Below are 111,456 nucleotides of genomic sequence, written 5' to 3'. Positions count from 1 at the left end.
TAAAGAGAAGCCGGACCGCAAGCTGGTCGCGCAGAACAAGAAGGCGCGCCACGATTACCACATTCTGGACACCTACGAGTGCGGCATGGTGCTGACCGGCACCGAGGTCAAGTCGCTGCGCCAGGGCCGGGCCTCGCTCGTGGACGGCTTCGTCCAGATCGACGGCGGCGAGGCGTGGCTGCACAACGTCCACGTCCCCGAGTACGCCCAGGGCACGTGGACGAACCACAGCGCGCGCCGCAAGCGCAAGCTGCTGATGCACCGCGCCGAGATCGACAAGCTCGACTCCAAGTCGCAGGAGACGGGCCACACGATCGTGCCGCTCGCGCTGTACTTCAGGGGTGGCCGGGCCAAGGTCGAGATCGCCCTCGCCAAGGGCAAGAAGGAGTACGACAAGCGGCAGACGCTGCGCGAGAAGCAGGACACCCGGGAGTCGAACCGCGCGATCGCGGCGGCGCGCAGGCGCCAGCGGGCGCAGCAGCAGCGGCCGTAGCCCGCGGGGCCGGTCCCTCACGGGAGGGAATTGGCTGGCCCCGGCGCACGCCGGTCACGTACGATGGACAGCGCAGCACCTCAAGGGGTGCGCACCTTGAAAAAACAACATGGGGATGATCGGTTTCGACAGCGGATGTCGAAGCAGGGGAAGCGAGCCGAGGAAGCGGCAATGATCTCGTAAACCATATGTCGCAACCAATAATCGCCAACACCAAGCGCGATTCCTTCGCCCTCGCTGCCTAAGTAGCGACTTAGCGAAGTGTCAGCCCGGGGCTGTTCCCGACCCGGATCCTGGCATCATTGAGGGAACTAAACTGCCGGTCCCGGCCACGGGGTCCGGCAGGAAATCAAACAGTGGCTGGGCCCGACGGAGACTTGTCCGTGTGATCTCCGGGGCCGAGAAAATCGCAGCGGACTGCGCTCGGAGAAGCCCTGATTCTGCACCGTTGGACGCGGGTTCGATTCCCGCCATCTCCACTCATCCCATGTGAGGCGAAGGCCCCACCGCCCCGGCGGTGGGGCCTTCGTCGTGTGCGCCGTGCAGCCGGTGCAACCCGGGAGCCGTCCCGGCCCTCTTCCTCAGTGGCGGACAAGGGGGTGCGCGGTGAAGTGGACTCGTGCGGTGCTGGCCGTGGTGGGAGCCGCGGCGCTGTGGCCGGCCGTGGGCCCGTCCGGGGCCGCGGTGGCCGACGACGGGCGCGGCGGGGTGCACCTGCTGCTCAACGGCGCCTTCGACAACCGTCCCGGCGGGCTCGTCGACATAGACGTGCAGGGCGTGCGCGGCCGGGGCGACGTCACCGTCTCCTCGCCCGTCTTCCCGCACCGTATGAAGCTCGCCCCCTACGCGCACCGCGCACCGGCCGCCGAGCGCGGCCACCACGCCCGGCCCGCCATCGCGATGACCGTCAGGCCCGGCAGCTATCCGCTCACCGTGCGCGCCGGCGGCCACGTCGTCGCCGAGGACCGGGTGGAGGTCGGGCCCGCCCGCAGGCCGCAGTTCACGGTGACCGCGCCGGACGAGATCATGCGGCCGGGGGAGCGGCTGTGGATGGCGTACGACGACCTGTTCCCCGGCGAGACCGGGACGTCCTTCGAGGCCCGCTCGCCCGCCTTCCCCGCGCCCGTGCGGCTCGCGCACGACCCGGCGAGCGCCGACTGGAACAACCCCCGGCTGTTCTCCGGCGGCCTCGACCTGCCCTCCTCGGTGAAGGACGGCACCTACAAGGTGACGCTCACCGGCCCCGGCGGCCGCACCATCGAGGAGAAGCCGCTGGTGGTCCGCGCGGCCCGGCCCGGCGACCGCGACTACGTGGGCAGGGCGCGCGGCCCCGCGTTCTTCGACACCTCGGACAGGTCGGACCCCGGGCGGGCCCGCACCCACGGCCACACCGTCCCGCCCGGCGGGACCGTCAACGTCCTGTGGCGCGACGGCGCCCCCGACCCGGGCGAGGAGGACCGGCTGACCGCCACGTCACCGGCCTTCGAACGCCCGGTGCGGCTGAGGCGCGACGAGAGCAAGGCGGGGGACGGCGATTCGCCCCGCTACTACGGCCCCGCGCGCATCCGCCGCGGCCTGGGGGAGGGCCGCTACCCGGTGACGGTGGTCAGCCACCACGGGCGCGTACGCAAGATCGGACAGCTGGTGGTGACGGGGGCGGCGTCGTCGGCCGGGGCGTCCGGGTCGGCCCTGGTGACGACGGTGGTCGGGGTGGGGTTCGCGGGTCTGGCGGGCCTGACGGGCGTCGCGCTGGTCAAGTCGCGGACGGGGCGCCGGACGGGCGCGCTGTAACCCGCCCTTCCGGTGCTCCAGGACAACCCTGGGGGCGGCGGCCACCAGCGTGCTGCCGCTGACCGCGAACAGGGGGCTTCGGTAAGGGGAGTTCGGCATGGGCCAACTCTCGCCGCACCGCGAGCCGGCCGTCCAACACCTGATCAGTGGCCATTTACGCACCCGTGTTGTCAACTGCCGTACGTGCCACACGACATGGAGCCGCGCCTGCTGCGCGCCTCCACCTCGCCCAGCAGGCCATCAGCCGGGACATCCGCAGACTGCAACAGCGCCTGGGCGCCGGGCTGTTCACCCGTACGACCCGGCAGGTCGACCTCGCCGCCGAGGGTGCGCGGCTGCTGCCGTACGCCCGCGCCGCGGGCTGCGCCACCCGGGGCCGGCCGCGCGGCACGGCCGGCTCGAACACCCCGCCGGGAGCCGGCTGACCGCACCGCCACCCGGACCAGCCGGGGGTTACAGGGACATGCCCGACGGGGCACCCTGGAGGTGGCGGCACCGCGCACGGGCGGTCCCGGTGGACGCGGGAAGACGCGACAGGGAAAAGGTGACAGGCGCATGGCGGCGACAGCCTCCTATGACCTGCGATTCGATGCCGGGCGGCTCTGCCTGGACCTGGTGGCCACGGTCGGCGGACGGTACAGCGAGGAGCCGGTCGAGCGGCTCGACACCCCCGAACGGCTGCGGGACTGGCTGCTCGCCGCCGGTGTCGTACCGCCCGGCACCCCGCTCGGCGCGGTCGACACCGGCTGGCTCGGGTGCTTCCACGCGGCCCGCGACCTGCTGCACCGCGTCGTTCACGCCGAGGTCGACGGCCGCGCCGCCGACCCCGATCTGGAGCGCGTCAACGCCCTCGCCGCCACCGCGCCGCCCGCGCCGCGGGCCGTACGGGCCGCCGACGGGACGCTGATCCGCACGGTCGCCGGCGCCCCCGACTGCGGGGCGCTCGTCGGGCAGATCTGCCGGGACGCGGTCGAACTGCTCACCGACCCGGCGACCCGGGGGCAGCTGAGGCAGTGCGAGGGCGAGACCTGCTCGCTGGTCTACCTGGACACGTCGCGCGGCCGCCGCCGTCGCTGGTGCTCCAGCGAGGTGTGCGGCAACCGCGTGCGGGTGGCCCGGCACCGCCGCCGCTTGCTGGGGGCGCCCTGACGCTGCGCGGTTCCGGCTGTGTGCCGGTGCTTTGTGCGGGTGCGGGTTTGTTGCCGCTTGCGGCGGGAGCGCCCTGCGGGGGTCTGGGGGCTTGCCCCCAGTTTCGGGGCGGGGCGGGGTTGGGGAACAAACCCGCCGGAAGGTGAGTGCCTCGCGCGTCCCAACCGTATTCAGGGTCATCGACTCGCGCTATCGACCGGGGGAAGGCCGTGCGCAAGGATGCCGTCGTGGCCGACAGGACCAGTCCCGACGAGGAGCTGATGCGGGCGCTCTACGACGAGCACGCCGGCCCGCTCCTCACGTTCGTGCTGCGCCTGGTGGCCGGGGACCGCCAGCGGGCGGAGGACGTCGTGCAGGAGACGCTGCTGCGCGCCTGGCGCAACGCCGACCGGCTGCGCGGCGCCCCCGGCTCCGTACGGCCCTGGCTGGTGACCGTCGCCCGGCGCATCGTCATCGACAACCACCGCAGCCGCCGGGCCCGCCCCCAGGAGGTCGACCCGGCGCCCCTGGAGCTGATTCCCGCAGCCGACGAGATCGACCGGGCGCTGCGCCTGATGACCATCTCCGACGCGCTCGGCGATCTGACCGAGGCCCACCGAGAGGCTTTGATCGAGACCTATTTCAAGGGACGTACGGTGAGCGAGGCGGCCGAAGTGCTGGGCGTACCGGCCGGGACCGTGCGGTCCCGGGTCTTCTACGCGCTGCGCTCCATGAGGCTCTCGCTCGAGGAACGGGGAGTGACGGCATGACGTGGCCGGCACAGCACATGGACGTGGGCGCGTACGCCCTCGGCGTCCTGGACGAGGCGGAGGCCGCGCGCTTCGAGGAGCACCTCGCCGACTGTCCCAGGTGCGCCGCCGAACTCGACGGCATGCTCGGGCTGACCCCGCTCCTCGCCGACCTCAAGGAGTCCGCGCCGGATCCCGGTGCGCTCGCCGCCCGGCCGCGCCCCGCGCTCCTCGACGGTCTCCTCGCCAGGGTCGCGGCCGTCCGTCACACCCAGCGCACCCGCAGGCTGTGCCTGGCCGCCGCGGCCGCCGTCCTGATCGTCGCGGGCCCGCCGGCGGGTTCCGCCCTCACCTCGCGGAACGCGCCGGGCCACAGCAGCGCGAGCGCGGCCAAGGAGATGTACGAGGAGGGCGAGAAGATCGGCGCGGTCGACCCCACGACCAAGGTCGACGCCACCGTCTCGCTCCAGGAGAAGCCCTGGGGCACCCATGTCGCGCTGCGGCTCGCCAACGTCAAGGGGCCGCTGACCTGCGACCTCGTCGCCGTCGGCAGGAACGGTGAGCGGCAGACCGTCACCACGTGGGCCGTGCCGCCCGGGGGATACGGGCTGGCAGGCGCCGGCTCGAACAACGCGGACAAAGCCAACAAATGGAACAAGGAGCCGCTGTACACCCACGGCGGTGCCGGGCTGAACCGGAACGACATCGCCCGTTTCGAGGTCCGCACGCTGGACGGGAAGCTCCTGGACACCATCGAGGTGTGACCGGAACCCGATCCGGAAACCGATCAAATACCGATGAAAACTGTCATGTCATGACAGGTGCGCTCAGCACCTCTGTTCGCGTACGGTTGACGGCTGCCCTAGGCACAGCAGAAGGGGGCTTGGGTGGCCGCGCAGAACGCCACGCACGCGCAGGTGGCGACAGGACCGGCGACGGAACCCGACGGGGTCCGCGACCGTGAGATCGGTACCGAACAACAGCATCTGGACCGGGTGTACCGGCGCCTGGAGGAGAAGATCCACGAGGCCGAGTTCCTCATGGACGACGCTGCCAAACGGGGCCAGGTCGGCACACCGGGGGCGCTCGCCGAGCGGGACGCCCAGGTGTTCCGCGCCGGGGTGCACCTCAACCGGCTCAACAGCGAGTTCGAGGACTTTCTCTTCGGCCGCATCGACCTGCTCCTCGGCAAGGACGGGAAGAAGGGCCCCGACGGCGCCTACACCTCCGTCGAGCCCGCGGACGACGCCGTGCGGGGCGACCGCGCGGAGATCGCGGAGACGCTCCACATCGGCCGCATCGGCGTCCTCGACGCCGACTACTCCCCGCTCGTCATCGACTGGCGGGCGCCCGCGGCCGCGCCGTTCTACCGCGCCACCCCGGTGGCGCCCGGCCGCGTCGTGCGCCGCCGGGTCATCCGCTCCAAGGGCCGCAGGGTCCTCGGCGTCGAGGACGACCTGCTGCGCCCCGAGCTGACGGCCACCCTCGACGGCGCCGCGCTGCCGGTCGTCGGCGACGGCGCCCTGATGGCCGCGCTCGGCCAGGCCCGCAGCCACACGATGCGCGACATCGTCGCCTCCATCCAGGCCGAGCAGGACATGGTCATCCGCGCGCCCGCAGCCTCGGTCACCGAGGTCGAGGGCGGCCCCGGCACCGGCAAGACCGCCGTCGCCCTGCACCGCGCCGCCTACCTCCTCTACCAGGACCGCAGGCGCTACGCGGGCGGCATCCTCGTCGTCTCGCCGACGCCGCTGCTCGTCGCCTACACCGAGGGCGTGCTGCCCTCGCTCGGCGAGGAGGGCCAGGTCGCGATCCGCGCCGTGGGCTCCCTGGTCGACGGCGCCGAGGCCGACACGTACGACGAGCCCGCGGTCGCCCGCGTCAAGGGCTCTTCCCGCATGCTGAAGGTGCTGCGCAAGGCGGTGCGAGGGGCGCTGGAACCGGCGTCCGCGCCGGCCGTGGGACGGCGGGGCGGCCCGGCGCCGTCGAAGGCCCGGCCGGGCGCGGGGCCGGTACGTCCGGCGGACGACGGCCAGTTGTCGCTCGCGGACCTGGAGACGGCACCGGCCGTGCCGTCCCCGGCTCACGCCCTGGGCGGCGGGACCGCGGACGCCGCGCGGCATCCGGTCTCCCCGGCGGCCACGCCGGAGAGGTTGCGCGTCGTGGTCTTCGGCGCCCGGCTGGAGCTGGGGGCCGACGAGCTCAAGCGCATCCGCAACACCGCCCTCGGCGGCACCGCGCCCATCAATCTGCTGCGCCCGCGCGCCCGCAGGCTGATCCTCGACGCCCTGTGGTCCAAGGCGGGCGGGCCCAAGCGCTACACCGACCCCGAACTCGCGGCGGAGGCACGGCAGGCGTTCGACGAGGACGTCTCCACCGAGGACGTCTTCCTCGACTTCCTCGCCGCCTGGTGGCCCGAGCTCACCCCGCGCGGGGTGCTCGCCGCGATGGCGGACGAGCGGCGGCTCTCCCGCTGGGCGCGCCGCGAGCTCAACCCGCGCGAGGTCCGGCTGCTGGCCCGCTCGCTCAAGCGGCTGGACGACCGGGGGCGGGGCCCGCTCTCGGTCCACGACGTGGCCCTGCTGGACGAGTTGGAGACGCTGCTCGGCGTGCCCGCCCGGCCGCAGAAGCCGCGCGAGCACGACCCGCTCGCCCACCTCACCGGTCTCGAGGAGCTGATGCCGACGCGCTCCGAGAGCCGCCGCGAGCGCGCGGAGCGGCTGGCGGAGGAGCGCCGGGACTACGCCCACGTGATCGTCGACGAGGCCCAGGACCTCACGCCCATGCAGTGGCGGATGGTGGGCCGCAGGGGCCGCACCGCCACCTGGACGGTCGTCGGCGACCCCGCGCAGTCCTCCTGGTCCGACCCGGACGAGGCCGCCGCGGCCCGGGACGAGGCGCTCGGCAGCCGCCCCCGCCGCCGCTTCGAACTCACCGTCAACTACCGCAACCCCGCGGAGATCGCCGAGCTGGCCGCCAGGATCCTGGCGCTGGCCATGCCGGGCATGCGCTCCCCGGCGGCCGTCCGGTCGACGGGCGTCGTGCCCCGCTTCGCGGTCGCGGACGGCGACCTGGCCTCTGCCGTGCGCGCCGAGTCCCGCCACCTCCTCGACGACGTGGACGGCACGGTCGGCGTCGTCGTGCCGATGGCACGGCGCGCGGAGGCCCGGGGCTGGCTGGCCGGGTACGGCGACCGCGTGGTCGTCCTGGGCAGCCTGGAGGCGAAGGGCCTGGAGTACGACGCGACGGTCGTCGTCAGCCCCGCCGAGATCGCGGACGAGTCCCCGGCGGGCCTGCGCGTGCTGTACGTGGCCCTGACCCGTGCCACGCAGCGCCTGACGGTGCTCTCCGGAGACCGCGACGACCCGGACCTGGACGGGGTGCCGGACCTGCTGCGGGACTGAGCGTTTTCGATCGCCGGACGGTCGGAGAAACCAGCCCGTCCGGCGGTTGAGGACAAGCGGCGAAGCCGCTTCGGGGTCCGGGGCGGAGCCCCAGTTACGGGGTCCGGGGCGGAGCCCCGGAGTTCGGCCATGACTTCCGGGGAGCATTTGTTAGCCTGGAACACGGCACCGGCTCGATCCAAGCCCCCGGGCCCAACCTTAGTCGCTTCGAGCGACCACTTGCCGCGAGGCGAGCATGGCGGGTCGGTGCCATCAGAGCGTCTCCGACGGGCGCCCCTCACCACGAGGGGCGCCCGTCGGCGTTTGGTGCGCTTCTCGTATGTTGGAAGCAAGATTCCAGGATCCGGGGCCGGTTACCGCGTACTGACCAGTAGGTGGGACGATCGATGCCCGCGCCCCGCGGCGCGTACCAAGCGAAAACAGGGAAAGCAGAGGAAAGCGGCCATGGCAACGGCGCCAAGCGTCTCGTACTCGATGACGGTCCGGCTGGAGGTCCCCGCGAGCGGGACCGCGGTCAGCCAGCTCACCACGGCCGTGGAGTCCTCCGGCGGATCGGTGACCGGCCTCGACGTCACCGCCTCCGGCCACGAGAAGCTGCGGATCGACGTGACCGTCGCCGCGACCTCCACCGACCACGCCGACGAGATCGTGGAGAAACTCCGCGGCATCGAAGGCGTCGTCCTCGGCAAGGTCTCCGACCGCACCTTCCTGATGCACCTCGGCGGCAAGATCGAGATGGCGTCCAAGCACCCCATCCGCAACCGCGACGACCTCTCCATGATCTACACCCCCGGCGTAGCCCGCGTCTGCATGGCCATCGCCGAGAACCCCGAGGACGCCCGCCGCCTGACCATCAAGCGCAACAGCGTCGCCGTGGTCACCGACGGCTCCGCCGTCCTGGGCCTGGGCAACATCGGCCCCAAGGCCGCCCTGCCCGTCATGGAGGGCAAGGCCGCCCTCTTCAAGCGCTTCGCCGGCATCGACGCCTGGCCCATCTGCCTCGACACCCAGGACTCCGACGCCATCGTCGAGATCGTCAAGGCCATCGCCCCCGGCTTCGCCGGCATCAACCTCGAGGACATCTCCGCCCCCCGCTGCTTCGAGATCGAAGCCCGCCTGCGCGAAGCCCTCGACATCCCCGTCTTCCACGACGACCAGCACGGCACCGCCATCGTCGTCCTCGCCGCCCTCACCAACGCCCTGCGCGTGGTCGACAAGGCCATCGGCGACGTACGCGTCGTCATGTCCGGCGCGGGCGCCGCCGGCACCGCCATCCTCAAGCTCCTCATCGCCGCCGGCGTCAAGCACGCCGTCGTCGCCGACATCCACGGCGTCGTCCACGCAGGCCGCGAGGACCTCGTCGCCGCGAGCCCCGAATCCGCACTGCGCTGGATCGCGGACAACACCAACCCCGACGGCATCACGGGCACCCTGAAGGAAGCCGTGGCAGGCGCCGACGTCTTCATCGGCGTCTCCGCCCCCAACGTCCTGACCGGCCAGGACGTGGCCGGCATGGCCGACGGCGCGATCGTCTTCGCACTCGCCAACCCCGACCCCGAGGTCGACCCCGCCATCGCCCGCCAGTCCGCCGCCGTGGTCGCCACCGGCCGCTCGGACTTCCCCAACCAGATCAACAACGTCCTGGTCTTCCCCGGCGTCTTCCGCGGCCTGCTCGACGCACAGTCCCGCACCGTCAACACCGAAATGATGCTCGCCGCCGCCGGAGCCCTCGCCGACGTCGTCGCCGAAGACGAACTCAACGCCAACTACATCATCCCCAGCGTCTTCAACGACAAGGTCGCCGGTGCCGTCGCCGGTGCCGTCCGCGAGGCCGCCAAGGCCGCCGCCGCGGCTGTGACGGGCACCACGACCGTCTGACGACGGCGCGTCGCGGGCCTTCGGGCCCGCGACCTGCCCATAAGGTGTCGGGCAGAAATCAGGCCGCAGAAATGCGGCTGTATCCGAGGCTGTGCCGCTTTCCGTGTGACTCTCCAGGGTGCCGGATTGGCTTTCCCGCCACTGGTGGGGGCAGGATGCGTAACCGGGCGCGAGGGTCTGGCAACAGACCCGGGTCCGGGGACTGTCCGAGGGCCCTGGCAGCATCGGCTTCGATCTCACGCCTCATTGGCAAGAAGAACACGGGAGTACAACATGAACCGCAGTGAGCTGGTGGCCGCGCTGGCCGACCGCGCCGAGGTGACCCGCAAGGACGCCGACGCCGTCCTGGCCGCGCTCGCCGAGACCGTCGGTGAGGTCGTCGCCAAGGGCGACGAGAAGGTCACCATCCCCGGCTTCCTGACCTTCGAGCGCACCCACCGTGCCGCTCGCACTGCTCGTAACCCGCAGACGGGTGAGCCGATCCAGATCGCTGCCGGTTACAGCGTGAAGGTCTCCGCGGGCTCCAAGCTCAAGGAAGCCGCCAAGGGCAAGTAAGACCCCAGCGCGAAGGGCGGCCACCCCTGGGGGTGGCCGCCCTTTTGGCGTCCACAAGGCCCTCCAGGGCCCCTCAGACGCGCAAAAGCGCCTGTATGGGCTCGGTGGCCCATACAGGCGCTTACGGCCCGTCAGGGCCGAACGGGTGCTTCACGCCTGTCGGCGTATCAGGCTTCCGTGCCGCCGGGGAGCTCGACGTTCGCGCCCAGGCTGCGCAGCTTGTCCATGCTGTGTCTTCCCGGGGGGTGACCCCCGGACCCCCAGCCGGAGCGTCGGCCCGGCCGGGGTCGGGGCCGTCAGGCTTCCGTGCCGCCGGGGAGTTCCACGTTCGCGCCCAGCTCCTTCAGCTTCTGCATGAAGTTCTCGTAGCCGCGGTTGATCAGGTCGATGCCGTGGACGCGGGACGTGCCCTGCGCCGCCAGCGCCGCGATCAGGTACGAGAAGCCGCCGCGGAGGTCGGGGATGACCAGGTCGGCGCCCTGCAGCTTGGTGGGGCCGGAGACGACCGCCGAGTGCAGGAAGTTGCGCTGGCCGAAGCGGCACGCGGAGCCGCCGAGGCACTCGCGGTAGAGCTGGATGTGCGCGCCCATCTGGTTGAGCGCGGACGTGAAGCCCAGCCGGGACTCGTAGACCGTCTCGTGGACGATCGACAGCCCGGACGCCTGGGTCAGCGCCACGACCAGCGGCTGCTGCCAGTCCGTCTGGAAGCCGGGGTGCACGTCGGTCTCCAGCGCGATCGCGTTGAGCGAGCCGCCCGGGTGCCAGAAGCGGATGCCCTCGTCGTCGACCTCGAAGGCGCCACCGACCTTGCGGTAGGTGTTGAGGAAGGTCATCATCGACCGCTGCTGCGCGCCGCGGACGTAGATGTTGCCCTCGGTGGCCAGCGCCGCGGACGCCCAGGAGGCCGCCTCCAGGCGGTCCGGCAGGGCGCGGTGGTTGTAGCCGCCGAGCGAGTCCACACCGGTGATCCGGATGGTCCGGTCGGTGTCCATGGAGATGATCGCGCCCATCTTCTGCAGTACGCAGATGAGGTCCTCGATCTCCGGCTCCACGGCCGCGTTGGACAGCTCGGTGACGCCCTCCGCCAGGACGGCGGTCAGCAGCACCTGCTCGGTCGAGCCGACCGAGGGGTACGGCAGGCGGATCTTGCAGCCGCGCAGCCGCTGCGGGGCCTCCAGGTACTGGCCGCCCTCGCGCTTCTCGATGGTCGCGCCGAACTGGCGGAGCACCTCGAAGTGGAAGTCGATCGGCCGTCCGCCGATGTCGCAGCCGCCCAGGCCCGGGATGAACGCGTGGCCCAGCCGGTGCAGCAGCGGGCCGCAGAAGAGGATCGGGATGCGCGAGGAGCCGGCGTGCGCGTCGATGTCGGCGACGTTGGCGCTCTCCACGTGGGAGGGGTCCAGGATCAGCTCGCCGGGCTCGTCACCGGGGCGCACGGTGACGCCGTGCAGCTGGAGCAGGCCGCGGACCACCCGCACGTCGCGGATGTCGGGGACATTGCGCAGCCGGCTGGGTCCGCTGCCGAGCAGCGCGGCGACCATGGCCTTCGGCACGAGGTTCTTCGCGCCGCGGACACGGATCTCGCCCTCGAGAGGGGTGCCGCCGTGGACAAGCAGTACATCGTCAGGGCCGGTCATGGATCTCGCGTTCCTGGAGTTGGGCAGGGGGCAAGAGGAAAGGGTAATGCGATCGGAGGGCCCACCTGTATGTGTAAGGGGGCTCGGGGCATGTCATGGATTGGCAACAACACGCTGCGTTAATGGAATGGTCGCTACCGGTTATCTGGGAAGCGGCCGCTTTCGCACCGGAGTCGGCGTCCGGCCCCCGCCCCGGCCCGAAATGCGGGATCATGTGCCCATGTCCGAGGTGTCCTCGCTCACAGGACGACTGCTTGTCGCGACACCGGCGCTCGCTGACCCGAATTTCGACCGCGCGGTGGTGCTGCTGCTCGACCACGACGAGGAGGGGTCCCTCGGTGTGATCCTCAACCGCCCGACGCCCGTCGGCGTCGGCGACATCCTGGAGTCCTGGGCCGCGCTCGCCGGGGAACCGGGAGTCGTCTTCCAGGGCGGTCCGGTCTCGCTGGACTCGGCGCTGGGCGTGGGCGTGGTGCCGGGGGAGGGCCACGAGAAGGGCGCCCGCGGCGCCGCCGCCCCGCCCGGCGACGGCCCGCTCGGCTGGCGCCGGGTGCACGGCGCGATCGGCCTGGTCGACCTGGAGGCCCCGCCGGAGCTCCTCGCCGCCGCCCTGGGCTCCCTGCGGATCTTCGCGGGGTACGCGGGCTGGGGCCCCGGCCAGCTGGAGGACGAGCTGGTCGAGGGCGCGTGGTACGTGGTGGAGTCCGAGCCCGGCGACGTGTCGTCCCCCGACCCCACCCACCTCTGGCGCGCGGTGCTGCGCCGCCAGCGCAACGAACTGGCGATGGTGGCCACGTACCCCGACGATCCGAGCCTCAACTGATGCGCGGCACCGCTGCCGCCTGCGGCGGAAAAAGCTCGCCGCAGGCGCACTCGCAGGGCGCCGGACCGGCCGCGAGCCCGACGGCGGCAGCCCCCAGTACCCTTGGGATCCATGAGCACTCTTGAGCCCGAGCGCGGGGCAGGGACCGGCACCCTCGTAGAGCCGACGCCGCAGGTGTCGCACGGCGACGGCGACCACGAGCGCTACGCCCATTACGTCCAGAAGGACAAGATCATGGAGAGCGCGCTCTCCGGATCCCCGGTCGTCGCCCTCTGCGGCAAGGTCTGGGTCCCCGGGCGCGACCCGAAGAAGTACCCGGTCTGCCCGATGTGCAAGGAGATCTTCGAAGGCATGGGCGCCGGAGGAGACAAGGACAAGGGCGGCAAGGGCGGCGACAAGAAGTAGCCACCACCCCCGGATCGACACCCGGCCCTCGGCCGCGCACACCGCGCCCGGGGGCCGCTCTGCGAATTCAGGCCGTTCCGGCACGGGAACCGGTGCGGGAAGGGGCGGGGTGGGGGAAAGATCCCGTGCATGACCGACGACACGGATCTGATCCCCGCCCCCCGCCGCGTCAGCGGCAACGGCACGGCCGCCCCCCACGTCCTCGACGAGCACACGGCCATCGACGCGCCCCCCGACGCGGACCGGGTCGCACACTGGCTGCGCACCACCATCGGCCAGGCCACCCGTCTCCCCCTGAACCCGGGCGACGGCCGGAACCGCATACGACTGCGCATCCGGCCCGGCCTCGCCGAGGAGCACGGTCCCGAGTCCTACCGCCTCGCCGTCGACGAGCACATCGTCAGCATCGAGGGCGCGAGCGAGGCGGGCCTCTTCTGGGGTGCGCAGACCCTCCGTCAGCTTCTCGGCCCCGATGCCTTCCGGCGGGCGCCGGTCTCGGAGCGGCGCACCTGGGAGCTGCCCGCCGTCGTCATCGAGGACGCCCCCCGCTTCCGCTGGCGCGGCATGCTGCTCGACGTCGCGCGGCACTTCATGCCGAAGGACAGCGTGCTGCGCTACATCGACCTGCTGGCCGCCCACAAACTCAACGTCCTCCATCTGCATCTGACGGACGACCAGGGCTGGCGGCTGGAGATCGCGGCGTTTCCCCGGCTCACCGAGGTGGGGGCCTGGCGGGCGCGCACCAAGCTGGGGCACCGGGACTCGCCCCTCTGGGACGTGCGCCCGCACGGTGGTTACTACACGCAGGCCGATATTCGCGAGATCGTCGCGTACGCCGCGGAGCGGCACATCACCGTCGTGCCGGAGGTGGACATCCCGGGGCACTCGCAGGCCGCCATCGCCGCGTACCCCGAGCTGGGCAACACCGATGTCATCGACACCGCCTCCCTTGCGGTCTGGGACACCTGGGGCGTCAATCCCAACGTACTCGCCCCCACTGACAACACCCTCGCCTTCTACGAGCAGGTGCTCACCGAGGTCCTCGAGCTCTTTCCCTCGCCGTACGTCCACCTCGGCGGCGACGAGTGCCCCAAGGACCAGTGGCGCGCCTCGCCCACCGCGCAGGCGCGCATCGCCGCGGAGGGGCTCGGCGACGAGGACGGGCTCCAGAGCTGGTTCATCCGCCACTTCGACCGCTGGCTCGCCGCGCGCGGCCGACGGCTCGTCGGCTGGGACGAGATCCTGGAGGGCGGTCTGGCGGAGGGCGCGACCGTCTCGTCCTGGCGCGGTTACGCGGGCGGCATCGCCGCCGCGCGGGCCGGACACGACGTCATCATGTGCCCCGAGCAACAGGTCTACCTCGACCACCGGCAGGCCGGCGGTACCGAGGAGCCCGTACCGATCGGGTACGTCCGCACCCTGGAGGACGTCTACCGCTTCGAACCCGTTCCCCCGGAGCTCACCGCCGTAGAGGCCGCACGGGTCATCGGCACCCAGGCCAACATCTGGACCGAGGTGACGGAGACCCAGCAGCGCGTCGACTACCAGGTGTTCCCCCGCCTCGCGGCGTTCGCCGAGGTCGCGTGGTCACGGCTGCCCGCCCCCGCGGACCGCGACCACGCGGGCTTCGAACGCCGGATGACCGCCCACTACGCCCGCCTCGACGCCCTCGGCGTCGACTACCGGCCACCCGCCGGGCCCCGCCCCTGGCAGCGCCGGCCCGGCATCCTCGGACGCCCGATCGAGGGCGCGCCCCCGATCGTGTGAGCCGCGGCCAAGCTCCCCGCCCCCACGGCAGGTCCCTGGCACGGTGGTCCTTCCACACACGCCGTAAGCCGTACAAGGGCCCCCGAACAATGGCAATCCGCACACAGCGGCGACAGAACGGAATACCGGACCATTCGCCGGGCCGGGGACGGACCGGCGGTTCGCGGACCCTCGCGACGGCGGACGCGGAAGATGTGCCAGAGTTGCCACGTCCGGGCCGACAGCACGTACCGTACGGCGGGATCAGGCGGTATCAGGCGGCAACAGTCGGGATCACCGGGGAAGGGGCAGCTGGGTTGACCACGCACGCACCGCAGGCGGCGCACACGGTGACGTTGCCGGGCTCGCTCGACGAGGCCGTGGCGGCGCTGACCGCCATGCCCGCCGCCGTGCCCGTCGCGGGCGGTACCGATCTGATGGCGGCCGTCAACTCCGGGCTGCTGCGGCCCGCCGGACTCGTCGGCCTGGGCCGCATCAACGAGATCCGCGGCTGGCAGTACCAGGACGGCCACGCCCTGCTCGGCGCCGGACTCACCCACGCCCGGATGGGGCGGCCCGACTTCGCCGCCCTGATCCCCGCGCTCGCGACCGCCGCCCGCGCCGCCGGCCCGCCCCAGATCCGCAACGCCGGGACCCTCGGCGGCAACATCGCCTCCGCCGCCCCGACCGGTGACGCGCTGCCCGTGCTCGCCGCCCTGGAGGCCACCCTCGTCATCGCGGGCCCCGGCGGCGGGCGGCGGGAGATCCCGATAGGGCATCTCCTGACCGGCTTCGACATGCTCCGTCCGGGCGAGCTCATCGGCTACGTCCGCGTGCCACTGCTGCACGCCCCGCAGACCTTCCTCAAGGCCACCGGGCGCACGGGCCCGGGCCGCGCCGTCGCGTCCGTGGCCGTCGTCCTCGACCCCGCCCGGCGCAACGTGCGGTGCGCGGTCGGCGCCGTCGCGCCCATGCCGCTGCGCCCGCTCGACGCCGAGCGCTGGGTCGCCTCGCTCATCGACTGGGACGGCGAGCGCACGCTCGCCCCCGAAGCCTGCGCCGCCTTCGGCGACTACGTGGCCGCGGCCTGCATCCCCGACCCCGCGCCCGGACCCGACGGCGCCGACCCGGGCACCCTGCCGCCCGCCGCCCTGCACCTGCGTCGTACGGTGGCGACTCTGGCCCGCCGAGCTCTGGGGAGGGCACTCGCGTGAGTGACGAACAGCAGCGACACGCACAAGCCGGCCCGGTCGGCTGGCAGCCGATTCCGCGGGGCGCGGAGTACGACGCGGAGGGCACCGCCTTCCTGCAACTGCCGCCCGAGCTCCTCGCCCACCCGGGCGCGGCGCTGTCCGGCACCGGCGCCTGGGACCCCCTGGCCGCCACCGGCGCCGGCGGCTACACCCCGCCGACGGGCGAGACCTGGCAGCAGCCGCACGCGCCCGCCCCCGCGCAGGGGCAGTGGTCGGGACAGTGGGGCGCCCCCGCGCCGTACGAGCCCCCGCAGGCGAACGCTCCGGCCGACGGCGGCACCCACGGCCGCGGCCCGGACCCGCACGCCACCGCGGAGTGGGCGATGCCGTTCGCGGCGCCGTCCGACGCCCCGTCGGAACCCCGGGAAGCGCCGGCCGCCCACCCCGCCGACCGTACGGCCCAGGGCCATTGGACCGTCCCGGCCGCCGGGGACGACCCGGTGGACGAGTCGGGCGAATACGTCCTGCACGGCCACCCCGGCGGGCAGTCCGCGCAACACGCGGACCCGCACGACCCGGTGGCCGCGTACGCGGTCCCCCAGCCGCCCACCGCGCCCGGCCCCCACGACTCCGCGGCCACGCCGGACGCGTACGCGCCTCCGCCCACCGCGCCCGGGACCGACCCGCACGCCCACGCGGCCGCGCAGGGTGCCGATCCGCACGGCCGCCCGGCTGCACAGGCTGTGGGTACGCAAGGCGTCGATCCGCACGGTCATTCGGACGTGCGGGCCGCTGATGTGCCGGGCATCGACCCGCACGCTCACTCGGCCGCGCAGGGCACGGGTGTGCCGAGTGCGGATGCGCACGGACAGCCGGAATCGCGAGGCGAGGGCGCGCAGGGCATCGACCCGCAGGGGCAGCCCGCCCCGCAGCTCGCTGGTGCGCAGGGTCTCGACCTGGACGGCCTGCCGGGTGCGCGAGGCACGGTCGCGCAGGGCGCCGACCCGCACGGCCTGCCCGCCCCGCAGTCAGCAGGTGCGCAAGGCATCGACCTGCACGGTCAGCCGGGTGCGCGGTCCGCGGCTGTGCCGAGTGCCGACCTGCACGGTCATTCCGCTCCTCGGCCCGCCGCCGCGCAGGCCGTCGACCCGCACGGTCGGCCCGGTCCGCAGGACACCTCCGCGCAAGGCATCGCTCCGCAGGGGCAGTCCGCCCCCCAGGTCGCGGCCGCGACCAGCGCCGACCTGCACGGCCACAGCGACCCGCACCTCCCCACCGACCCCCAGGCGCCCGCCCGGCACGCCCCCGGCGCGGACGCCTCAGGCGCGTACGTACTGAGCGGCGGTACGGATCCGCAGGGTGCCGGCCTCCACGGTCACGGCGACTCGCACACCCCCGCGCAGTGGACCCCGCACGGCGGCAGCGTGCACGCCTGGCAGCAGCCCGTCGTGGCATCTCCGCCCGGCGACACCGATGACGCCCCTGCGGCCGGTTCGACCGGCCAGTGGTCGATTCCGGTTGTGTCCGGCGAACCGACGGACGAGTCCGGGGAGTACGCGCTCAGCGGCCTCGCCGGGGCGGCTCCCGAGCCGTCCGACGCCGATTCCACTTCGCCCTCCGGTGGTTCCTCGCAGAGCGACACCGGGGTCACCGATACGGGCGATCATCAGACCGGCGCGTGGACGCCCCCCGCGGAGCCCGACGCCGTCACCGGCGCACAGGCGGAGCCCGCGAAGGACGACGACGCGCCGCCCGCCGACGACCTCCCCGAACCGCCGCACACGACGGACCCGCACACCGAGCACCCCTGCGCCTCGTACGTCCTGCGGGTCAACGGCACCGACCGCCCCGTCACCGACGCCTGGATCGGGGAGTCGCTGCTCTACGTCCTGCGCGAGCGCCTCGGTCTCGCCGGGGCCAAGGACGGCTGCTCGCAGGGGGAGTGCGGCGCCTGTTCCGTCCAGGTGGACGGGCGGCTCGTCGCCTCCTGCCTCGTCCCCGCCGCGACCGCCGCGGGCGCCGAGGTGCGCACGGTCGAGGGGCTCGCGGTCGACGGCCGGCCCTCCGACGTCCAGCGGGCGCTCGCCGAGTGCGGAGCCGTACAGTGCGGCTTCTGCGTGCCCGGAATGGCCATGACCATGCACGACCTGCTCGAGGGCAACCACGCCCCGAGCGAGTTGGAGACCCGCCAGGCCATCTGTGGCAACCTCTGCCGCTGCTCCGGCTACCGGGGCGTGCTCGACGCGGTGCGCCAGGTCGTCGACGAGCGCGAGGCGACGGCTGCCGCACAGGAAGAAGCGCAGCCGGAGACGGAACAGGCACGCATCCCGCACCAGGCGGGCCCGCACGGCGGCGGCAGCGGAAAGGCATCGGCATGACGGGAACGGGCGGCATGGGCGGAATGACGGGAACGGCCGGTACGGCTGAGGGCGCCGTCACCGCGCACTCCGTCGCGTCGTCCGCCCTGTCCGGCGGCCCCGCCGAGCCGCCCCCGCACGGCCTCGGTGTCTCCCTGCCCGCCGCCGACGCGGACGCCAAGACCCAGGGCACCTACCCGTACGCCGCCGACCTGTGGGCCGAGGGCCTGCTCTGGGCGGCCGTCCTGCGCTCGCCGCACCCGCACGCCCGCATCGTCTCGATCGACACCGCCGAGGCCGCCCGCATGCCGGGCGTGCGCGCCGTCGTCACCCACGCGGACGTCCCCGGCGACGGTGCCCACGGCCGCCGCGTCGCCGACCGCCCCGTCTTCGCCTCCGACATCGTGCGTCACCACGGCGAGCCGATCGCCGCCGTCGCCGCCGACCACCCGGACACCGCCCGGCTCGCCGCCGCCGCCATCGCCGTCGAGTACGAACTGCTGGAGCCGGTCACCGACCCCGAGCAGGCGTTCTCCGCCGAACCGCTGCACCCCGACGGCAATCTGATCCGCCACATCCCGCTGCGCTTCGGCGACCCCGAGGCGACCGGCGAGGTCGTCGTCGAGGGCCTCTACCGCATCGGCCGCCAGGACCCCGCCCCCATCGGCGCCGAGGCCGGGCTCGCCGTGCCGCGCCCCGACGGCGGCGTCGAGATCTACACCGCCTCCACCGACCCGCACGCCGACCGCGACCTCGCCGCCGCCTGCTTCGGCCTGGAGCCCGAGCGGGTCAAGGTCGTCGTCACCGGCGTCCCCGGCGCCATGGGCGACCGCGAGGACCCGGGCATGCAGCTGCCGCTCGGCCTGCTCGCCCTGCGCACCGGCCACCCCGTCAAGCTCGCGGCCACCCGCGAGGAGTCCTTCCTGGGCCACCCCCACCGCCACCCGACGCTGCTCCGCTACCGCCACCACGCGGACGCCGACGGCAAACTGGTGAAGGTCGAGGCCCAGATCTTGCTGGACGCCGGCGCGTACGCCGACTCCTCCTCCGAGGCGCTCGCCGCCGCCGTCTCCTTCGCCTGCGGCCCGTACGTCGTCCCGCACGCCTTCGTCGAGGGCTGGGCCGTACGCACCAACAACCCCCCCTCCGGCCACGTCCGCGGCGAGGGCGCCATGCAGGTGTGCGCCGCCTACGAGGGCCAGATGGACAAGCTCGCCGCCCGGCTCGGCCTCGACCCCGCCGAGCTGCGCCTGCGCAACGTCATGGCCACCGGCGACCTGCTGCCCACCGGGCAGACGGTGACCTGCCCGGCCCCCGTGGCCGAACTCCTGCGCTCCGTACGCGACTTCCCGCTGCCCGCCCTCCCCGTGGACGACCCCGAGGAGCAGTGGCTGCTGCCCGGCGGCGTGGACGGCGCGGGCGAGCCGGGCGCCGTGCGCCGCGGCGTCGGCTACGGCCTCGGCATGGTCCACATGCTCGGCGCGGAGGGCACCGACGAGGTGTCCACCGCCACCGTCAAGGTCACCGGCTCGATCGCCACCGTCATCTGCGCCGCCGTCGAGACCGGCCAGGGCTTCGCCACCCTCGCCCGCCAGATCGTGCAGGAGATCCTCGGCCTCGACGAGGTCCACGTCGCCCCCGTCGACACCGACCAGCCGCCCTCAGGACCCGGCGCGCACAGCCGCCACACCTGGGTCTCCGGCGGCGCGGTCGAGCGGGCCGCCCGGATGGTGCGCACCCAGCTCCTCCAGCCGCTGGCCCACCAGTTCGGCATGTCCACCGAGCTGCTGAGCATCGCCGACGGCAAGATCACGTCGTACGACGGGGTGCTGAGCACCACGGTCGCCGAGGCCCTGGACGGCAAGGAACTGTGGGCCACCGCCCAGTGCCGCCCCCACCCGACCGAGCCCCTGGACGACACCGGCCAGGGCGACGCCTTCGTCGGCATCGCCTTCTGCGCCGTACGCGCCGTCGTCGACGTCGACATCGAGCTCGGCTCGGTGCGCGTGGTGGAGATGGCCGTGGCACAGGACGTCGGGCGCGTGCTCAACCCCCGGCAGGCCCGCGCCCGCATCGAGGCGGGCATCACCCAGGGCGTCGGCGCGGCCCTCACCGAGAACCTCCGCACCACCGGCGGCCTCGTCCGCCGCCCCGACCTCACGGGTTACGCCCTGCCGACGTCGCTGGACACCCCCGACATCCGCATCGTGAAGCTCGTCGAGGAACGCGACGTCGTCGCCCCCTTCGGCGCCAAGGCGATCAGCGCCGTACCCGTCGTCACCTCCCCGGCGGCGGTGGCCGCGGCCGTACGCGCGGCGACGGGCCGCCCCGTCAACCGCCTCCCGATCCGCCCGCAGGCGGCGGTGGGCGCGGGGGCCGTCTGAGTAGGCGTACTCATGTGCGTGTCACTGCCCGACGTTAATGTGTAGCCGGAAGTTACATGTGCCGTCGGGTGGTTGGGGAAGACAGTGGTGGGACGCGCGTGAGTACGGATCCTTCGGGCGGCCTCGTCGCCGAACTGGCGTCCCTCAGGACCTTCAAGGGCCGCGTCGACGAACTCCTCACCACCCTGGGAGACTCCGACGCGGCACCGGGCCGCATCGCCGACACCCGCCTGACCGGCGCCCACCTGGGCACGGGCTTCAACGCCGCCCACGCGCTCTACGGCGCCTTCAACGACGTGCACCAGCAGCTGGAGACTCTCTCCAAACTGCTCGCCGACCAGATCGAGTTCCTGAGCCTGGCCGTGCACGGTTCCGGCGTCTCCTACGCCAATACGGACGAGGACCAGCGCGCCCGCATGTGGGAGATCCAGAACCGCGTCAAGCAGCAGTACGACCCCGGCGCGGATCCGTACGCGCCGCACTCGGCGACCGGCGACGGCAAGGGAAGGCTGTGACCGTGCCCGATTCCCCCTTGGCCAACCCCGCCGACCCGCGCCGCCAGTTCCCGTCCCCCTTCGCCGCCTACGACTTCACGTCGATCCCCCACGAACAACTCCAGGCGATGGTCGAACCCGCCGACGCCCAGAAGGTCACCGACCTCGCCCACCACCTGACGGCGGCCTCCACCGCCATCAAGGAACTCGGCGACGACCTCAAGAAACACATGGACCGCGTCCACTGGCAGGGCGAGGGCGGCGAGGCATTCCGCGGCTGGGGCTCCCGGATGTCCAACGCGACGCTGCGACTGGGCCATTACGCGGAGAACGCGGGCACGTGGATGAACCATGCCGCGGTCACTCTTGGCCAGGTGAAGCGCGACATGCCGAAGTATTCGGCGGCGTCGAAGGCGACGGTGGATGCGTATTTGAACGCCCAACCGCCGAATATGCGGGTAATCCAGGAGCCTCTGGTCGACATGCCGGCTGTCGGGTCGGCGCCTTCGCAGCGCCAGGCTTATGAGGCGCAGAAGCGGTTGCATGACGACCACATGCATGCGGCGGAGTTGCTGAAGAAGTTGTCGGAGTCTTATAACGCGTCGGGCGTGCAGTTGATGAGGGCGGAGAGGCCGCAGTTTCCGCCGGCGCCGGGTGCAGTGATGCCGCCGCCGATCGACCCGAACAGTAGTTTCGAGTACCTGCCGCAGCCGTCTTCCAGAGGTGCTCAGGGCTCCGCCAGTCACGGTGCCGCGGATGGAGCTGTCGTGCCGAACGCCCGAGAAAGCGGCTACGTAGCCGCGTCGTCGAGGGAGGGCGCCAGTGGGATCGGGCACGCAGCGTCCCACCTTCAGCGCCCTGTCGGTACGGAGATCGATAGTGTTACTCCGTTGCCGACGGCCCCCAGTGTGCTGCCTTCGGGCGCGCCGGGCGGATGGTCGCCCGGGGTAAACGCAGATGGCGTGGTCCGCCAACCGCACCTGCCCGTACCTCCATTGGTTCAACCTGGTCTCGGGACCACGGGACCGACCATCGGAGTCGTCCGTCCGTCGGTACGTCCGTCCGGTCCAGGACGACAGAGCCAGACGGGTGTGTTCCCTGCCCCAGCCGTACCGCGTGCTGGGGGCCCGGGTGTTGTCGGTGGCAGCCCTTTGCCGCTTGGTCCGGAACGTCCCACTGGTCAGATCCCGCGGAGGACGGTCGTCGGTGGGGAGCCGGGTGTCGTCGGGGGGCGCCCGGTCGGTGGTCCCGGAAGCAGTTCCGGGGGGTCTATCGGTCGACCGTTCACGCCTGGGGGGACCGGTTTGCCGCGGGGCAGCCAGGCGACTTCAGCCGGTGCCGCATCCGCCGGAGCCGCGCGTGGCGGCCCGGTTCCTGTGTCCGGCGTTCCTGGTTCGGCATCCCAACGCGGGCGTCGCGGACAGCGACCTGACTACCTCGTCGAGGACGAGGAGACGTGGTCCCAGGGCCATCGACGTGTGGTTCCGCCGGTCATCGAGTGACCGCATGCGGTCTCCTTCAAGAGGAATGTGTATGTGGGCCAGGAAGAAACGGCTGGGAACCGGCTGGGCACTCGCGATGTTGCTGACTGCGGGAGTGGCCGCCACGCCAGCACAAGCAGAGACCGTCCGTTCGCAGCAGTGGCATCTCGACGCAATGCACGCCGACGAGATGTGGAAAGTGAGCACCGGTGAGGGCGTCACGGTTGCGGTGATTGATACCGGGGTGGACGACTCGCTGCCGGATCTTCAAGGCCAGGTGCTCGAGGGCAAGGACTTCTCGGGGCAGGCAGGCGGAGCGCACAGGGATGCGTACGACCACGGGACAGCAATGGCTGCGCTGATCGCGGGGACGGGCAAACGAGCAAACGGAAGTGGCTCGTTCGGCCTTGCGCCGGGCACCAAGATCCTGCCACTGCGCGTGACCGATGGCACCCAGGCAAGGAATGAAGCAGAGGATTCCCGAGACTTTTCAGCGTCTGTGAGCGCGGCCATTCGTTATGCGGCCGACAGTGAAGCGAAGATCCTCAATATCTCCATGAGCCAGCAGAACGACAGTCCGCAGATTTCGGAGGCTGTCCGGTACGCCTTGCAACGAGGGAAGCTGATCTTCGCAGCCGTGGGCAACAGTGGCGAGAAAGGTAACCCCGTTCAGTACCCGGCAGCCACGCCAGGAGTCATCGGAGTGGCAGCCATCGGCCGAGATGGCACTTCGACGAAGGAGTCGGAGCACGGGCCGCAAGTGACCCTCGCCGCCCCCGGCGACGAGATGGTGTCCGCATGCGCAGGCGGCACTCAGCTGTGCAAGGGCCACGGCACCAGCGACGCCACCGCCATCGCCTCCGCCTCCGCCGCCCTCATCTGGTCCGTCCACCCCACCTGGACCGCCAACCAGATCACCCGCGTCCTGATCAACACCGCCGGCGGGCCCGAAAGCGGCCAAAAGCGCACGGACTTGATCGGCTACGGGGCAGTCCGCCCCCGCATCGCCCTCAAGGACCCGGGCGACCCCGGCCCGGCCGACGTGAGCCCGCTTCCGGGACCGGAATCGAAGTCCGCCGCCGGAAAGGTACAGAAGCAGGCCGCCGCCCCCAAGGGCGACGACGGTCCGAACCTCACCTGGATCGCCTGGGGAATCGGCGCCGCCGTCGTGCTCGGCGCAGTCATCACCGTCCCGATTCTGATCGCCCGCCGCCGCGGAATCTGAACAACCCATCACTTTCACCTTGCCCGTCCCACAGGGGGAGCCCTCACGATGTCCGATGCCCGAATACGCCTGGCCTCCGCCGGAGGAGACAGCGGCACGCACAAGGCGAGCCAAAAGCCCTGGACCACCGCCGGAGGCGTCGCGGGCGAGCTGCACGAGGACATGAAGTCCGCTCTCACGGACCTCGAGCACGCCCACGACGGCATCAAATCGGGAACGACGGGCTTCGCGAGCGCGTCGGCACTGAGCGGAATACTCGGTGGCTGGGGCGACAGGCTCGGCGCCGTGCGCGATGAGTGCCACGGGCTTGACGGCACTTTGAAGACGGTGGGGACGAAGTTCGGCGAGAACGACGTCAAGGTGCAGGAGTTGTTCGACGCGACCAAGTCGAAGATCGACGCCTACAGCCAGCCGAAGCAGGGGCACTGATCCCCCATGGTCACGATCGACGAACTGACCAAGTTGGACAGATCCAAGTTCACCAAGGCGGCGGACGCTTGGTCCAGGGTGAGCAACCGCGCCAGCACGGCGATGGGCCGGGTGGAAGGTGAAATGCTGGCCACGCTGCGCGGCACGCAGAAGGGCGATGCCGCGACTAGTGCCCTCCAGAACCTCACCCGGCTGAGCAAGAACTACCAGTACATCCACGCCGAGTGCGGCCTCATCCGCACAGCGCTGAGCGGTCTGGCCGAAGAGCTGGAGGGCCCGCAGAACAAGCTGAAGCAGGCGCTCAAAGACGCGGCGGACCTGAAGTTCACGGTCAATCCGGACGGCTCGGTCAAGTACCCGACGACAGAGGCGACAAAGGTCCCGTTCGTCCAACAGCCGGCACGCTCCGGGAACGTTCCGTTGATCGGGAAGCCGGACCCCAACCAGGCCAAGGCGCAGGAGATCGCCGATCGCATCGCGGCGGCGGTCCAAGACGCGGCGGAGATAGACGGCCGCTACGCCAAGGCGCTGAGCAAGCTCAACACCAACGGCAAGCTGGATCAGACCGATTGGGCCGACGTGGCCCGCGACATCAAGGATGTCCGCGCCGCGGCGGGCAAGCACTTCTCAGAGGACAAGATCCCCAAGGGCAAGTCGCCCAAGGAGAACGCCGAGTGGTGGGCGAGGCGCACTCAGGCGGAAAGAGATGAATACGTTGCTCTCTTCCCGGCCAGCGTGGGGGCTCTTGACGGCCTCCCCGCCACTGTCCGTGATCAGGCAAACCGCTTGGTCATCACGCAGGACCAGGCGGACATTGAGCAGCGCTTTCGCTACCTCGAGACGCATGAGCCCAAGCAATATGAACGCAGGACACGGGGTGAGTGGCGAGTCAGGGATGAATGGAAGGAATGGAAGAGAGAGAAAGAGCGCGTCGAAGGGATCAAAGACGGGATCGAGGCTCTTCAGGAGCGTTTGGTCAACACGACCAAGAAGGGGCTCCCGGAGCCGTATCTCTTGAGTTTTGATACGAATGGACGCGGCCATGCAGTCGTTGCCAATGGGAATCCTGACTATGCCCAGCACACGGCCGTCTATGTTCCGGGAACCGGATCTCGCCTCGAAAAAATAGAGGACGGTCTCGGGCGTTCCGACAAGCTCTGGCGAACCAGTGCCGCTCTTGCGCCCGACCAGAAGATATCGACCATTTCCTGGTACGGCTACGAAGCGCCGCAGCGTGTGAAACAGGATGCTTCGCACAGCAGCTATGCGGATAATGCTGCGGGGTCGGTCAACCAGTTTGTTTCCGGATTGCGCGCTTCTCACGCATCGGACGTAAATGAGCATATGACCGTTGTGGCGCACAGCTACGGTACGACGGTCACCGGATCGGCGGCGCGGCAAGGGTATCTGTCGGCGGATGATGTCGTATTCGCGGGAAGTCCCGGAGTCCAAGTCGGTCGCGCCGCCGACATGGACGTTCCCAAGGGGCATGTATGGAACGAGCATGCAGAAAATGGAGATGATGATGTGGGTGACTTTGGGAAGTACGTCCACGGGCACTGGGAAGGGACGGACTTCGTCATTCCGAATGATGCAAAATTTGGTGCCCAGCAGATGGCTACGGACACCGAAGGGCATAGCGGTTACTGGGAATATACCGAAGGTGAGGACGGGAAGCCGGACAAGCCCAGTCTGAGCATCAAGAACCAGGGAAGGGTCATCGTGGGTCAGTATGGCGAGGTGAAGCTCAAGTGATGGCCAAGAAGGCTGAGGGTAGTGGGCAGTATTCACTGCGGCGCATCGCGGTGACCGTTTCGCTGGCGGCTGTTTGCGTATCGGGATGTGGAAGTGTGACTGAGAAGAAAGAACCGCGTGAGGTGAGCGCCTCCTCCGAGGACGTGCGGACGGTGCATCCGAAGGATGCGGAGGCACTGATCGGTCGGCTGTCCAGCGGGGTTCTCGACGTTACGCAATTGCATGGCGAGGTGACGTCCGGAGGGCCGGCTGCTGTCTCCTACGACCAGGCTGACGGAAAGTACTCCATGCAACACGACTGGTCGGTCTGGAAGCTCTCTCCCGATGAGCTGACCCAAGGATTTCAACGGCTCCGCGATGGCCTTCCCAGGAATGGTTGGCGTGTCACCCACTACGGCCCGGCCAACTCCAAGGCGCAGCAGCTCGAGATCGCGGCTGTGCATGAGAAGGATGGTGTCTCGCTCTCCGCTGAACTGCTGATCAGGAGTACCAGGCAAGGGAGCGCGGCGGGCGCCTCGAAGGCGGATTTGATCAACTTCAACGTGGCGTCACCGACTTATCGTGCGCCGCAGGGGGTCGATCCCAGTAAGTACTGAGCGGGCAGCGAGAGCCAAGCGCCTCCCATTCGTGTGGCTCGCCGTGAGCTTGACCGTATTGGCATCAGGGTGCGGCAGGTTAATGGCTCCGGCGAGGCGCGGGGCCGACGACGCTGCTGCGCCGCCGAGTTTCTGTGCGATCGTTGCGGACTTGCGGGCCTGGACCCGCAGGATGCTGTCTCTTCCCGTGGTCAGGCCCCAGAGGGCGGGCTCGTGCTATCCGTTCAGGAGCGGTGCTCCGGTACGGAACGATGGCGAATGCAGCCGCCGTCGGTCGTGAGTCTCATGCCAACGGAGTACGGGTCAGGGGCGAGGGTGATGGCGATGCCGTCCGGGTCGGTGGTCTTGATACCGGACAGGCCCTCGTTGGGGCCGAAGTCCTGGGCTGTCGTATCGCGTACCTTCCAGCCGCGGTCCTTCCAGACGGCTCGAAGTTCCTTCAACTGTGTCAGGTAGGCGGCCCGGCCGGAGAACGAGAGAGACCACTCGTAGGTGGGACGATTGCGAGTGACGCCATTGCCGTCGAAGCCGATCTCATCCACGCACGAGGTGCTGAGAATCGCGCTGAAAGATTCGGGATCCCCTACCCCGGAGCGTAGTTGGCCCACCTCACGCTTGCCGGCTTGTCGCGTCCGGACGTCGCGCTTGAGGTACTCGTCAGCGGTGTGTATGGGGCCGCCCGCCATGCCCTGGTAAAAATCGTGGACAGAAACGGCGCCCCATCCGATCAAGGCGAGCGAAACCAGGCCGATGGCCCAGCGGCGCACGATGACACGGCGGCTCGCTCCCTTGCTCGCGGCGGGCTCTGCTGCCGGCTGAGTTGTCTCCATATGGAGATTCCATCCGATGCGTCCTCGCGACAGCAGGGATCAGCTGCTCATCCGTGTGAGTAGCCGTACTCAGGCCTGTCTCCTTGCGTACGCGAGGACAGAGCCAACTGCCAGAGCCAGCCCCAGGGGACCGATTCCCAACTGCACCAGAATCTAGAGCACTTCGGCACCGTTTGCCGTACTGAGGATCGCCCCGGCCAGTCCGCCTGTGGCCGCCGTGACCCCCAGGATCAAGGTTCGGTGCCCCAGGAGGAGCGAGTCACCAGATTGGGGGCGAGCGCGGTGTCCGTGGTGGTCGCGCCTCGTTGGGTGATCTCCCCGACCGCGACAAGCAGGACACCCGGAGGTTCGAACGCGATGAAGGAGATGACGTACCGCTCCGGCGCGCACGTAGTCGACACCGACAGCGGAAGGGTCGGTGAACTCGTGGCTGGTGACGGCCCCGCCGTACGGCTTCGCCCGCCCGGCGGGGGAGGGGAATGGCTCGCTCGCGCGGACGCGTTGCGGCTCGCTCGCGCCGATGAGTTGAAGCAGTTTCGTGGGGAGAGCGCGTCGTACTGATTCCACCGCTCATGCCTCCGGCGGGCGGGCCGCCCGCAACACCCCTTAAGGCCGAACCCTCTTGCCCCCGATGTGTCGAGTGGTTCGCGGCCCTCAAGTCCGCGTGGCGGCACGGCGACGCCGACGGAGGCGCGGCCGCCCGGCGGGAGATCGTCGCGCACTTCGATGCGGCACACATCACGTAGTGGACGCGTGGGACGCTTGTCGCCATGGATGAGCAGTCATGGCGCCCCCACGCGCTGCCCGGCGAGCCGTATCACACGACCGACACGTGCAGCGGGTGCGGATCGGTCGTGCAGGGCATCCATGGTCGGTGGACCTGTCCCAACTGCGGTGCGTGCAGCCCCTATCAGGAGCCGCCCGAGGGCTGGGCCACAGAGATCACGGCGGAGGAGCTGGCCACCAATACGGTGGGCTACGACGCTCCGCCCTCGCCGTAGTCAGGACGTCGGATAGGCGTCGTGCAGTCCCTTGATCAGCCACACCAGGAAGCCGAGTGTCGGGATCGTGATCACGGCGCCGAGAACAAGACCGACACGCGCCATGCGGCCGTTGCTCGCCTCGCCGCGCTTCGCCCTGCCGACGCCGACCGCACCGCAGATGATCGCGGCGATGCCGACCGGGACGGAGAGGAAGATTCCCCAGACCGTGCACGTGAGCAGGAGGGACGTCAGGCTGAGGACCAGGGCCGCCGTCCCGGCGCCGTCGCGGTCGTGCGGGCTGGGCAGGCTCTGGTGGGCGGGGAACATGGCTCGCTTCGTCATGTCCGGACCGTACGGCCGCACGAGGGCGGCGGGCATCCGGTCGGATACCCATGCGCATCACGCGCGGATACTCATTTGAGAGGCCGTGACCGGAATCGAACCGGCGTAACTCGCTTTGCAGGCGAGTCCCTCAACCACTCGGGCACACGGCCGTGTTGTGTGCTTGCTCCTTGAGCGTAAGGGGGTGGCCGAGAGGGAGCAATGGGTGCAATGCGACTGACACAACCCGTTCATCCGGCGTCGGAAGCCAGGAATTCCTCCACCAGTGGGCGGAAGAGATCCGGCTCGTCCACCCACGGATAGTGGCCGACCTCGTGCAGCGGGCGCAGGACCGCCTCGGGGAAGGAGGTCGCGACGAGTTCGCCCGCGCGCATGCCCGTGATCGCGTCGCGGTCGCCGGTGATGACCAGCACCGGGCAGCGTACGTCGCGGAGGCCGTGGAGCAGGGCGAGGCGGGACGGTTCGTCGACGCCCTGCCAGAAGCCGGCGCGGGGGACCGGGCCCAGCTGGTCGCCCTCCGCGGCGGCGTGCGCGCGCTGGGGCGCGTCCCAGCGGCCGTACGCCATGGGGGCCGCGCGCCGTAGCAGGTCGCGGACCTGGTCCATGTCGGTGGCCGTGGGGAGCGTGTGCACGGCGACGTACGCGTCCGTCCACCAGTCCTCCGTGGCGCGGGACTCGAAGATCTGCTCGGCGTCGTCCGGGAGCTCGCCCTGGAGCCGGGAGCCGGGGGTGACCAGGATCAGGTGGCCGAGCCGGTCGGCGTGGGTCGCCGCGTACGCCTGGGCGGTCGCGCACGCGGCGTCGTGGGCGAGGAGGGCGAACCGCTCCAGGCCGAGGTGGCGGCGGAGCGCCTCCAGGTCCTCGGCGAGCGCGGGGAAGGCGTAGCCGCCCGGGTCGGGGGAGGGCGGTGAGGAGCCGGTGCCGCGGCTGTCGGGGACGACGAGGGTGTGGCGGGCGTCGAGGCCGCCGAGATCGCCGAGGTACGCGGCGTCCCGCCCCGGCCCGCCGGCCAGGCAGACGATGGTCTCCCCGCCGGCCCCGCCCTTCGCTTCCAGCACGCGGTACGCCAGCTCTGTCGAGTCATACGAGGTGTAATGCCGCACAGGACCACCTTGCCCCAATAGTCCGTCGATCCAGAAGTGACTCCCCGCCCACTCCCCTGCTCCCCCAAATTCCGCTTATGATTCGCGTGTGTTCGACACCCGGCACATCAAGACGTTCCACGCGGTGGTCACGGCCGGGTCGTACTCCGCGGCCGCTCGCGCGCTCGGTTATACGCAGCCCGCGATCACCCAGCAGATCAAGGCGCTGGAGCGCGCGGTGGGGACCCCGCTCTTCGTGCGGGTCGGCCGCCGGATGCGGCTCACGGACGCCGGTGAGGCGCTCACCCGGCACGCGGAGACGATCCTCGACAGCCTGACGGCGGCACAGCAGCAGATGAGTTCGCTGACCCGGCTGCGGGCCGGGCGGGTGCGGGTCTGCGCGTTTCCCAGCGCGAGCGCCACCCTGATCCCGGAGGCGATGGCCCGGCTCGCGGCCGACCACCCGGGTGTCCGGGTCGAGCTGCTGGAGGGCGAGCCGCCCGACTCGATCCGCCGCCTCGTGCGCGGGGAGTGCGACATCACGCTCGCCTTCACCTACCCCGGCCTGCACGAGCAGGTGCCGGACGAGGTGGTCGAGATACGGCTGATGGAGGATCAGCTGACGGTCCTGATGCCCACCGGGCACCCGCTCGCCCGCCGCCGCGCGGTCAAGCTCGCGGACCTGGCGGAGGAGCGCTGGATCGCCGGCTGCCTGCGCTGCCGCACGAACTTTCTGCACGAGTGCGCGGAGCTGGGCTTCGCCCCCGACATCGCCTTCACCACCGACGACAATCTTGTCGTGCAGTCGCTGGTCGCCGAGGGGCTGGGCGTCGCCATGATGCCGGGTCTTGTGCTGTCCTTTCTTCGCCACGACAAGATCACTGGGCGGGCGCTGGATCCGGCGTCGCGGCGGCAGGTGTCGGCGTATGTGCTTCGCGAGCATCTGCGCATCCCTGCGACGGTTCTTGTCCTGGACGAGCTCAAGGCTGTGGCGGCGCGGCGGGTCGGGTGCTGATCCCTTTGGCCGGGCGTCCGGCTGCGCGCCTGCGGCGGGCTTTTCCCCCACCCCGCCCCTTCCCGAAACTGGGGGCAAGCCCCCAGACCCCCGAAGCACGCTTCGCGCGCTGTCCTCAAACGCCGGACGGGCTGGGTCCATAAGCCCGCTTTTACCTCCCGTCAAGAAACTGTCGTTGGACTGATGGATCACCGCGCCCGACGCTGCAGGCATGACCACACCCACCGCAGCCCCGACGACCGCGCGGATCGACCAGCTCGTCGACGACGTACGCGAGGCCGTCGGCCGCGGCCTGCCGCCCGACACGACGGCATACCTCGTCGGCGAGCGGCTCGCGGCCCACCTCGGCTCCTTCGATCTGCTCACCCCCGAGCAGCGCGAGGGCGACCCCGACCGCTACCGGCAGCACATCCTGCACGCGGAGCACGACGGCAGCTTCTCGATCGTCGCGCTCGTCTGGCTGCCCGGCCAGGAGACGTGTATCCACGACCATGTGTCGTGGTGCGTCACGGGAGTTCACGAGGGGACGGAGAGCGAACGCCGCTACCGCCTCGTGCCCGACGGCACCACGGCCCGCCTCGTGGCGACCGAGGACGTGGTCAACGCCCAGGGCGACGTCTGCGGCTTCGCGCCGCCGGGCGACATCCACCGGGTGCGCAACGCCTGTTCGTCCACCGCCATCTCGATCCACGTCTACGGCGCGGACGTCTCCCGCCTCGGCAGCAGCGTCCGCCGCGTCTACGACCTGCCGGCCGACGAACTCTGATGGCCCTGATCTCTCCCCGTACGAAGCCGTCCGCACCACAGGCCTCCGCCGCCACGCGGAGCAAGCTGCCCGGGCTCGCCATGGCCGCCGCCGGTGTCGCGGTCGCCTGGGGCGTCCACCGGCTCGTACCCGCGGTCCCCATGCTCACCGCCGCCGTCGTGCTCGGCATCGCGGCCGCGCACATCCCCGGCGTACGGGACCGGGTCCGCGGCGCGGGCCGGCCCGGGCTGACGCTGGCGGGCAAGCGGCTGATGCGTGTCGGCATCGTGCTGCTCGGCCTCAAGCTGAGCGTCGGCGACGTGCTCGGGCTCGGCTGGGCCACCGTCGCGATGGTGGTCGCCGTCGTGGCGGCCACGTTCTTCGGGACGCTGTGGCTCGGGCGGCGGCTGGGGCTGCGCGGCGACCAGCCGCTGCTGATCGCCACCGGCTACTCCATCTGCGGCGCCTCCGCGATCGGCGCCGTCAGCGAGGTGTCCGGCAGCGACGAGGAGGACGTGGCGACCTCGGTCGCGCTGGTGACGCTGTGCGGCACGCTCGCCATCGCCGTACTGCCGCTGCTCCACCACCCGCTCGGCCTGGACGACGCGCAGTTCGGGCGCTGGGTCGGCGCGGGGGTGCACGACGTCGGGCAGGTCGTGGCGACCGCGCAGACCGCGGGTCCCGAGGCGCTCGCCGACGCCGTCCTGGTCAAGCTGATGCGGGTGGCGCTGCTCGCGCCGCTCGTCGCGGCGGTCGCGGTGTCCGTACGGAAGCGGCGGCAGGCGGCGCCTTCGGACAAGCGGCCCGCGCTCGTGCCCCTTTTCGTCCTCGGCTTCCTCGCCATGGTCGGCGTGCGCACCACCGGCTGGGTGCCGGGCGGGGCGCTCGGCCTCGCGCAGCACGCTCAGGAACTGCTGCTCGCGGCCGCCCTGTTCGGGCTCGGCAGCGCGGTGCACCTGCCCACGCTGGTGCGGACCGGCGGGCGGGTCGCGGCGCTGGGGCTGTGCTCGTGGGTGGTGATCGCGGGGGCGTCGTACGGGGGAGTGCTGCTCACCACATGACGCCTCGGAGACGCACGTGACGCCTCGGGGACGACGGGAAAGCGGGACCTGGCCGTACGGCCAGGTCCCGCCGCGTTCGCCCGACGCGCCTACGAGCCGGAGCGCTCGGACATTTCGGTGATCTTGTTGTCCGGGCCCACGGCCACCTCGTAGTAGTTCTGGCCGGCGCAGTGCTCGGTGCTCTTCTGCTTCGACTGCCCGCTGTCGTACTGCTTGTGGTCCGGGTCCGCGCACTCCTTGACGTGACCGATGCCCGAGAGGGTCTTGTCGGTGTTGGTCGCCGGGCGGACCTCGGGGCCGTTCTCGCCGAGGACGGTGACCTTGGAGCCGGGGTCGAAGGAGTAGGTCTTCAGCGGGCCTTCGGGGTGGTAGAAGGCGCCTTCGTTCATCTCCGTGTTGCAGGAGACCTTGGCGTCCCGCGCGACGACGTTGGCCATCGCGCCCTCGACGTTGTGGACCCAGATGAGCTTGTGGCTCTTGGGCAGCGGCCCGCAGGGGTCCTTGGACTTGCCGCCGTCCGCGGGTCTGCCGCCGTCCGCCGGCTTGGCGGCGGGGCTCTGTGCGGCGGACGTGGCCGGGGACGAGGACGAACCGGAGGACGCCTTGCCGCCCCCGTCGTCCGGCCCGCAGGCGGTCAGGGCGAGTGCGCCGGAGACGACCAGCGCGGCGGCGATTGCATGCCGAATGGAAATGGTGTTTCCCCCATGTGCTGCGCCCGGCCCGACGGCCGGACGGTGGATCCGAGTCGGCCCGCCGGGCGCGCGGCGCCGCGGGCGGTGACCAGGCCGAATTGTATGGCATGAGCATGACGAGTTCAGATCGCCGAGACCATGATCGTCGGGTGTCGAAACTAGGACCGAAGACCGAGCGGATCTGGTTCCCGCGACAGGCGTCAATTCGCGTTTCGGTTCTTACGCTGAACCAATGACCGCCGCCGAATCCCCTGACGCGATGAGCACAGCCGACTCCATATCCGTCTCCGTACCCGCCGAGATATCCAACGACAGCGCGCAGGACGCGGACGCGGCGCAAGGCGTCCTCGGACGCTCCTACCGGGCGCTGACGTTCGGCATCATCTCCGTCGTCTCCCTCATCGCCTTCGAGGCGAGCGCGGTCACCACCGCGATGCCCGTCGCGGCCCGGGCCCTCGACGGCATCGGGCTCTACGCCTTCTCCTTCTCCGCCTTCTTCACCGCGAGCCTGTTCGCGATGACCCTCTCGGGGGAGTGGTGCGACCGGGCGGGCCCGCTGGCACCCCTGTTCACGGGGATCGCCGCCTTCGGCACCGGACTCGTCGTCGCGGGCTCGGCCCAGCAGATGTGGATGTTCGTGGCGGGCCGCGGCATCCAGGGCATCGGCGGCGGCCTGGTCATCGTCGCGCTGTACGTCGTGGTCGGGCGCGCCTACCCGGAGCGGCTGCGGCCCTCGATCGTGGCCGCCTTCTCCGCCGCCTGGGTGGTGCCCGTGATCGTCGGCCCGCTGGTGTCGGGCACGGTGACCGAGCAGATCGGCTGGCGCTGGGTGTTCCTGTCCATCCCCGTGCTGATCCTGCTGCCGCTCGCCGTGATGCTGCCCGCACTGCGCCAGCTCCCCGCAGGGGAGCGCACCGAGGGCATGGACCGGCGCCGCATCCTCCTCGCCCTCGCCGTCGCGGCGGGTGCCGGACTGCTCCAGTACGCCGGGCAGGACCTGCGCTGGGTATCCCTCGTCCCGGCCGCCGCCGGACTCGGCCTCCTCGCCCCCGCCGTCCTGCGGCTGCTGCCGAAGGGCACCTTCCGCGCGGGCCGCGGGCTGCCGTCCGTCGTCCTGCTGCGCGGCATCGCGGCGGGCGCCTTCCTCGGCACGGAGAGCTTCATCCCGCTGATGCTGGTGACCGACCGCGGCCTGTCCGCCACGACGGCCGGGCTCTCCCTCACCGGCGGCGGCCTGACCTGGGCGCTCGGCTCGTACACCATGAGCCGCCCGCGCCTTACGCCCCACCGCGAACGGCTGATGGGGCTCGGCATGCTCCTCATAGCCGTCGCCATCGCCCTGGTCCCGACCGCGCTGATCGGCGGCGTGCCCGCGTGGATCGTCGCCGTCGCGTGGACCGTCGGCGGCTACGGCATGGGGCTCACGATCTCCGGCGGCAGCGTGCTGCTGCTCAAGCTCTCCCACCCCGGCGAGGAGGGATCCGACGCGGCCTCCCTCCAGATCTCCGACGCGCTCGGCAACATCACCCTCGTCGGCGCTGGCGGCGTCCTCTTCGCCGCCCTCGGCGGCGGCGCGGACGGCGCGGCCGCGCCGGGGGCCGCCTTCGCCGTGGTCTTCCTCACCATGGCGGCGGTCGCCCTCGTCGGCGCGTACGTGACGACGCGGCTGCGGCCCCGGGGGTAGCGGGCCTCCCGGGGGAGAGCGGACTGTGACCTCGATCCCACCGCCGGGTGAGGGCGGGCCGTCCCTCCCGGGTTCCGCCGCCGACGCGGGTAGGCTGACGCGGTTGCCGATCGCCGAGCCAGCCGACGGAGACCGTGACTACCACCACCGCCAACCACCACCTCTCGCCCGCCTTCCCCGGCCGGGCGCCTTGGGGTACCGCGAACAAGCTGCGCGCCTGGCAGGAGGGCGCGATGGGGAAGTACGTACAGGAACAGCCCCGCGACTTCCTCGCCGTCGCCACCCCCGGCGCCGGCAAGACCACCTTCGCGCTCACCCTCGCCTCCTGGCTGCTGCACCACCACGTGGTGCAGCAGGTGACCGTCGTGGCCCCCACCGAGCACCTCAAGAAGCAGTGGGCGGAGGCCGCGGCCCGCATAGGCATCAAGCTCGACCCCGAGTACAGCGCCGGCCCCCTCGGCCGGGAGTACCACGGCGTCGCCGTCACCTACGCCGGTGTGGGCGTGCGGCCCATGCTCCACCGCAACCGCTGCGAGCAGCGCAAGACCCTCGTCATCCTCGACGAGATCCACCACGCCGGTGACTCCAAGTCCTGGGGCGAGGCGTGCATGGAGGCGTTCGAGCCCGCGACCCGGCGCCTCGCGCTGACCGGCACGCCCTTCCGCTCGGACACCAACCCCATCCCCTTCGTCACCTACGAAGAGGGCAACGACGGCATCCGCCGCTCCGCCGCCGACTACACCTACGGCTACGGCAACGCCCTCGCCGACGGCGTCGTCCGGCCGGTCATCTTCCTCTCCTACAGCGGCAACATGCGCTGGCGGACCAAGGCGGGCGACGAGCTGGAGGCGCGCCTCGGCGAGCCCATGACCAAGGACGCCGTCTCGCAGGCCTGGCGCACGGCCCTGGACCCGCGCGGCGACTGGATGCCGAACGTGCTGCGCGCCGCCGACCGCCGCCTCACCGAGGTCCGCAAGGCCATACCGGACGCGGGCGCCCTCGTCATCGCCTCCGACCAGGAGTCGGCCCGCGCCTACGCCAAGCTCATCCGCGAGATCACCGGCGAGGGCGCGACGCTCGTGCTCTCCGACGACAGCGGCGCCTCGCAGCGCATCGACGACTTCTCGCACTCCGACTCCCGCTGGATGGTCGCCGTCCGCATGGTGTCCGAGGGCGTGGACGTGCCCCGCCTCGCGGTCGGCGTCTACGCGACGACGATCTCCACCCCGCTGTTCTTCGCCCAGGCCGTCGGGCGCTTCGTGCGCTCCCGGCGGCGCGGCGAGACCGCGTCCGTCTTCGTGCCGACCATCCCCACGCTGCTGACCTTCGCCAACGAGATGGAGGTCGAGCGCGACCACGTCCTCGACAAGCCGAAGAAGGACGGCGAGGAGGACCCGTACGCCGAGTCCGAGAAGGAAATGGCCGAGGCCGAGCGGCAGCAGGACGAGGACACCGGCGAGGACGACCAGCTGTCCTTCGAGGCGCTCGAATCCGACGCCGTCTTCGACCGGGTGCTCTACGACGGCGCCGAGTTCGGCATGCAGGCGCACGCGGGCAGCGAGGAGGAGCAGGACTACCTGGGCATCCCCGGACTGCTCGAACCCGACCAGGTGCAGATGCTCCTGCAGAAGCGCCAGGCCCGGCAGATCGCGCACAGCCGCAAGCGGCCGGACACCGAGGCGGACCTCCTCGAACTCCCCGCCGAGCGGCGGCCGGTGGTCACCCACAAGGAACTCCTCGAACTGCGCAAGCAGCTCAACTCCCTTGTCGGCGCGTACGTCCACCAGAGCGGCAAGCCGCACGGCGTGATCCACACGGAACTCCGCCGCGTCTGCGGCGGCCCACCGAGCGCGGAGGCGACGGCGGGCCAGCTGAGCGAACGCATCCGCAAGGTCCGCGAGTGGGCGACCCGGATGCAGTAGGGGTTGGTCCGTTTCCGGGTGCCCCGCCGTTGCCTCCCCCAGACTCCGTCCGGGGGTGCCCCCGGCGGCGGGAGCGGCCTGCGGCCGCGTCCTCAAACGCCGGACGGGCTGAATTCAGCGGCAGAGCCCCGGTGTCGGGAAGGGGCGGGGCTGGGGAAAAGCCCGCCGCAGGCGCGGACGGCCCGCAGCCGACGACGCACGCGCGTCCGCATGCCGGAATCCACCCACCGGTATTCGTAAATCCGGCCCACCGTGACCGGATGTTGGGCAGACTCTTCCGCTGAGCGGACCGGCGGCGCTACGGTGCCGGTCACGCACACGCCCCGTGGCAGCGCCGCCGCGGAGCGCAGCCGGTGCCATGCGACAAGCGGCCGGCGGCCTCTCCTCGCGCGCTGCCGGACGGGACCGGCAGCGCATCCCACCGCGATGAGGGCCGCCACTCATCGGAGGAGGGGCGTCGTGACCGCGGAAACCTCGCAGACGCTCGACAGAGGACTGCGTGTCCTGAAACTGCTCGCCGACACCGATCACGGTCTGACCGTCACCGAGCTCTCCACCAAGCTCGGCGTCAACCGGACGGTTGTCTATCGACTGCTCGCCACACTGGAACAGCACGCACTCGTACGCCGCGACATCGGCGGTCGCGCACGGGTCGGACTGGGGGTGCTGCGGCTCGGCCGCCAGGTCCATCCGCTGGTACGGGAGGCGGCCCTGCCCGCGCTGCGGTCGCTGGCCGAGGACATCGGCGCCACGGCCCACCTGACCCTGGTCGACGGCACCGAGGCCCTGGCCGTGGCCGTCGTCGAGCCGACGTGGACGGACTACCACGTGGCCTACCGCGCGGGTTTCCGCCACCCGCTGGACCGCGGGGCCGCGGGCCGGGCCATACTCGCCGCGCGCCGCGGCGAGGCGGACGACCCGGGGTACGCGCTGACGCACGGCGAGCTGGAGGCGGGGGCGAGCGGGGCGGCGGCGCCGCTGCTCGGCGTTCTCGGCATCGAGGGGAGCGTCGGCGTGGTGATGCTCTCCGACTCGATCCCGGACCGGGTGGGCCCGCGCGTCATGGAGGCGGCGAAGGAGGTGGCGGACGCGCTGCGCTGATCCTCGGTCGCCGGACGGGACGACGGGCCGCAGGGTGACGAGCACGTGCGGCAAATCCAGCCCGTCCGGCGCTTGAGGACACCGCGCGTCAGCGCGGTTCGGGGTCCGGGGCGGAGTCCCGGGTCGGTGAGCGGCACCCGGACGCCAGGTAGATTCGGTCGCATGCTTGCTCCGACCAGCACCCGCGCACGCCTGGCGATCTGCGCCGCACCCTTCGTCGCCCTGCTCGCCGTCGCCGCGTTCGTACCCCTGCCCTTCGCCATCGCGCAGCCCGGTACGACCGTGAATGTGCTGGGGACGGACGAGGGCAAGCCGGTGATCACCCTCGGCGGGGCCGAGAGCCGGCGGACCACCGGGCAGCTGCGGATGACCACGATCCAGGCCACTGGACCGCGCGTGGACGTGAGCCTGCGCGAGGTGATCAGTGGCTGGTTCCGTACGGACCGCGCGGTCATGCCGCACGACTCCGTCTACCCGGTCGGCAACTCCGACAAGGAGGTCGAGGCGCACAACAACGCCGAGATGCGCAAGTCGCAGGACGCCGCCTCCGAAGCGGCCCTGCGCTATCTCCACAAGTCCCCCGACCAGGTGAAGGTCGGCCTCAGCCTCGCCGACATCGGCGGCCCGAGCGCCGGCCTGCTCTTCACCCTCGGCATCATCGACAAGCTCGACGGCGACGGGCGCGGCGGCGACCTCACCGGTGGCCGGACGATCGCGGGCACCGGCACGATCGAACCGGACGGGACGGTGGGCGCGGTCGGGGGTGTCCCCCTGAAGACGCTGGCGGCGAAGCGGGACGGGGCGACGGTGTTCCTGGTGCCGCGGGGTGAGTGCTCGGACGCGTCGGCGAATCTGCCGAAGGGGTTGCGGCTGGTGCCGGTGGAACGGCTGACGGATGCGGTGACGTCGTTGAAGGACTTGGCGTCCGGCCGCGAGGACAAGATCCCCACCTGCTGAGGCGCCTGCGGCAGGCCCTTTTCCCCACCCCGCCCCTTCCCGAACTGGGGCTTCGCCCCAGACCCCGAAGCGGCTGCGCCGCTTGTCCTCAATCGCCGGACGGGCTGAATTCAGCCCGTCCGGCGATTGAGGACGCGGCCGTAGGCCGCTCCCGCCGCAGGCGGCAGCGGACCGTCACCCATTCCGGATGAAACCCTCGCTCACCAGCCAGTCCTTCGCCACGTCATGCGGGTCCTTGCCCTCCACATCCACCCGGGCATTGAGCTCGCGCGCCACATCGTTCGTCAGCTTCGCCGTGATCGGGTCCAGCACCTCCCTGATCGCCGGATACTTCCGCATCGCGGCACCGTTGATCTCCGGCGCCGCGTTGTAGTTGGGGAAGAAGTGCTTGTCGTCCTGGGTGACGACGAGGTCCATGGCCTTGATCCGGCCGTCCGTCGTGAAGACCTCGCCGAACGTGCAGGACCCGCCGCCCGAGACCTGGGTGTAGATGATCCCGCCGTCCATCTTCTGGATCCGGGAGGCGGGGATGTCCATGCCGTACCTCTTCGCCATCCCCGGCAGCCCGTCGTTGCGCGCCGCGAACTCGCTCTCCACGCACAGCGACACGGCCGCCGGGTCGCTCTTCGAGAGCCGGGCGACGTCCGAGAGGGTGCGCGTGCCGTACCGCTTCTCGTTCGCCTGGTTCAGCGCCAGCGCGTAGGTGTTGTTGAGCGCGGCGGGGGCGAGCCAGGTGATGCCGTTCTTCGCGTCGGCGTCCACGACGGCCTGCCACTGGGCGTGCGGGTCGGTGATCGGGGTGTCGTGGCCGAGGTAGGTGATCCAGGCCGTGCCGGTGTACTCGTACATCCCGTCCGCGCCACCGGACTTGACCGCCTCGCGCGCGCCGATCGAGCCCTGGATGTTGGTGCGGTCGAGGACGCGCGCGCCCGCCGCCTTGAAGGCGAGGCCCATGATCTGGCCGAGGATGATGTTCTCGCTGAAGTTCTTCGACGCGACGGTCAGGTTCGCGCCCTTGAGCGGCAGGCCCCGGCCGATCGAGCCGGGCCGCACGTCGTCGACCATCGGGGAGCCGCTGGTCAGCCCGCAGCCGCCGAGCGTGAGGGGGAGCAGCAGCGCGCAGCCGAGTGCCGCCGCCGCGAGGCCCGTCCGCCGTGTTGTCGCCCTCACCTCAGCCACCTCCCTCCAGGCCGCGCGGCCTCAGCAGGATCTCGGCCAGTGACGCCAGCCAGTCCACGACCAGCGCCAGCGCCACGGTCAGCACGGACCCCAGGACCAGGACCGACATCCGCTGGTTGGTGATGCCGGAGGCGATCAGGTCGCCGAGCCCGCCGCCCCCGCCGAAGTAGGCGAGCGTCGCCGTGCCGACGTTGAGGACGAGCGCGGTGCGCACGCCCGCGAGGATCAGCGGTACGGCCAGCGGGAGTTCGACCCTGCCCAGCACGCCGAGCGCGGACATGCCGATGCCGCGCGCGGCCTCCACCAGCGTCGGGTCGATGGCCCGCAGGCCCGCCATGGTGTTGGCCAGCACGGGCAGCACGGCGTAGATCACGATGCCGACGAGCGCGGCGCGCATCCCGATGCCCATCCAGATCACCAGCAGCGCCAGTAGGCCGATCGCGGGGGTGGCCTGGCCGATGTTGGCGACGGCCATGACCACGGGCGCGGCGCGGCGCACCCGGCGGCGGGTCAGCAGGATGCCGAGCGGGATGGCGATGATCAGGACGAAGAAGGTCGAGACGACGGTGAGCACGATGTGCTGGCGCAGCCGCAGCCAGACGTTGCCGCCCGCGATCGAGTTGCGGGCGATGGAGTCGAGGTCAGCGCCCTGGAACCAGAGCCAGGTGGCGAACAGGACGGCGAAGACGATCACCGGGAGGACGGTCAGTTTCGGCCAGGTGAGGCGCCGGCTGTGGTCGGCGGCGTCGGTGTCGTCCGGCGGCCGCCCTCCGCCCGGGCCGCCGGTGCGGTCGCCGTGGTCGAGGGCCGGGTCGTCGAGCCCGCCGAGGTCGCGGAACGCGACCCCGCGCACCTCGTGCTCCCCGGCGGGCCGCTCCCCGCGGGGCGGCCGCCGCGGCTGTCCGCGCCACGTCATGCGGCCCTCCCCCGCACGCCTGCCACCGGGCGGGCCCGCCGCGCCCTCACTCCGATTCCCCCGGCTCGCCCGGCGTTCCGCCCTCCTGTTCCTGGCGGGTCTGCTGGGCGCGCTGTTCCTCCAGACGGTGCTGGTGTTCCACGGCGTCCAGCCGGTCCTCCTCCAGGAGTTCGTGCACGGAGTTCATGAGGGTCTCCATGTCGACCACCCCCTCGTACTCCCCGCGCCGCCCGGTCACCGCCACCCGCCCGGCGTTGTCGATGAGGACCGCCTCCAGCGCGTCGCGCAGCGTCGCGTCGCGGGTGACCGTGTCGTGCACCAGCGTGCCGGCCCGTGCCAGTGAGCCCTTGGCGCGCATCAGGTCGCCGCGGCGCAGCCACTTGTACGGGCGGCGGTGCCGGTCGAGGAGCAGCACCTCGTTGGTCGTGCCGGTGCGCAGCTTGTCGAAGATGGACTGCAGCGGGTCGTCGATGGTCGCGGTGGGGAAGGCGACCACGCCCACGTCCCGCACGCGGGTGAGGTTGAGCCGCTTGAGCGCCGCGCCCGCGCCGACGAAGCCGGAGACGAAGTCGTCGGCGGGGTTGGTGAGGATGGCCTCCGGGGTGTCGAACTGGGCGATGTGCGAGCGCTCGCGGAGCACCGCGATCCGGTCGCCGAGCTTGATGGCCTCGTCGAAGTCGTGGGTGACGAAGACGATCGTCTTGTGCAGCTCGTGCTGGAGCCGGATCAGCTCGTCCTGGAGGTGGTCGCGGGTGATCGGGTCGACGGCGCCGAAGGGTTCGTCCATCAGGAGGACGGGCGGGTCGGCGGCCAGCGCGCGGGCGACCCCGACGCGCTGCTGCTGGCCGCCGGAGAGCTGGCGCGGATAGCGGCTCCGGAACTCGCCGGGGTCCAGCCCGACCAGGTCGAGCATCTCCTCCACCCGGGCGGCGATGCGCGCCTTGGACCAGCCGGTCATCCTCGGCACGAGCGCGATGTTCTGCGCGACGGTCATGTGCGGGAACAGGCCGGACGACTGGATGGCGTACCCGATCTTGCGGCGCAGCTTGACCGGGTCCATGTCGGTGACGTCCTCGTCGTCGATCCGGATCCGGCCGGACGTCGGCTCGATCAGACGGTTGATCATCTTCATGGTGGTGGTCTTGCCGCAGCCGGAAGGGCCGACGAAGACCACCAGCTCACCGGCCTTGATCTCCATGTTGACGCAGTCGACGGCGGGCGCAGAGGTGCCCGGATAGCGCTTGGTGAGGTTCTCCAGCCGGATGGTGGCGCCCGAGGGCGCGCCGGCCGCGGAGGGGGCCGGTCCGGGCTCAGGCACGGATCCCCCTCGGGATGGTCAGCCGCCCGATCAGTACGTACGCGGCGTCGAAGAGCAGGGCGAGTACGACGATGCCGAGCGTTCCGGCCAGCACCTGGTTGAGCGCGTTGGCGCTGCCCAGCGAGGAGATGCCGCGGAAGATCTCGTTGCCGAGGCCGGGCCCTGAGGCGTACGCGGCGATCGCGGCGATCCCCATCAGCATCTGGGTGGCGACCCGGATGCCGGTGAGGATCGGCGGCCAGGCGAGCGGCAGCTCGACCCGGAACAGCCGGGCGAGCCTCGACATGCCGATGCCCTTCGCCGCGTCGACCAGCGAGGGATCCACCCCGCGCAGCCCCACGATCGCGTTGCGGACGATCGGCAGCAGCCCGTAGAGCACCAGGGCGGTGACCGTGGGCGCGACGCCCAGCCCCGTGAGCGGGATCAGCAGGCCGATCAGGGCCAGGGAGGGGATGGTCAGCAGCGTCGCGGTCGCGGTGACCGCGAGGTCGCCGGCCCACTCGCTGCGGTAGGTGAGCACGCCGATCGTCACCCCGATCAGGGTGGCCACCACCATGCACTGGAAGACGGCGCTCGCGTGCTGATACGTATCGGCCAGCAGCTGGTCGTGCCGGTTGCCGACATATCTCCAGAAGCTCACCCGCTCACTCCTCGCCATCGCCGTGTGCCGTCGCCGGGAGAGTCGTCGCCGAAAAGCCGCGTCAGGGCCGGTACGGGTCCTCCGACGCCTGTTTCACCAGAGGGATGATCCGCAGGGGAACCGCGTTCTCCATCACGATCGCCGTGGAAGCCCGGACAATGCCATCAAAACCCACAACCCGGTCGATCACACGCTGGAGGTCGGCGTTCGAGCGCGCGACCAGGCGGCAGAGCATGTCCCCGTGACCGGTCGTGGTGTGCAGCTCGAGCACCTCCGGGACCGTCGCCAGATGGGTCCGCACGTCCGCGCCCTGCCCCTGTTTGATCTCCAGCGTCGCGAAGGCGGTGACGGGATAACCGAGCGCCGCCGGGTCCACGTCGGGCCCGAACCCCCGGATCACCCCCTGAGCCTGCAAGCGGTCGAGCCTCGCCTGCACGGTACCGCGCGCGACTCCCAGGCGGCGAGAGGCCTCCAGCACCCCGATGCGCGGTTCCTCGGCGAGCAGCTCGATGAGCCTGCCGTCCAAACGATCGATCGCCATGGCCGCCTCCCTGTGGTCATCGTGTACAGAACGCCCGGCGTTACCGTGCGTATGCTATGCATCCTGCCCAGTGAATACGCGAACTATTGCGCACCTTGTGGATCGGCGGGAACCTGCGGCCATGACACAGACCACGGATCACACCCTTCACACCGCTCGGCAGGCCGACCCCTTCCCGGTCAAGGGGATGGACGCGGTGGTCTTCGCCGTCGGCAACGCCAAGCAGGCCGCGCACTACTACTCCACCGCCTTCGGGATGAAGCGCGTCGCCTACTCCGGACCGGAGAACGGCAGCCGCGAGACCGCGAGTTACGTGCTGGAGTCCGGCAGCGCCCGCTTTGTCTTCACCTCTGTCATCAAGGCGGCCACCGACCACGGCCGCTTCCTCGCCGCGCACGTAGCCGAGCACGGCGACGGCGTCGTGGACCTGTCCATCGAGGTGCCGGACGCGCGTGCCGCGTACGCCTACGCCGTCGAGCACGGCGCCACCGGCGTCAAGGAGCCGTACGAGCTCAACGACGAGCACGGCACGGTCGTCCTCGCCACCATCGCCACCTACGGCCAGACCGTCCACACCCTGGTCGACCGCTCCCGCTACACCGGCCTCTACCTCCCCGGCTTCGAGACGGTGGAGCCGGTCGTCGAGCCCGGCCCGCGCCGCTTCCAGGCCATCGACCACTGTGTGGGCAACGTCGAACTCGGCAAGATGGACGAGTGGGTCGCCTTCTACAACAACGTCATGGGCTTCACCAACATGAAGGAGTTCGTGGGCGACGACATCGCCACCGAGTACTCCGCGCTCATGTCGAAGGTCGTCGCGGACGGCACCCGCAAGGTGAAGTTCCCGCTGAACGAGCCCGCGATCGCCAAGAAGAAGTCGCAGATCGACGAGTACCTGGAGTTCTACGGCGGCCCCGGCGTGCAGCACATCGCGCTCGCCACGAACGACATCGTCGCGACCGTACGGGCCATGCGGGCGGCCGGAGTCCAGTTCCTGGACACGCCCGACTCCTACTACGACACGCTCGGCGACTGGGCGGGCGAGACCCGCGTCCCCGTCGACACCCTGCGCGAACTGAAGATCCTCGTCGACCGCGACGAGGACGGCTACCTGCTCCAGATCTTCACCAAGCCGGTGCAGGACCGCCCGACCGTCTTCTTCGAAATGATCGAACGCCACGGCTCGATGGGCTTCGGCAAGGGCAACTTCAAGGCCCTCTTCGAGGCGATCGAGAGGGAGCAGGAGAAGAGGGGGAACCTCTGACCGGTTCGGGGTACCAGGTGCTCGTCGCCCCGTAGCGGGGCGCGCCTTCCGGGGGGCTGGGGGCGTGCCCCCAGTTTCGGGAAGGGGCGGGGCTGGGGAACAAACCCGCTATGGACGAACTCATCGGCGCGCTGCGCGCAGCGCTCCCCGCGGAAGCGGTCATCACCGACCCCGAGATCACCCGAAGCTACGCCCACGACATGGCCAGCTTCTGCGAAGCCGGACGACCCGCCGTCGTCGTGCTCCCCCGCACCGTCGAGCACGTGCAACACATCATGCGCACCGCGACAGCGAGACGCGTCCCCGTCGTCCCGCAGGGCGCCCGCACCGGACTCTCCGGCGCGGCCAACGCCAGTGACGGCTGCATCGTGCTGTCGCTCGTGAAGATGGACCGGATCCTGGAGATCGACCCCGTCGAGCGGATCGCCGTCGTCGAACCCGGCGTCGTCAACGCCGTGCTCTCCCGCGCCGTCGCCGAACAGGGCCTCTACTACCCGCCCGACCCGTCCAGTTGGGAACAGTGCACCATCGGCGGCAACATCGGCACCGCCTCCGGCGGCCTCTGCTGCGTGAAGTACGGCGTGACCGCCGAGTACGTCCTCGGCCTCGACGTCGTACTCGCCGACGGACGGCTGCTGACCACCGGCCGCCGCACGGCCAAGGGCGTCGCCGGCTACGACCTCACCCGCCTCTTCGTCGGCTCCGAGGGCAGCCTCGGCGTGGTCGTCAAGGCCGTCCTCGCCCTGAAGCCCGCGCCGCCCCAACAGCTCGTGCTCGCCGCGGAGTTCCCCTCCACCGCGGCCGCCTGCGACGCGGTCCGCGAGATCATGGCCCGCGGGCATGCGCCCTCGCTGCTGGAGCTGATGGACCGCACCTCGCTCCAGGCCGTCAACGCCATGGCCCACATGGGCCTCCCCGAGAGCACGGCCGCCCTGCTCCTCGCCGCCTTCGACACCCCCGACCCCGCGCCCGACCTGGCCGCCGTCGCCGAGCTGTGCACCGCCGCCGGGGCGACGGAGGTCGTACCCGCCGACTCGCCCGCCGAGTCCGAACTGCTGCTCCAGGCACGGCGGCTCACCCTGCCCGCCCTGGAGGCGCTCAAGGCCGCCACGATGATCGACGACGTGTGCGTACCCCGCTCGCGGCTCGCCGCGATGCTCGACGGCACGGCCGCCATCGCCGAGAAGTACGGCCTGACCATCGGCGTCTGCGCCCACGCCGGCGACGGCAACACCCACCCCGTCGTCTGCTTCGACCCCGCCGACGAGGACGAGGCGCGGCGCGCGCGGGAGTCCTTCGACGAGATCATGGCGCTGGGTCTTTCGCTGGGCGGCACGATCACCGGGGAGCACGGGGTGGGTGTCCTCAAGCGGGAGTGGCTGGCGCGGGAGCTCGGGCCGGTGGCGATGGAGGTCCAGCGCGGCATCAAGTCCGTCCTCGACCCCCTGGGCATCCTGAACCCGGGCAAGGTGCTCTAGCCCTCCGGGCGCGGCGCTTTCACACCTAGGGCAGACGTCCGTTTCCCGGGGCTCCGCCCCGGACCCCGAACCGTGCTGACGCGCGGCGCATCAAGCCCCTCCCGGGGCCCCGGTCACGCCCCCAGGAGCTCGCGCAGCGCCTCGTCCAGAGCCAGCCGCTCCGGTTCGGAACCCGGCGCCACCGCCCGGAGCGTTCGTTCCAGCCACCCCGTGACCGCCCGCGCCGACGCTTCGAGCAGCGCGTCCCCGTCCGGCGACGACAGCGCCATGCAGACGACATTGCGCCCCTCCGCCACCGTCGGCCACACCCGTACGTCCCCGTGCCCCGCCGGGCGGAAGAGGCCCTCCATCAGCAGGTCGCGCGCGAAGGTCCAGCTCACGGGGGAGTCGGAGGTGACGTGGAAGGTGATGTTGACGGCGTACGGGTCGGCCGTGCGATAGCTCAGCCGACAAGGCACCGGAATGGTGCGGTCCGGCGACAGCACCAGGTCGATCTCCAGCTCTCGTTCCACCACGGTGTGCATGAAGTGCGCCCTCTCTGCTCTGCGTTCCTCGGTGCGTGGCCCCTCGCGAACGGGCCCGCACCGGATAGAGCGCGTCGACCCCCACACCATTACGCGACTTCGCACTATCGATTCCCGAACTTCTCACGCCCACCGGTCGCACGTGTGAGTGGTCCCGCCCGCGGGACGGCCGCAGAGGAGAGAGCCGTCTGGTAGACCTGTCCCGAGCGCCCCGGGTTGCCTTTTGTGCATTGAGGTCACGAGGTACCGGAGCAGCGCACAGGACGTGACGCGCGTGCGGCAGACTGAGGGTCCGCCAGCCGCCCGCCCACGACACGACACCCAGCACGGCCGAGCAGATACGGGACATCGGACACCATGAGCGCTCCTACCTCAGGATCCGCCGACAGCAGCCCTGTGGAGGGCTTCTACCCGGACCCGTCCATTCCTGGCTATATCCGGTACTGGAGCGGCACCGCCTGGGTGCCCGGCACGAGCCGGCCCGCGCCCGCCGAGGGCGAGCCGCTGCCCGCACCGCCCACCGGCTTCGCCACCGCGCCGGCGCCCGCGCTCGCCGCGCCCGTGCCGCCCACCCCGGGGCGTCCGGAGTCCACGCCGCCGGGCGGGCCGCTGCCGGAGGAGACCGGGCCGATGTTCCTGGACGAGGAGCCCGCCCTGCGGGAGGCCCGTGCGGAAGCGGCGGATCCGCGTACCGGCGACGGTATTGCCCGACGTGGCGCCCGCGCCCCTTGGGACGACGCGAGCGGACCGATGATCCCGGCCGCCCGCGACCCCCGCGTCCCCGCGGGCCAGGAGGCCCGTACGCCGGACGGCCCGCCGTCCGCGCGGAGCGAGGCCCCGCCCGCCGCGGGCTCCGGTGCCCGGCCCGGCGGGACGATCCAGCTGCGCGCGTCCGCGAGCCCGCAGCCCGTCTCCTCGCCCGCGCCCCAGCCGTGGCCCGACCGCCGCGGCGACGGGGCGCCCCGCCCGCAGGAGGCGCCGCCGCGCGCCCAGGAGGCCCTGCGGGACGCCTCCCGCGACCGGCAGCCGCGCCCCGGGCGGGAGGCGCCCGTCCTGCCGCCCGTCCCCGAGCGGCACGCGCTGCCCGCCCCCGCGGCCGAGCGGCCCGCTTCCGGCGGCTGGGCGCAGCAGGTGCACCAGTTGGCGCAGCAGAAGCCCGCCGACCGGGCGCAGCCCCGGGCGGGCACGGCGCCGCGGGGCGGCGAGGCCCCCGCGCCCTGGAAGCCGCCCAAGGACGACCCGTTCCTGCGTGCCGCGCAGGAGCAGGGCCGGCCCGCCCCGCTCGGCCGTCGCCTCCTGGCGCGCCTCGTCGACTCGGCCGTGCTGGGCGCTGTCGTGGGTGCCGTGGCCGTGCCGCTGTGGAACAAGGCGGCCGACCACATCGACACCAAGGTGCGGCAGGCCAAGCAGTCCGGGCAGACGGTGACGGTCTGGCTGCTCGACGGCACCACCGGCCCGTATCTCGGTATCGTGCTCGCCGTCCTGCTGGTGGCCGGGCTGGTCTACGAGGCGCTGCCGACCGCCAAGTGGGGTCGCACGGTGGGCAAGAAGCTGTGCGGTGTGCGGGTGCTGGGCATCGAGTCGCACGACACCCCCTCCTTCGGCCAGGCCGTGCGGCGCTGGCTGGTCTACGGCGTGCTGGGCGTGCTGGCCGTCGGCGTCCTCAACGCGCTGTGGTGCCTGTTCGACCGGCCCTGGCGGCAGTGCTGGCACGACAAGGCGGCCCGTACGTTCGTGGCGGCCAACAGCCGCTGAGCGCCCGGCGCGCCACTGCACTCGAACGGCATACGGCCGGATGCGGCCTCCGGGGCGGTGGGTTCTACTCGGGGCATGAGCACCGGAGAGCCGCCAGAGGACGACCCGTTCCTGAAGAAGCCGTCCGAGCCGCCGTCCTCCGGCGGCCCGGGCCCCGGCCAGGGAGCCACGCCGGGCGGCGGGCCCTACGGCGGCCCGGGTGCGGGTGCGCCGGGCGGCGGTCCGTACGGCAGCGCCTCAGGCGGGGTGCCGCCCTCCGGCGGTCCGTACGGCGGTGACCCGTACGGCGGCGCCGGTGCCCCCGGCGGCGGGCCCGGCAATCCCTACGGCGACCAGTCCGGCGCCACCGACCCGCTCGCGGGCATGCCGCCGCTCGCGGCCCGCTGGCGGCGGCTCGTCGCCCGGATCATCGACGGTCTGCTCGTGTCCATCCCGGTCAGCGCCGTCTTCTCGGCGGCCACCTGGGGCTGGGACTGGGACCTGGCGAACAACAACGGCAAGTCGACCAGCCTCGGCATCATCATCGCCGTCGTCTACTTCGTCTACGAAGGGCTGATGCTGACCACGCGCGGTCAGACCGTCGGCAAGATGGCCATGCACATCCGGGTCGCGATGCTGGAGAACGGCGCGGTCCCCGAAGGCACACCGGGTTGGACGCGCGCCGCCGTCTACTCCCTGCCCGAAGTCGTGCCCTGCTGTGGCTTCGTCTTCTGGCTGGTCAATGTGTTGTGGTGCACGTGGGACATGCCATATCACCAATGCATTCACGACAAAGCGGCCAAGACCGTGGTGGTCTCAACCGCGCAGTGAGTGCTCGCTCATCCGGGCCTCGGCCGGAAGTGGTGCGCGCTGTCCCGGCACCCGCTCCGCCCCGGCCGCGCGGGTCCTGCGGACCCTGGCGCGGAGGGACGTCCGGGGCATCGGCACGGTCACGGCGACCAGCAGTCCGAGCGTCAGGGCGACAAGGGCAATGACCGCGATCCCGGGCCCTGTTCGCGTCTGCGACAGCAGCAGCATGGCGAGGGTCGAGATGACGACGGTGGCCGAACCATAGGCTATCTGTGCGGGGGTCGGACGCGGCATGGCGGGATCCGTCCTCGGGGCAATGTGTGGGGTGCGGAGCCGACTGGTGCGTACACCAAAACGACTCTACGGACCTGTCTGCCCGAGTGGAACTGCTGGTAAGCGTGACCTAATCCACGGTCTTGGAGCACGGGGGGCGCACACGGACACGCGCCTGTCCAACAGGTGAGATGGTCGCGCCCGTTGATGTCCGAAATCCGCAACTTAAAGATCGCGTAACGTACTTGCTGTTGGCGACCTCAGTCAAGATCTGTCTTTTCCTGTGTGTTTCCTGTCAAATACCTCCACGGTTGTTACTGGGGAGGTCAGGCACAAGTGAAGAGCAGCCAACGGAGGGTCGTCAGATCCGCCGCCGTGGCCACGGTCGTCGCGCTGGGCGCGGCGACTCTTTCGGCACAGGTGGCGAGCGCGACCGGAGCGGCAGGGTCCGACCGGCCCGCCGCCGTCGAGCGCCATGACCCGGCGCAGGTCAAGCAGGGCGTCGAGCACGATCTCAAGGGCCCCTTCAGCAAGAAGAACGAGGCGCAGCGCAAGGCGGCCATCGACAAGGTGCTGGCCGGGGAGGCGAAGACCGAGCAGCGGGGCGGCTCGCAGGTCGTCCAGCTGGGCAAGGGCAAGTACGTCGAGCTGGCCCGGCAGAAGACCGACAAGATCTTCACGATCCTGGTGGACTTCGGCGACAAGGTCGACGACACCACGATGTACGACCCGGACGGGCCGGACGGCCCCAAGCCGCCCGTGAAGAAGTACGGCGGCACCCCCGGCCCGGCGCACAACCGGATAGCCCAGCCGGACCGTGCGAAGGACAACAGCACGGCCTGGCAGAAGGACTACAACCGCCAGCACTACCAGGACCTCTACTTCTCGCACGACAAGAAGAAGGAGTCCCTCGCCAAGTACTACGAGAAGCAGTCCTCGGGCCGCTACTCGGTCGACGGCCAGGTGTCGGACTGGGTCAGGGTCCCGTGGAACGAGGCCCGTTACGGGTCCAACTACTGCGGCTCCACCAACTGCCCCAGCGCCTGGGACCTGGTGCGCGACGCCGTCAACAAGTGGGTCGAGGACCAGAAGGCCGCGGGCCGCAGCGACGCCGACATCAAGGCGACGCTCGCGCAGTACGACCAGTGGGACCGCAACGACTACAACCACAACGGCAACTTCAACGAGCCCGACGGCTACATCGACCACTTCCAGATCGTGCACGCCGGCGAGGACGAGTCGGCCGGCGGCGGCGCGCAGAAGACCGACGCCATCTGGGCCCACCGCTGGTACGCCTACGGCTCCGACGCGGGCAGGACCGGCCCGGCGAACAACAAGGCCGGCGGCACCCAGATCGGTGACACCGGCGTCTGGGTCGGCGACTACACCATGCAGCCGGAGAACGGCGGCCTCGGCGTCTTCGCCCACGAGTACGGCCACGACCTGGGCCTGCCCGACGAGTACGACACCACGGGCAAGGGCGAATCCTCCGTCGACTACTGGTCGTTGATGTCGTCGGGCTCCTGGCTCGGCACCGGCAAGGACTCCATCGGCGATCTCCCCGGCGACATGAGCGCCTGGGACAAGCTCCAGCTCGGCTGGCTCAACTACGACAAGGCGAAGGCGGCGACGAAGTCGACGCACAAGCTGGGCGTGGCGGAGTACAACACCAAGGACAAGCAGGCGCTCGTCGTCGACCTGCCGAACAAGGCCGTCAGGACCGACGTGGTGAAGCCCGCCGAGGGCGGCAAGCAGTGGTGGGGCGGCCAGGGCGACGACCTGAAGAACACCCTGACCCGCAGCGTCGACCTCACGGGCAAGTCCAAGGCGCAGCTGGACCTGTCGGGCTGGTGGGACATCGAGGCCAACTACGACTACCTCTACGCGGAGGTCTCCACCGACGGCGGCGCCGACTGGACCCCGCTGGACGGCACCGCCGACGGCAAGTCCATCACCCGGGACGGCGGCGACCGGCCCGCGCTGACCGGCACCTCCGGCGCGTACAAGAGGCTGGCGTACCCGCTGGACGCCTACGCGGGCAAGAAGATCGACCTGCGCTTCCGCTACCAGACGGACGGCGGCACCTCCGGCAAGGGCTTCACCGCCGACGCCATCAGCCTCACCGCCGACGGCGCGACCCTCTTCACGGACGGTGCCGAGGGCGACGACAACGGCTGGACCGCGAACGGCTTCTCGCGCATCGGTGAGTCCTTCACCAAGGAGTACCCGCAGTACTACATCGCCGAGAACCGCCAGTACGTGTCGTACGACCAGACCCTCAAGGTCGGCCCGTACAACTTCGGCTGGAAGAGCACCAAGCCTGGCTGGGTCGAGCACTTCCCGTACCAGAAGGGCCTGTTGATCTGGAAGTGGGACACCTCGCAGCCCGACAACAACGTCGGCCTGCACCCGGGCACCGGCCGCATCCTGCCGGTCGACGCCCACCCGAAGGCGGAGAAGTGGGCGGACGGCTCGCTGATGCGCAACCGCTTCCAGGCGTACGACTCGACGTTCAGCTGGTTCCCGGCGCAGGGCTACACCGTGCACAACGACGGCGTCGCCACCCGCGTCAAGGGCAAGCTCGGCACCCCGGTCTTCGACGACCACAAGGGGTCGTACTACGACGAGAGCAACCCGACGGGCGGGGTGCAGGTTACTGACACCAACACCCGGATCCGCATCCTCACCGAGGCGCTGAACGGCTCCACGATGACGATCCAGGTGGGCCCGTCCACCAAGTAACCCCCTCGTAAACCTCGTTTTCGCAGGTCAGAGACGTATCGGCCGTCGCCCTCTAGCGGGCGGCGGCCGATCGCGTTTAGATGACTGTCGTGACGCCCTTATTGACACAGGCGGGGGAGAGGTGGCGCGGATGGCGGGTGGCGGGTTCATGAAGCTGCCGGGCGGCAGCGTGGTCGTCGCCCTGTCACTGCCGAGTCCGCCTGGCGGCCGCGCACCGGCCGGCGGGCGTGTGCGGGTCCTGGTCCACGCGGCGAACCGCGCGCGGGCGCTCACCCGCCTGCGCAACCTCGGCCTGCGGGCGGTCTACCTCCGGGGCAACAGCGAGCCGCCCACGCCGGACGAGATAACCGCCGTGCTGCACCACCCGGACGGGCTGGTCTGGCGGGCGACGCTCGATGACGACCGGGAGTCCTGGCACCCGATAGCCACTCTCTTCCCTCGCCGCCGCGCAGGCGCGGCCTAGTGCGGCTCACCCGCCGGAGACCACCGGTTTGCCGCTGAGCTCCACGCCCGCCGACCGCAGCTCCTCCAGTGCCTTCTCCGTCGTGTGGGGGGCGACCCCCGCCGTCAGGTCCAGCAGGACGTGCGTCGCGAAGCCCTCCGCCCGCGCGTCCAGCGCGGTGGCCCGTACGCAGTGGTCCGTGGCGATGCCGACGACGTCGACCTCGGTCACGCCGCGCTCGCGCAGCCAGTCGCCGAGCGTCGTGCCGTTCTCGTCGGTGCCCTCGAAGCCGCTGTACGCCGCCGCGTAGGCACCCTTGTCGAAGACGGCCTCTATGGCGCCGGAGGCGATGACGGGCGCGACGTTCGGATGGAAGCCGCTGCCCTCCGTGCCGGCCACGCAGTGCACCGGCCAGGTGTGCTCGAAGTCCGGATGGTCGGAGAAGTGATCGCCGGGATCTATGTGGTGGTCGCGCGTCGCGACGATGTGCCGATAGCCCGGGGCGGCCTCACCGACGAGATCGGTGATGGCGGCGGCCACGTCGGCCCCGCCGGCCACCGCGAGGCTGCCGCCCTCGCAGAAGTCGTTCTGCACGTCGACGATGATCAGTGCACGCTGCATAGTGCGGATCCTTTGTGAAAGGCCCTCGGCCGACAGTGCGGATCAAGTCGCTGTGACCGAGGGTAGTGACTCCCGTGGCGTATTGGGAGGGGGTCTCGGCGCACCCGGGCCGCGCACCCGGACCGGCGCGCCCAGGTCAGCCCGCCGGACCCGCCCGTCAGACGTACTCCGTGGGCAGCACGGGCTCGCCGCGGGAGAGCTGGCCGGCCGACATCGGCAGCCCCGCCCGCGCGGCCTTGTGCCGGTCGCGGGCCGCGTCCAGGGGCTCCCGGGCGACGGCCTTGCCGTCCCGTACGAGCTCCACGAGCAGCTGCCGGTCCGCGAGCTCCGCCGGTACCGGGCCGGTGCCCACGACCTCGGCCTCGGCCACGCCGTCCGCGTCGAGGCGGCGGGCCGCCCACTTGCGGCCGCCGATGGAGGTCTTGCCGCCCATCGACTTCTTCGCCACCGGCCGCAGCTCGGCGTCCGGCCCGCCGGAGTCCGCGCGGGCCACCAGCTTGTAGACCATCGAGCAGGTGGGGTGCCCGCTGCCGGTCACCAGCTGGGTGCCCACGCCGTAGGCGTCCACGGGGGCCGCGGCCAGCGAGGCGATGGCGTACTCGTCGAGGTCGCTGGTCACGACGATCTTCGTCTGGAAGGCGCCCAGGGCGTCGAGCTGCTGCCGCACCCGGTAGGCGAGCAGCAGCAGGTCGCCGGAGTCGATCCGCACCGCGCCCAGCTCCGGGCCCGCGATCTCCACGGCCGTCTTGACGGCCTCGGTCACGTCGAAGGTGTCCACCAGAAGGGTGGTGCCCCCGCCGAGCGAGTCGACCTGTGCGGTGAAGGCGTCCCGCTCGCTGTCGTGCAGCAGCGTGAAGGCATGCGCACTGGTGCCCACCGTCGGAATGTTGTATCGGAAGCCTGCCGCCAGGTCGGAGGTGCTGGCGAAGCCGCCCACGTAGGCGGCGCGGGCGGCGGCGACGGCCGCCAGCTCGTGGGTGCGCCGCGCGCCCATCTCGATCAGCGGCCGGCCGCCCGCGGCGGCCGACATCCGGGAGGCCGCGGCGGCGACCGCGGAGTCGTGGTTGAGGATCGACAGGATCACCGTCTCCAGCAGCACCGCCTCGGCGAAGCTGCCCTCGACCCGCATGACCGGCGAGCCGGGGAAGTAGACCTCGCCCTCGGGGTAGCCCCAGATGTCGCCGCGGAAGCGGAAGTCGGCCAGCCAGGCGAGCGTGGGCTCGTCCACGATGCCCCGGTCGGCCAGGAACCCCAGGACGTCCGCGTCGAAGCGGAAGTTCTCCACGGCGTCCAGGACCCGGCCGGTGCCCGCCACGACGCCGTAGCGGCGGCCCTCGGGCAGCCGGCGGGTGAAGACCTCGAACACCGAGCGGCGGTCGGCCGTCCCGGCCCGCAGCGCGGCCTGCAGCATCGTGAGTTCGTAACGGTCGGTGAAGAGGGACGTCGACGGCACAGCCACCGGCAGTCCCAGGTCCGCAGCGTTCACTTCGCCCTACCTCGCATTTCCGTCCTGCTCCTTCGCGATGATGCTACCGCGAATACTCGTCAGTCTGACGATTTCTAGGAGGGCTGTTTGCCGGGACCCGTTTGTGCGGCGGCCGGGCGTGAGTGGCAGCATGGGAGGCGTGAGTGTTGCCCCTGTTGAGATCGAACGTCCCGAGTCGAGCGAGGCGCCCTACGCGGTGGCGGAGCCCGACGTTCCCTGGGTCACGTTGGTTCACAACGACCCCGTCAACCTTATGAGTTATGTGACGTATGTCTTCCAGGCCTACTTCGGATATCCCAAGGACAAGGCACACAGGCTGATGCTCGACGTCCATGAGAAGGGCCGCGCCACCGTTTCCAGCGGCAGCCGCGAGGAAATGGAGCGTGACGTGCAGGCGATGCACGGATACGGCCTGTGGGCGACCCTGTCGCAGGACCGCTGATGGCCGGGCACTTCGAGCCGCTCGCGGGCGGCGGGGCCGCCGTCGCCCTGGACGAGGTCGAGATCTCCATCCTGCGCAGCCTCGCCGTGCAGCTGCTGGAGCTCGTCGGGCCGGGGGACGGGCACGGCCCGGACGACGCCGACCCGCTCGCCCGGCTCTTCGCGGAGGGCCCCAGCGAGCCGCCCACCGACCCCGCCCTCGCCCGGCTCTTCCCCGATGCGTACGGTGAGCCGGGTGCCCACCAGGATCCGCAGGAGCGCGCGCACGCGGCCGAATTCCGTCGCTACACGGAGAACGACCTGCGGGCCCGCAAGCGCGAGGACGCCCTCGGCGTCGTCCGCTCGCTGGACTCGCTGACCGTCGGCGGGGACCGGGGCGCGGTGCTGCGGCTCTCGCCCGAGGACTGCCGCCAGTGGCTGGGCGCGCTCAACGACCTGCGCCTCGCCATCGGCACCCGGCTGGAAATCGGCGACGAGGGCGACAGCGACGCGCTCTTCCGGCTGCCGGACGAGGACCCGCGCAAGCCGATGGTCATGGCGTACCTCTGGCTGGGGGGCCTGCAGGAGACCCTCGTCGAGGCGCTGATGCCCTGACGGGGGCGCCCGCGGGGCCCTCCCGCGGACCCCGCGATTCCGTCCGGAATGCGAACACCCCTTGAGGGGTGTTCGCTCAGCGAACGCTCAATTCCGGATAACGATCGAGTTACCGTAGTGGCCGCCAATGGGCGGCCTTTTTACTTTTGTCCTACTTTAAATGTGGCCTCGGCCACACGCGGGTAGACGATCTCATTGCGCCACGTGATAAATCTTCACGACCTGCCTCCGCGACGCCACCCATGTCGCGGCGGGAGCGCTTCGCCGGCCGACCGTCGGCATGCAGGACTCCATCCGGGGGGATCTGGACCCGGTCCGAATTGATCGGACCGGTATGGAGAAAGGCGCACCACCATGACCTCTGAGCAGGTCGCGGACCGCACCGCCAACGCGGAGGCCGCACGGCAGGACGGAAGCGGACAGGACGCTTCCGAGGGTTACCAGCGGGGACTGGGCAACCGGCAGATTCAAATGATCGCCATCGGCGGAGCCATCGGCACCGGCCTGTTTCTCGGCGCGGGCACGGCCATCCACAAGGCCGGACCCAGCCTGATCCTGGCCTATGCGATAGCCGGCCTCGTCATCTTCTTCATCATGCGCGCGCTCGGCGAGCTGCTCATGTACCGCCCGGTCTCGGGCTCCTTCTCCGACTACGCCCGCGAATTCCTCGGCCCCTTCTGGGGCTATGTGACCGGCTGGACGTACTGGCTCTTCTGGGTCGTCACCGGCATCACCGAGGTCACCGCGGCCGCGACCTATGTGAACTTCTGGTCCAAGGGCAGCATCCCCCAGTGGGCCTCCGCCCTCGGCTTCACGGTCGTCCTCTACTTCGCCAACCTGATCTCCGTGAAGCTCTTCGGCGAGCTGGAGTTCTGGTTCTCCATGGTCAAGGTCACCGCCATCATCGGCATGATCCTGATCGGCCTCGGCGTCATCACCCTCGGCTTCTCCAACGCCGGTGACACCGCCACCTTCACCAACCTCTGGTCGCACCACGGCTTCTTCCCCAACGGCATCAAGAGCACCCTGATGACGTTGCAGATCGTGATGTTCGCCTTCCTCGCCGTCGAGCTCGTCGGCGTCACCGCGGGCGAGGCCAAGGACCCCAAGAAGACGCTCCCCAAGGCGATCAACACCGTCCCGTGGCGGATCGCGGTCTTCTACATCGGCGCGCTCATCATCATCCTGGCCGTCGTCCCGTGGACCGAGTTCATGCCCGGCGTCAGCCCCTTCGTGGCGGCCTTCGAGAAGATCGGCCTCCCCGCGGGCGCGGGCATCGTCAACTTCGTCGTCCTCACCGCGGCGCTGTCCTCCTGCAACTCCGGGATGTACTCCACCGGCCGCATGCTGCGCGACCTCGCGCTCAACGGCCAGGGCCCGAAGTTCTTCGCCCAGCTCACCAAGAACGGCCTGCCGCTGCGCGGCACCACCGTCTCCGCCGCGCTGATGCTCGTCGGCGTCTGGATCAACTACCAGTGGCCCGGCCAGGCGTTCACCTACGTCGTCTCCTTCGCCACCATCTCCGGCATGTGGGCCTGGATCATGATCCTCGTCGCCCAGCTCCGCTACCGCCGGCTGGCGAACGCGGGCGTCCTGCCGCAGTCCGAGTTCAAGGCGCCCGGCGCACCCTGGACCAGCCTCTTCGCGCTCGCCTTCATCTTCATGGTGATCGTGCTGATGGGCATCGACAAGGACTCCCGGGTCTCGCTCTACTGCGCCCCGATCTGGGCCGCCCTCATGGTCGTCTCCTACTACGGCCTCAAGCGCCGCAACCCGCAGGCGTTCGTCCGCAAGTCCCCCGAGCACTACGCGCAGCTCGCCGAGGCCACCCGCGCCGAGGCCGAGCCCGTGGCCTGACACCACCGCTCGCAAGCACCGGGGCCCGCCCGTACCTCCCCCAGGTACGGCCGGGCCCCGGTGCTTATCCTTGCCCCCATGCTGACCATCACCCAGGACCTCCACGACCGGATCGTCGCCCACGCCCGCGCCGACCACCCCGACGAGGCGTGCGGCGTGGTCGCGGGTCCGGCCGGCAGCGGCCGGCCCGAGCGGTTCGTCCCCATGCTCAACGCGGCCCGCTCGCCCACCTTCTACGAGTTCGACTCGGCCGACCTGCTGAAGCTCTACCGCGAGATGGACGACCGAGACGAGGAACCCGTCGTCATCTACCACTCGCACACCGCCACCGAGGCCCACCCCTCCCGCACGGACATCAGCTACGCCGGCGAGCCCGGCGCCCACTACGTCCTCGTCTCCACCGCCGACACCGACGACGCCGGACTCTTCCAGTTCCGCTCCTTCCGCATCGTCGACGGCGAGGTGACCGAGGAGGAGGTCCGCGTCGTGACTGCCTACTGAGACCGTGAGGTCCGTATGCCGGGACGAACTTCCGGGGCGCGCACAGGGAATCGATACGATGCGCCCATGGTTGCCGACAACGTGAGCGACAGGACGCCGGGCAGCACGCTGCTCACGGCGCGGCTCCACGTCGACCTGTGCCGGCTCGCCGGTGCGCTGTGTCCGCGCGGCGCCGCCGCGTGACCCCCGCGGCGCGCACGCCTTCCCGTCGCCGCCGCCCCTCCCCGCACTCCGACAGGAGCACACCCATGGCCATCGAGGTCCGCATCCCGACCATCCTCCGCACCTACACCGACGGCAAGAAGGCCGTCGAGGGCGAAGGCGCCACGATCGACGAGCTCTTCAAGGGCCTCGACGCCCGCCACCCCGGCATCCGCGAGCGCCTGGTCGACGAGTCGGGCGAACTGCGCCGCTTCGTCAACGTCTACCTCAACGACGAGGACGTCCGCTTCCTCGCGGGCATCGCCACCGAGCTCGGCGACGGCGACAGCGTCACCATCCTCCCGGCGGTCGCCGGCGGCATGGTCTGAGCGGCGGGACCTCCGTGCGCTACGACAGCCCGCTGGCAGCGGTCGGCAACACCCCGCTCGTCCGCCTGCCGCGGCTCTCCCCGTCCGACACCGTCCGGATCTGGGCCAAGCTGGAGGACCGCAACCCCACCGGCTCGGTCAAGGACCGGCCCGCCCTGCACATGATCGAGCAGGCCGAGCGGGCGGGCCGGCTCAGCCCCGGCTGCACCATCCTGGAGCCCACCTCCGGCAACACCGGCATCTCGCTGGCCATGGCGGCCCGCCTCAAGGGATACCGCATCGTCTGCGTCATGCCGGAGAACACCAGCGAGGAGCGCCGTCAGCTGCTCGCCATGTGGGGCGCGGAGATCATCCCCTCGCCCGCCGCGGGCGGCTCCAACACCGCCGTGCGGATGGCCAAGGAGCTGGCCGCCGAGCACCCCGACTGGGTGATGCTCTACCAGTACGGCAACCCCGACAACGCGGGCGCGCACTACGCGACCACGGGCCCCGAGATCCTCGCGGACCTCCCCGAGATCACCCACTTCGTCGCCGGCCTCGGCACCACCGGCACCCTCATGGGCGCCGGCCGCTACCTGCGCGAGCACGTCCCCGGCGTACGGATCGTGGCCGCCGAGCCCCGCTACGACGACCTCGTCTACGGGCTGCGCAACCTCGACGAGGGCTTCGTGCCCGAGCTCTACGACGAGTCCGTGCTCACCACGCGCTTCTCCGTCGGCTCCGAGGACGCCGTCCGCCGCACCCGGCAACTCCTCGCCGAGGAGGGCATCTTCGCCGGGGTCTCCACCGGCGCCGCCCTGCACGCGGCGCTCGGGGTGGCCCGCAGGGCCGAACGGGCCGGGGAGCGCGCCGACATCGTCTTCATCGTCGCCGACGGCGGCTGGAAATACCTCTCCACCGGCGTCTACACCGCGGCCACCGACGAAGAGGCCGTCGCCGCCCTGCACGGCGAACTCTGGGCCTGACGGCGCCTGCCCGGCGGGCGCGGAGCCGCCCGCCGGGCAGGGGCGGGAACAGCCTGGCCGGGAGTAGTCTCGACACCGCCGCCCCGCGGCATACGCGTCCGTACCGGTGACTTCAACCACAACCGAACCTCGCGGAGGAGCGACCGCCGACTTCGCGCCTTACGCTCGACGGACCGCATGGCCCCCCGTAACCAGCCCACGGAGGTTCAGGCCCGCATGAAGCTCACCGTCGTCGGATGCTCGGGGTCGTTCCCGTCCACGGAATCACCCTGCTCGAGCTACCTCGTAGAGGCCGACGGCTTCCGGCTGCTCCTCGACATGGGCAACGGCGCCCTCGGCGAATTGCAGCGCCACGTCGGTCTCTACGACCTCGACGCCATCCTGCTGTCGCATCTGCACCCCGACCACTGCATCGACATGTGCGGCTATTTCGTCGCCCGCTACTACCGGCACGAGGGCGGCAGGGCGGAGGCCATCCCCGTCCACGGCCCGGAGGGCACCGAGCGGCGGCTCACCACCGCCTACGGCGACGTGCCCGACGAGAGCTGCATGGCGGAGGTCTTCGACTTCCGCACCCTGAAGCCGGGCAGCTTCACCCTCGGCCCGCTCACCGTCCGCACGGACCGGGTCCGCCACCCCGTCGAGGCGTTCGCGTTCCGGGTCGAGCACAACGGCAGCGCGCTCGTCTACTCCGGCGACACCGGCCCCTGCCAGGCCCTCCACGAGCTCTCCGTGGGCGCCGACCTGCTGTTGTGCGAGGCGTCGTTCACCCACGGCAAGGAGGACATCCCCGACCTCCACCTCAACGGCCGCGAGGCCGGCGAACACGCCGCCCGCGCCGGCGTCGGGCGGCTGGTGCTCACCCATATCCCGCCGTGGACGGACCCGCTGACGAACCTCCGCGACGCACGGGCCGCCTATGCCGGACCGGTCGAGCTGGCACAGACGGGCGCCGTCTACGAAATTTAGCCGAGGTAATGGCCTTTAAAAGGCAATAACGAGAAGGGCCCCTGGAATCCATGGGATTCCAGGGGCCCTTCTCGTTGATTCTCAATTCCGGGATTTCCCGGGGGAGTGTCAGGCCTTGAGCTCGGCCGCTTCCTCCTCGGATTCGCGGCCCGGCGTCTTCAGATCGAACTTGATGATGGCGAAGCGGAAGACCACGTAGTAGACCGCCGCGAAGCACAGACCCACCAGCGCCAGCAGCCACGGCTTGGACGCGATGCCGAGGTTGAGCAGGAAGTCGATCGCGCCGGCCGAGAAGCCGAAGCCGTCCTTCATGCCGAGCGCCCAGGTCAGGGCCATCGAGACACCGGTCAGCACCGCGTGGATCGCGTACAGCACCGGGGCGATGAACATGAACGTGAACTCGATCGGCTCGGTCACGCCGGTGACGAAGGCGGTGAGCGCGAGCGAGAACATCATGCCGCCGACGACCTTGCGGTTCTCGGGGCGGGCGCAGTGCACGATCGCCAGGCAGGCGGCCGGCAGCGCGAACATCATGATCGGGAAGAAGCCGGTCATGAACTGGCCGGCGTTCGGGTCGCCCGCGAGGAAGCGCGCGATGTCGCCGTTGACGGTGCCCTTGGGGCCGTCGTAGGAACCGGCCTGGAACCACGGGAAGGAGTTCAGCAGGTGGTGCATGCCGATCGGGATCAGCGCGCGGTTGGCGACACCGAAGATGCCCGCGCCGACCGCGCCGGAGCCGACCAGCCACTCACCGAAGTTGTGCAGACCCGTGCCCAGCACCGGCCAGATGTAGCCGAAGGCCACACCTATGAGGAGGCCCGCGAAGGACGACAGGATCGGGACGAGGCGGCGGCCGCCGAAGAAGCCCGCCCAGTCCGGCAGCTTGGTGCGGTAGAAGCGCTGGTAGAGCAGCGCGACCACGAGGCCCATCACGATGCCGCCGAGGACCTTGGCGTCGACCGCCTGTTCCACCATGGCGACCTTGTGGTCGACCACGGCCTCCTTCTTCGGCAGGCTGCCGTCCGTGAAGGTGCCCAGCACCTTCTGGAAGACCAGGTAACCGGCGACGGCGGCCAGCGCGGTGGAGCCGTCCGACTTCTTGGCGTAGCCGATCGCGACACCGACGGCGAACAGCAGCGCCATGTTGTCGAGGATGGCGCCGCCACCGGCGGACATGAACTCGGCGATCTTGTTCAGGAACTCCGGGAAGGACTTCCGGCCCAGCATGTCGTCCTGGCCCAGGCGGACCATCAGCGCGGCCGCGGGCAGCACCGCGACCGGCAGCATCAGGCTGCGGCCGATGCGCTGCGCGACGGCCATGGCGCCGGAGCCGAACTTCTTCTTCTCCGGCGCGGCGTCATCAGGCGCCGTCTTTGCCGCCTTGGCGCTCTTACTCATCGGATTCCTCCAGGTGAGGCGGGCGCTCGGGGGGAAGGGGGGACGGCCCGCAATCTGGTCTACACCACTCAGTGGTTTAGACCTGTTGTAGCACGTGAGTCCGGGATAAAGGAATCCATCGTTCCCGGTGGTCTCGGACACAGCGCGGGACCGCCACTGGGCCGCACGGCAAAACGTCCCCGGGCCCAAGGCCCGGGGACGGCGTTTTTCCTGGAGCGGCGCCGCTAAACCCAGCGCAGCGTCACTGGCTCCTCACTTCACGTTCCTCTTTACTTCACGTTCTCCCGCTCGATCTCCTCCGCCAGCTCTTCCGGCTCACGCCCCGGGGTCGGCAGATCGAACTTCGTAATCGCGAACCGGAAAAGCGCGTAGTAGACCACCGCGAAGCACAGCCCGATCGGAATGATCAGCCACGGCTCGGTCGCCAGCCCCCAGTTGATGACGTAGTCGATCAGGCCCGCCGAGAAGCTGAAGCCGTCGTGCACCCCGAACCCCCAGGTCACCGCCATCGACACACCCGTCAGCAGCGCGTGGACGACATAGAGCGCCGGGGCGATGAAGAGGAACGAGTACTCGACCGGCTCCGTGATGCCCGTGACGAACGACGTCAGGCCGACCGACAGCATCATCCCGCTCACCGCCTTGCGGCGGTGCGGCTTTGCGCAGTGCGCGATCGCCAGTGCCGCGGCGGGCAGCGCGAACATCATGATCGGGAAGAAGCCCGAGGTGAACTGCCCCGCGTGCGGATCGCCCGCCAGGAAGCGGTTGATGTCACCGTGCACCACCGTGCCGTCCGGCTTGGTGTAGTCGCCGAACTGGAACCACATGAAGGTGTTGAGGAACTGGTGGAGCCCGACCACCAGCAGCGCGCGGTTGGCCACGCCGAAGACGCCCGAGCCCGCCGACCCCAGATCCGACAGCCACTTGCTGAAGCTCGTCAGCGCGTCACCGACCGGCGGCCAGATCCACAGGCAGACCACCGCGAAGGCCAGCGCCACGAACGACATCAGGATCGGCACCAGCCGCCGGCCGTTGAAGAAGCCCAGCCAGTCCACCAGCCGCACCCGGTGGAAGCGCATCCAGAACCAGGCGCTGAGCAGCCCGATGACGATGCCGCCGAACACCCCCGGGTTCTGGAACGGGGCCGGGGACGCCGCCCCCGTGCCCGTCACACAGACCCCGCTCCACAGCCCCGCGCCGCCGAACTTCGTCTCGTGCGGACAGTCCTCGGGGAACTGGTGCAGCACCGAGAAGTAGACGAGGAACGCCACCACCGCGGCCAACGCCGTCGAGCCGTCCGACTTCTTGGCCATGCCGATGGCCACGCCCACGCAGAACAGCAGCGGCAGCCCGAGACCCGAGTCCAGCAGCGCGCCGCCCGCGCCCGCGAAGACCTTCGCGACGTCCGTCCAGCCCAGCCCGTCCTTGCCGAAGACGTCCGGCTGCCCGAGCCGGTTGAGGATGCCCGCCGCCGGCAGCACCGCGATCGGCAGCTGGAGGCTGCGGCCCATCTTCTGGAGGTTCTGGAAGAGGCCCTGCGTCCATGTCTTCTTCCGTGGGGCCGCCGCGGCGTCCGAACTCATCTGCGTCCCTCCGCCTGCCGCCCCGGCGGCAGTCCACTCGGTGCTTTGCCGCATACTGGTGTAGACCACTTGCGGTGTGTGTCGGGCCTCCCGGAGCGCAGCGCCGGTTGGTCGTCATCTTTCGCTAGATGGCGGACAAACGCCCACGTAACTGGGCTGAACGTGGGTTAACGTGTGAAAGCCGGTCGGCGAGACCGCCGAAGGGCCAGAGACAACCAGGAGCGCACATGGCCACCAAGGCTGAGAAGATCGTCGCCGGGCTCGGCGGGATCGACAACATCGAAGAGGTCGAGGGCTGCATCACCCGCCTCCGCACCGAGGTCGCCGACCCCTCCCTCGTCGACGAGGCGGCCCTGAAGGCCGCCGGCGCCCACGGCGTCGTCAAGATGGGCACCGCCATCCAGGTCGTCATCGGCACCGACGCCGACCCGATCGCCGGCGAGATCGAAGACATGATGTGAGCCGCTGAGCTCCTGCCGAAGGGCCCCGTTCCCCGGTCCGTATCAACCGCTCCCCGGTTCGTACGTGAACCGGAACGGGGCCCTTCGCGTTGCCTATAGGGTCATCACCATGTCTCGCATCGACGGCCGCACCCCCGATCAGCTCCGCCCCGTGACCATCCAGCGCGGGTGGAGCAAGCACGCCGAAGGTTCCGTCCTCATCTCCTTCGGGGACACCAAGGTCTTCTGCACCGCCAGCGTCACCGAGGGCGTGCCCCGCTGGCGCAAGGGCACCGGCGAGGGCTGGGTCACCGCCGAATACTCGATGCTCCCGCGCTCCACCAACACCCGCGGCGACCGCGAGTCCGTGCGCGGCAAGATCGGCGGCCGCACCCACGAGATCTCCCGCCTCATCGGCCGCTCCCTCCGCGCCGTGATCGACTTCAAGGCGCTCGGCGAGAACACGATCGTCCTCGACTGCGACGTCCTCCAGGCCGACGGCGGCACCCGCACCGCGGCCATCACCGGCGCGTACGTGGCACTGGCCGACGCGATCACCTGGGCCCAGGGCAAGAAGCTGATCAAGCACGGCCGCCAGCCGCTCACCGGCACGGTCTCCGCCGTCAGCGTCGGCATCGTCGGCGGCATCCCCCTCCTCGACCTCTGCTACGAGGAGGACGTCCGCGCCGAGACCGACATGAACGTCGTCTGCACCGGCGACGGCCGCTTCGTCGAGGTCCAGGGCACCGCCGAGGCCGAGCCCTTCGCCCGCGACGAGCTCAACGCCATCCTCGACCTCGCCGTCGGCGGCTGCGCCACGCTCGACACCGCCCAGCGCGAGGCGCTCGCCCGGACCCTGGAGGAGGCCAGGTGAAGCGCCTGATCCTCGCCACCCGCAACGCGGGCAAGGTCACCGAGCTCCGCGCCATCCTGGAGGCGGCCGGCCTCGACGTCGAACTCGTCGGCGCCGACGCCTATCCCGAGATCCCGGACGTCAAGGAGACCGGCGTCACCTTCGCCGAGAACGCCCTCCTCAAGGCCCACGCCCTCGCCCGGGCCACGGGCATCCCGGCGGTCGCCGACGACTCGGGCCTGTGCGTGGACGTCCTGAACGGCGCCCCCGGCATCTTCTCCGCCCGCTGGGCGGGCACCCACGGCGACGACAAGGCCAACCTGGACCTGCTGCTGGCCCAGCTCGGCGACATCGCGGAGGAGCACCGCGGCGCCCACTTCGCCTGCGCGGCCGCCCTGGCCCTCCCCGACGGCACGGAACGCGTGGTCGAGGGCCGCCTGGAGGGCACGCTTCGGCACGCCCCGACGGGCACGGGCGGCTTCGGCTACGACCCGGTCCTCCAGCCGCTCGGCGAGACGCGGACGTGTGCCGAGATGACGCCGGAGGAGAAGAACGCGATCAGCCACCGCGGCAAGGCGTTCCGCGGACTGGCGCCGGTGGTGCGGGAGCTTTTGGGGTGAACGTACGCGAAGGGGCCGGTCAGCTGAGACAGCTGACCGGCCCCTTCGCTGTGCGAGTGCGGCCGGAGGGACTCGAACCCTCACGGGTGTTAACCCACTGGGACCTAAACCCAGCGTGACTGCCAATTCCACCACGGCCGCCCGGCACGGCCATCGTACTGGCCTCCCCGCCCTCGCGCGGCGGCGGTGCCGGATCGGCGCCGGCCCGTACCCCGCCGTGGTGGTCACGGCATCAGCTGCCGTGGTGCCAGTGGCAGTTGGAAGCCGCGCACCAGGGCGCGGGGAGCGTCGGAACTGCGGGTCCGGGGCCCGTTCCGGAGATTGGTCATTCATGCGGTGCGCGGCCCGCGGCTTCTTTGCGAAGAACCTGATATAGGCATGAAGGGAACGCGCTGCCCGATTTCCCCGTCACTCAGGGCAGGGGTCCCCCACATCCCGCCCCCCAGCGATCCCCACCGAGGAAGAGAGGCCGATGGCCGACCGTGCCGAGCCCCGCCGGGCCAGCATGCGCACTGTTCTGGCGATCTTCGCGGTGGTGACCGTCCTGGCGCTCGGCGGCGTGTGGTTCAGCCAGGCCCAGGACCGGGCGAGTTCGGTGTCCGACGCGCCGAAGACGGCCGCGGCGCAGAAGTCGCCGCAGCCGGTCCGCGAGGTGCCGCAGGACACGGTGGAGGCGGCGAGCCCGAAGGGGCTGCCGGGCGTGCGGGAGTGCGGGCTGGGATCGGCGACCGTCGAGCCCGAGATCATCACGCTGAACTGCTCGAACACCGGCGTGGTGGCGAGCGGCATCAAATGGGCGCACTACGGTGCGGACGGCGCGGACGGCCGCGGGGTCGTCCAGGTCTCGGGCGCCGCCAACGGCGCGGCCTCGTCGACCTACGCGGCCCGCTTCCGGCTGTACGGCGCGAAGAACGTCGACGGCGTGCTGGCCTTCACCGGAATCGACGTCGACTACACCGGGGCCACGCCCATGGGGGAGTCGAAGGAAACGTACTCGATCGCGTGATGGGCATCCGTGGCCGGATCGCTCTGGCGCTCTCCTTCGTCACCGCGCTCGCCGTGGTGCTGCTCGGCATCGCCGTGCACCACATCTCGGCCGTGGAGCGCGCGCGGCAGGCGCAGTCGTACCAGGACGACCTGCTGAGCTCGGCCCTCCAGGTCTACCAGCGGGACGGGCTGCTCGCGCTCGGCGCGCAGCTGGACGACTCGACGCTGCCGATCCCGCTCACGAAGCGGGTGGGGAAGGGGAAGCCCGGTACGTACATCAGCGACGGCGCCGACCCGCGGGTGTGGGCGGCGACGCCGGTGGGGGACGGCAAGGTGCTGTCGGTGTCCGCGCCCTATCCCGACCGCGACCCCTTGCAGAAGGCGCTGGACAAGGCGCTGCTCGTGGCCGGGGCGGCGACGGTGGCGCTGATGGCGGTGGTGGCGTGGTTCGTGGCGCAGAGCCTGTCGAGGCGGTTGCGGCACAGTGCGGCCGCGGCGCGGCGGATCGCGGCCGGTGGTGCTCCTGACGCGGAGGCGCTGCTGGCGGGCGGCCGGGACGAGGTCGCGGAGCTGGGCCGGTCGGTGCACCACATGGCGGCGTCGCTGGCGGCGCGGGTGGAGGCGGAGCGCGAGTTCACGGCGGACGTGGCGCACGAGCTGCGGACGCCGGTGGCCGGTCTGGTGGCGTCGGCGGAGCTGCTGCCGCATCCGCGGGCGGTGGAGATGGTGCGGGAGCGGGCGCAGACGATGCGGTCGCTGGTGGAGGACCTGCTGGAGGTCTCCCGGCTGGACTCCGGTGTGGAGCGGGCGCAGCTGGACCCGGTGGAGCTGCCGTCGCTGGTGCGCGGGATCGTGAAGCGGGCGCGGGGGCAGCGCGGGGTCGACGACGTGTCGGTCGAGGTGGTCGGCGAGGGCCGGATCGTGGCGACGGACGCGCGCCGGGTCGAACGGATCCTGGTGAACATCCTGGGGAACGCGGCCAAGCACGGGAAGCCGCCGATCGAGATCCGTGTGGAGGGTACGCGGATCGTGGTGCGGGACCACGGCGGCGGCTATCCGCCGGAGCTGGTGGACCAGGGCCCGCGGCGCTTCCGCACGGCGGCGCCGGAGCGCGGCACCGGGCACGGCCTGGGGCTGACGATCGCGGTGGGCCAGGCGGTGGTGCTGGGGGCGGGCCTGGAGTTCGGCACGGCGGAGGGCGGCGGCGCACAGGCGATCCTGGACCTCCCCGAGGCGGATCCGCCGGCCGCGGACGCGTGACGGGCCGGGGATTCCGGCCCGTCACGCGGAACGGCTACAGCCCCAGGTCCTTGATGATCTTCGCGACGTGGCCCGTGGCCTTGACGTTGTAGAGGGCGCGCTCCACCTTGCCCTCCTCGTCCACGATGACGGTGGAGCGGATGACCCCGGTCACCGTCTTCCCGTACAGCTTCTTCTCGCCGAAGGCGCCGTACGCCTCCAGCACCTTCTTCTCGGGGTCGCCGACCAGCGTCACCTCGAGCTCCTCCTTCTCGCGGAACTTCGCGAGCTTCTCGGGCTTGTCGGGGGAGACGCCGATGACGTCGTAGCCGTGCCCGGCGAGGAAGTCGAGGTTGTCGGTGAAGTCGCACGCCTGCTTGGTGCAGCCGGGCGTGAGGGCGGCGGGGTAGAAGTAGACGATGACCTTGCGCCCCTTGTGGTCGGCGAGGGAGACCTGCTTGCCGTCCGCGTCGGGCAGGGTGAAGGCGGGTGCGGTGTCGCCGGGCTGAAGTCGCTCGCTCATGAGGGTCTCCTCGTCGGGGTTCGCGCGGGGTGCCCCGCGTGGGCTGTCCGGTCCCCGAGACTAGTCAGCTCCCCGATCGGGGGTGCCGTGGGGCACGGGGTCCGGTGAGCTGACAGACTGTCGTCATCACTCATCATCACTCTTTTCGAGACGACGGAGGCAGCGCGGTGTCGGATGCCAGGACCCCTGCGCAGATCGAGGCGGACATCGCCCGCAGGCGGAACGAGCTCGCCGTGACGCTCGACGAGATCGGTGTGCGCATGCACCCGAGGACGATCGTGGGCGATGCGAAGGCCAAGGTCGCCGCGAAGGTGGACCACACCGCGGGCCGCGCCTTCGTGGCGGCGAACCGGCTGGTCTCGGACGTGCGGTCCCGTTTCGTCGCCGAGGACGGCACGCCCCGGCTGGAGCGGATCGTGCCGGTGGCGATGGTCGCGGTGGGCGTGGTCGGGCTGCTGACGGTCTCCTCGCGCCGCCGCCGGGCGTAGGTCACACCGGCGGATCCGCGGCCCGCGGCCTCGGGGCCGGGCCCGGGCGGGTACGGTCATGGCGTGAGTACGCATACCACCCACGACAAGCTGCCCATCCGGATGCTCCACGACCGGGTGCTGGTCCGGACCGACATCCCGGAGGGCGAGCGCCGGTCCAGCGGCGGCATCGTCATCCCGGCGACGGCGGCGGTGGGCCGTCGGCTCGCCTGGGCGGAGGTCGTGGCGGTCGGGCAGAGCGTGCGCACGGTGGAGCCGGGCGACCGGGTGCTCTACGACCCGGAGGACCGCGCCGAGGTCGAGGTCCGCGGCGTGGCGTATGTGCTGATGCGCGAGCGGGATCTGCACGCGGTGGCCGCGGAGCGGCTGGAGGGTTCCGAGGACTCCACGGGGCTCTACCTCTGACGTACGGGGCCCCGCCGTCGGGGCACCCGTCCCGGTCACCTCCTTTTTGATACCGTCGGAAGAACCCGACGAGACGCGCCGTACCGGGCAAGGACAAGACGACGCACCCCTGTAGGAACTTTCCACGGAGGTGCCGTCATGGCATGGGTCCTGCTCGCTGTCGCGGGTCTGCTCGAGGTCGCCTGGTCGATCGGTATGAAGTACACCGACGGGTTCACCAGGCTCTGGCCGAGCGTGTTCACCGTCGCGGGTATCGCCGCGAGCATGCTGCTGCTCGCGCAGGCCGCGCGCTCGCTGCCCATCGGTACGGCCTACGGCGTGTGGGTCGGCATCGGCGCGGCCGGCGCGGCGGTGTTCGGCATGGCGGTGCTGGGCGAACCGGCGACCGCCGCGCGGATCTTCTTCGTCGTGCTGCTGCTGGTGGCCGTGGTGGGCCTCAAGGCGACCTCGGGCCACTGACCGGCCCGGTGCCGCCAGGAGTCAGTATTCGCCCAGCAGCGAGTCCCGTTCGCCGCCGTGCCCGCCGCGCCCCGCGTCCTTCGGCTCGTTGGGGAAGAGCGTGAAGGGCGGCAGGGTCGGGAGCCCGGTCGGCGGCCCCGGCAGCGTCGGCGGCCCGGTCGGCGGGCGCGGCGGTGCCGAGGTCCGCGGCGGGAAGTTGCTGGGCGGCGCGGACGCCGTGGGCGGCGCGCTGGTCTCCGGCGGTGCCGACGTCGTGGGCGGCTCCAGGGAGGGTTCGGGGCCGCCGCCGGCCGTCTGGAGGTCGAAGTCCTTGACGGCGGTGCCCTCCAGCGCGACCTCGGTGTAGGCGGCCCAGATGTCCGCGGGCGCGCCGCCGCCGTTGATACGGGGCAGCCCGGTCGCTCCGTACAGCGACTTCTGGCTGCCGGTGTCGGAGTCCTGGCCCATGACCGCGACGACGGTGGCCAGGTCGGGGGTGTAGCCCGCGAACCAGGCGGCCTTGTCCTCCTCCGCGGTGCCCGTCTTGCCGGCCGCGGGCCGTCCGGCGGCCTGTGCGGTGGAGCCGGTGCCGTTGTCGACGACGCTCTTGAGGACGGCGGTGGTGGTGTCGGCGGCGTTGCGGGTGACGGCGCGCTTGGGTTCCTTGCCGGGCAGCTCGACGTTCTCGCCGCCCTTGGTGACCTTGTCGACCAGGGTGTACGGGCCGTGCCGGCCGTGGTTGGCGAGGGTCGCGTACGCCTGGGCCATGTCGAGGACGCTGGCGGTGGCCACGCCCAGCGCGATGGAGGGGTAGGCGGTCAGCTCGGGGGTCTTGGCCGGGACGCCCAGGGCGATGGCGGTGTCCTTGACCTTGCCGGGGCCGACGTCCTGGGCCATCTGGGCGTAGACGGCGTTGACGGAGAGGTCGGTGGCCTTGGTGACGGTGATCTGTCCGTACGACTTGTCGTCCTCGTTGGCGGGCGCGTAGCCGACGGGGCCGTTCCGCCCTTGCACGGGGCGCTTGTTGGTGCCGTCGTAGACCGTGTTCGGGGTGATCGCGCGGCCGTCCTGCGTCGTGGAGTCGTTCTCGACGGCCGAGGTGAAGACGAAGGGCTTGAAGGTGGAGCCCACTTGATAGTCGCGGCGGGTGGCGTTGTTGACGTACTGCTTGGTGTAGTCGATGCCGCCGTAGAGGGCGACGACCCGGCCGGTCGAGGGGTCGATGGAGGCGCCGCCCGCGCGGACGTAGCGGTCGACCTGGCGGTCCTCGCTGAGGTCGTCCATCAGCTGCTTCTGCACGGCGGTGACGAAGGCGTCCTGCTTCTTCTTGTCGATCGTCGTGGTGATGCGATAACCGCCGCGGGCCAGCGTCTGCTCGTCGACGATCTTGTTGTCGGTGGTCAGATAGTCCTTGACCGCCTCGACGAGATAGCCGCGCTGCCCGGACATGCCCAGCCGTGGCCTGGACTTGCCGGGGGAGGGGAACTGCATGGTGGCGCGCTCGGCCGCGTCGAGCCACTTCTTCTTGACCATGCCGTCGAGGACGTAGTTCCAGCGGGCCGTGGCCCGGGGCTTGTTCTCGGGGTGCGCGCCGACGTCGTAGGCGCTGGGCGCGTTGAGGAGCGTCGCCAGATAGGCGCCCTCGGCGGCGTCGAGCTTGTCGGAGTCCTTGGCGTAGTACGCCTGGGCGGCGGCCTGGATGCCGTAGGCGTTGCGCCCGAAGTAGCTGGTGTTCAAATAGCCTTCGAGGATCTCGTCCTTGCTCTCCTCGCGGTCGAGCTTGATCGCGATGAAGAACTCCTTCACCTTGCGGCTGACGGTCTGCTCCTGGCCCAGGTAGTAGTTCTTGACGTACTGCTGGGTGATGGTGGAGCCGGACTGCTTGCCCTTGCCGGTCACGGTGTTCCACGCGGCGCGCAGCATGGCCTCGGGGTTGACGGCGGACTCGGAGTAGAAGTCGCGGTCCTCGGCGGCGAGCACGGCGTGCTGGACGACCTTGGGGACCCGGCTCAGCGACACGCTCTCGCGGTTGACCTCGCCGTCGCGCGCCAACTGGGTGCCGTCGGCGTAGAGATACACATTGCTCTCGGCGGTGGCCGCCTTGTTGGCCGGGGGGATGTTCACCAGCATGTAACCGGCGACGAGACCGCCCGCGACGAGCAGGACGATCAGCAGGAAGCCGCCGAGGACCATGCGCCAGGTCGGCAGGAGCCTGCGCCAGCCGGTGCGCCTGGGGCGGCGGGGTCTGCCGGAACGGCCGGGACCGGTGGCGCCGTTCGGGGGCCGGCCCGCCGGCCGGGAGCGCTCATCACCGCCGTCCGGCTGCTGCTGTGACTGCTCGTCGCTCATGTCTTTAGGGACTCCTCGGCCGCCCCCGGGGTTGTAAGGCCACGGTGAGCGGTGTTGTGTCGGGCGGTTCGCTGTGCGTCGTACGCCCCGTCGGACACTTTGGCATCATGCGTTCCGAGTCGGAGGGACGTAGCGCACGTGAGACGGCACTGAAGAGCCGAACGGGTCAGGCCGACCACTCCCAGGAGTGAAAAATGCGTGGTCGGCGGCCGATCCGTGCGGATAGGCTCCAGCGCTTTGAGGTCAGCGGACTATCGAGGTTCAACGACGGGAGGTGTCCTGGGATGCGGCTGTATGCCGCTGTCGCGGTGAGCGGATTCCGCCGGTATGCGACCTATCGCGTCGCGACCGCCGCCGGTGTCTTCACCAACACCGTCTTCGGCTTCGTCATCGCCTATACGTTCATCGCCCTGTGGGACGAACGGCCCCATCTCGGCGGGTACGGCCAGGCGCAGGCCCTCACCTTCGTCTGGGTCAGCCAGGGGCTGCTCGCCGCCATGGCGCTGCTCGGCGGCGGCTTCCAGGAGGAGCTCCAGGAGCGCATCCGCTCCGGCGACATCGCGGTCGACCTCTACCGCCCCGCCGACCTCCAGCTGTGGTGGTTCGCCGCCGACCTCGGGCGGGCGCTCTTCCAGCTGCTCGGCCGCGGGGTCGTGCCCCTCGCCGTCGGCGCACTCTGTTTCGAACTGGCCCTGCCCGCCGACCCCCTGGTCTGGCTCGCCTTCCTGCTCTCCTGCCTCCTCGGCTTCGCCGTCGGCTTCGGCTTGCGCTTCCTGATCGGGCTGTGCGCCTTCTGGCTGCTCGACGGGGCCGGGGTCAACATGGTCAGCGGGCTGATGGGCATGTTCTTCTCCGGGATGCTGCTGCCCCTGACGGTCTTCCCCGGCCCGTTCGGCGCGACCGTGCGGCTGCTGCCGTGGGCGGCGATGCTCCAGGTCCCGGCCGACGTCCTGCTCGGCCTGCACACGGGTGCCGGGCTGGCCCGCGCGCTCGCCTTCCAGGCGGGCTGGGCGGTGCTCCTGCTGGCCGCGGGGCGCGTCGTGCAGTCCCTGGCGACCACCAAGGTGGTGGTCCAGGGTGGCTGACCGGTTCCCCGTCGCGGCGGGGCTGCGGGGGTACGCGCTCGTCGTCGCGATGTGGGTGCGCTCCACGATGGCCTACCGCGCGTCGTTCGCGATGACGACGATCGGCAACTTCGCGGCCAGCGGCCTCGACTTCGTCGCCATCCTGCTGATGTTCTCCCACATCGACGCGCTCGGCGGCTTCTCCCTCGCGGAGGTCGCGCTGTTGTACGGGGCGACCAGCTGCTCCCTCGGCCTCGCCGATCTGACGCTCGGCAGCATGGACCGGATCGGGCGGCGGGTGCGGGACGGCACGTTCGACACGCTGCTGGTGCGCCCGGTGCCGGTCCTCGCACAGGTCGCCGCCGACCGCTTCGCGCTGCGCAGGCTGGGGCGGATCGGCCAGGGCGCACTGGTCCTGGGCTGGGGGGTGGCCCACGTCGACGTCGCGTGGACGCTGCCCAAGGGCCTGTTCACCGTGGTGATGGTGGTCAGCGGGGCGGCCATCTTCGCGTCCGTCTTCATCGCGGGCGCGGCGTTCCAGTTCTGGGCGACGGAGGCGGCGGAGGTGCAGAACTCCTTCACCTACGGCGGGTCCACCCTGCTCCAGTACCCGCCCACCGTCTTCGCGACGGAGCTGGTGCGCGGCGTGACCTTCGTCGTCCCCCTGGCCTTCGTCAACTGGCTGCCCGCGCTGCGCCTCCTGGGTCGCGACAACCCCCTGGGCCTGCCGGGCTGGGTCGACTTCTGCGGACCCTTCGTCGCGCTCCTCATGCTCACGGGCGCGGGCCTGCTGTGGCGGGTGGGGCTGCGGAGCTATCGGAGCACGGGGAGCTGAGAGGCGGACAGTGGACGGTTTCATCGAACTCGACGGCGTGGAGAAGGTGTTCGACGTACGCCGGAAGGCCGGTTTCCTGCGCCGCGAGCGGCACCGGGTGCGGGCCGTGGACGGCATCAGCTTCTCCGTCCCGCGCGGCGGGATGGTCGGCTACATCGGCCCCAACGGCGCCGGGAAGTCCACCACCATCAAGATGCTCACGGGCATCCTGACGCCCAGCGGCGGCCGGCTGCGCGTCGCGGGCATCGACCCCTCCCGCGAGCGCACGAAGCTGGCGCACCGCATCGGCGTGGTCTTCGGCCAGCGCACCACCCTGTGGTGGGACCTTCCGCTGCGGGACTCGTACGGACTGGTGCGCCGCATGTACCGCATCCCTGACGGCCGTTACCGCGCCAACCTCGACCGCTGCGTCGAACTCCTCGACCTCGGCGAGCTGCTCGACGTCCCCGTACGCCAGCTCTCCCTCGGCCAGCGGATGCGCGGTGACATCGCGGCGGCGCTGCTGCACGACCCCGAGGTGCTCTATCTCGACGAACCGACGATCGGCCTGGACGTCGTCAGCAAGGCGAAGGTCCGGCAGTTCCTCCGCGAGATCAACGCCGAACGCGGCACGACGGTGCTGCTCACCACGCACGACCTCACCGACATCGAGCAGCTGTGCAAGCGGGTGATGGTCATCGACCACGGCCGCCTCGTCTACGACGGCGGGCTGAGCGGCCTGCACGCGACGGGCGGCGGCGAACGCACGCTCGTGGTCGACCTGGAACGCGAGCTCCCGCCGATCGAGGACGCACCCGGCGCCCGCACGGTCAAGGTCGCGGGCCCCCGCCAGTGGCTGACCTTCCCCGCGGACCACAGCGCGGCCCCGATCGTGGCGGCGGTGGCGGAACGCTATCCGCTGGTCGACCTCTCGATAAGGGAACCGGACATCGAGGACGTGATCGCCAAGATGTACGCGGAGCGGGGCGTGTGACGGCCATGGCGCCGCGCCGAAGCCTCGTTAACCTGTTCGCATGACGAGCGAACTTCCCGACATGCGTGCCTCCGACGCCGAGCGCGACCGCGTGGCCGACGCCCTGCGCGAGGCCGTGGCCGAGGGCCGGCTGGACATGCAGGAGTTCGAACAGCGCCTGGACGCCGCCTACAAGGCCCGTACGCACTCCGAGCTGGAGCCGCTCGTACGGGACCTGCCGGCCGCGACCGGATCCGCCCCCGCGGCCACCGCCCGGCAGGACGGCGGCTGGGCGGAGCGCATCGGCGGGAACGCGACGTCCACCGGGGCGGTCGGCATCTGGGGCGGCTTCCACCGTGCGGGCCGGTGGACCGTGGGTCCGCGCTTCACCGCGTTCACGATGTGGGGCGGCGGCCGGATCGACCTGCGCGAGGCCCGTTTCGCGGAGCGCGAGGTGGTCATCCGGTGCTTCGCGCTGATGGGCGGCATGGCCGTCGTCGTACCACCGGACCTGGACGTCGAGGTCTCCGGCATCGGCGTCATGGGCGGCTTCGGCGACAGGGCGACGGGCCCGGGCACGCCCGGCTCGCCCAAGGTGAGGATCACGGGCTTCGCGCTCTGGGGCGGCGTGGGCGTCACCCGCAAGGCGAAATCCAGCCCGTGGGGGCACCTCCCAGCGGTAGCTGGGGGAGGTTGAGGACAGCGCGCGGAGCGTGCTTCGGGGTCCGGGGCGGAGCCCCGGTTTCGGGAAGGGGCGGGGTAGGGGAACAAAGCCCGCCGGGCCGCACCCGACCGGGGGTCCGGGGCGGCGCCCCGGCCGCTCAGAGCGCTGTCACGGCCTCGCCCTTGAGCGCCTCGATATCGATCGCATCGGCCATCACCCGATACCCCGCGTCATTCGGATGCAGATGATCCCCCGAGTCATACGCCGGAAGAAGCGTCTCCGGATCCACCGGATCCCGCAGCGCCCGGTCGAAGTCGACCACCGCGTCGAAGACCCGCCCCGACCGGATCGCCTCGTTGACGCTCTGCCGGGTGACCTCCTGGAGGTCCACGGCCCCCTTGTGCCCGCCGAACGGCGTCAGCGTCGCGCCGACGACGCGCAGCCCCCGCGCATGGGCCCGGTCGACCAGCTTCCGCAGGCCCGCCACGATCCGCTCCGGATCCTTCTGCTGCGGCGTGCGCAGGATGTCGTTGACGCCGAGCGCCATGACCACGACACGGACGCCCGCGCGGCCGAGCACGTCGCGGTCGAAGCGTTCGAGACCGCTGGGGTTGTTCGCGGGCGGCGGCCCCGAATTGCTCAGCAGGACGCGGTTGCCGCTGATGCCCTCGTTGAGGACGCTGTAGCGGGGCGCGCCGGGCTCGCTGCGCAGCCGGGCGGCGAGGAGGTCCGGCCACCGGTGGTTGGCGCCGGGGGTGGAGTTGTAGCCGACGGTGATCGAGTCGCCGAAGGCGACGACCGCGCCACGCGCTTCCTGGGACCAGACGTCGACGGCGGTCAGATAGCGCCAGGCCTGGAACTTGGTGGTGTAGCCGGCGCCTCTCGTGTCCTCGGCCTGGTCGCCGTGGGCGACGTAGGAGGTCTGGCGCGACTGGTTCTGGTAGGTCACCGGGCCCGAGGGCGTCGGGGAGTACGTGGTGACCAGCAGGTCCGCCCCGGCGGTCACGGCCAGCTGCACGGGGTCGCTCAGCAGCGTCTGCCCGGCCGGGATCGTCGCCGTCGGCTGCCCGCCGAAGCTCAGTCTGCGCATGCTGCCCGGGACGGCGGCGGGGGAGCCGCCCGCCGAGGCCAGGGCCAGGGAGGCGTGGGTGACGGGCAGCGCCTGCGCGCCGTAGAGGTTGGAGAGCTGGATCCGGGCGGCCGTGCCGCTGACGCCGTTGTGCACGACATTGCGGATGGACAGCCCGGGGTAGCCCCGGCGGGTGTTCGGTTCCGCGCCGGACGGCGCGGTGGACCAGGAGCCGACCCACTCCCCGGAGGCGGCCGGGGCGGCCGTGCCATGGGCCTCGTGCGGCCTCGCCGCCGGGCTTTGGCCATGGCCGCCGACGCCGACGAATATCGCGGTCGAGACGAGAATCACCACGGCTGCCAGTGCGGCGAGTACGGCGTAGGCCGTACTGCGGGGCAGGGGTGGCCTGTTCATGGCGAACTTCTCCTGGGAGTGGCGGAGCGTGACGCTCCGGTGCGGAACCGGGGACGAAACAGCGACTGATCAGCAACAGCGCCCTCGCGGTCCGATCGCCGTTCCATGATCCCACGGGGGCCGGGGGGCGCGCCTGTCGGCCGGTGGGGTCACGCAACGTGTCACATGCGACTTGTCAGACGCGGGGAACTCCCGGTCCGTTCCCCGAGTACCACGGGCAGGGACAATGCATGTGAAGACGGCTGGAACGGGTGGTGCGGATGGAACGGTCCCCTGGCGATGATTCGGGTACCGCCGAAGGAGTGATGCCCGCGGGCGCGGGCGGTCTCACCTACAGCGCCGCGGACGAGGAGAAACGCCGCGGAGTGCGCCGCATGAAGGGGCTCGCGACCGGTCTGCTGCTCCTCGTCGCGCTCGTCTACGCCCTTGCGAAATGGGGGCAGTCCTCGGGCGCGGGCGCCTGGGCGGGCTATGTCGCGGCCGCCGCGGAGGCGGGCATGGTGGGCGCGCTGGCCGACTGGTTCGCCGTCACCGCGCTCTTCCGGCGCCCGATGGGGCTGCCGATCCCGCACACGGCGATCATCCCGACCAAGAAGGACCAGCTGGGCCGGAGCCTCGGCGAATTCGTCGGCGAGAACTTCCTCTCCGGAGATGTCGTACGCGTCAGGCTGCGTACCGTCGGCATCGCCTCCCGGCTGGGCGCCTGGCTCGCCGAACCGGAACACGCGGACCGGGTGACCGCCGAGCTGGCCACCGCGCTGCGCGGCGCCCTGACCGTCCTGCGCGACTCCGACGTGCAGGCCGTCGTCGGCGAGGCCATCACGCGCCGGGCCGACGCCCAGGAGATCGCACCGGGCCTCGGCAACATGCTGGAGAAGATCGTCGCCGACGGCGGCCACCGCAGGGTCGTCGACCTGGTGTGCGTACGGGCCCACGACTGGCTGATCGCCCACGGCGACTCGGTGATGCAGGCGGTCACCGGCGGCGCGCCCGGCTGGACGCCCCGCTTCGTGGACCGCAAGGTCGGCGAGCGCGTCTACAAGGAGCTGCTGCGCTTCGTCACGGAGATGCGCGACATGCCCGAGCACCCGGCGCGCGGCGCCGTCGACCGCTTCCTGGAGGACTTCGCGCGCGACCTTCAATCCGACACGGACACCCGGGCCCGGGTCGAGCGCCTGAAGTCCGAGGTGCTCGGGCGCGGCGAGGTGCAGGACCTGATCGCCTCCACGTGGAGCTCCCTGCGCGCCATGATCGTCGCCGCCGCCGAGGACGAACGCAGCGAACTCCGCCTCCGCGTCCGCGCCGGACTCCTCTCCCTGGGCACCCGCATGTCCACCGACGACCGCCTCCGCGCGAAGGTCGACGGCTGGCTGGAGGACGCGGCGGTCTATGTCGTCACCACCTACCGCGGCGAGATCACCGCCCTCATCACCGACACGATCGCGAGCTGGGACGCGGACCACACGTCCCGCAAGATCGAGGCCCACATCGGCCGGGACCTCCAGTTCATCAGGATCAACGGCACGGTGGTGGGAGCGCTGGCGGGCCTGTGCATCTACACGGCGTCGAGGCTGGTGGGGGCGTGAGTCAGGACAAGCCCGTCCGGCGTTTGAGGACCGGGGTCCGGGGCAGAGCCCCGGTTCGGGAAGGGGCGGGTAGGGGAAAAGCCCCCGCCCCACCAGCCCGCACCCGACGCGCCCCCGTAAACAACGGGCGCCGCTAGGGTCAACTCCGTGCTGAAACGTCCCACCTTGCTGTGGTTGCTCATCCCATACGCCCTGTTCCTGGCCACCCTGCCACTGACAGACCGCATCCACCCCACCATCCTCGGCCTCCCCTTCCTCTTCGCCTGGCTCCTGCTGGCGACGCTCCTCACCCCCGCCGCCGTCTACCTCGCCTGGCGCGGCGACCGCAAGCGAGGCCGCGTATGAACGCCACCGTCGCCACCTCCGTATTCGCCGGCTTCATGGTGCTCACCGTCGCCCTCGGCCTGCTGGCCGTGCGCGGCAGGGGAGCGGGCGGGGGGCTCGCCGAGTGGTCGGTGGGCGGCCGCAGCCTCGGCACGGTCTTCATCTGGGTGCTGATGGCCGGTGAGGGCTATACGAGCTTCAGTTACCTCGGCGCGGCGGGCTGGGGCTACAACTACGGCGCCCCGGTGCTCTATGTCATCGCGTACATGTCCTGCGGCTACGCCATCGGCTATGTGGTCGGCCCGACCCTCTGGTCGTACGCCCGCGAGCACGGCCTCGTCACCATCACCGACATGGTCGCCCACCGCTACAACAGGCCCTGGCTGGGCACCCTGGTGGCGATCCTGGCGACGGTCTGCCTGCTGCCGTACATCCAGTTGCAGATCACCGGCATGGGCGTGGTCGTCTCGACCATCTCCTACGGCGCGATCAGCCTGAACTGGGCCTACTTCATCGCCTTCGCCGTCACGACCGGCTTTGTCGTGGTGAGCGGGCTGCGCGGCAGCGCCTGGGTCTCGGTCCTCAAGGACGTGCTGGTCATCGGCACGCTGGGGTTCCTCGCGATCTACGTGCCGCTGCACTACTTCGACGGCTACGGGCCGTTCCTCGACCGGATCGTGGCGGAGAAGCCGGACTGGCTGACGTTCACGGGGCACGGCGGCAGCGGGCTCGGCGGCGGCTGGTTCGTGACGACGAGCTTCCTCAACTCCCTCACCGTCGTCATCTTCCCGACGACCGTGGCCGGCTATCTGGGCGCGCGGAACGCCGACGCGCTGCGCCGCAACGCGATGCTGCTGCCGTTCTACAACGTGCTGCTGTTCGTGCCGATGCTCCTCGGCATGGCGGCGGTCTTCGTGGTGCCGGGGCTCACCGGAGCGGGCTCCAACCTCGCGCTCTTCAAACTCGTCGTGGACTCGCTGCCCGCGTGGGCGGTCGGGCTGATCGGGGTGGCGGCGGCGCTGTCGTCGATCGTCCCGATGGCGGTGTTCATGCTGGTCATCGGCACGATGTGGGGCAAGAGCGTGCTCGGGGCCATGCCCCGGCTGGCCGGGCGCCCCGACCGGCAGAAGACGGGCGCCCAGGTCGTCGTCGTGGCCGCGGGCGCGCTGGCCCTGCTGCTGACGTACACCGCGCCCAACACGCTGGTGAGGCTGTCGCTCATCTCGTACGAGGGCATGGCCCAGCTCGTCCCCATGATCCTGCTGGGGCTGGTGTGGCGGAAACTGACGCTGTGGGGAGCGATGAGCGGCCTGGTGACGGGCGGGGCGCTGGTCTGTGCCCTGGTCTTCACCGAGCACGACCCCGTCTGGGGCGTGAACGCGGGAGCGCTCGCCCTGGCCGTGAACGTGCTGGTGGCGCTGGCCGTCTCCTGGTGGGGACCGCGCCCGCGCCCCGAGGACGCCGCACGGCCCGACGACGAGGTGCTGGCGACGGATCCCGGACCGGGTGCGGCCGTTGTCAGTGGCACGGTCTAGCATCGGAACGAGCGAATGACTGAACGAGTGTCGGGCTGAGGCCCGACCCGGATCCGACGGGGAAGGGGGGCCGCTCTGATGAACGCCGTATTCCGTACGCACATGAGCGTGCTCCTCTTCCTGCTGTCCGAACTGCTGCTCGCGCAGAGCGGCTTGCTGAGCATGGTCGCGCTCGCCGCGACCACGGCCGTCTCGGCGGCCCTGCTGCTGTGCGCCATGGCCGCCACGGCCCGCACCGGCGGCCCGCTCACCCCGACGCGAATACGCACGGCGATACGGGACCGGGAGCTGCGCACGGCGTTCCTCGCCCAGCGCGATCCCGACGGGCGGGGCCGACGACGGCCTCGCGCGCCCGGCCACGCCCTCCCGACGGCCGCGTAGGCGCTCACTCCAGTCTCCTGTTGAGCCCGCGCGGCTCGTCACGCCCGAACGCATCCGATTCCGGCACGACGAGACCCGTGGAGGGCTCACCATGTCCACTTTCGCTTCCCTTCCCCTTTCCTGGCTGGCCGGGGTGACCGAGCCGCTGTTCGGCGCCTCGGCGACGGCCGTCGCGATCGTCCTGCTCACCCTGGGCGTACGGCTCGCGCTGCATCCGCTGGCCCGTTCGGCGGCGCGCGGCCAGCGGGCCAAGGCCGAACTCGCCCCGCGCATGGCCGAGCTGCGCCGCAAGCACAAGAGCGACCCCGAGCGGCTGATGCGGGCGATGCGCGAGGCACACGCGAAGGCGGGGGTGTCGCCGATGGCCGGGCTCCTGCCGTCGCTGGCGCAGCTGCCGGTGCTCTTCGTGATGTACCGCCTCTTCAGCGGCGGCGCGTCGGACCTGCTGGACCACACGCTGCTGGGCGCGAGGCTGGGCGGCCATTGGACGGACGCGCCGTTCGGTGCGCAGGGGCTGGTGTACGCGGGCCTGTTCGTGGTGGTCGCGGCGGTGGCCACCTGGACGTACGTACGCGCGCGCAGGACGCCGGTGCCGATGCCGACCGAGGTCCCGGGCCTGACGAGATTCCTGCCCCTGCTCTCCTTCGGGACGCTGATCACGGTGGCCGTGGTCCCGCTGGCGGCCGGCCTCTACCTGGCGACGAGCAGCGCGTGGACGGCGGCGGAACGCGCCTACCTGACCCGAGGCATGCCCGCGAGTCCGTCCGCCGCTTGAGGACCGGGGGCTCCCCAGTTGCGGGAAGGGGCGGGCAGGGGAAAAAATCCCGCCGCCACCCCCTCCAACAGGCCGAAACACCACTTGCGGAGCCCCCCTCCGTTCGCACACGATCAAACCGATCCCTCGATGGCCGTCCCCATCGGCCGACCCCGGACGGGCAACCGCCGACCACGACCTCGGGAGAGCTCACCGATGAAGCTGCTGCGCACCGGCCCGCCAGGCGCGGAACGCCCCACCCTGCTCGACGACGAGGGCACGCTCCGCGACCTCACCACCGTCGTCGACGAGATCGACGGAAGGCTGCTGGCGGACCACTCCGCCCTGGAGCGGGTACGGGCGGCGGTGGGCGCCCGGATCCTCCCGGCCGTCGACCCGGAGGGCCTGCGGATAGGCCCGCCGGTCGCCCGCATCGGCAAGATCGTGTGCGTGGGGCTCAACTACCACGGCCACGCGGCCGAGCTCGGCGTCCCGGCCCCCGAGGAGCCGGTCCTCTTCCTCAAGGCGCCGGACACGGTCGTCGGCCCGGAGGACCCGGTGCTGGTGCCGCGCGGCAGCGAGAAGATGGACTGGGAGATCGAGCTGGCCGTCGTCATCGGCCGCACGGCCCGTCACCTGGAGACGGACGCGGAGGCGCTGGCGGCGATAGCCGGCTACGCGGTGGCGAACGACGTGTCGGAGCGGGAGTTCCAGCTGGAGCGCGGCGGCCAGTGGGACAAGGGCAAGAACTGCGAGACGTTCAACCCGCTGGGCCCCTGGCTGGTCACCGCCGACGAGGTCCCCGACCCCCAGGCCCTTCGCCTGCGCCTGTGGGTCAACGGCGAGCTGAAGCAGGACGCGACGACGGCGGACCAGATCTTCCCGGTCGCCCAGGTCGTCCGCTACGTCAGCCGCTTCATGACGCTCTATCCGGGCGACATCATCAACACGGGCACCCCGGCGGGCGTGGCGGACGGCCACCCCGACCCCAAGCCGTACCTCAGGGCGGGCGACGTGGTGGAACTGGAGATCGAGGGCCTGGGCCGCCAGCGTCAGCAGCTGAAGGACGCTTAGGGGCGGCCGGGCGAGCCGGGATCGGCCGGTCTCGGCCGACCCCGGCCCGTCCGGTGAACGCCGAGGCGGAGCCCCGGCGCCGCGTCAGGGTCGCAGGACGCCGTCGAAGCTCGCCCAGTCCGACCAGGGCCCGTTCACGGACAGCTGCCAGCGGTGGTAGATGGACCCGCCACGGTTGACCCCGAACAGCTCGATCCGACCGTCCGCGTTGGTCTCGGCGGCGACCTGGGTCAGCGCACCGTCGAATTGCACCCAGCCCGACCAGGGAGAGCCGCTGAAGTTCTGTGAGCGGTGGAAGATGGCGTCACCGCTGTTGGTCCCGAAGATCTCCAGCCGCCCGTCCGCGTTCCGCGCCGCAGCGATCGTCGAGAGCGCACCGTCGAACTGCACCCATCCGGTCCACGATCCACCGGGGGTGGTCTGATACCTGTGGAAGATCGCGCCGCCGCTGTTGACGCCGAAGAGTTCCAGCCGACCGTCCGCGTTGGTCTCCGCCGCGACCTGCGTCAGCGCGCCGTCGATCTGGTCCCAGCCAGACCACGGTCCACCGATGGAGATCTGCGAACGGTGGAAGATGTTGCCCGCGCTGTTGGCCCCGAAGAGCTCCAGCCGCCCGTATACGTTGCGGGCCACGGCGATCGAGGTCAGCAGCCCGTCCATCTGCTCCCAGCTCGACCAGGCGCCCGCGGGGGAGGTCTGCCAGCGGTGGTAGATGTACCCGGCGCCGTTGACGCCGAAGAATTCCATCCGGCCGTCGGCGTTCGTCTCGGCGGCGACGGCACGCAGCGCGCCGTCGAACTGGGCCCAGTTCGACCAGGAACCGCCGATGCTGTTCTGTGAGCGGTGGAAGATGGCGTCACCGGGGTTGGTCCCGAAGAGCTCCAGTCGTCCGTCGGCGTTCCTGGCCGCGGCTATGGAGGAACCGAAGACGACGTCCTTCGTCCTGATGTCGTGGGACGAGGGGGCCGCGTGGGACGAGGGAGCCGCGGCCGCCTCCGACCAGCCGACGCCCGGCGCGGCCGCCAGTACCGTCGCGACCGCCACGGCCGCGGCACCTGCTCTGAGGGACCGGATCAGCTGACCGATCCGTCTGTCTCTTCTGCCCGATCTCTTACCCATGCGACTGCCCTTTCCTGTGCAGAAACGGAACCCACGGGGCCTGGGCGCTGGGTCCAACGCCCGCTTTCTGTACGTCGATCGGCACGCATATGGCTCAAGCGCCCGCACTTTACAACGGCGCGGCGGCCCCGGCCCAGAGCGGGCGGCAGGCTGGCGCAAACCGTGCAGGCGGACGGCGCCCGGGTGCGCCACGGCGGGCGGCCCTCGGGTGCGGCGATTCGGGGGAACGGGGGCGTGTGCTGCCCCGCCCGCGCCCCCTGAGTGTGCATATTTTCGGATATGTCCAAGGTCTTGGGTGTAAAGGGACGGCACCGACGGCCACGGCGGTGGCGTGGCCGTCGTCCGCTGATCGTGATGACCGTGGTGAGCGGTGCGTTGCTGGTGTGCGCGTTCTCCGGCCTGAGTCGGCCGCACGCGCGGGGCCCCGCGCCCGCGCACAGCGGACCCCCGCTGGGCGACACGGTGGTGCTGGGCGGGGGCCTGATGCTCGCCGGCTCGGGGCTCGGCCTGATGGTCCTCGTCCGCTCCCGGCAGGGGCGTGGGCGGATATAGCGTCCGGCCGGGCTCAGCAGTGGCGCAGTGTCGAGGTCAGGGTGTTCTTCTCGTCCTGGGTGACCGACAGGCCGTATTTGCTCTTCACCGCGACCCAGGCCTCGCTGTACGGGCATTGCGCGACGGGTTCCGGCGGCATCCACTGGTCGGGCCGCCGGTCCCCTTTGGACCGGTTGGACGACGCGGAAACGGCAATCAGCTGCGGGGTGTTGGGAGAGACATCGTTCGCGAACTTCTCCCGCTTGGCGACGTCCCACGTGCTGGCCCCCGAGTTCCAGGCGGCTTTGAGCGGCACGATGTGATCGATGTCGACACCCCGGGGTGTGTCGAACAGCGTGTCGTCGTACTCGCTCGTCCAACTCCCCTTCAGGACCTTGCATTTATCGGCCAAGGTCACCGGCGTCGTGGACTGGTTCCGGAGCACGATCTCCCGGGTGGGGCAGCAGTCCGGCCCCTGATTGATCCAGCAGCCACTCTTGCCGCCGACTCTGAATTTCCTGCGATCGTAGTTGGAAACCGGTTTGTCCTCGACGGCCAGGCCGTACAGCATCATCCGGGCATCGCCCGCGTTCGGAATTCCGGTCGGCCACTTCATGGGGGTCCAGCCGCCGTGATCCCGTGCCCTGTTCTTGGACGGCGCCCCGTCAAGTGGAAAGATCCCCGAGGAATCGTCGCTGCCCGGGCCCTCGCAGGTGATGTCCTCGTCGACCGGCTCGGCGCGGGCCACCGTGCCCGGCAGCGCCGCGACCAGGGCGACGGCACCGATGACGCAAAGGGCTCTCAGGCGTCGGCGCACCAGCATGCGGACTCCTCGCTACAGGGTTTTCGTGACGTTCATGCCGTCCGTGCCGTTGCGTCCGTCGTTGAGGCATCGGAACATGGTGCGATCGCTGACCTGCAACTGCTCGCTGAGCCGGGTCAGGCATGCGCCCAGCGCCAACTGGCCGAAGTAGTTCGGGTGGATGGATTCCTGCTGGTCCCCCTGGGACGCCCAGGGAAGACCCGAGAAATAGAGGTACGGGATCCACCGGACCCACTCCGCGTCCTGGGAACTCAGGTGATTTTTCGACGAGTTGGACGAGGTCGCCTGCCGCGCGTCCTTGCTGCACAGCTCATGGCCGGCGAACGCGTCACGGACGTCCAGGAAGATCCCGCCCGCATCGGACGCGGCCCGCCTGAGCCGGGCCCTCATCCCCGCCACGACCGAATCCCGGGCCCAGTCCGAGTCCGTGTCGTAGAACGGGCACCCGCCGGAGGAATACCTGCCGTACGTCTCCGGGTAGCGGTATTCCGACCCGGGCGGGATCGGGGCCGGGTAGGACTGCACCACCAGGCGGTAGTCCGCCTCCTCGTAACCGAGATCCTCCAGCCCCTTGCGGATGTCCTTCAGCGCCTGGCCCACCTTGAGCTCGACCGCGTCGAGCTCGTCGTCCATGCCGCCCCAGGCGTTCTTGCAGTAATCGACGAAGCCGAGCAGATACCGCCGGGCGCAGGACTCGACGATGTCCTTGAACTTCAGATCGTTGCCGCCGATCGACACGACGACCATCTTGACTCTGTACTCCCTGGCGAGGTCCTTGAGCTGGTCGATCTGCGGGCGCTCGCCTTTCTCTTCGTACGCATGAGTGAACTCGTACGTCGTGGCGCCCGAGCAGGCGATGTTGAAACGGCGCTCCGCCGGTACGCCGGGGTAGTCCGTCGTGGCGATCGGAGCGCGGTACGAACGGTCGCACCGGTTGCCACCCCGAACGTACGAGGTCGAGCCGTAGATCTGCTCGGGGTAGTGGTCGCAGCTGTCCTCACTCACGCAATTGACCGCGGCGCGATCCGTCCCCCATGCGGTGCCGTCGGGTTTGGTGTCGGCATTCCCCGCCCACCGGCCGGCTTCGCCGGAGAGGTAGCTGTCGCCCATTGAGACGATCGCCGGTGGGTGCGTGCATCCGTCTCGGGCGGAGGGGACGCATTTCTTGTGGGGGCCGGATGGGTGAGCGGTTGCCTGTCCCGTGCCGATGAGGAGGGCGAGCGTCAGGAAAATGAGCAGGGGGTGTCGATGACTTGCCGTCACCTTGCCGAGGCTAGGTCTGTGCGGCGGGCTTCGCACTGCGGGAGGGTCCGCTGGTGTTTGTTTGCGCTTTCCGCTGGGTGCGGTTCGCTTTTGTGGGTGCGGCTTTGTTTGCGCCTGCGGCGGGGCGCCCTGCGGGCGCGGCCTCAAGCGCCGGCCGGGCTGGGTTGTGGGTGGCCGGGGGCGTGGCCTCCGGGGCAGGGGTCCTGGACCGTATATTTACGGCGCGTTGCCCTCTGGGGTGTTGAGTGCCCGGGATTTGCGCCACAAATATACGACAGCGTCCAGGACCCCTACCCCTGCGGCCCCACCCCCTCCCGCCGGTGGGTAACGCACAGCGTGTCGTGGGTGACGGCCCGGGTGAAAGATCGGTACGCGGATGGGGTGATGCGCAGCATCGGGCCGGTTGGGTTCTTGGAATCGCGTATGGATATGAGCCCGTCGGCTACCCATATCTCGACGCAGTCGTCGCCTTCGTCAGGGCTGTAGGAGGACTTGTACCAGCCGTAGCGGGGGAAAACGTGGCGTATCACAAGATGCACCTCACTCGTGTTCAAATTCGTGTGCAATGGCTGAGATCAGCTCGGCGGACTCCGGGACCGACAGGGCTGAAGCTCGTAGCTCTTCGAATGCCTTCCGGTACTTCGCTACTGCCTCAGCTTCATCCAGGAACAGGTCACCTCCCAGGTAGGACACCTGGACAACATCGAAGTCCAGAGGTGCGGGGTAGGAGTACAGGATGAAGGACCCTCCCGTGTTCGTGAACCTCTTCTGCGAGTAGGGGACGACCTGGATCGCCAACTCGGGTGTCTGGCTCAGGGCGGCCAGGTGTCGGAGCTGATCAGCCATGATCTGGGGTCCGCCGATCTGTTGGCGGACGACGCCTTCTGTCAAGACAGTTGCGTACTGCGGAGGGTTACCTCGGAGGAAGATGCTTTGCCTGCTCATCCGAATGTCGACGGAGAGGTTGAGCTGTTCCTCGGACAACGGCTGTGCGTTACCGATAAGAACGGCAGTTGCATACGCCTGGGTCTGCAGCAGCCCCGGAACAACCCGTGACTGGAACGTAGCGATGCTCGCCGCATCGGATTCAAGCGTCAGCGTCTCTTTGAAGTGGTTCGGGAGTGTCTCGCTGTGCCGGTGCCACCAGTTTCGCTTGTTCCCCTCTGCCGATAGGGCGATGAGCCATTGCCGTTGCTTCTCGTCCTTGGCTTTGTAGAGGTTGAGCAGCACCTCCAGCTCAAGTCGGGTGGTGCGGTACAGCCCCGTCTCCTGTCGGCTGATCTTCGTCTTGTCGCCGTGGATCGCCTTCGCCGCCTCTTCGGTCGAGACGCTGGCTGCTTCTCGAAGCGCTCTCAATTCGGAGCCCAGCCTCCGGCGGCGGGCGGTTCGGCGGGTATTCCCCATGGCTTCCTCCCCTGTTGGCAGTGCGCTGCTCAGTGTGGTCCAGAACCTGAACCGCAGACGCGGGAGTCACCCACAAGGATGAAGTAGCCCATTCTGTGCCCAAGTTGGTTGCGCTTGCCCAACTGGCGGTTCATCGTAGAGGTGTGGCTACAGCGAGTAGCCGCACATCGGCACTGGGGGAAGGCGCGGAGCGATGACGTACAGGAACGGCGCGTTCGTGGTGGACACCCGCGAGGAGCGGATCGGGCAGGTGATCGACAGCGTGGGGAGACGCGTGCACCTACGCGAACCCGGGGGTGGGCAGGAGTGGGAAGTCCCCTTCTCCTCCCTGCGGTTGGCCACGCGCGACGAGCGGGAAGTCATCGGGCTCTGGCCCCAGACGATCAAACCGTTCAGGGGATGCGCGGAATGCCCCGAACTCGCGGCCGAGTTGCGGGAGGCGCAAGCCGGAGACGACAAGCTGAAGACCAGTCGAGCCCTGCTCGCCCAGCGAGGACACTGGCGACTGGAGCACGGACTATGACCGCCGTCGCCACGCGAACATGCACCCACCGAAACGGCTGGACGTACACCGGCGGTGAAGCGACATGCGCGAGCTGCGGGGTGAGGCGGTTCACGGACTACCGCGCGGTACGGCCTCCAGGACTCGCCCAAGCGGTCACGCAACCCCGCAAAGTTGCCGCAGTCACAGACCGTGCGGCCGCTGAGTGGGTGATGCGGCGCACCCGCCGCAGAGGGTGGTGGCCGGGCGGGTGACACCATGCGGCGGAGACGCGACAGGAAGGCGCCGACATGGAACAGCCCAAGGCGGGGATGCCCCACCACCTCGAACTCTGGGTACCCGACCTCGACCGCGCGGCAAAGAGCTTCGGGTGGCTGCTGGACACCCTGGGATACGAGCCGTACCAGACCTGGGAACACGGCCGCAGCTGGCGGCTCGGGTCCTTCTATCTGGTCGTCGAGCAGTCCCCGGCGCTCACCGCACCGACCTACGACCGGCGCCGCCCGGGCATGAACCACCTGGCTTTCCACGTCGAGAGCCGCGATGCAGTGGAGACCATCGTCGAAGAGTCGGAGGACCACGGCTGGCACCTGATGTTCACCGACCGGCACCCGCACGCGGGAGGCGAAGCGCACTACGCCGCGTATCTGGAGAATGAAGACGGCTTCGAGATCGAACTCGTCGCCCCGACCACGGAATTCGAGGATGACTGAGTTCCCACCACGGTCACTTGCCCACCGGCGGGAGGGGGTGGGGCCGCAGGGGTAGGGGTCCTGGACGCTGTCGTATATTTGTGGCGCAAATCCCGGGCACTCAACACCCCAGAGGGCAACGCGCCGTAAATATACGGTCCAGGACCCCTGCCCCGGAGGCCACGCCCCCGGCCACCCACAACCCAGCCCGGCCGGCGCTTGAGGCCGCGCCCGAAGGGCGCCCCGCCGCAGGCGCAACGGACCCGAACCGAACAAAACAACCGGAAGTGTCCCGACCCGAGACCACTCGTTGGTCTGTACATGGAGACAGCTGACCTCCGGCACCCCACACCGCCCACACCACCCGCCACAGACCGAGCACTCACCGACCGAGCCCTGGCCTTCGGCCGCCGCCACCTGCTCTACGGCGTGCTCTCCGCATACGGCATCGCCTTCCTCTTACCGGCCCCCGGGCTCGCCTCCCGCCGAGAAGTCCTGACGCGGATCCACTGCCCAGGACTCGGGGCGCCGATGGCGGTGACGTTGCCGACGGTGCTGCTGGCGGTACTCCTCTTCACGGCAGCACTGACCGTCCCGACCGGAAGCTTCGCGGCGGCGGGGCGGCGCCCGGGGCCGCTGCTGGCGGCGGTGGCGGCCAACGCCCTCCTGCCGCTGCTGTTGTTGCCCGCGCTGGCGGCGACCGTGTCGTGGCTGCCGGGATCGGAAGGGCTGATCGCGGGGCTGGCGTTGGTGGCGGCGATGCCGGTGGCGGCGGGGGCCACGGTGTACGGGGCGCGGGCGGGCGCGGACCCGGCGCTGACGGTGGCGGCGGTGCTGTGTTCGACGGCGCTGAGCCCCCTGGTGATCCCGTTGACGCTGGCGGAGGGGGCGCGGCTGACGAGCGGGGACAGCGCGGAGGACCTGGGCGACCTGATGAGCGTGGGCACGGGGCCGTTCGCGGTGCTCAATGTGGTGGCTCCGTGCGTGCTCGGGCTGGCGGCACGCCGACTCGTGGCGGGCAGGGCGACGGGCGCGCTGCGCTGGGCGAAGGCGGCGTCGTTGGGGGCGACGGTCCTGCTGACGTACATCAACGGATCCGGCTTGCCGAAGGCGGTGCTGGCCGGGCCGGACGCGGTGCTGTTCGCGGCGGACGTGCTGCTGGCAGCGGCGCTGTGCGGGGCGTCGCTGGCGTGCGGCTGGGCACTGTCACGGGCGAGGGGGCTGGACCCCGGGGACACGGCGGCGGTCACGATCGCGGCGGGCATGAACAACTCGTCCGCGTCGGCGGTGCTGGCGGCGACGCACCTGTCCGACCACCCACAGGTCCTGCTGCCGATCCTGGCGTACGGCCTGCTCCAGGCGCTGCTGGCAGGAGCGGCGGACTGGGCCCTGCGCCGCCGACGCGATGCGGCGTACCCATAGGGCCCGCGGCCGTACGGTCAGCGTGTCGTCGTGCCCAGGAAGCGTTCCAGTCCCTCGACCACGAGCGCGTGGTCGTCCGCCTGGGGGAGGCCCGAGACCGCGACGGTGCCCACGACGCCCGTGCCCCGCAGGCGCAGGGGGAAGGCGCCGCCGTGTGCGGCATAGAGGTCGGGGTCGAGGCGGGAGTGGGACTCGAAGGTGCGGCCCTTCGCGCGGAAGCGGGCTCCGACCAGGAAGGAGGATTCCGCGTAGCGCTCGACCACGCGGCACTTGCGGTCGATCCACGCGTCGTTGTCGGCCGACGTGCCGGGCAGCGCGCAGTGGAAGAGCCGCTGCTCGCCGCGCCGGATGCCGACCGTGACCGCGGCGCCGCGCGTTCGGGCGAGGGAGACGAGCAGGGAGCCGAGTTCCCAGGCGTCGTCGTTGCCGAACCGGTCGAGGACCAGCCGCCGTTCGTCGGCCTCCAGCCGGGTGACCTCGTCGTTCACGCCGCCGCCTCCTCGATCCGTACCGCACGGCCCTGGTCCGCGGAGACCCGCGCCGCTTCCAGCACCCGCAGGGTGGCGGCCGCCTCGCGGGCGGTCACCGGGGGCTCGCCGCCGGTGCGCAGAGCCTGGGCCACGGCCGCGTAGTAGGCGGGGTAGTCGCCGGGGAGGGTGGGGACGGGCTCGCCGCCGCCCGTACGGGGGGACTCGCCCGCGCCGATCCGGCCCCACGCGGACTCCGGCTCGACGCCCCAGGCCGTACGGTCGCCCGTCGGGCGCAGGCCCTCGCGCAGGGCCGCTTCCTGGGGGTCCAGGCCGTACTTCACATAGCCGCCGGTGCTGCCCAGCACCCGGAAGCGCGGCCCGAGTTGGGCGGTGACGGCACTCACCCACAGGTGGGAACGGACGCCATTGGTGTGGGTGACCGCGATGAACGTGTCGTCGTCGGCCTCGGCGCCGGGCCGGCGCACGTCGACCTCCGCGTACACCGTGGCGGCGGGCCCGAAGAGGGCGAGGGCCTGGTCCACGACGTGACTGCCCAGGTCGTAGAGCAGCCCGCCGATCTCGGCCGGGTCGCCCGACTCCCGCCAGCCGCCCTTCGGCCGGGGCCGCCACCGCTCGAAGCGGGACTCGAAGCGCAGGACCTCCCCGAGCGCGCCGTCGCGCACGAGCTGCTGGACAGTGCGGAAGTCGTTGTCCCAGCGGCGGTTCTGGAAGGCGCCGAGCAGCAGCCCGCGCTCCTCGGCGAGGTCGGCCAGGGCCTCGGCCTCGGCGGCGGTCGCCGCGAGCGGCTTGTCCACGACGACCGGCAGGCCCGCTTCGAGGGCGGTACGGGCGAAGTCGACGTGCGTGCGGTTGGGGGAGGCGATGACGATCAGGTCGAGCTCGTCCGCGCGGGCGAACAGGGCGTCCGCGTCCGCGACCGTACGCACGCCGGGGTGCTCGGTGACGGCCTGGCGCTGCCGCTCGGGGTTGGCGGTCACGACCGTGTCGAGGGCGAGGCCGTCGGTCGCGGCGATCAGCGGGGCGTGGAAGACGGAGCCCGCGAGGCCGTAGCCGATGAGTCCGACGCGGTACGGGGCGCGGTGGGGGTCAGGGGTGCCATCCATGCCCACCACTTTGGCAACGGTGTTGCGAAAGTGCAAGCGGTGCCGACAATGGTCCTGTGAGCAGTGTGAACAGTCCCCGCCCCGACGCCCGTCCCGCCACGCCCGCGCCCCTCGGGCCGGCCGGTGCGAACCTCGCCGCGCTGCGTGATCACAACACCGCCGTCGTCCTCGGCCTGCTGCGCGACGCGGGACCGGACGGCGCCAGCCGGGCCGAACTGGCCGCGCGTACGGGGCTCACCCCGCAGGCCGTCAGCAAGATCGGCGCACGGCTGCGGGCGGCCGGACTCGCCACGGACGCCGGACGGCGCGCGTCCACGGGCGGCAAGCCGCCGACGCTGCTGCGCCTGGTCCCGGACGCGGCCCACGCCGTCGGCCTGCACCTGGACCGCGACGCCATGACCGCGACCCTCGTCGACCTGTCGGGCGCGGAGGTCGCGACGCGGACGGCGCCGCTGGCCTTCGGCGCGGGGGCGGAGGCGGTGCTGGACGAGGTGGCGGCGCTGCTCGACGGTTTCCTTCCCGCCACCACGGTCCTGGGCGTCGGCGTCGCCGTGCCCGGGCCGCTCGATCACCGCGAAGGCGTGCTGCGGAAGGTGACCGGGTTCCCACAGTGGGACGGCTACCCGCTGCGGGACGCGCTCGCCGGGCGGCTGGGAGTGCCGGTGATCGTCGACAAGGACACCAACGCGGCGGCCCTGGGACTGCTGCCGCGCGGCGGCGCGTCGTCCTTCGCCTACCTCCACCTGGGGACGGGGCTGGGTGCGGGGCTGGTGCTGGGGGGTGCGGTGCGCCGGGGGGAGCGGACGGGGGCGGGGGAGTTCGGCCATCAGGTGCTTCAGCTGGATGGGCCGTTGTGTGCGTGCGGTAGCCGTGGGTGCATCGAGGCGCTTTGTCTTGGGGCGGTCGCTGACGGCGACATGGGGCGGGCGGCTCGCCTGCTGGGAGTTGGGGCCGCGAATCTTGTGCGGCTGCTGGATATCGATCTCGTGTTGCTCGGGGGGCGGACGGTCCTGGCGGATCCGGCGCCGTTTGAAACGGGGGTAGCCGCTGTCGTCGGAGGCTCGGCGCGGGTGGAGGTGGCGGGGGCGCGCTCCGTGGTGGAGGGGGCGGCGGAGCTTGTGCTTGCGCGCGTGTTCGGCTGACCGGGAGTTTTTCCCCAGCGAACGCGCGGGTCGTCGCGCCTGCGGCGAGGTACCCATGCGGATCAAAAGAAAATAAGCATATTGGGCGGAAACGCACCCCCACTCAGCCCACCCGCCGCCGTGCCTGAGTGCCGTTCTCAAGCCTGCGCTGCCACCGTGGCTCGCGTTCCCGGACCCTCCGGAAAGGTTTCGCGATGTACCTGCCCCGTGCGCTCGTCGTCGGCGCCGTCGCGCTGGCGATCGTTTCGTCGGCGGCACCCACGTACCCCCGGCCGCCCCTCGACCGGGCGCCCGTCCAGTCGCGCTGCGGCCGCCCGGGGAGCGCCGCGTTTCCCATCGTCGCGCGGCTGAGCGGTGGGCCGGGTACGTACGCGCGCGGGGGCGACCAGCAGGTCTGGGAGCTGGAGCTGCGCAACGGCACCGGTGCCGACTGCCGGGACGTGCATCCCGTGGCGGTGTTCGCCGACCGGGCGCGCGTGCTGCGGCCGGCCGACATCCGGTTCGACTTCTACGACACCGCCGCCTCCCGCTGGCGGCCGGTGCGGTTCGAGCGGACCGACGAGGCCGAGAACGTCGGTGTCTTCGACGGCACTTCACCGGACTTCCCCGGCTTTGCCGTGCCCGCGCACGCGGCCGTGCCCGTACGCGTACGCCTCGGCTTCGCCGACCGGGCGCCGCAGGGCCCGGTCACCTTCAACGTGACCGCGGTGCAGCGGCGCGGCAGTGACGGCGACTGGGTCGGGGAGTCCAACGACTACACCTTCGGTGTCGAGGGCACCGCCGCGAGCGCCGCCCCGGCCACGGGCCGCGGTGCCGACGAGGTGCCCGGTGAAGGGGAGACCGCCGAGGCCGACCACCGGTCCGTGCTCGCCGACACCGGCTCCCAGCGCCCGCTCTTCGCGATGGGCGCGGCCGCCTTCGCCCTGCTCCTCGCCGGCGGGTCCATGATCTTCGGGGCCCGGCGCGCGCGGCGCTGAAGTGCGAGAACCCGGCCCCCTGCGTCTGCGCGTGGAAGTCGGCGACCGGAAGCTGATTAGGCTGGAGGTGTCGGGGCGGCGCACGAGCTGGGCCGTCCCGGCGTTTCCCCAGCCCCGGCAAGGGGCGGCAGACGGCAGGAGTCCCACCGTGGCAGAGCGCAAGCCGATCGAATCCTGGCTCACCGACATGGACGGTGTGCTGATGCACGAAGGCATTCCGGTGCCCGGGGCCGACGCCTTCATCAAACGCCTCCGGGAATCCGGAAAGCCCTTTCTCGTCCTGACCAACAACTCCATGTACACCCCCCGCGACCTCCATGCCAGGCTGGAGCGGATCGGGCTGGACGTGCCCGTCGAGAACATCTGGACGTCCGCGCTGGCCACCGCCAAGTTCCTGGACGACCAGCGGCCCGGCGGCACCGCCTATGTCATCGGCGAGGCCGGGCTGACCACCGCGCTGCACGACATCGGCTATGTCCTCACCGATGCGGAACCCGACTACGTGGTGCTCGGCGAGACCCGCACCTACAGCTTCGAGGCGCTCACCAAGGCGATCCGGCTGATCAACGCCGGCGCGCGCTTCATCGCCACCAACCCCGACGAGACCGGGCCCTCCGCGGAGGGGGCGCTCCCGGCGACGGGATCGGTGGCCGCGCTGATCACCAAGGCGACGGGCCGGGAGCCGTACTTCGTCGGCAAGCCGAATCCCCTGATGATGCGGGCCGGGCTGAACGCGATCGGGGCGCATTCGGAGACGAGCGCGATGATCGGCGACCGCATGGACACGGACGTGCTGGCCGGGCTGGAGGCGGGCATGAAGACCTTCCTGGTCCTGACCGGGCTGACGCGCCCGGAGGACGTCGACCACCACCCCTTCCGCCCGTCGCGGGTCGTCGACTCCATCGCGGACCTGGTCGACCTGATCTGAGGCGCGGGCGGGGGCACGACCCCGCCGGTCCGGCAATGGGCTGGTTCCCGAACCGTACGGAGCAATAGCGCCACGCAGCGGATGCGGCGCCCCGCCCCGGCGGGCGAGTCTCTGGGATACCAGGAGGTTTCCCATGGACCCAGTCCGATCCGCTCTGTGCGGCGCCGCGGCGGCGGTCGCCGTGTGCGCGGTCCCCGCGTACGCCCACGAGGGCCCCGCGACCATGTCCGGAACGGTTTCCCTCACCCCCGTCACCAGCACCCCCGGCTCCCGCGTCCAGCTGCGCGTCGCGGGCTGCGCGGGCGACAAGGCGACCGCCACCTCCGAGGCGTTCGTCTCCGACGCGCGGCTCGCGAAGGACTCCGCCGGACTCTTCGCCGAGACCACCGTCCGCTCGACCGCGGCGCCCGGCACCTACACGGTCAAGGTCCGCTGCGACGGCCACGGCGGCACGGCCGAGGGTCGGCTGACGGTCGTCAAGCACGTCGACGAGCGGGCCCGCGAGCACGCGGCCCGCGCCGTGCCCCGCACCCCGGCCTCGCCCGTGGCGCCCGTACCGGCCGGTGGCGGCGGCACCGCGGCCGCCGCCGACCCTCCGGGCGCCCCCGGACTCGTCCTCGCGGGCTGCACCGCGCTGGCCGCCGCCGCGGCGATCCGCCACCACCGCCGGGCCGACACCGGCCGACGGCGTTAGAAGGGGCGGCCGCCGAGATGTCCGAAGCGCGCAGCAGCGGCCACGGCCGCCTCCTGACCGGGGTGGCCTGGGCGGCGTTGCTGGTGGCCCTGTGGCTCTGGGGCCGCGAGATCACCGACGGGACCGTGGCCGCCACCCCCACGGCCGGTGACGTCGCCGCGGCGGGCCGCCCGGAGGCCCACCCGCTGCCCCCGGCCCACGCGCCGCTCCCTGCGGCGCACCCCCGGTCGCTGGCGATCAGGTCCGTCGGCGTCAAGGCCCCCGTCGAGGACCGCGACCTCAACCGCCTCGGCGCGGTCGACCCGCCCCCGTACCGGCGGGCCGGCGCCGTCGGCTGGTACCGCGGCGGGCCGCAGCCCGGCTCGCCCGGCGCCGCCGTCCTCGTCGGCCACGTCGACACCGACCACGCGCCCGCCGTCTTCTACGACCTCGCCGGACTCAAACGCGGCGCCACCGTCACCGTGGAGCGCGCCGACGGCACCACCGCCGAGTTCACCGTCGAGGACATCTCCGTCTTCACCAAGGACCACTTCGACGCCCACCGCGTCTACGGACCGCGCGAGCCGAACCGCGCCGAGCTGCGCCTGATCACCTGCGGCGGCACCTACGACCGCACCCGTCGCTCCTACAACGCCAATGTCGTCGTGTCCGCCTATCTGACCGGCGCCGGACATGTCTGAGCGCGCCGCCGGCACCTCCCCTGCTCCAACAGGGCGACTTGACACCGGGTCATCGCCCGACCGCCCCCGGCGCGGGCGATTTCTGTGCAAGCATGGAAAAGACCGGTCATGTCCCGTGGGGGCGGGGGGACACCCCACAGGAAGTACACCCAAGGGGGAATGGATGTACGGCAGCTACACCGGCCGCACATATCGTGCCCGTACGGCCCGGACAGGAGCGGGGGCCGCGATGGCAGCCCTGCTGCTGCTCGCCGGATGCTCTTCCGACTCGTCCTCCGCGGAGCCGCCGAAGGCCGCCGACGCGCCGCCCCGGCAACCCGCCCAACTGCCCAAGTCCCGGGCCCCCTTCTGGGTCAATCCCGAGTCCACCGCCTCCAAGAGGTCCGCCGAGCTGCGCAAGGACGGCAGCGCCAAGCAGGCCGACCTGCTGGAGAAGATCGCGGCCCAGCCGGTCGCGGAGTGGATCGGGGTGGACGACCCCGAGGGCCAGACCCGCGGCTACACCGAGGCGGCACACGCCGCAGACCGGGTCGCGCTGCTCGTCCTCTACAACATCCCCCACCGCGACTGCGGTCAGTACAGCCAGGGCGGCGCCTCCGACGGCAACTCCTACCGCGACTGGCTCGACAAGGCGGCCAGGGGCATCGGCGACCGGGGCGCGACGGTGATCCTGGAGCCGGACGCCCTGCCGCACATGGAGGACGGCTGCACGCCCCAGCAGTTCCACGAGGAGCGGTACGCACTCCTCAAGGAATCCGTGGGCAAGCTCAAGGCACTGCCGAATACCAAGGTCTATCTGGACGCGGGCAATTCCAGCTGGGTCACACCCGCCGACCGGATGGTGGACCCGCTGAAGCGGGCCGGCATCGACCAGGCCGACGGATTCGCGCTCAACGTGTCCAACTTCCAGACCACGCAGGACAACAAGGAATACGGGCACACCCTCTCCGCCCTCCTGGGCGGCAAGCACTTCGTCATCGACACCAGCCGCAACGGCAACGGCCCGCTGTCGGGCGCGAACCACGAGAAGTCCTGGTGCAACCCCTCCGGCCGGGCGCTGGGCGAGCCGCCGACGACACACACCGGCGACGCCCTCGTGGACGCGTATCTGTGGGTCAAGCGGCCGGGGGAGTCGGACGGCACGTGCAAGGGCGGCCCGGACGCGGGGCAGTGGTGGGAGACGTACGCGCTGGAGCTCGCGCGCAACGCCCGCTGATCGATGATCCGACGATCCGACGGTCGAGGACCGGGGCCCGCACGGGGCCCCGGTCCTCGGGTGTTCCCGGGAACGGGGCGCCGCCCCTAGCTGTCCTTCGGGCCCGGGACCTTCAGCCACACCGCCGGGGACGGGATGCCGCGGTCGTCGATCACGTTCAGCATGTACCAGCCGGGCGGGACGAGGGACGGGTCCTTGGGGAGGGTGACGGTGACGCCGCCGTCCCGCTTCGTGAAGTCCAGGGCGATCGACCGCTGTTCCACATTGGTGACGTGGGTGAAGGAGCCCGGCCGGATCAGCCGCGCCTTCGCGACGGGCCGGGGGCCGGCCGTCCGGTACGTCGCCTTCCCGCCCAGCGCCACGGTCTTCGGCTCGGTGTCCTTCAGCTCGGGCCGCGCGCCGCCCTTGAAGAGGTAGGGCGGGGTGTAGAGGTCGATCTCCTGCTGGAAGGTGGCGGGCCTGCTGTTGGCCTTGTCGCCGAAGAGCGAGTCGGAACCGAAGGTCATCACCCGGCCGTCGGGCAGCAGCAGGGCACCGGAGTGGTAATTGCGGCCCACCAGCGGATCGGCGGCCGTGTGCCGGGAGTTGTCCTTCGGGTCGTAGATCTCCGCCTTGAGGACGTTGGAATCGCTGCGCCCGCGGTAGTCGCCCGAGCCGTTGGTGGTCAGGACCGTGTCGTCGGGCAGGATGACGCTGCTGGGATAGCGGGCCTTGGCGTAGAGGTCGGGCCCGTCCTTGAAGCGCGGCTGCGGGGCGTGCAGGTCGATGATCCGGGTCCTGGCGGTCGCCTTCTTGTCCTCGCCGACCCCGCCGCCGCCCAGGACCATATAGCGCTGGTCCTGGGCGGGCGGCAGCAGCACGGACATCGACGTCTCCAGGGTGTCCGGGTCGCTCATCCCGGGGACCTCGGTGAAGTCGTTGCTCCCCAGATCCCACACGCCCGGGACACGGCCCTTGTCGGCCGGGCCGTAGCCCGCGTTGGAACCCGTGTAGAAGATCCGGCCCTTGTCCGTGAGGAAGAGCGCGGGATAGGTCGGGAAGAAGCGCTCCTTGGGCAGGTAGGTCCACTTCTTGGTCTTCGGGTCGTACACCTCGTTCTTGCCCGGGACGACCTGGCCGATCTCGTCCAGACCGGAGACGGAGAGGACCTTGCCGTCCTGCAGGGTGGTCAGGGTGGGATACCAGCGGGCCTCGTTCATCGGGTCGACCGTGACATAGCGCTCGGCGACCGGGTCGAACTCGTAGGCATCCTTGATGCCTTGGAAGTCCTTCTTATCGAACGAGAGCTTGTTGGCGATGCCGTAGACGTTGCGGGTGTCGTTGCCCTTCAGGCCCTCGATGCTGTAGTTGTCGGTGAGCCCGGTCTCGAATTCATGGCCCTTTTCCAGGGCCTCCACATAGACGCGGGCGGTGCTGACCGTGACGGTGACCTTGCGGCTCTGCTCGTCCTGCACCTTCTTGGCGCGGGGGATGAGCACGGGGTCCTTGGACTCGAAGGTCTTGCCGTTGTTCTTTCCGGTGAATCTGGTGCCCACGGGCAGCGTGATCGGCTTGTCCGGGTCCTCGTTGTGGACGACCATCAGCCCGCCGGCCTTGGTGACGTCGCCACCCAGCTTTTCGTAACGCTGGGTGCCGCCCGCCACCAGGAGTTTGCCGTCCGGCAGTTGGGTGTGCCCGGCGCAGAACAGGTCCTTCGGGGTGGGGATGTTCTTGAAGGTGTCCTTCTCCGGGTCCCAGAGGACGGAGCGGAACGATTTCGCCTTGAAATTGGCGGCGTTGTTCCCGGAGCCGGCGACCAGCAGCACCTTGCCGGTGTGCAGCAGGGCGGCGTGGATCGTGTTGATGCGGTATTCGTCGGGGACGTCGACCATGTCCCAATGGCCGTTCCTGGCCTTGTACTCCGACTGGTTGATCTTGTAGTCGTGGTACTGGTCGGAGGCGTAGCCCCACAGCGCCGGCCCGTTCATCCCCGCCAGGGCGAGCACCACCGCGGACCCGACGGCCATGCGGCGGGTGCGGCGGCCGACACGGAAACGGGGCTGGTTCATCTGCTGACCTCCACGGCTTGCTTGGCGTGGCGTGCGCTCCACCACCACGCGAGGACCGGCGCGACGGTGATGGCGAGGGCCAGGACCGCCCACGTGCGCATCGCGACGTGCGTGTGGCCGAGCCAGAACGAGGACAGCAGCGAGCCGCCGAACACCACCAGGAAGAACAGATGGACGCGGAAGGTGCCGAAGAGGGTGTCGGGGCTGGCCGAATCGCCCTTGGGCGTCACCACGAAGGTGCTCCTGCGGCGCAGCGCCGCGTCCATCAGCGAGCGGGCGTAGATCGGCGCCGACAGCGCGGACATCGCCATGCCCGCGAGCCCGCCGGAGCCCTCGGGCTCGTGCGGCGAGACGTTGTGGCGGCGGTTCCAGACGTAGAGCCCGATCTGCAGGGCCGCGGCGTCGCTGTAGAGCATCATCCAGATCTCGGAGTTGATCTGGATCCCGGAGGCGCCGAGCCCCAGGAAGAGCGCACAGCTCAGGGCGCCGAGCAGCCAGTTGAGCGCGGTCATCGGATAATAGATGACCATCAGCGTGTAGTTGAGGAACTTCCCCGGCGACAGGGTGAACGGGCCTTTCCAGAACTGCTTGATGATGGTCTCGTACGTGCCCCGCGACCAACGCAGCTGCTGGGTGAAGAAGTCCGTCCAGGAATTCGGCCCCTCGCCGACCGCGAGGACGTCCGGGGTGTACACAGAGCGCCATTTGCGACCGGTCGCGGGATTGCGGTGCCGGTGCAGTTCGAAGCCGGTGGCCATGTCCTCGGTGATCGAGTCGTAGAGCCCGCCGATGCCCTTGAGCGCGCTGATGCGGACGGCATTGTTGGTGCCGACGAACATGGGTGCGCCATAACGGTTTCCGGCGCGTTGGATCAGGGCGTGGAACAGGAACTGCTGGCTCTCGGCGGCCTTGGTCACGGCCGCATCGTAGTTCCCGTACACCTGTGGTCCAACGACAAACGCGATATCCGGGTCACGGAAGTAGCCGAGCATGCGCTCGAGGAAGTTGGGCAGTGGTACGTGGTCGGTGTCGACCGAGGCGAAGAAGTCGTAGTCGGCGCCGTGGGCGTCCAGCCAGGCGTTGTAGTTGCCGTGCTTCGTCCTCGCGCGGTGCGGACCCTTCGGCTGATTCCACTTCTCGACACCCTTGCGTGAGAAGTGGTGGACGCCGAGCCGTCTGCACACCTCCTTGATCCCGGGGTCGTCCCCTTCGTCCAGCAGCCATACGTGCAACGGCCCGCGGTGCCGCAGCCGGACCGCCGCCTGGAGGGTCCGGGTCACCATCTCGACCGGCTCCTTGCCGGGCACGAACGAGGTGAGGAAGGCGACCTTGGTGCCGCTCTCGGGCACCACCGGCACGGGGTCGCGCGCGACGAGGGTGGCGTGGGCGTTGGAGGTGACGTTCAGGGTGCGGAACAGCTCGATCAGCCCGATCGACACCAGCATCACGGTGTCCAGGTGCCGCATCAGGGGCGTGGAGTGCTCGCGGTGCGTCCAGTGGGCGGGCTGCATCAGCCACAGCAACAGGCCCAGCGAGACGAAGGGCGCGGCACCGAGCAGCAGGGCGCCGAGGACGCGGTGCGTCTCGTCCGCGAGCAGGCTGCGGTAGCGGACGCGGTACGGCCGGCCGGGCTCGGGCTCGGTGAGCGGGCCGGCCAGCCTGCTGTAGTGCTCGTAGTCGAAGCGCGGGCGCGCTCTGGGCGGGCGGGCGGGCGGCCGGACCGCGGTCCGGCCGCCCGCCATATCGCCGGGTGGTGTCGCCGTGGGCCCGGTCGGCTGCTGCGGTACGCCGGGCGCCCGGGGCGGGCCGCCGGCGGCCGCCGGAGCGTGGGTCTGCTGCCGGGCGTCGGCAGGCGTGGTCGTCATGGTCATTCCCCCCGCACGCATGCTGACTGCGTGTGTCAGTCGTGAGCCCACCGGCCCCCCACAGCCGCATGGACCCTGTGTGCGTCGGCTCCCCACCGGCACACCCAACTCATTGGTCACTCATTGACGTTGAGTCATTGCTCTCGGCTCAGGATCTCGGACGCCACGCCATGATCACAAGGGCGAAACGAGGTGTTTACCGGGCAAAGCGGTGCGTGATGCGAATAGGCGTGTGAATGTGGCCGAAGTGTTCGGAAGTGGTACCCGATCTTCCATGGTCTTCAGCGGTCTTTCCGCGCACACGACGAAGGCCCCTCACCGTGGTGAGGGGCCTTCGTCTGTCTGTGCGCCGCCAGGGACTCGAACCCCGGACCCGCTGATTAAGAGTCAGCTGCTCTAACCAACTGAGCTAGCGGCGCCTGCTGACAGAGAAAACTCTACCTGATCCCCGAGGGTGCTCCCGACCACCTCCCGGAGGCGGTGGGAGCGGGGAAGTGCCTGCGTATAGCGCTGCGGGGGCCGTGGAAGCAGGGGCGAAGGTCCCCTTCTCCCGGGTGGATCGCCCCGTATTTTCCGACATGCGGATTTCGTCGGCCGTTGAGAAGCTGTGCCGAGTACGACGGAAGGCAGCGGTGCCCGTGCGAATACCGGCTTTCACCGAGGCGATACCCGGCGACTGCGCGTGCGCGCTCTGCGTCGACGGGGCCGCCGCGACGGCCGGGGCGGGGCGCGGCGCGGAGGCCGGGGCCGTACGGCACAGGGGCGCCCTGCGGGGTGCGATCGCGGTGGCCGTGGGCGCGGTGGTGCTGGCCGGCCCCGGGGTGGGCGCGGCCACGGCGTCCCCGGAGCCGGGGCCGGGGCACGCGGACCCCGGGGTGGCCGTCCACGCGGACCGTACGCACGGCGGTGCTCCGGCGGGCCCCGGCCCGCGCCCGCACCCGGGCGCGGTCTCCGTCGGCGGGGACGCGGACGGGGAGCAGGGTGCGGCCGGGGCCGTGGCGGAGACGGAGCCGGACACCCTCGACGCGGAGACGGTCCCGGACGGGACGGCCGAGGAGGACGGCGGCGAGGAGGGGGACGACGAGGAGCTGGCCCCGGAGGAGGAGACGTCCGCCGACGAGTCGGACCCCGTGGACCAGGACGACGCGCAGGAGCCTCCGGCGCCCCCCGCGCCACCACAGCCCCAGCACCCTCAGCGGCCGGTCGCCGGGCGGCGGGACCTCGAACCCGCGATCGCCTTCGCGATGGCCCACATCGGCGATCCGTACGCCCTGGGGGGCAACGGCCCGCACCGCTGGGACTGCTCCGGGCTCATCCAGCAGGCCTACCGCCGGGCCGGGGTGAGGCTGCCGCGCATCGCGGCCGACCAGTACCGCGCCATGGCCCGGATCCCGCGGTCCGCCCTGCGCCGCGGTGACGTCGTCTTCTGGTCCGGCAACGGCAAGGCGTCCGGGGTGCACCACGCCGCGATCTATCTGGGCGGCGGGCGCTACATCGAGGCGCCGCGGCCCGGCAAGAAGGTCCGGATCTCCGCGTTCTCGCACTACAGCCCGAACATGTACGGCCGCGTGCGCTGACCCCCGGCCCGGCCGGTCACCCGTACGGCCCCCCGCGCGGCATGCGCACCGGGCGGGGGCGCGTCAAGGGTGCCTCATTGAAACGCGAAGGGCCGGGGCGGCGGTGCGCGTCCGGGTGCAGGACAACCGCCCCCTCGCGGCGAACCGGTGACGTCCTCGCGGGTGAACTTCGGCCGGATGACTTCGTCCGTTGGCCTGGACATGACCAACTGGTGGTACTAGCCTCCGCCTTGGTCTAGACCGCATCTCACTCGACTCACAGCACTCGACTCATGGAACCCCCCACGTTCTTCGAGGAGCGGAAGCATGCGCAAAAAGATCAGTGCGGCGATCATCGGCCTCGGCATCGCCGGCGTCTCCCTGCTCGGCACGGGCAGCGCCGGCAGCCACGGCTACACCGACTCCCCCACCAGTCGCCAGGAGTTCTGCGCGAACGGCACCGTGCAGGACTGCGGTGACATCCAGTGGGAACCCCAGAGCGTCGAGGGGCCCAAGGGGTTCCCGTCGCACGGGCCGTCCGACGGGACGATATGCGCGGGCGGCAACAGCCGCTTCGCGGAGCTCGACGACCCCCGGGGCGGGCAGTGGCCCGCGACCGCGGTCACGGCCGGACAGAGCTTCACCTTCCGCTGGCGGCTCACGGCCCGGCACGCCACGACGGACTTCCGCTACTACCTCACGAAACCCGGGTACGACCCGACCCGGCCGCTCACCCGGTCCGATCTCGAGGACCAGCCGTTCCTGACGGTGCCGTACGGGGGCCGGGTCCCCGACGCGACCGTCACGCACCAGGGGACGATCCCGGACGGGCGGACGGGCAAGCAGCTGATTCTGGCGGTCTGGACGATCGCGGACACGGGCAACGCGTTCTACGCGTGTTCGGACGTCCAGTTCTGACCCGAGCACCGACCGCTGCCGGGCGGGCTTGAAGCCCGGCCCGTCCGGCAGCTCACGTCAGCCCCGCTCGGACTTCTCCGGCCGCTTCTCCGGTTGCTTCTCCGGGCGCAGGGCGATCCTGGCGAGTACGCCCGCCACCACCAGCGCGACCACCGCCAGCAGCGCGTAGTCCGGCACCGCGTCGCCCACCCGCGACGCGAGTTCCTCCAGGCGGAACTCCTGGTCGGCGTCCAGGACGCCCGGCAGGCCCGTCGTGCCGTCGTAGGCCAGGAAGAGCACGCCGATGCCGATGAAGAACAGGCCCGAGACGAGCGAGGTGGTGTGCAGCCGCAGCCGGCCCACCCGCAGCTCGCGGCCGCGCAGCCAGCCGCGGCCGCCCAGCTGGAAGCGGTCCCAGAACAGGGCCAGCACGAACAGCGGCAGGGCCATGCCCAGGGCGTAGACGGCGAGCATCGACGCCCCGTACACCGGGTTGCCGGTCGTGGCGGTCAGGGTCAGCACCGCGCCGAGGATCGGCCCGGCGCAGAACCCGGCCAGCCCGTACACGCAGCCCAGCAGGAACGTCGAGGCCGCCGACCGGGGAGTGATCCGCCCGGCCGCGGCCTGCGCCCGCTTCGAGGCGAAGCCCAGGCCGAGGATCTGCGCGGCGCCCATCGCGATCACCAGCCAGCCGGCGACGCCGATCAGCACGTCGCGGTGCCCGTTGAAGAGGCGGCTGGCGGCGGTGGACGCGGCACCGAGGGGGACGAGCGTCGTCGCGAGCCCGAGGTAGAAGACGCCGGTGCGGGCGAGCAGCCGGCCGGGGCTCGCGAGGGAGTAGGCGAAGAACGCCGGCAGCAGCAGCGCGCTGCACGGGCTGACCAGGGCGAGGGCGCCGCCGAGGAAGGCGGCGAGATAGCCGATGTCGGTCACTTCTCGCTCTTCTTCGCAGCCTTTGCCTGCGCGATGGCCTCGTCGAAGGCGCTCATGGGCTGGGCGCCCGCGATCGGCTGCCCGTTGACGAGGAAGGACGGGGTGGACTGCACGCCGATGGAGTACCCCTCCTCCTGGTCCTTCTTGACCGCGGCCTCCGAAGCCGGGCCGTTCAGGTCGGCGCGGAACCTGTCGAGGTCGGTGACGCCGCTGTCCTTGGCCATGTCGACGAGTTTGTCCTCGGCGAGCGCGTCGCCCTTGCGGGTCTTGGCGTAGACCTCGTCGTGGAACTGCCAGAACCGGCCCTGCCGCCCGGCGGCCCAGGACGCGCGGGCGGCCCGCTCGGAGTCCTTGCCGAAGATCGGGAAGTTGCGGAACTCGATGCGCAGGGTGCCCTCGTCCACGTACTTCTTGATCAGCTCGGGCTGGCTGTCGCGGGTGAACTTCCCGCAGTACGAGCACTGGTAGTCGGCGTACTCCACGAGCACGACGGGGGCGTCGGCCTTGCCGACGGCCAGCGGGTCGTCGCCCGTGCGGCGGACGCTGGCCTTCTCCAGCTGTGCGTAGGCCTTCTGCCGTTCGGCGGCGGAAGGCGCCGAATCGCCGGAGGCTCCTGCGGCGGGTTCGCGCTTGCCGGAGCCGCCGGTGTTCTTGCCGATCGCGATGCCCGTGGCGACGAGCGCGACCACGAGGGCGACGACCGCGCCGATCGCGGCGATCCGGCGGGAGGGTGAGGTGAGACGTGCGGACATGGGGAGTGCTCCCTGGGGCGTGCGGAAATCAGGACATGCCGGGGCACGGCCCGGTGCGCGGGCCGTGGGCGGGCGGTCTAGATCCGCAGGACGGGGAGCAGCTCGGCGCAGCCGGCGACCGGTACGGGCGGTGCGCGGGGGGCGCCCGGCCGGGGCGCGTGCCCCTCGGGCAGGGCGGTCCGGGTGGTGCCGGGGCCGGTGAGCGGGTCGTTGTGCGCGTGGGCGACGGCGGCCTGGGTGCCGCTGAGGGGCGCGTCCTGCTGTTTGCAGGTGCCGCCCGTGCCGAAGGCGTCGACCGCGTGCGGCCGGGCCTCGGTCCCGGCACCGGAAGCGGGCGGCTGCGGGGCGGCCGCCGACATCTTCGAGACCGTGGCGCCGTTGCCGGACCCGGACGCGAAGGGGCCCGCCCCGGCGAGGGACGGGCAGAGGACGACCGCGAGGAGGAGCAGGAGCACGGCGGCGGCCGATGGACGGCGGTGCTGCGGCACGTACTGCTCCTTCCTGTCGCTCGCGCGCGTACGGGCTCCGCGCGGGGGAGCTTCTCGTACGGGCGGGTGGGCCTTCCATGCTACGGGCCCGCCGGTCACGCCTCCCGCGCACGAAGAAGGCCCCTCACCGTGGTGAGGGGCCTTCTTCTGTCTGTGCGCCGCCAGGGACTCGAACCCCGGACCCGCTGATTAAGAGTCAGCTGCTCTAACCAACTGAGCTAGCGGCGCCTGCTGACAGAGATAAATATACCTGCTCCGAACGGGTGCTCTCGACCGCCCGCCGCTGCGGGCCCGCGACGGCGGGATCAGAGGGCCATCGACAGCAGCACCGGCGTCGCGCGCCGGTTCAGGGTGTCGGCGGCGTGCCGCAGCCGGTGGGCGTCGGACAGCGGGAGCGAGAGGGCCAGGCAGCCGACCGAGCGCCCCGCCGTGATCGGCACGGCCGCGCAGACCGTGCCCACCGCGTACTCCTGGAGATCGAGGACGGGGACGGTCGCGGGCTGGGCGTCGAGCCGGCGGAAGAGGGCCTTCGCGTCGGTGATCGTCCGGGAGGTGAGCCGGGCCGTCTTGTGGCGCGCGAGGTGATCGCGGCGGTCGTCGTGGTCGAGCTGGGTGAGCAGGCACTTCCCGACGGCGCTGGCGTGGGCGGCGGAGCGGAAGTCGACCCACTCGTGGACCTTGGGGGTCCCCGGGCCGTCCGCGCACTCCGTGATCCTGACCTCGCCGTCGATGTAGCGGCTGAGGTAGACGGCCGCGCCGACGGAGTCGCGCAGCTCCGACATCGACTGCCGGAGCCGGTGCCGCAGGGCGCGGGTGCGGTCGCTGCCGGAGCCCAGCAGGACGAGGGAGTCCCCGACGACGTACGCGCCGTCGGCCAGCCGCTCCAGATAGGCCTCGCGGCGGAGCATCGGCAGCAGCCGGGCGAGGTGGGCGGCGTGCAGCCCGGTCTCGCGCGCGATGCGGGATTCGGTCACACCGCTGGGGCGCCTCGCGACCGCTTCCAGCACACGGAGGGCGTACTGCGCCGAGTGCAGCGGTGCGGTCGGCTCGGGCTTGAGCGCCACGGTTTCCCCCTAGCGGGCTTCCGTCGAGTTCCCGCTCTCACGATAACCACGAAAAGGGCCATGAAGAGAGGGGGTTGACCACACCGAGGCCAACCCGCAAGGCGCTGTCCTGGGGTGCGCCACCTTGGCATATGCGTTTGTCATGTGGGAGCGGAGGGGCCCCGGTGAAGATCGGGAAAGCGGCCTTCCCGGGAATAAGCGGAGAGCTTCTCCGGTTGCTCCGGCGAAAGCGAGACGACCGGAGCGCGGCGCGGGAGTGCCGCAGGCGATCAGGAAGGCGGACCACCGTGGCCGACGTACAGGACGGTGACTTCATCCGGGGCACGGCAGAGGGCAGCGCGCCCGTCCCTCTGTCCGTACTGGATCTGGCGACCGTCGGCAGTGGCCGGACCGCCGCGCAGGCGCTCGGCACCACCGTCGAGCTGGCGCGGCTCGCCGAGCGGCGGGGCTTCCACCGCTTCTGGGTCGCCGAGCACCACTCCATGCCCGGCATCGCCAGCTCCTCCCCGGCCGTCGTCCTGGCCCACATCGCCGCCCGCACCGACCGCATCCGCCTCGGCTCGGGCGGCGTGATGCTGCCCAACCACGCGCCGCTGGTCATAGCCGAGCAGTTCGGCACTCTTGAGGCCTTCGCCCCGGGCCGCATCGACCTCGGGCTCGGGCGCGCGCCCGGCACAGACGGCGCGACCGCCGCCGCGCTGCGCCGCGCCGACCGGCTCCGGGAGGACGCGGACGACTTCCCGCAGCAGCTCTCCGAGCTGACCCGCTTCCTGGACGACGACTTCCCCGACGGGCACCCCTACTCCCGCATCCACGCCGTGCCCGGACCCGTCCAGGGCCGGGTGCCCGGCGGGGTGCAGCGGGCGAACCGCCCCTCGATCTGGCTGCTCGGCTCCTCCGGCTTCAGCGCGCGGCTCGCCGGTGTGCTCGGCCTGCCGTTCTCCTTCGCGCACCACTTCTCCTCGGCCAACACCGTCCCGGCCCTCGACCTCTACCGGGAGTCCTTCCGGCCGTCCGCGATCCTCGACCGGCCGTACGCCAAGATCGGTGTGCAGGCGTTCGCCGCGGAGGACGCGGCCGAGGCCCGCCGCCAGGTGCGCACCGGGGCGCTCTCGATGCTGCGGCTGCGCACGGGACGGCCCGGCCTGATCCCGACGCCGGAGGAGACGGAGACGTACGACTACCGCGCGGGCGAGGCGGAGTTCGTCGACAGCTGGCTGGCGAACGTGGTGCACGGGACGCCGGACGAGGTGGCCGAGGGGCTGCGGGGCCTGGTGAAGCGGACGGGCGTGGACGAGCTGATGATCACCTCCAACGCGCACGGCGCGCAGGAGCGGCTGCGCAGCTTCGACCTGATCGCGGACACGTTCGGGCTGCCCAGGAAGTAGCGCACTCCGGTTCCGCCGGACGGTCGTGGGGCCGCCGCGGGCGGTCTCACGCCGACCCGCAGACGAACCCGGCCCGTCCGGAGACCGCGGGGCCCGTGCCGAGGAGCGCCGAGATCGAGTCCGCCGGGACGGGGCGGGAGTAGAACCAGCCCTGTCCCGTGTCGCACCCGATGCGGCCCAGCCGCTCCGCCTGCTCCGCGCTCTCCACGCACTCCGCCGTCACCTTGATGCCCAGCCGGTGCGCCAGCTGGACCAGGGCCTCGACGATCGTCTCGTCGGCCGGGTTCGGCGGCTCCCCCGAGCGGAAGCCGTGGACGAAGGAGCCGTCGAGCTTGAGCGTGGAGACCGGCAGCCGGCTGAGGTAGGCGAGGTTGGAGTAGCCCGTGCCGAAGTCGTCGATGGCGATGGCCACCCCCATGTCGCTGAGCTGGTGCAGCTGTTGCAGCGGCCGTCCGGCCGAGCCCATCACGGCGGACTCCGTGAGCTCCAGCTGGAGCAGTCGTGGCGGCAGCCCCGTCTCGGCGAGGATCGCCGCCACGTCCGCGACCAGGTCGGAGTCCCATACCTGCCGTACGGCCACATTGACGCTGACCACGATCGGCACCCCGGGGTGGTCCAGCTGCCAGCGGCGCGCCTGGCGGCAGGCGGTCGCGAGCACCCAGCGGCCGAGCGGGACGATGGCGCCCGTCTCCTCGGCCAGCCCGATGAACCGATTCGGCGCGAGCATCCCGAACTGCGGGTGGCGCCACCGCACCAGCGCCTCCACCCCGCGCACGACCCCGTCGCCCAGCCCCACCAGCGGCTGGTACTGGAGCACGAACTCGTCCCGCTCGACCGCCGGGCGCAGCGTGCTGGAGAGGGCCTGACGGGTCATCCGGTGGGCGTTGCGCTCGGGGTCGAAGAGGGTCCAGCGGGCCTTGCCGTCGGCCTTGGCCCAGTAGAGCGTGGTGTCCGCGGCCTGCATCAGCTCCGTGGCGTGCGTCCCGGCCGCCGGGCGCTCGACGACCCCGATGCTCGCCGACACCGCCAGCCGCTGCCCCGCCACCTCGAACGGCCGCTGCAGCTTGGCCTGTACGGCCGCGGCGAGGGCGATGAGCTGCTCCGTGCCCGCGGACTCCTCCACCAGCAGGGCGAACTCGTCGCCGCCGAGCCGGGCCACCAGGTGGCCGCCGGGCGCCGCGCACTCCATGAGCCGCTTCGCCACCGCGCCCAGCAGCCGGTCGCCGGCCCGGTGGCCGAGGGTGTCGTTGATGGCCTTGAAGCCGTCGATGTCGAGATAGCACAGCCCGATCCGGCCGCGCCCGCCGTGCGCGACCGCCCCCGTGGTGAGCGCCGTCGTCAGCCGCTCGAAGAAAAGGCTCCGGTTGGGCAGCCGGGTCACCGGGTCGTGCATTCTCAGGTGCCGCAGCCGGGCCCGCAGGTCGCGCCGGTCGCTGATGTCGGCGACCGACAGCAGGGTGTCGCAGCTGTCGGGCAGCGGCGTGACGATCACCTCGGCCCACATCCCCTGCCCGCCCCGCGGCCGCAGCCTGCGGGTGCAGTGCAGCCGGTCGCGGCGGCCGAGCAGCACCTCGCGGTACGCGCTCCAGGTGCGCGAGTCCTCGCGCAGCCCGGTGAAGTCGGCGGCCGGCGCGTCGGCGAGCCGGGCCGGGTCGGTGCCCAGCAGCTCGCCGAGCGCGTGGTTGGCGGTACGCACCAGACCGTCGCGGCCCACCACGGCCATGGCGAGCTGCGCGGCATTGAAGGCGGCACGAAAATCGCTGGATTCATTACATTGCGTGACGACTGTAGGCGTTGAACCGGGCGCGCCGCCCTGGCTGTCGAGGGTTCCGCTCACCGCTCGCTCCCGCATGGCATTCGTTCCGCACTGGTTTCGTATGGGTCTCATGGATCTCGTACGCGTGTCCGAACACACGGCTGGCGGCCGCCTGTCCGGGGGAATCCGTGCTGGAAATGTGGCGATCATAGAGCGCGCGAGGGGCCCGTTCCAGCGGCCCTGTCCCCGGGGTCCGAGGCGCCTTCTCCCCTTTGTCCCTTCCTGATCGACCGTGCGCGCTCCTGGCTGAGCTGGTGATGCCGCGCCATCTCGATTGACCGTCAGTGACTGAGTGTGATGTACCCAGAAGTCGGCTTAGTCACTCGACCGGGGTAACAGAAACGGGCATATCACCACAAATCCAATGAGGCTGGATGAGGTGTCCCGAATCCGTCCCGGGAGGTCGACGTGGTGCGTCCGCAGACACCCATGGGGGTGGACCGGCCACGGCTGCGCCGCGCCGGGGCCGTCCTCACCGCCCTCTGTGCGATCGCCACCACCGTCGTCGCCGGACCGGCGCACGCCGTGGGGCCCGGCGGGCCGTGCGCGCTCCCGCGCAGCCAGGCCCACCACTCCGAGGGGCTCGACACCTGGAACCCGGCCTACCCCCGGCCCGTCGGTCACCTCGACGCCGTGATGATCTTCCTGTCCTTCCCGGACTCCAAGCCCGAGGTCAGCCCCGAGCGGCTCGCGGCCGACCACTTCCCCGCCACCTCCCGCTTCTTCGAGCGGGCCTCCTACGGGCGCTTCCAGCTGGAGGCCCACCCGCTGAAGAAGTGGCTGCGGATGCCCCGGCCCGCCACCTCGTACCGCATACAGCGCGACTGGGACGGCGACCAGCGCTCCGAATACCTGCGGGACGCCATCGCCGTGGCCGACGCCGACGTCGACTTCAGCCGCTACGACCTCGTCTACTTCGTCGCCG

General features: G+C 71.0%; 109 protein-coding genes, 4 tRNA genes, 1 other RNA gene, 1 pseudogene and 1 riboswitch (2 of these 116 running past the window's edge). Of the genes and pseudogenes, 77 read left to right on the top strand and 38 right to left on the bottom strand.

All coding sequences use genetic code 11. The features are described from left to right. The 10 genes and pseudogenes from smpB to DXZ73_RS18200 all read left to right on the top strand — a co-directional run. On the top strand, window positions 1-493 hold the 3' portion of the coding sequence (gene smpB, locus DXZ73_RS18250; protein WP_116212057.1) for an SsrA-binding protein SmpB. 20 nt of this gene lie to the left of the window's left edge; only the last 493 of its 513 coding nucleotides appear in the window; the start codon falls outside the window, past its left edge; it ends in the stop codon at window positions 491-493. A gap of 111 nt (window positions 494-604) precedes the next feature. Next, window positions 605-975: a transfer-messenger RNA gene (ssrA, locus tag DXZ73_RS18245) on the top strand. A 124-nt stretch (window positions 976-1,099) separates the two neighbouring features. Next, entirely contained in the window at window positions 1,100-2,284 is a 1,185-nt protein-coding gene (locus tag DXZ73_RS18240; RefSeq protein ID WP_116212056.1) for a hypothetical protein, read from the top strand. Between the two features lie 146 nt (window positions 2,285-2,430). Further along, a pseudogene (locus tag DXZ73_RS18235) lies at window positions 2,431-2,637 on the top strand (LysR family transcriptional regulator); the annotation flags it as partial. Window positions 2,638-2,839: 202 nt separating this feature from the next. After that, a complete protein-coding gene (locus tag DXZ73_RS18230; RefSeq protein WP_116212055.1) occupies window positions 2,840-3,433 on the top strand; it encodes a CGNR zinc finger domain-containing protein in 594 nt (197 codons plus the stop codon). Window positions 3,434-3,642: 209 nt separating this feature from the next. Next, window positions 3,643-4,182, top strand: a complete 540-nt coding sequence (locus tag DXZ73_RS18225) for a sigma-70 family RNA polymerase sigma factor (protein ID WP_116212054.1) — start codon at window positions 3,643-3,645, stop codon at window positions 4,180-4,182. Continuing rightward, complete coding sequence (locus DXZ73_RS18220) at window positions 4,179-4,925, top strand: zf-HC2 domain-containing protein (RefSeq protein WP_116212053.1); 747 nt, start codon at window positions 4,179-4,181, stop codon at window positions 4,923-4,925. Before DXZ73_RS18225 ends, DXZ73_RS18220 begins: the two co-directional genes overlap by 4 nt. A 123-nt stretch (window positions 4,926-5,048) precedes the next feature. Next, on the top strand, window positions 5,049-7,565 hold the full coding sequence (locus tag DXZ73_RS18215; protein WP_116212052.1) for a HelD family protein: 2,517 nt from the start codon (window positions 5,049-5,051) through the stop codon (window positions 7,563-7,565). A gap of 444 nt (window positions 7,566-8,009) precedes the next feature. Then, window positions 8,010-9,443 carry an NAD-dependent malic enzyme gene (locus DXZ73_RS18210; protein WP_116212051.1) on the top strand — a complete coding sequence of 478 codons (1,434 nt, stop codon included), beginning with the start codon at window positions 8,010-8,012 and terminating at the stop codon, window positions 9,441-9,443. A 273-nt stretch (window positions 9,444-9,716) separates the two neighbouring features. Further along, window positions 9,717-9,998, top strand: a complete 282-nt coding sequence (locus DXZ73_RS18200; protein ID WP_004951951.1) for an HU family DNA-binding protein — start codon at window positions 9,717-9,719, stop codon at window positions 9,996-9,998. Between the two features lie 296 nt (window positions 9,999-10,294). On the opposite strand, the gene murA is transcribed toward DXZ73_RS18200, so the two are convergent. Continuing rightward, window positions 10,295-11,635 (bottom strand): UDP-N-acetylglucosamine 1-carboxyvinyltransferase, encoded by a 1,341-nt coding sequence (gene murA / locus DXZ73_RS18195; protein WP_116212050.1) that lies wholly within the window; start codon window positions 11,633-11,635, stop codon window positions 10,295-10,297. A gap of 220 nt (window positions 11,636-11,855) precedes the next feature. Here murA and DXZ73_RS18190 point away from each other — a divergent pair, with 220 nt between their 5' ends. The 12 genes from DXZ73_RS18190 to DXZ73_RS38210 all read left to right on the top strand — a co-directional run bounded on the left by DXZ73_RS18190 (window position 11,856) and on the right by DXZ73_RS38210 (window position 26,523). Continuing rightward, window positions 11,856-12,458: a YqgE/AlgH family protein gene (locus DXZ73_RS18190; protein ID WP_116212049.1), complete on the top strand. Its 603-nt coding sequence runs from the start codon at window positions 11,856-11,858 to the stop codon at window positions 12,456-12,458. Window positions 12,459-12,569: 111 nt separating this feature from the next. Beyond that, window positions 12,570-12,863: a DUF3039 domain-containing protein gene (locus DXZ73_RS18185; protein ID WP_116212048.1), complete on the top strand. Its 294-nt coding sequence runs from the start codon at window positions 12,570-12,572 to the stop codon at window positions 12,861-12,863. A 129-nt stretch (window positions 12,864-12,992) separates the two neighbouring features. Beyond that, window positions 12,993-14,630, top strand: coding sequence for a beta-N-acetylhexosaminidase (locus tag DXZ73_RS18180; RefSeq protein ID WP_116212047.1), 1,638 nt, complete (start codon window positions 12,993-12,995; stop codon window positions 14,628-14,630). A gap of 296 nt (window positions 14,631-14,926) precedes the next feature. After that, window positions 14,927-15,823 carry an FAD binding domain-containing protein gene (locus DXZ73_RS18175; RefSeq protein ID WP_116212046.1) on the top strand — a complete coding sequence of 299 codons (897 nt, stop codon included), beginning with the start codon at window positions 14,927-14,929 and terminating at the stop codon, window positions 15,821-15,823. Next, entirely contained in the window at window positions 15,820-18,180 is a 2,361-nt protein-coding gene (locus tag DXZ73_RS39510) for a 2Fe-2S iron-sulfur cluster-binding protein (protein ID WP_240351399.1), read from the top strand. The genes DXZ73_RS18175 and DXZ73_RS39510 overlap by 4 nt, the downstream gene beginning before the upstream one ends. A gap of 23 nt (window positions 18,181-18,203) precedes the next feature. After that, entirely contained in the window at window positions 18,204-20,543 is a 2,340-nt protein-coding gene (locus tag DXZ73_RS18165) for a xanthine dehydrogenase family protein molybdopterin-binding subunit (RefSeq protein WP_116215683.1), read from the top strand. Window positions 20,544-20,641: 98 nt separating this feature from the next. Then, a complete protein-coding gene (locus DXZ73_RS18160) occupies window positions 20,642-21,058 on the top strand; it encodes a hypothetical protein (RefSeq protein ID WP_116212045.1) in 417 nt (138 codons plus the stop codon). Continuing rightward, window positions 21,055-22,539, top strand: coding sequence for a WXG100 family type VII secretion target (locus DXZ73_RS38215; RefSeq protein WP_162890243.1), 1,485 nt, complete (start codon window positions 21,055-21,057; stop codon window positions 22,537-22,539). Before DXZ73_RS18160 ends, DXZ73_RS38215 begins: the two co-directional genes overlap by 4 nt. A 31-nt stretch (window positions 22,540-22,570) precedes the next feature. Then, window positions 22,571-23,743: a type VII secretion-associated serine protease mycosin gene (gene mycP, locus DXZ73_RS18155; RefSeq protein ID WP_240351398.1), complete on the top strand. Its 1,173-nt coding sequence runs from the start codon at window positions 22,571-22,573 to the stop codon at window positions 23,741-23,743. Window positions 23,744-23,791: 48 nt separating this feature from the next. Then, on the top strand, window positions 23,792-24,172 hold the full coding sequence (locus tag DXZ73_RS18150) for a hypothetical protein (RefSeq protein ID WP_116212043.1): 381 nt from the start codon (window positions 23,792-23,794) through the stop codon (window positions 24,170-24,172). Window positions 24,173-24,178: 6 nt separating this feature from the next. Further along, window positions 24,179-25,927, top strand: a complete 1,749-nt coding sequence (locus DXZ73_RS18145; RefSeq protein WP_116212042.1) for an alpha/beta hydrolase — start codon at window positions 24,179-24,181, stop codon at window positions 25,925-25,927. Next, complete coding sequence (locus DXZ73_RS38210) at window positions 25,927-26,523, top strand: hypothetical protein (protein ID WP_162890242.1); 597 nt, start codon at window positions 25,927-25,929, stop codon at window positions 26,521-26,523. The genes DXZ73_RS18145 and DXZ73_RS38210 overlap by 1 nt, the downstream gene beginning before the upstream one ends. A gap of 224 nt (window positions 26,524-26,747) precedes the next feature. Here DXZ73_RS38210 and DXZ73_RS18135 read toward each other — a convergent pair whose 3' ends face one another. Together DXZ73_RS18135 and DXZ73_RS38205 are read right to left on the bottom strand one after the other, a co-directional pair. Then, window positions 26,748-27,353: a hypothetical protein gene (locus DXZ73_RS18135; RefSeq protein ID WP_116212041.1), complete on the bottom strand. Its 606-nt coding sequence runs from the start codon at window positions 27,351-27,353 to the stop codon at window positions 26,748-26,750. Between the two features lie 230 nt (window positions 27,354-27,583). After that, window positions 27,584-27,754 carry a hypothetical protein gene (locus DXZ73_RS38205; RefSeq protein WP_162890241.1) on the bottom strand — a complete coding sequence of 57 codons (171 nt, stop codon included), beginning with the start codon at window positions 27,752-27,754 and terminating at the stop codon, window positions 27,584-27,586. 369 nt (window positions 27,755-28,123) lie between these two features. Here DXZ73_RS38205 and DXZ73_RS38200 point away from each other — a divergent pair, with 369 nt between their 5' ends. Further along, window positions 28,124-28,354 (top strand): hypothetical protein, encoded by a 231-nt coding sequence (locus DXZ73_RS38200; RefSeq protein WP_162890240.1) that lies wholly within the window; start codon window positions 28,124-28,126, stop codon window positions 28,352-28,354. On the opposite strand, the gene DXZ73_RS18125 is transcribed toward DXZ73_RS38200, so the two are convergent. The 3 genes from DXZ73_RS18125 to DXZ73_RS18115 all read right to left on the bottom strand — a co-directional run bounded on the left by DXZ73_RS18125 (window position 28,355) and on the right by DXZ73_RS18115 (window position 29,781). Beyond that, a complete protein-coding gene (locus DXZ73_RS18125) occupies window positions 28,355-28,678 on the bottom strand; it encodes a DUF4190 domain-containing protein (RefSeq protein WP_162890239.1) in 324 nt (107 codons plus the stop codon). A gap of 80 nt (window positions 28,679-28,758) precedes the next feature. Further along, window positions 28,759-28,830, bottom strand: a tRNA-Cys gene (locus DXZ73_RS18120). A 78-nt stretch (window positions 28,831-28,908) separates the two neighbouring features. Next, a complete protein-coding gene (locus DXZ73_RS18115; protein ID WP_116212039.1) occupies window positions 28,909-29,781 on the bottom strand; it encodes an alpha/beta fold hydrolase in 873 nt (290 codons plus the stop codon). 88 nt (window positions 29,782-29,869) lie between these two features. Between DXZ73_RS18115 and DXZ73_RS18110 the strand changes: the two genes are divergently transcribed. The 3 genes from DXZ73_RS18110 to DXZ73_RS18100 all read left to right on the top strand — a co-directional run bounded on the left by DXZ73_RS18110 (window position 29,870) and on the right by DXZ73_RS18100 (window position 32,581). Next, window positions 29,870-30,775 (top strand): LysR family transcriptional regulator, encoded by a 906-nt coding sequence (locus DXZ73_RS18110; protein ID WP_116212038.1) that lies wholly within the window; start codon window positions 29,870-29,872, stop codon window positions 30,773-30,775. 211 nt (window positions 30,776-30,986) lie between these two features. After that, window positions 30,987-31,541: a cysteine dioxygenase family protein gene (locus DXZ73_RS18105; protein WP_116212037.1), complete on the top strand. Its 555-nt coding sequence runs from the start codon at window positions 30,987-30,989 to the stop codon at window positions 31,539-31,541. Further along, on the top strand, window positions 31,541-32,581 hold the full coding sequence (locus DXZ73_RS18100; protein ID WP_116212036.1) for a YeiH family protein: 1,041 nt from the start codon (window positions 31,541-31,543) through the stop codon (window positions 32,579-32,581). Before DXZ73_RS18105 ends, DXZ73_RS18100 begins: the two co-directional genes overlap by 1 nt. An 89-nt stretch (window positions 32,582-32,670) precedes the next feature. On the opposite strand, the gene DXZ73_RS38195 is transcribed toward DXZ73_RS18100, so the two are convergent. Next, entirely contained in the window at window positions 32,671-33,018 is a 348-nt protein-coding gene (locus tag DXZ73_RS38195) for a hypothetical protein (RefSeq protein WP_162890238.1), read from the bottom strand. Between the two features lie 487 nt (window positions 33,019-33,505). Here DXZ73_RS38195 and DXZ73_RS18090 point away from each other — a divergent pair, with 487 nt between their 5' ends. From DXZ73_RS18090 to DXZ73_RS18075, 4 genes are all read left to right on the top strand, one after another. Then, window positions 33,506-34,957, top strand: a complete 1,452-nt coding sequence (locus DXZ73_RS18090; protein ID WP_116212035.1) for an MFS transporter — start codon at window positions 33,506-33,508, stop codon at window positions 34,955-34,957. 134 nt (window positions 34,958-35,091) lie between these two features. Next, window positions 35,092-36,879: a DEAD/DEAH box helicase gene (locus DXZ73_RS18085; protein WP_116212034.1), complete on the top strand. Its 1,788-nt coding sequence runs from the start codon at window positions 35,092-35,094 to the stop codon at window positions 36,877-36,879. A 459-nt stretch (window positions 36,880-37,338) separates the two neighbouring features. After that, window positions 37,339-37,980 (top strand): IclR family transcriptional regulator, encoded by a 642-nt coding sequence (locus DXZ73_RS18080; RefSeq protein WP_116212033.1) that lies wholly within the window; start codon window positions 37,339-37,341, stop codon window positions 37,978-37,980. A gap of 162 nt (window positions 37,981-38,142) precedes the next feature. Further along, entirely contained in the window at window positions 38,143-38,937 is a 795-nt protein-coding gene (locus tag DXZ73_RS18075; protein ID WP_116212032.1) for a YlbL family protein, read from the top strand. A 174-nt stretch (window positions 38,938-39,111) separates the two neighbouring features. Here the strand turns inward: DXZ73_RS18075 and DXZ73_RS18070 are convergent, their stop codons facing one another. From DXZ73_RS18070 to DXZ73_RS18050, 5 genes are all read right to left on the bottom strand, one after another. Next, window positions 39,112-40,002: a glycine betaine ABC transporter substrate-binding protein gene (locus tag DXZ73_RS18070; protein ID WP_116215680.1), complete on the bottom strand. Its 891-nt coding sequence runs from the start codon at window positions 40,000-40,002 to the stop codon at window positions 39,112-39,114. Between the two features lie 106 nt (window positions 40,003-40,108). Continuing rightward, window positions 40,109-41,032 (bottom strand): ABC transporter permease, encoded by a 924-nt coding sequence (locus DXZ73_RS18065; RefSeq protein ID WP_116212031.1) that lies wholly within the window; start codon window positions 41,030-41,032, stop codon window positions 40,109-40,111. Window positions 41,033-41,078: 46 nt separating this feature from the next. Beyond that, a complete protein-coding gene (locus tag DXZ73_RS18060) occupies window positions 41,079-42,350 on the bottom strand; it encodes an ABC transporter ATP-binding protein (RefSeq protein ID WP_116212030.1) in 1,272 nt (423 codons plus the stop codon). Next, window positions 42,343-42,990, bottom strand: a complete 648-nt coding sequence (locus DXZ73_RS18055; RefSeq protein ID WP_116212029.1) for an ABC transporter permease — start codon at window positions 42,988-42,990, stop codon at window positions 42,343-42,345. Before DXZ73_RS18055 ends, DXZ73_RS18060 begins: the two co-directional genes overlap by 8 nt. Window positions 42,991-43,051: 61 nt before the next feature. Further along, window positions 43,052-43,531 carry an Lrp/AsnC family transcriptional regulator gene (locus tag DXZ73_RS18050; protein WP_116212028.1) on the bottom strand — a complete coding sequence of 160 codons (480 nt, stop codon included), beginning with the start codon at window positions 43,529-43,531 and terminating at the stop codon, window positions 43,052-43,054. A 121-nt stretch (window positions 43,532-43,652) separates the two neighbouring features. Here DXZ73_RS18050 and hppD point away from each other — a divergent pair, with 121 nt between their 5' ends. Next, window positions 43,653-44,795 carry a 4-hydroxyphenylpyruvate dioxygenase gene (hppD, locus tag DXZ73_RS18045; protein WP_116212027.1) on the top strand — a complete coding sequence of 381 codons (1,143 nt, stop codon included), beginning with the start codon at window positions 43,653-43,655 and terminating at the stop codon, window positions 44,793-44,795. A gap of 110 nt (window positions 44,796-44,905) precedes the next feature. Then, on the top strand, window positions 44,906-46,273 hold the full coding sequence (locus DXZ73_RS18040) for an FAD-binding oxidoreductase (RefSeq protein WP_116212026.1): 1,368 nt from the start codon (window positions 44,906-44,908) through the stop codon (window positions 46,271-46,273). 113 nt (window positions 46,274-46,386) lie between these two features. On the opposite strand, the gene DXZ73_RS18035 is transcribed toward DXZ73_RS18040, so the two are convergent. After that, window positions 46,387-46,797 (bottom strand): SsgA family sporulation/cell division regulator, encoded by a 411-nt coding sequence (locus tag DXZ73_RS18035; RefSeq protein WP_116212025.1) that lies wholly within the window; start codon window positions 46,795-46,797, stop codon window positions 46,387-46,389. A gap of 357 nt (window positions 46,798-47,154) precedes the next feature. Between DXZ73_RS18035 and DXZ73_RS18030 the strand changes: the two genes are divergently transcribed. After that, window positions 47,155-48,552, top strand: coding sequence for an RDD family protein (locus tag DXZ73_RS18030; protein ID WP_116212024.1), 1,398 nt, complete (start codon window positions 47,155-47,157; stop codon window positions 48,550-48,552). 75 nt (window positions 48,553-48,627) lie between these two features. After that, window positions 48,628-49,362: an RDD family protein gene (locus DXZ73_RS18025; RefSeq protein WP_116212023.1), complete on the top strand. Its 735-nt coding sequence runs from the start codon at window positions 48,628-48,630 to the stop codon at window positions 49,360-49,362. On the opposite strand, the gene DXZ73_RS18020 is transcribed toward DXZ73_RS18025, so the two are convergent. Beyond that, window positions 49,348-49,635: a hypothetical protein gene (locus DXZ73_RS18020; RefSeq protein WP_116212022.1), complete on the bottom strand. Its 288-nt coding sequence runs from the start codon at window positions 49,633-49,635 to the stop codon at window positions 49,348-49,350. The genes DXZ73_RS18025 and DXZ73_RS18020 overlap by 15 nt on opposite strands. Window positions 49,636-49,950: 315 nt before the next feature. Between DXZ73_RS18020 and DXZ73_RS18015 the strand changes: the two genes are divergently transcribed. After that, window positions 49,951-52,356, top strand: coding sequence for an immune inhibitor A domain-containing protein (locus tag DXZ73_RS18015; protein WP_116212021.1), 2,406 nt, complete (start codon window positions 49,951-49,953; stop codon window positions 52,354-52,356). 130 nt (window positions 52,357-52,486) lie between these two features. After that, window positions 52,487-52,819, top strand: coding sequence for a hypothetical protein (locus DXZ73_RS18010; RefSeq protein WP_116212020.1), 333 nt, complete (start codon window positions 52,487-52,489; stop codon window positions 52,817-52,819). A 6-nt stretch (window positions 52,820-52,825) separates the two neighbouring features. Here DXZ73_RS18010 and DXZ73_RS18005 read toward each other — a convergent pair whose 3' ends face one another. Together DXZ73_RS18005 and DXZ73_RS18000 are read right to left on the bottom strand one after the other, a co-directional pair. Next, window positions 52,826-53,419 (bottom strand): isochorismatase family protein, encoded by a 594-nt coding sequence (locus tag DXZ73_RS18005; protein WP_116212019.1) that lies wholly within the window; start codon window positions 53,417-53,419, stop codon window positions 52,826-52,828. 157 nt (window positions 53,420-53,576) lie between these two features. After that, window positions 53,577-54,905, bottom strand: a complete 1,329-nt coding sequence (locus DXZ73_RS18000; protein WP_116212018.1) for a nicotinate phosphoribosyltransferase — start codon at window positions 54,903-54,905, stop codon at window positions 53,577-53,579. A 130-nt stretch (window positions 54,906-55,035) separates the two neighbouring features. On the opposite strand from DXZ73_RS18000, the gene clpS reads away from it, so the two are divergent. The 8 genes from clpS to DXZ73_RS17965 all read left to right on the top strand — a co-directional run bounded on the left by clpS (window position 55,036) and on the right by DXZ73_RS17965 (window position 60,762). Then, window positions 55,036-55,347, top strand: a complete 312-nt coding sequence (clpS, locus tag DXZ73_RS17995) for an ATP-dependent Clp protease adapter ClpS (RefSeq protein ID WP_116212017.1) — start codon at window positions 55,036-55,038, stop codon at window positions 55,345-55,347. After that, window positions 55,347-55,940 carry a DUF2017 domain-containing protein gene (locus tag DXZ73_RS17990; RefSeq protein WP_116212016.1) on the top strand — a complete coding sequence of 198 codons (594 nt, stop codon included), beginning with the start codon at window positions 55,347-55,349 and terminating at the stop codon, window positions 55,938-55,940. The genes clpS and DXZ73_RS17990 overlap by 1 nt, the downstream gene beginning before the upstream one ends. 354 nt (window positions 55,941-56,294) lie before the next feature. Further along, window positions 56,295-57,797 (top strand): amino acid permease, encoded by a 1,503-nt coding sequence (locus DXZ73_RS17985; RefSeq protein WP_116212015.1) that lies wholly within the window; start codon window positions 56,295-56,297, stop codon window positions 57,795-57,797. Between the two features lie 78 nt (window positions 57,798-57,875). Further along, complete coding sequence (locus tag DXZ73_RS17980) at window positions 57,876-58,298, top strand: Mov34/MPN/PAD-1 family protein (protein ID WP_116212014.1); 423 nt, start codon at window positions 57,876-57,878, stop codon at window positions 58,296-58,298. Window positions 58,299-58,364: 66 nt separating this feature from the next. Further along, complete coding sequence (locus tag DXZ73_RS40295) at window positions 58,365-58,481, top strand: putative leader peptide (RefSeq protein WP_338059126.1); 117 nt, start codon at window positions 58,365-58,367, stop codon at window positions 58,479-58,481. A 65-nt stretch (window positions 58,482-58,546) separates the two neighbouring features. Beyond that, window positions 58,547-58,828 (top strand): MoaD/ThiS family protein, encoded by a 282-nt coding sequence (locus DXZ73_RS17975; protein WP_116212013.1) that lies wholly within the window; start codon window positions 58,547-58,549, stop codon window positions 58,826-58,828. Window positions 58,829-58,842: 14 nt separating this feature from the next. Continuing rightward, on the top strand, window positions 58,843-59,793 hold the full coding sequence (locus DXZ73_RS17970; protein ID WP_116212012.1) for a PLP-dependent cysteine synthase family protein: 951 nt from the start codon (window positions 58,843-58,845) through the stop codon (window positions 59,791-59,793). Window positions 59,794-60,009: 216 nt separating this feature from the next. Continuing rightward, on the top strand, window positions 60,010-60,762 hold the full coding sequence (locus DXZ73_RS17965; RefSeq protein WP_116212011.1) for an MBL fold metallo-hydrolase: 753 nt from the start codon (window positions 60,010-60,012) through the stop codon (window positions 60,760-60,762). A 108-nt stretch (window positions 60,763-60,870) separates the two neighbouring features. Here the strand turns inward: DXZ73_RS17965 and DXZ73_RS17960 are convergent, their stop codons facing one another. Both DXZ73_RS17960 and DXZ73_RS17955 read right to left on the bottom strand, forming a co-directional pair. Further along, entirely contained in the window at window positions 60,871-62,160 is a 1,290-nt protein-coding gene (locus tag DXZ73_RS17960) for a PTS transporter subunit EIIC (RefSeq protein ID WP_116212010.1), read from the bottom strand. Window positions 62,161-62,429: 269 nt separating this feature from the next. After that, window positions 62,430-63,743, bottom strand: a complete 1,314-nt coding sequence (locus DXZ73_RS17955) for a PTS transporter subunit EIIC (protein ID WP_116212009.1) — start codon at window positions 63,741-63,743, stop codon at window positions 62,430-62,432. A gap of 128 nt (window positions 63,744-63,871) precedes the next feature. On the opposite strand from DXZ73_RS17955, the gene DXZ73_RS17950 reads away from it, so the two are divergent. The 3 genes from DXZ73_RS17950 to rdgB all read left to right on the top strand — a co-directional run bounded on the left by DXZ73_RS17950 (window position 63,872) and on the right by rdgB (window position 65,656). Further along, entirely contained in the window at window positions 63,872-64,204 is a 333-nt protein-coding gene (locus tag DXZ73_RS17950) for a PTS glucose/sucrose transporter subunit IIB (protein WP_275898581.1), read from the top strand. A 109-nt stretch (window positions 64,205-64,313) separates the two neighbouring features. Beyond that, window positions 64,314-65,057 carry a ribonuclease PH gene (gene rph / locus DXZ73_RS17945; RefSeq protein ID WP_116212008.1) on the top strand — a complete coding sequence of 248 codons (744 nt, stop codon included), beginning with the start codon at window positions 64,314-64,316 and terminating at the stop codon, window positions 65,055-65,057. Continuing rightward, window positions 65,054-65,656, top strand: a complete 603-nt coding sequence (gene rdgB / locus DXZ73_RS17940) for an RdgB/HAM1 family non-canonical purine NTP pyrophosphatase (protein ID WP_116212007.1) — start codon at window positions 65,054-65,056, stop codon at window positions 65,654-65,656. Before rph ends, rdgB begins: the two co-directional genes overlap by 4 nt. Before the next feature lie 57 nt (window positions 65,657-65,713). On the opposite strand, the gene DXZ73_RS17935 is transcribed toward rdgB, so the two are convergent. Then, a tRNA-Leu gene (locus DXZ73_RS17935) sits at window positions 65,714-65,797 on the bottom strand. Between the two features lie 331 nt (window positions 65,798-66,128). Between DXZ73_RS17935 and DXZ73_RS17930 the strand changes: the two genes are divergently transcribed. Both DXZ73_RS17930 and DXZ73_RS17925 read left to right on the top strand, forming a co-directional pair. Continuing rightward, window positions 66,129-66,662 (top strand): hypothetical protein, encoded by a 534-nt coding sequence (locus DXZ73_RS17930; protein WP_116212006.1) that lies wholly within the window; start codon window positions 66,129-66,131, stop codon window positions 66,660-66,662. Then, window positions 66,662-67,903: a sensor histidine kinase gene (locus DXZ73_RS17925; RefSeq protein WP_116212005.1), complete on the top strand. Its 1,242-nt coding sequence runs from the start codon at window positions 66,662-66,664 to the stop codon at window positions 67,901-67,903. Before DXZ73_RS17930 ends, DXZ73_RS17925 begins: the two co-directional genes overlap by 1 nt. Window positions 67,904-67,937: 34 nt before the next feature. On the opposite strand, the gene bcp is transcribed toward DXZ73_RS17925, so the two are convergent. After that, on the bottom strand, window positions 67,938-68,405 hold the full coding sequence (gene bcp / locus DXZ73_RS17920) for a thioredoxin-dependent thiol peroxidase (RefSeq protein ID WP_116212004.1): 468 nt from the start codon (window positions 68,403-68,405) through the stop codon (window positions 67,938-67,940). Between the two features lie 167 nt (window positions 68,406-68,572). Between bcp and DXZ73_RS17915 the strand changes: the two genes are divergently transcribed. The 3 genes from DXZ73_RS17915 to DXZ73_RS17905 all read left to right on the top strand — a co-directional run bounded on the left by DXZ73_RS17915 (window position 68,573) and on the right by DXZ73_RS17905 (window position 69,757). Further along, complete coding sequence (locus DXZ73_RS17915) at window positions 68,573-68,893, top strand: DUF3618 domain-containing protein (protein ID WP_116212003.1); 321 nt, start codon at window positions 68,573-68,575, stop codon at window positions 68,891-68,893. A gap of 102 nt (window positions 68,894-68,995) precedes the next feature. Then, window positions 68,996-69,298 carry a GroES family chaperonin gene (locus DXZ73_RS17910; RefSeq protein WP_058046871.1) on the top strand — a complete coding sequence of 101 codons (303 nt, stop codon included), beginning with the start codon at window positions 68,996-68,998 and terminating at the stop codon, window positions 69,296-69,298. Window positions 69,299-69,335: 37 nt separating this feature from the next. Then, window positions 69,336-69,406: riboswitch (guanidine-III (ykkC-III) riboswitch) on the top strand. Between the two features lie 30 nt (window positions 69,407-69,436). Next, a complete protein-coding gene (locus tag DXZ73_RS17905) occupies window positions 69,437-69,757 on the top strand; it encodes a DMT family transporter (RefSeq protein ID WP_116212002.1) in 321 nt (106 codons plus the stop codon). A gap of 21 nt (window positions 69,758-69,778) precedes the next feature. Here DXZ73_RS17905 and DXZ73_RS17900 read toward each other — a convergent pair whose 3' ends face one another. Further along, on the bottom strand, window positions 69,779-72,085 hold the full coding sequence (locus DXZ73_RS17900; RefSeq protein WP_116212001.1) for a transglycosylase domain-containing protein: 2,307 nt from the start codon (window positions 72,083-72,085) through the stop codon (window positions 69,779-69,781). Window positions 72,086-72,369: 284 nt separating this feature from the next. On the opposite strand from DXZ73_RS17900, the gene DXZ73_RS17895 reads away from it, so the two are divergent. The 4 genes from DXZ73_RS17895 to DXZ73_RS17880 are packed head-to-tail and all read left to right on the top strand — an operon-like array spanning window position 72,370 to window position 75,633. Further along, the gene (locus DXZ73_RS17895) at window positions 72,370-73,170 is read left to right on the top strand and encodes an ABC transporter permease (protein ID WP_116212000.1); all 801 of its coding nucleotides are present in this window, start codon (window positions 72,370-72,372) and stop codon (window positions 73,168-73,170) included. Between the two features lie 49 nt (window positions 73,171-73,219). Beyond that, window positions 73,220-73,984, top strand: coding sequence for an ABC transporter permease (locus tag DXZ73_RS17890; RefSeq protein WP_116215679.1), 765 nt, complete (start codon window positions 73,220-73,222; stop codon window positions 73,982-73,984). A gap of 10 nt (window positions 73,985-73,994) precedes the next feature. Then, window positions 73,995-74,957 (top strand): ABC transporter ATP-binding protein, encoded by a 963-nt coding sequence (locus tag DXZ73_RS17885; protein WP_338059125.1) that lies wholly within the window; start codon window positions 73,995-73,997, stop codon window positions 74,955-74,957. Between the two features lie 40 nt (window positions 74,958-74,997). Then, window positions 74,998-75,633 (top strand): DUF1707 SHOCT-like domain-containing protein, encoded by a 636-nt coding sequence (locus tag DXZ73_RS17880; RefSeq protein WP_116211998.1) that lies wholly within the window; start codon window positions 74,998-75,000, stop codon window positions 75,631-75,633. 124 nt (window positions 75,634-75,757) lie between these two features. Here the strand turns inward: DXZ73_RS17880 and DXZ73_RS17875 are convergent, their stop codons facing one another. Next, the gene (locus DXZ73_RS17875) at window positions 75,758-77,083 is read right to left on the bottom strand and encodes an SGNH/GDSL hydrolase family protein (protein WP_116211997.1); all 1,326 of its coding nucleotides are present in this window, start codon (window positions 77,081-77,083) and stop codon (window positions 75,758-75,760) included. Window positions 77,084-77,388: 305 nt separating this feature from the next. Between DXZ73_RS17875 and DXZ73_RS17870 the strand changes: the two genes are divergently transcribed. From DXZ73_RS17870 to DXZ73_RS17845, 6 genes are all read left to right on the top strand, one after another. Further along, the gene (locus DXZ73_RS17870; RefSeq protein ID WP_240351397.1) at window positions 77,389-78,669 is read left to right on the top strand and encodes a DUF445 domain-containing protein; all 1,281 of its coding nucleotides are present in this window, start codon (window positions 77,389-77,391) and stop codon (window positions 78,667-78,669) included. A gap of 147 nt (window positions 78,670-78,816) precedes the next feature. Then, window positions 78,817-79,014 carry a DUF3311 domain-containing protein gene (locus DXZ73_RS17865; protein WP_116211995.1) on the top strand — a complete coding sequence of 66 codons (198 nt, stop codon included), beginning with the start codon at window positions 78,817-78,819 and terminating at the stop codon, window positions 79,012-79,014. Continuing rightward, window positions 79,011-80,528, top strand: coding sequence for a sodium:solute symporter family protein (locus tag DXZ73_RS17860; RefSeq protein WP_116211994.1), 1,518 nt, complete (start codon window positions 79,011-79,013; stop codon window positions 80,526-80,528). Before DXZ73_RS17865 ends, DXZ73_RS17860 begins: the two co-directional genes overlap by 4 nt. Window positions 80,529-80,606: 78 nt before the next feature. Further along, window positions 80,607-80,909 carry a DUF6412 domain-containing protein gene (locus DXZ73_RS17855; protein ID WP_116211993.1) on the top strand — a complete coding sequence of 101 codons (303 nt, stop codon included), beginning with the start codon at window positions 80,607-80,609 and terminating at the stop codon, window positions 80,907-80,909. 91 nt (window positions 80,910-81,000) lie between these two features. Then, a complete protein-coding gene (locus DXZ73_RS17850) occupies window positions 81,001-81,684 on the top strand; it encodes a YidC/Oxa1 family membrane protein insertase (RefSeq protein ID WP_116211992.1) in 684 nt (227 codons plus the stop codon). A gap of 195 nt (window positions 81,685-81,879) precedes the next feature. Next, window positions 81,880-82,737, top strand: a complete 858-nt coding sequence (locus tag DXZ73_RS17845) for a fumarylacetoacetate hydrolase family protein (RefSeq protein ID WP_116211991.1) — start codon at window positions 81,880-81,882, stop codon at window positions 82,735-82,737. Between the two features lie 84 nt (window positions 82,738-82,821). Here DXZ73_RS17845 and DXZ73_RS17840 read toward each other — a convergent pair whose 3' ends face one another. Continuing rightward, window positions 82,822-83,781, bottom strand: coding sequence for a tectonin domain-containing protein (locus DXZ73_RS17840; protein ID WP_116211990.1), 960 nt, complete (start codon window positions 83,779-83,781; stop codon window positions 82,822-82,824). Between the two features lie 429 nt (window positions 83,782-84,210). On the opposite strand from DXZ73_RS17840, the gene DXZ73_RS17835 reads away from it, so the two are divergent. After that, entirely contained in the window at window positions 84,211-84,408 is a 198-nt protein-coding gene (locus tag DXZ73_RS17835; protein WP_116211989.1) for a hypothetical protein, read from the top strand. Between the two features lie 13 nt (window positions 84,409-84,421). On the opposite strand, the gene DXZ73_RS17830 is transcribed toward DXZ73_RS17835, so the two are convergent. The 4 genes from DXZ73_RS17830 to DXZ73_RS17815 all read right to left on the bottom strand — a co-directional run bounded on the left by DXZ73_RS17830 (window position 84,422) and on the right by DXZ73_RS17815 (window position 87,877). After that, window positions 84,422-85,210 carry an HNH endonuclease family protein gene (locus tag DXZ73_RS17830; protein ID WP_116211988.1) on the bottom strand — a complete coding sequence of 263 codons (789 nt, stop codon included), beginning with the start codon at window positions 85,208-85,210 and terminating at the stop codon, window positions 84,422-84,424. Between the two features lie 12 nt (window positions 85,211-85,222). Beyond that, window positions 85,223-86,215: a GDSL-type esterase/lipase family protein gene (locus tag DXZ73_RS17825; protein ID WP_162890237.1), complete on the bottom strand. Its 993-nt coding sequence runs from the start codon at window positions 86,213-86,215 to the stop codon at window positions 85,223-85,225. Between the two features lie 548 nt (window positions 86,216-86,763). After that, the gene (locus tag DXZ73_RS17820; RefSeq protein ID WP_116211986.1) at window positions 86,764-87,003 is read right to left on the bottom strand and encodes a DUF397 domain-containing protein; all 240 of its coding nucleotides are present in this window, start codon (window positions 87,001-87,003) and stop codon (window positions 86,764-86,766) included. A gap of 10 nt (window positions 87,004-87,013) precedes the next feature. Beyond that, window positions 87,014-87,877: a helix-turn-helix domain-containing protein gene (locus DXZ73_RS17815; RefSeq protein ID WP_116211985.1), complete on the bottom strand. Its 864-nt coding sequence runs from the start codon at window positions 87,875-87,877 to the stop codon at window positions 87,014-87,016. A 193-nt stretch (window positions 87,878-88,070) separates the two neighbouring features. On the opposite strand from DXZ73_RS17815, the gene DXZ73_RS17810 reads away from it, so the two are divergent. From DXZ73_RS17810 to DXZ73_RS17800, 4 genes are all read left to right on the top strand, one after another. Continuing rightward, a complete protein-coding gene (locus tag DXZ73_RS17810; protein WP_116211984.1) occupies window positions 88,071-88,400 on the top strand; it encodes a hypothetical protein in 330 nt (109 codons plus the stop codon). Beyond that, a complete protein-coding gene (locus DXZ73_RS40620) occupies window positions 88,286-88,633 on the top strand; it encodes a DUF6255 family natural product biosynthesis protein (protein WP_425315847.1) in 348 nt (115 codons plus the stop codon). Before DXZ73_RS17810 ends, DXZ73_RS40620 begins: the two co-directional genes overlap by 115 nt. 36 nt (window positions 88,634-88,669) lie before the next feature. Next, window positions 88,670-89,092, top strand: a complete 423-nt coding sequence (locus DXZ73_RS17805) for a VOC family protein (protein ID WP_240351396.1) — start codon at window positions 88,670-88,672, stop codon at window positions 89,090-89,092. 300 nt (window positions 89,093-89,392) lie between these two features. After that, window positions 89,393-90,493, top strand: coding sequence for a bile acid:sodium symporter family protein (locus DXZ73_RS17800; protein ID WP_116211983.1), 1,101 nt, complete (start codon window positions 89,393-89,395; stop codon window positions 90,491-90,493). Between the two features lie 17 nt (window positions 90,494-90,510). Here DXZ73_RS17800 and DXZ73_RS17795 read toward each other — a convergent pair whose 3' ends face one another. Both DXZ73_RS17795 and DXZ73_RS17790 read right to left on the bottom strand, forming a co-directional pair. After that, the gene (locus DXZ73_RS17795; protein WP_116211982.1) at window positions 90,511-90,981 is read right to left on the bottom strand and encodes a heme-degrading domain-containing protein; all 471 of its coding nucleotides are present in this window, start codon (window positions 90,979-90,981) and stop codon (window positions 90,511-90,513) included. Further along, window positions 90,978-92,087 (bottom strand): Gfo/Idh/MocA family protein, encoded by a 1,110-nt coding sequence (locus DXZ73_RS17790; RefSeq protein ID WP_116211981.1) that lies wholly within the window; start codon window positions 92,085-92,087, stop codon window positions 90,978-90,980. Before DXZ73_RS17790 ends, DXZ73_RS17795 begins: the two co-directional genes overlap by 4 nt. A gap of 65 nt (window positions 92,088-92,152) precedes the next feature. Here DXZ73_RS17790 and DXZ73_RS17785 point away from each other — a divergent pair, with 65 nt between their 5' ends. From DXZ73_RS17785 to DXZ73_RS17760, 6 genes are all read left to right on the top strand, one after another. Further along, window positions 92,153-93,229, top strand: a complete 1,077-nt coding sequence (locus DXZ73_RS17785) for an ROK family transcriptional regulator (RefSeq protein WP_116211980.1) — start codon at window positions 92,153-92,155, stop codon at window positions 93,227-93,229. Window positions 93,230-93,423: 194 nt separating this feature from the next. Then, entirely contained in the window at window positions 93,424-94,206 is a 783-nt protein-coding gene (locus DXZ73_RS17780) for a hypothetical protein (RefSeq protein ID WP_116211979.1), read from the top strand. Between the two features lie 148 nt (window positions 94,207-94,354). Continuing rightward, window positions 94,355-95,134 (top strand): HAD-IIA family hydrolase, encoded by a 780-nt coding sequence (locus DXZ73_RS17775; protein ID WP_116211978.1) that lies wholly within the window; start codon window positions 94,355-94,357, stop codon window positions 95,132-95,134. 133 nt (window positions 95,135-95,267) lie between these two features. Further along, window positions 95,268-95,828 (top strand): hypothetical protein, encoded by a 561-nt coding sequence (locus DXZ73_RS17770; protein WP_116211977.1) that lies wholly within the window; start codon window positions 95,268-95,270, stop codon window positions 95,826-95,828. Between the two features lie 17 nt (window positions 95,829-95,845). Beyond that, window positions 95,846-96,508, top strand: coding sequence for a class F sortase (locus DXZ73_RS17765; protein WP_116211976.1), 663 nt, complete (start codon window positions 95,846-95,848; stop codon window positions 96,506-96,508). A gap of 163 nt (window positions 96,509-96,671) precedes the next feature. Next, a complete protein-coding gene (locus DXZ73_RS17760) occupies window positions 96,672-97,724 on the top strand; it encodes a glycoside hydrolase family 6 protein (protein WP_116211975.1) in 1,053 nt (350 codons plus the stop codon). Window positions 97,725-97,810: 86 nt separating this feature from the next. Here DXZ73_RS17760 and DXZ73_RS17755 read toward each other — a convergent pair whose 3' ends face one another. The 3 genes from DXZ73_RS17755 to DXZ73_RS17745 form a co-directional block, all read right to left on the bottom strand. Further along, on the bottom strand, window positions 97,811-99,772 hold the full coding sequence (locus tag DXZ73_RS17755; protein WP_116211974.1) for a kelch motif-containing protein: 1,962 nt from the start codon (window positions 99,770-99,772) through the stop codon (window positions 97,811-97,813). Continuing rightward, window positions 99,769-101,514: a glycosyltransferase family 2 protein gene (locus DXZ73_RS17750; RefSeq protein ID WP_116215677.1), complete on the bottom strand. Its 1,746-nt coding sequence runs from the start codon at window positions 101,512-101,514 to the stop codon at window positions 99,769-99,771. Before DXZ73_RS17750 ends, DXZ73_RS17755 begins: the two co-directional genes overlap by 4 nt. Window positions 101,515-101,982: 468 nt before the next feature. After that, a tRNA-Lys gene (locus DXZ73_RS17745) sits at window positions 101,983-102,056 on the bottom strand. Window positions 102,057-102,275: 219 nt separating this feature from the next. Here DXZ73_RS17745 and DXZ73_RS17740 point away from each other — a divergent pair. Both DXZ73_RS17740 and DXZ73_RS17735 read left to right on the top strand, forming a co-directional pair. Further along, window positions 102,276-103,214: a C40 family peptidase gene (locus DXZ73_RS17740; RefSeq protein WP_162890235.1), complete on the top strand. Its 939-nt coding sequence runs from the start codon at window positions 102,276-102,278 to the stop codon at window positions 103,212-103,214. Between the two features lie 306 nt (window positions 103,215-103,520). After that, the gene (locus DXZ73_RS17735; RefSeq protein ID WP_116211972.1) at window positions 103,521-104,111 is read left to right on the top strand and encodes a lytic polysaccharide monooxygenase auxiliary activity family 9 protein; all 591 of its coding nucleotides are present in this window, start codon (window positions 103,521-103,523) and stop codon (window positions 104,109-104,111) included. Between the two features lie 57 nt (window positions 104,112-104,168). Here the strand turns inward: DXZ73_RS17735 and DXZ73_RS17730 are convergent, their stop codons facing one another. The 5 genes from DXZ73_RS17730 to DXZ73_RS17715 form a co-directional block, all read right to left on the bottom strand. Further along, a complete protein-coding gene (locus tag DXZ73_RS17730; RefSeq protein ID WP_116211971.1) occupies window positions 104,169-105,023 on the bottom strand; it encodes a cytochrome c biogenesis CcdA family protein in 855 nt (284 codons plus the stop codon). Further along, the gene (locus DXZ73_RS39500) at window positions 105,020-105,775 is read right to left on the bottom strand and encodes a DsbA family protein (protein WP_240351395.1); all 756 of its coding nucleotides are present in this window, start codon (window positions 105,773-105,775) and stop codon (window positions 105,020-105,022) included. The genes DXZ73_RS17730 and DXZ73_RS39500 overlap by 4 nt, the downstream gene beginning before the upstream one ends. Before the next feature lie 77 nt (window positions 105,776-105,852). Continuing rightward, window positions 105,853-106,263, bottom strand: coding sequence for a hypothetical protein (locus DXZ73_RS39495; RefSeq protein ID WP_240351394.1), 411 nt, complete (start codon window positions 106,261-106,263; stop codon window positions 105,853-105,855). 154 nt (window positions 106,264-106,417) lie between these two features. Further along, a tRNA-Lys gene (locus DXZ73_RS17720) sits at window positions 106,418-106,491 on the bottom strand. Window positions 106,492-106,568: 77 nt separating this feature from the next. Beyond that, a complete protein-coding gene (locus DXZ73_RS17715; RefSeq protein ID WP_116211969.1) occupies window positions 106,569-107,327 on the bottom strand; it encodes an IclR family transcriptional regulator in 759 nt (252 codons plus the stop codon). Window positions 107,328-107,614: 287 nt separating this feature from the next. On the opposite strand from DXZ73_RS17715, the gene DXZ73_RS17710 reads away from it, so the two are divergent. Then, window positions 107,615-108,715 (top strand): LLM class flavin-dependent oxidoreductase, encoded by a 1,101-nt coding sequence (locus DXZ73_RS17710; RefSeq protein ID WP_116211968.1) that lies wholly within the window; start codon window positions 107,615-107,617, stop codon window positions 108,713-108,715. 46 nt (window positions 108,716-108,761) lie between these two features. On the opposite strand, the gene DXZ73_RS17705 is transcribed toward DXZ73_RS17710, so the two are convergent. Next, complete coding sequence (locus DXZ73_RS17705; RefSeq protein WP_425315846.1) at window positions 108,762-110,552, bottom strand: putative bifunctional diguanylate cyclase/phosphodiesterase; 1,791 nt, start codon at window positions 110,550-110,552, stop codon at window positions 108,762-108,764. Window positions 110,553-110,960: 408 nt separating this feature from the next. On the opposite strand from DXZ73_RS17705, the gene DXZ73_RS17700 reads away from it, so the two are divergent. Further along, on the top strand, window positions 110,961-111,456 hold the start of the coding sequence (locus DXZ73_RS17700) for a M6 family metalloprotease domain-containing protein (RefSeq protein WP_116211966.1). The gene runs 722 nt beyond the window's last position; 496 of the gene's 1,218 nt are visible here — the first part of the coding sequence; the start codon lies at window positions 110,961-110,963; its stop codon lies off the right edge, out of view.

Origin of the sequence: Streptoverticillium olivoreticuli subsp. olivoreticuli (assembly GCF_003391135.1) — a bacterium.
Classification (GTDB): domain Bacteria; phylum Actinomycetota; class Actinomycetes; order Streptomycetales; family Streptomycetaceae; genus Streptomyces; species Streptomyces blastmyceticus.
This window is presented reverse-complemented; position numbering and strand designations above follow the sequence as displayed.

Bases quoted from the DNA above. Each gene is read 5' to 3' on its own strand.
- DXZ73_RS18230 (WP_116212055.1), top strand. From the start codon at position 2,840: ATGGCGGCGACAGCCTCCTATGACCTGCGATTCGATGCCGGGCGGCTC.
- DXZ73_RS18220 (WP_116212053.1), top strand. From the start codon at position 4,179: ATGACGTGGCCGGCACAGCACATGGACGTGGGCGCGTACGCCCTCGGC.
- DXZ73_RS18210 (WP_116212051.1), top strand. From the start codon at position 8,010: ATGGCAACGGCGCCAAGCGTCTCGTACTCGATGACGGTCCGGCTGGAG.
- DXZ73_RS18200 (WP_004951951.1), top strand. From the start codon at position 9,717: ATGAACCGCAGTGAGCTGGTGGCCGCGCTGGCCGACCGCGCCGAGGTG.
- murA (WP_116212050.1), bottom strand. From the start codon at position 11,635: ATGACCGGCCCTGACGATGTACTGCTTGTCCACGGCGGCACCCCTCTC.
- DXZ73_RS18190 (WP_116212049.1), top strand. From the start codon at position 11,856: ATGTCCGAGGTGTCCTCGCTCACAGGACGACTGCTTGTCGCGACACCG.
- DXZ73_RS18185 (WP_116212048.1), top strand. From the start codon at position 12,570: ATGAGCACTCTTGAGCCCGAGCGCGGGGCAGGGACCGGCACCCTCGTA.
- DXZ73_RS18180 (WP_116212047.1), top strand. From the start codon at position 12,993: ATGACCGACGACACGGATCTGATCCCCGCCCCCCGCCGCGTCAGCGGC.
- DXZ73_RS18165 (WP_116215683.1), top strand. From the start codon at position 18,204: ATGACGGGAACGGCCGGTACGGCTGAGGGCGCCGTCACCGCGCACTCC.
- mycP (WP_240351398.1), top strand. From the start codon at position 22,571: ATGTGGGCCAGGAAGAAACGGCTGGGAACCGGCTGGGCACTCGCGATG.
- DXZ73_RS18150 (WP_116212043.1), top strand. From the start codon at position 23,792: ATGTCCGATGCCCGAATACGCCTGGCCTCCGCCGGAGGAGACAGCGGC.
- DXZ73_RS18145 (WP_116212042.1), top strand. From the start codon at position 24,179: ATGGTCACGATCGACGAACTGACCAAGTTGGACAGATCCAAGTTCACC.
- DXZ73_RS38210 (WP_162890242.1), top strand. From the start codon at position 25,927: ATGGCCAAGAAGGCTGAGGGTAGTGGGCAGTATTCACTGCGGCGCATC.
- DXZ73_RS18135 (WP_116212041.1), bottom strand. From the start codon at position 27,353: ATGGAGACAACTCAGCCGGCAGCAGAGCCCGCCGCGAGCAAGGGAGCG.
- DXZ73_RS38200 (WP_162890240.1), top strand. From the start codon at position 28,124: ATGGATGAGCAGTCATGGCGCCCCCACGCGCTGCCCGGCGAGCCGTAT.
- DXZ73_RS18125 (WP_162890239.1), bottom strand. From the start codon at position 28,678: ATGACGAAGCGAGCCATGTTCCCCGCCCACCAGAGCCTGCCCAGCCCG.
- DXZ73_RS18105 (WP_116212037.1), top strand. From the start codon at position 30,987: ATGACCACACCCACCGCAGCCCCGACGACCGCGCGGATCGACCAGCTC.
- DXZ73_RS18100 (WP_116212036.1), top strand. From the start codon at position 31,541: ATGGCCCTGATCTCTCCCCGTACGAAGCCGTCCGCACCACAGGCCTCC.
- DXZ73_RS38195 (WP_162890238.1), bottom strand. From the start codon at position 33,018: ATGGCCAACGTCGTCGCGCGGGACGCCAAGGTCTCCTGCAACACGGAG.
- DXZ73_RS18090 (WP_116212035.1), top strand. From the start codon at position 33,506: ATGACCGCCGCCGAATCCCCTGACGCGATGAGCACAGCCGACTCCATA.
- DXZ73_RS18075 (WP_116212032.1), top strand. From the start codon at position 38,143: ATGCTTGCTCCGACCAGCACCCGCGCACGCCTGGCGATCTGCGCCGCA.
- DXZ73_RS18070 (WP_116215680.1), bottom strand. From the start codon at position 40,002: ATGGTCGACGACGTGCGGCCCGGCTCGATCGGCCGGGGCCTGCCGCTC.
- DXZ73_RS18065 (WP_116212031.1), bottom strand. From the start codon at position 41,032: ATGACGTGGCGCGGACAGCCGCGGCGGCCGCCCCGCGGGGAGCGGCCC.
- DXZ73_RS18050 (WP_116212028.1), bottom strand. From the start codon at position 43,531: ATGGCGATCGATCGTTTGGACGGCAGGCTCATCGAGCTGCTCGCCGAG.
- hppD (WP_116212027.1), top strand. From the start codon at position 43,653: ATGACACAGACCACGGATCACACCCTTCACACCGCTCGGCAGGCCGAC.
- DXZ73_RS18040 (WP_116212026.1), top strand. From the start codon at position 44,906: ATGGACGAACTCATCGGCGCGCTGCGCGCAGCGCTCCCCGCGGAAGCG.
- DXZ73_RS18035 (WP_116212025.1), bottom strand. From the start codon at position 46,797: ATGCACACCGTGGTGGAACGAGAGCTGGAGATCGACCTGGTGCTGTCG.
- DXZ73_RS18030 (WP_116212024.1), top strand. From the start codon at position 47,155: ATGAGCGCTCCTACCTCAGGATCCGCCGACAGCAGCCCTGTGGAGGGC.
- DXZ73_RS18025 (WP_116212023.1), top strand. From the start codon at position 48,628: ATGAGCACCGGAGAGCCGCCAGAGGACGACCCGTTCCTGAAGAAGCCG.
- DXZ73_RS18020 (WP_116212022.1), bottom strand. From the start codon at position 49,635: ATGCCGCGTCCGACCCCCGCACAGATAGCCTATGGTTCGGCCACCGTC.
- DXZ73_RS18010 (WP_116212020.1), top strand. From the start codon at position 52,487: ATGGCGGGTGGCGGGTTCATGAAGCTGCCGGGCGGCAGCGTGGTCGTC.
- DXZ73_RS18005 (WP_116212019.1), bottom strand. From the start codon at position 53,419: ATGCAGCGTGCACTGATCATCGTCGACGTGCAGAACGACTTCTGCGAG.
- clpS (WP_116212017.1), top strand. From the start codon at position 55,036: ATGGGAGGCGTGAGTGTTGCCCCTGTTGAGATCGAACGTCCCGAGTCG.
- DXZ73_RS17990 (WP_116212016.1), top strand. From the start codon at position 55,347: ATGGCCGGGCACTTCGAGCCGCTCGCGGGCGGCGGGGCCGCCGTCGCC.
- DXZ73_RS17985 (WP_116212015.1), top strand. From the start codon at position 56,295: ATGACCTCTGAGCAGGTCGCGGACCGCACCGCCAACGCGGAGGCCGCA.
- DXZ73_RS17980 (WP_116212014.1), top strand. From the start codon at position 57,876: ATGCTGACCATCACCCAGGACCTCCACGACCGGATCGTCGCCCACGCC.
- DXZ73_RS40295 (WP_338059126.1), top strand. From the start codon at position 58,365: ATGGTTGCCGACAACGTGAGCGACAGGACGCCGGGCAGCACGCTGCTC.
- DXZ73_RS17975 (WP_116212013.1), top strand. From the start codon at position 58,547: ATGGCCATCGAGGTCCGCATCCCGACCATCCTCCGCACCTACACCGAC.
- DXZ73_RS17965 (WP_116212011.1), top strand. From the start codon at position 60,010: ATGAAGCTCACCGTCGTCGGATGCTCGGGGTCGTTCCCGTCCACGGAA.
- DXZ73_RS17960 (WP_116212010.1), bottom strand. From the start codon at position 62,160: ATGAGTAAGAGCGCCAAGGCGGCAAAGACGGCGCCTGATGACGCCGCG.
- DXZ73_RS17955 (WP_116212009.1), bottom strand. From the start codon at position 63,743: ATGAGTTCGGACGCCGCGGCGGCCCCACGGAAGAAGACATGGACGCAG.
- DXZ73_RS17950 (WP_275898581.1), top strand. From the start codon at position 63,872: ATGGCGGACAAACGCCCACGTAACTGGGCTGAACGTGGGTTAACGTGT.
- rph (WP_116212008.1), top strand. From the start codon at position 64,314: ATGTCTCGCATCGACGGCCGCACCCCCGATCAGCTCCGCCCCGTGACC.
- DXZ73_RS17930 (WP_116212006.1), top strand. From the start codon at position 66,129: ATGGCCGACCGTGCCGAGCCCCGCCGGGCCAGCATGCGCACTGTTCTG.
- DXZ73_RS17925 (WP_116212005.1), top strand. From the start codon at position 66,662: ATGGGCATCCGTGGCCGGATCGCTCTGGCGCTCTCCTTCGTCACCGCG.
- bcp (WP_116212004.1), bottom strand. From the start codon at position 68,405: ATGAGCGAGCGACTTCAGCCCGGCGACACCGCACCCGCCTTCACCCTG.
- DXZ73_RS17910 (WP_058046871.1), top strand. From the start codon at position 68,996: ATGCTCCACGACCGGGTGCTGGTCCGGACCGACATCCCGGAGGGCGAG.
- DXZ73_RS17905 (WP_116212002.1), top strand. From the start codon at position 69,437: ATGGCATGGGTCCTGCTCGCTGTCGCGGGTCTGCTCGAGGTCGCCTGG.
- DXZ73_RS17900 (WP_116212001.1), bottom strand. From the start codon at position 72,085: ATGAGCGACGAGCAGTCACAGCAGCAGCCGGACGGCGGTGATGAGCGC.
- DXZ73_RS17895 (WP_116212000.1), top strand. From the start codon at position 72,370: ATGCGGCTGTATGCCGCTGTCGCGGTGAGCGGATTCCGCCGGTATGCG.
- DXZ73_RS17890 (WP_116215679.1), top strand. From the start codon at position 73,220: ATGTGGGTGCGCTCCACGATGGCCTACCGCGCGTCGTTCGCGATGACG.
- DXZ73_RS17880 (WP_116211998.1), top strand. From the start codon at position 74,998: ATGACGAGCGAACTTCCCGACATGCGTGCCTCCGACGCCGAGCGCGAC.
- DXZ73_RS17875 (WP_116211997.1), bottom strand. From the start codon at position 77,083: ATGAACAGGCCACCCCTGCCCCGCAGTACGGCCTACGCCGTACTCGCC.
- DXZ73_RS17870 (WP_240351397.1), top strand. From the start codon at position 77,389: ATGCCCGCGGGCGCGGGCGGTCTCACCTACAGCGCCGCGGACGAGGAG.
- DXZ73_RS17860 (WP_116211994.1), top strand. From the start codon at position 79,011: ATGAACGCCACCGTCGCCACCTCCGTATTCGCCGGCTTCATGGTGCTC.
- DXZ73_RS17855 (WP_116211993.1), top strand. From the start codon at position 80,607: ATGAACGCCGTATTCCGTACGCACATGAGCGTGCTCCTCTTCCTGCTG.
- DXZ73_RS17850 (WP_116211992.1), top strand. From the start codon at position 81,001: ATGTCCACTTTCGCTTCCCTTCCCCTTTCCTGGCTGGCCGGGGTGACC.
- DXZ73_RS17845 (WP_116211991.1), top strand. From the start codon at position 81,880: ATGAAGCTGCTGCGCACCGGCCCGCCAGGCGCGGAACGCCCCACCCTG.
- DXZ73_RS17835 (WP_116211989.1), top strand. From the start codon at position 84,211: ATGACCGTGGTGAGCGGTGCGTTGCTGGTGTGCGCGTTCTCCGGCCTG.
- DXZ73_RS17830 (WP_116211988.1), bottom strand. From the start codon at position 85,210: ATGCTGGTGCGCCGACGCCTGAGAGCCCTTTGCGTCATCGGTGCCGTC.
- DXZ73_RS17815 (WP_116211985.1), bottom strand. From the start codon at position 87,877: ATGGGGAATACCCGCCGAACCGCCCGCCGCCGGAGGCTGGGCTCCGAA.
- DXZ73_RS17810 (WP_116211984.1), top strand. From the start codon at position 88,071: ATGACGTACAGGAACGGCGCGTTCGTGGTGGACACCCGCGAGGAGCGG.
- DXZ73_RS40620 (WP_425315847.1), top strand. From the start codon at position 88,286: ATGCCCCGAACTCGCGGCCGAGTTGCGGGAGGCGCAAGCCGGAGACGA.
- DXZ73_RS17805 (WP_240351396.1), top strand. From the start codon at position 88,670: ATGGAACAGCCCAAGGCGGGGATGCCCCACCACCTCGAACTCTGGGTA.
- DXZ73_RS17800 (WP_116211983.1), top strand. From the start codon at position 89,393: ATGGAGACAGCTGACCTCCGGCACCCCACACCGCCCACACCACCCGCC.
- DXZ73_RS17790 (WP_116211981.1), bottom strand. From the start codon at position 92,087: ATGGATGGCACCCCTGACCCCCACCGCGCCCCGTACCGCGTCGGACTC.
- DXZ73_RS17780 (WP_116211979.1), top strand. From the start codon at position 93,424: ATGTACCTGCCCCGTGCGCTCGTCGTCGGCGCCGTCGCGCTGGCGATC.
- DXZ73_RS17770 (WP_116211977.1), top strand. From the start codon at position 95,268: ATGGACCCAGTCCGATCCGCTCTGTGCGGCGCCGCGGCGGCGGTCGCC.
- DXZ73_RS17765 (WP_116211976.1), top strand. From the start codon at position 95,846: ATGTCCGAAGCGCGCAGCAGCGGCCACGGCCGCCTCCTGACCGGGGTG.
- DXZ73_RS17760 (WP_116211975.1), top strand. From the start codon at position 96,672: ATGTACGGCAGCTACACCGGCCGCACATATCGTGCCCGTACGGCCCGG.
- DXZ73_RS17755 (WP_116211974.1), bottom strand. From the start codon at position 99,772: ATGAACCAGCCCCGTTTCCGTGTCGGCCGCCGCACCCGCCGCATGGCC.
- DXZ73_RS17750 (WP_116215677.1), bottom strand. From the start codon at position 101,514: ATGGCGGGCGGCCGGACCGCGGTCCGGCCGCCCGCCCGCCCGCCCAGA.
- DXZ73_RS17735 (WP_116211972.1), top strand. From the start codon at position 103,521: ATGCGCAAAAAGATCAGTGCGGCGATCATCGGCCTCGGCATCGCCGGC.
- DXZ73_RS39500 (WP_240351395.1), bottom strand. From the start codon at position 105,775: ATGTCCGCACGTCTCACCTCACCCTCCCGCCGGATCGCCGCGATCGGC.